Origin of the sequence: Leifsonia araucanica, from assembly GCF_051161895.1 — a bacterium.
Classification (GTDB): Bacteria; Actinomycetota; Actinomycetes; order Actinomycetales; family Microbacteriaceae; genus Leifsonia.
The window spans coordinates 1691232-1804710 of record NZ_JBMBTW010000002.1; the positions used below are offsets into that span (position 1 = coordinate 1691232).

Consider the following 113479-nt stretch of genomic DNA (forward strand, 5'->3'; position numbering starts at 1 on the left):
CACTCGGAGATCGACGGCAAGCGCACCGACATCGTCGGTCGTGTCGACGGACGCATGCACCCGAACGCGGGCGACACCGTCTACATCACCCCGAAGCCGGGCCACGTCCACGCGTTCCACGCGGAGAGCGGCGAGCGCCTCGGCGGTGCCGTCGTCGACTGAGGTCGCAACGCATCCTGACAGTGCCGCAGTCCTTCCCGGACTGCGGCACTGTCGTTTTCCCCATCCGCTCCCCCGCCCTCAGCGCTCCCACCCGCATCCGATAGGTTTTCATCATGGCTGGCTCCCTCAACATCACCGCGGCGACGGTCGATCCCGCACTCCTCGACCTCCCGTGGAACCTTCCGCTCGACGAGTGGTCGAGCGAGCACATCGCGGTCCTGCCCAAGGGGATCTCCCGCCACCTGGTGCGCTTCGCGAACCTGTCCGGCTACGTCATCGCCATCAAGGAGACGACCGCGGAGATGGCCACGCGCGAGTACGAGATGCTGCGCACCCTGCAGCGGGTGGACGTGCCGTGCGTCGATCCCGTCGCGGTCATCAAGAACCGCACGGACGACGAGGGCGACCCGCTGAAGGCCGTGCTGGTCACGCGCCACCTCAAGTTCTCGCTCCCATACCGGGCGCTGTTCTCACAGACCCTGCGGCCCGACACCGCCACCCGGCTGGTGGATGCGCTGGCCGTGCTGCTCGTGCGCCTGCACATCGTCGGCTTCTTCTGGGGCGACGTGTCCCTCTCCAACACCCTGTTCCGTCGCGACGCCGGCGCGTTCGCCGCGTACCTCGTGGATGCGGAGACCGGCCAGCTCTACGACGGCGGCCTCTCGAACGGTCAGCGCGAGAACGACCTGGAGATCGCCAGGGTCAACATCGCGGGCGAGCTGATGGACCTCGAAGCCGGCGGCCGCGTGGACGAGGAACTCGACCCGATCAAGGTCTCCAACGGCATCGTGGCCGCATACCGGTCGCTCTGGAAGGAGCTGACCGGCAGCGAGTCGTTCAAGTCGTCGGAGCGCTGGCGCATCAACCAGCGGGTCGACCGCCTCAACGATCTCGGCTTCGACATCGAGGAGCTCGCGATCAAGACCTCCGACGAGGGCACGACGGTGCGCATCCAGCCGAAGGTGGTGGATGCCGGTCACCACCAGCGCAGGCTGCTGCGCCTCACCGGCCTCGACACCGGAGAGAACCAGGCCAGGCGACTGCTCAACGACCTGGACTCCTACGCCGCGACGCTCGGCAAGCAGGGCCTGGACGAGGAGGCGATGGCGCACGAGTGGCTGATGCGCGTCTTCGAGCCTGTCGTGCGCGCGATCCCCGCCGACCTCAAGGGCAAGCTGGAGCCCGCCGAGGTCTTCCACCAGCTGCTGGAGCACCGCTGGTTCATGTCGCAGGCCGAGGGCCGGGATGTGCCGCTCGCCGAGGCCCTGACCTCGTACATCAACGACATCCTCCGCCACCGCCGCGACGAGGCGACCGTGATCGCCCCGCCCACCGAGACCATCAGCATCCCGATCCTGGCGTCGGAGACGGGAACGGGCGACGAGGACGACGACGCCGACGACTGGCGCAGCAAGGTCTGACCCCACCTACAACCGCGAGATGCCAGTAACTGCGCCGATTTCCGTGGAATCCGGCGCAGTTACTGGCATCTCACCAAGCGGGCGGTGCCGCGGCTACTTCGTGGCGGCCTCCGCGCGCAGCTTGGCGATCTCGTAGAGCGTGACGCTCGTGGCGATCCCCGCGTTGAGCGACTCGGTGGTGGCGGTGATCGGGATGGACACGATCGCGTCGCAGGTCTCGGTGACCAGGCGCGACAGTCCCTTGCCCTCGCTGCCGACCACGATCACGACCGGCCGGTCGGCGAACGACAGCCCGGGAAGCGACACGTCGCCCCCGCCGTCGAGTCCGAGCACGAAGACGCCGGCCTCCTTGAACGCCTTGAGCGTCTGGGTGAGGTTGGCCGCCATCGCGACGGGCGTGCGCGCTGCGGCGCCCGCCGAGGTCTTCCACGCCGAGGCGGTCATGCCGACCGAGCGACGCTGCGGGACGATGACGCCCTGCCCGCCGAACGCGGCCGTCGAGCGGATGATCGCGCCGAGGTTGCGGGGGTCGGTGATGCCGTCGAGGGCGACGAACAGCGGCGTCTCCCCCTTGCGGATGGTGAGGTCGAGCAGGTCGGCCGGGTGCGCGTACTCGTACGGTGGCACCTTGAGCGCGACGCCCTGGTGCACGGCGTCGCGGCCGGCCAGGCGGTCGAGCTCCGGACGCATGACCTCGAGGATCGGGAGACCGCGACCGGTGGCGATCGACAGGATCTCCTTCACCCGCTCGTCCATCTCGACGCGCGCGGCGATGTAGAGCGTGCTGGCCGGGATGTGCGCGCGCAGCGCCTCGACCACGGAGTTGCGGCCGGTGACGATCTCGCTCTCGTCGCCCGACTTGGCGCGGCGTGCAGCACCGGATGCGCCGCGCGGCGCGGTGTCGCCCCTCCCGCGGCCCTGGCCGGAGCCCTGACCACGGCCTTCGCCCGGCTTGCCGCGCCCGCCCGCTGCGGCGTAGCGCTCGCGCGCCGCCTTCGCCTTGCCGGCGGGGTGGTACGGCCGGTCCTCGGCCTTCGGCGTCGGCTTCTTGCCTTCGAGTGCCTGCCTGCCCTGTCCGCCCGAGCCCACCTGGGGACCCTTGCGGCTCTTCCTCACGGCCCCGGCGCGGGGCTTTCCACCCGAGTTCTTCATGATTCGATGCTCCAATGCGACCCCGTCTGGGTGTCTTCGATGGTGATTCCCGCGCTCGTCAGTTCGTCGCGGATGCGGTCTGCTGCCGCAAAGTCTTTCGCCTGCCGTGCCGCCTGCCTGTCGGCGAGCAGCCGCTCGACCAGCTGGCCGAGGGCGGCGTCCGCCGCCGACGATCCTGCGGTGTTCCAGTGCGGGGACAACGGGTTGATGCCCAGCACCTCCGCCATCGCGAGCGCGTGCCCGCGTGCGGCGGCGGCGGCTTCCAAGTCTTCCGCATCCAGCGCCGCGTTTCCTGAACGCACGGTGTCGTGCAGCACCGCGATGGCCTGGGGGACGGCGAGGTCGTCGTCCATCGCCTCGGCGAAGGCGCCTGGAACGCTCTCGACGCCGCTTCCGGCGAAGCGCGTTCCGGCCAGTCGGCGGTCGACGCGCTCGAAGAACCCGGAGATGCGCTCGAGCGCCGCCTCCGCCTCCTCCAACGACCCGTCGTGGAAGTCGATGGTCGACCGGTAGTGCGCAGACCCGAGGTAGTACCGCACCACCAGAGGACGCGCGGCGCCCAGCAGGTCGGCGGCGTAGACCGAGTTGCCGAGCGACTTGCTCATCTTCTGTCCGTTGACGTTGACCAGGCCGTTGTGCACCCAGTAGTTGGCGAACGCATCCCCCGCCGCCGTCGACTGGGCGATCTCGTTCTCGTGGTGCGGGAAGCGCAGGTCGAGACCGCCGCCGTGGATGTCGAACTGCGGCCCGAGGTAGCGCCGCGACATGGCGGAGCACTCGATGTGCCATCCCGGCCGCCCGTCTCCCCACGGAGATGGGAAGGATGCGGACGCCGGCTCGTCGGCCTTGCGCCCCTTCCAGAGCGCGAAGTCGCGCGGGTCTCGCTTGTCACGGGGGTCGGCGTCGGCCGCGGCCTCCATGTTGTCGATGCTCTGCCTGGTCAGCTCGCCGTACGACGGCCAGCTCTTCACGTCGAAGTACACGTCGCCGGAGCCGTCCGCCGCGGCATACGCGTGCCCGCGCTCGATCAGCCGGGCGATGATCTCCTGCATCTGCGGGATGCTCGCCGTGGCCCGCGGCTCGTAGGTGGGCGCCTGCACGCCGAGCGCCGTATACCCCGCGGTGAATTCGAGCTCGAAGCGGTACGCGAGCGCCCACCACTCCTCCGCACTGCCGGACTCCCGGGCCGCCTCGGCGTTGACCAGGATCTTGTCGTCGATGTCTGTGACGTTGCGCACCAGGGTGACCCGGTATCCGCGATAGCTCAGCCAGCGCCGCAGCTGGTCGTAGACCAGCGCGGAGCGCAGGTGGCCGATGTGCGGAGACGACTGCACGGTCGGACCGCACACGTAGATGCCCACCTCGCCGTCGCGGAGCGGGATGAAGTCGCGAAGGGCACCGGCCTTCGTGTCGTAGAGTCTCACAGTCACGGCATACAGCCTACGGGCCGGGCCGCGCGGGTGCCGCGCGAGCGTTCGAACATGTCAGTAACTCGTCAGACCTGTCGGCTGTGGACAACCAGGGCGGTGGCGAACGCGGCGATGCCCTCGCCGCGGCCGGTGAACCCGAGGCCGTCCGTCGTGGTCGCGGACACCGACACCGGGGCGCCGAGGATGCCGCCGAGCAGCGCCTCGGCCTCCGCACGTCGCGGCGCGAACTTCGGCCGGTTGCCGACCAGCTGCACGGACACGTTCCCGATCCGGAATCCCGCCTGCTCGACCAAACGTCGGGTCTCTGTCAGGAAAACGGATCCGTGAGCACCGACGAACCGCGGATCGCTCGTGCCGAACACCCCGCCGATGTCGCCCAGGCCCGCGGCGGCGAGCAGCGCATCCGTGATCGCGTGCGCGACGGCGTCCCCGTCGCTGTGCCCGGCGAGCCCCGCCTCCCCCGGCCAGTGCAGCCCGGCAAGCCAGAGCTCCGCCGACGGGTCGAACGCGTGCGTGTCCGTTCCGAACCCGACGCGCGGCGCAGCGACAGCGGCAGCGCCAGACCCGGCGATCAGTTCCTCCGCCCTGCGCAGGTCCCACGGCGTGGTGATCTTGAACGCGCGCGCGTCGCCCGGGATGACCGAGACCGCCCGACCGGATGCGGCGACCAGCCCGGCGTCGTCCGTCTCCTCCGAGGCTGCCGCTGCGTACGCGGCGGCGAGGTCGGCCAGCGGGAAGCCCTGCGGCGTCTGTACGGCGGACAGCACGGACCGGTCGACGGTCTCGTGGATCTCCCCGTCGTCGCCGACGCGTTTGATCGTGTCGCTGACCGGCAGGCCGGGCACGACGCCGTGACCCCGCGCATCCACAGCCGAGACGACGTCGTCGAACAGCGACGACGGCGTGAGCGCCCGAGCGGCGTCATGCACCAGCACCACCTCGACGGAGCCAGCGAGCACGGCGATGCCGGCCGCGACGGACTGCTGCCTGGTCACCCCGCCAGCCACGACGGAGACGGGCGCGCCGAAAGCCCGGGATGCGAGCTCCGTCGCGTCCCCGACGAGCTCAGCGGGAGCGACGACCACAACCTGCGCCTCTTCGCTCATTCCCGCGACGGCATGCACCGAACGCTCGAGAAGAGTAGAGCCCCCGAGAGCCACGAAGGCTTTCGGGAGCTCTGCGCCCAGACGCGTGCCACTACCGGCGGCGACGATCACCACCGCGAGGCGCGGCGACACTCAGGAGGCCAGGACCTCGTCGAGCAGGCTCGATGCCTTCTCGTCGTCGGTCTTCTCGGCGAGCGCGAGCTCGGAGATCAGGATCTGACGAGCCTTCGCGAGCATCCGCTTCTCACCGGCGGACAGGCCGCGGTCCTGGTCGCGGCGCCACAGGTCGCGGACGACCTCGGAGACCTTGATGACGTCGCCGGAGGCGAGCTTCTCAAGGTTCGCCTTGTAGCGGCGGGACCAGTTGGTGGGCTCCTCGGTGAACGGAGCGCGCAGAACCTCGAAGACGCGGTCGAGACCCTCTTTGCCGATAACGTCCCTGACGCCGACGAGGTCGACGTTCTCAGCGGGAACCTCGATGGTGAGGTCGCCCTGGGTCACGTTGAGCTTGAGGTACAGCTTCTCTTCACCCTTGATGATTCTCTTCTTGACTTCGGTGATAGTCGCAGCACCGTGGTGGGGGTAAACGACGGTTTCGCCAACCTCGAAAAGCATAGATTGATGTCCCTTCAGCAACTACTAGGATACCACATGAGGCACATGCTAAGGTTCGCCTTCGCGCGCCCGAGCGCCCGTGGGCATGCGCTAAACTCAAACAGCATTCCGCTTTCTCACACGGCGCATTCGCAGGCCGAGCGGAACGATCTGGAGGGTCATTCAGTGAAAGCTCGTGTCGCAGCGTCCATCGCCCTTGCTCTGGCGGTCGCGTTCGGAACGGCCGGTTGCGGCTTCATCGCCCCGCAGGCCACCACGAAGCACTACGACGCGAGCGACGGGGTGAGCGGCAACGTCGGCCAGATCGACGTGCGCAACGCCATCATCATCACGGATGCGAAAGACGGCACCGTCGGCAACCTCGTCGTGACGCTCGTCAACAACGACTCGAAGAGCATCGAGGTCTCCATCCAGGGCGGAGACCAGAGCGCATCCACGGCAGAGGTCACGGTCAAGCCCGGCCAGGTCAAGCAGCTCGGCAGCGACCCGCAGTCCAGCTCCAGCAACAACGTCTTCTTCGCCAACTTCGACGGCAAGCCGGGCGCCCTCTACTCGGTCTTCTTCCAGTACGGAGACGAGACCGGCCTGAAGCTGCAGGTCCCCGTCCTCGACGGCGCCCTGCCCGAATATCGCGACCTCGTGCCGCCCACCATCTTGCCGGCCACCAAGTAGCGGGTCGCACGCACAAACGAAACGGCTCCGAACTTCTTCGTGAAGTTCGGAGCCGTTCGCGTTGTCGGCGCGTGAAGTCCTCTACGCGTTGAAGCGGTAGCCGAGCCCGCGCACGGTGACCAGCATCGCCGGCTCCGACGGGCTCTCCTCGATCCGCGACCGGATGCGCTTGATGTGCACATCCAGGGTCTTGGTGTCGCCGAAGTAGTCGCTCCCCCACACCCGGTCGATCAGCTGGCCGCGCGTCAGCACCCTCCCCGCGTTGCGCAGCAGCAGCTCCAGCAGCTCGAATTCCTTCAGCGGCATGGAGATCTCGGTGCCGTTGACCTGCACCGTGTGCCTGTCCACATCCATCCGCACCGAACCGGCTTCGAGGATCGCGTCGTCGATCGCCTCCTCCGCCTCCACCCGGCGCCGCAGCACGGCCCGGATGCGGGCGAGCAGTTCGCGGGACGAGTACGGCTTGGTCACGTAGTCGTCGGCGCCGAGCTCCAGGCCCACCACGATGTCGACCTCGGAGTCCTTGGCGGTCAGCATGATGATCGGCACACTCGACCGGGTGCGGATCTCCCTGCACACCTCCGTGCCGGGGATGCCGGGCAGCATGAGGTCGAGCAGGATGAGGTCTGCGCCGTCCTTGTCGAACTCGGCGAGCGCCGTCGGCCCGTCCTCCGCGACCGTCACGTCGTAGCCTTCGCGCTTCAACAGGTAGGCGAGCGGCTCGCTCAGAGCGGCCTCATCCTCGACGAGCAGGATGGATGTCACGTTGGTTCTCCTATCGGGGGACGAACAGTGGATGCTTCTGGCAGCCGGATGGTGAAGGTCGAGCCGCGACCGGGCTGCGACCAGACGCGCACCTCGCCGCCGTGGTTCTGCACGGCGTGCTTGACGATGGCGAGCCCCAGCCCCGTGCCTCCCGTGTTGCGGGAGCGGGCCTGGTCGACGCGGAAGAATCGTTCGAAGACGCGGTCGAGGTCGTCTTCCGGGATGCCCTCGCCCTGGTCGGTCACCGCGATCTCGACCACGCCGTCGACCACGCGGACGCCGACGCCGATGCGCGAGTCGTCCGGCGAGTACTGGATCGCGTTGGAGATGAGGTTGTGCACGGCCGTGACGAGCAGGGCCTCGTTGCCGAGGATCTCCGCCGCCTTGTCTCCGCGGACCGCGAGCTCGATGCCCCTGGTCTCCGCGGCGACCCTGTTCTGGTCGAGGGCCGCCGTGACGACGGCGTTCGCCCGCAGACGCTCGGCGCTGCCGATGGCATCCGTCGCCTGCAGCCTGCTCAGCTCGATGATGTCCTGCGTGATGCGGGCGAGCCTGTGCGCCTCCTGCGTGAGCCTGTGCGCGAACCGGCGCACCTGGTCCGGGTCGTCCGACGCACCGTCGAGCGCTTCGGCCAGCAGGCTGACCGCCCCGATCGGCGTCTTCAGCTCGTGGCTGATGTTGGCGACGAAGTCGCGCCGCACGATCTCCAGCCGGTACGACTCGGTCCTGTCCTCCGCGAGCAGCAGCACGTAGCGGCTGCCGAGCCTGGCGACCCGAACGCTCAAATGGATGTTCGCATCGCCGAACGGGCCGCGGGCGAGCTCGCACTCCTCCGTCACCGGTTCTCCGGTGCGCCGGACGCTGTCCACCAGGTCGACGAGGTGCGGATGCACGAGGGCGCCGTTCCAGACGAGACCGATCGCGTGGGCGCCGGGCGACGCTTTGATGACGTTGTTCGACGGGTCGAGCACGACACCGGCCGATTCGAGCGCATCCAGTACCTGATCGACGCCGTCGGGAACGCTCGGGCTGACCACCTGCACGGCGTGATCGCCCCGTCTCGCGGCGATGTGCAGGATCCACACGAATCCGGCGCCGACCACGAGGCCGAGTGCCAGAGACAGCAGCACCAACCAGGCGGAGTCCATGAGGCAAGCGTATGGGATGCGTAAACAGCCGAATGCACGCATCCCGCAGCCTGCCGCGTGTTTTCGCGGGTACTTTAGACAGTGTTCAGGCGCACGGCACCAACCGTTAACCTGGCGAAGGGAACATGCTCACGGGGTCAGAAGACCCCGCATCCCGCGTGCGTGCGCACGCCAGGAAGGACCACACCCCATGCGCGAAGTATTCCAGCAGGAGCTGGCCGAAGTTCAGGACCGTCTCGTCGAGATCGCGGAACTCGTCGTCCTCTCCATCCAGAATGCGACGCAGGCGTTCAACAACTCCGATGTCAGCCTCGCCGAGGACGTCATCGCCAACGACAACAAGATCGACGAGCTCACCGTGCTCCTCGACGAGCTGTCCATCCAGATCCTCGCCCGCCAGCAGCCGGTCGCCCGCGACCTGCGCATCGTGGTCAGCGCGCTACGCATCAGCGCGTCGCTGGAGCGGATGGGCGACATGTCCGAGCACATCGCGCAGCTGGCGCGCTACCGCTTCCCGGACAAGGTCGTCCCGAAGAGCCTGCGTTCGACCTTCGCGGAGATGGGCCGTCTCGACGTGCTGATCGCGCAGAAGCTCGCGCAGCTGCTCCGCACGCAGGACCTCGATCTGGCCGACGAGATCCGCAACGAGGACGACCAGATCGACGAGCTGCACGTCAGCGTCTTCGACAAGGTGCTCGGCGAGACCTGGAAGGGTCAGGCCGTCGACACCGTCGACGCGACCCTCGCATCCCGCTACCACGAGCGCTTCGCAGACCACGCGGTGTCCATCGCCAAGAAGGTCCAGTACCTGGCCACCGGCGACTGGGCCCCCGAGCTCGCCTCCTAGCCCCGCGGCTCACCCACCAAAAGATCGAGTCCGGACTTATTCACGCGACGCGCCGAGCGAAGCGTGAATAAGTCCGGACTCGATTGTTTCTACTTCTTGCCCTGGGCGGCCACGGCGGCAGCGCCTGCGGCGGCGGCCTCCGGGTCGAGGTATGCGGCGGGGGCGATCGGACGGAAGTCCTCGTCGAGCTGGTAGACCAGCGGGATGCCGGTCGGGATGTTCAACTCGGCGATGTCGTCGTCCGAGATGCCGTCGAGGTGCTTGACCAGTGCGCGCAGCGAGTTGCCGTGCGCCGTGACCAGGACCGTCTTTCCCGCGGCGAGGTCTTTCGTGATGTCGGACTCCCAGTACGGGAGCATCCTTGCGATGACGTCCTTCAGGCACTCGGTGCGCGGCAGGTCGTCTCCGAGTCCGGCGTAGCGCGGGTCGTGCGCCTGCGACCACTCGCTGTCGTCGTCGAGCGGCGGCGGCGGGACGTCGAAGGAGCGGCGCCACAGCTGGAACTGCTCAGGGCCGTACTTCTCCAGCGTCTCCGCCTTGTCGAGGCCCTGCAGCGCGCCGTAGTGGCGCTCGTTGAGGCGCCACGACCGCTTGACGTCGATCCAGAGCCTGTCTGCGACCTCGAGGGCGAGGTTCGCGGTCTGGATCGCGCGGGTGAGCACGGAGGTGTAGAGCACGTCGGGGTGCAGCCCGGATTCGGAGAGCAGCTCTCCGGCACGCTTGGCTTCTGCGACGCCCTGCTCGCTGAGGCGGACGTCCACCCAGCCGGTGAACAGGTTCTTCTGGTTCCACTCGCTGTTGCCGTGGCGGAGGAGGATCAAAGTGTGAGGCGCGGACATGCCTCCTAATCTATCGCCTCGGGTTTGGCAGACTGGACGCATGGCATCCGGCGCGATCGGCACGGTCACCCGTGGCACGACCAACACGAACAGGTTGCGTCGCGTCGACCGCTGGATCGCGACGCTCCCCGTCCTGCGCAGCACCGCGGACCCGCTCGTCGTCGACCTGGGCTACGGCGCCAGCGGCGTCACGGCGCTCGAACTGCACCAGCGGCTGGCCAAGGTCCGACCGGAGGTGGAGGTGCTCGGTCTCGAGATCGAGCCCGGCCGCGTCGCGACCGCACGGGAGCAGCTGGCCGTCGTCCGCTCCGGGGCGACCGGCTTCGCACCGGATGCGCGGATCGGCTTCGCGCTCGGCGGCTTCGAGGTGCCGCTGCCGGACGGCCGTCTGGCCGCGGTGATCCGCGCCTCCAACGTGCTCCGGCAGTACGACGAGTCGGAGGTGGTGCCGGCCTGGCGGCGCCTGGTCTCCCGGCTGCAGCGCGGCGGAGCGCTGATCGACGGCACCTGCGACGAGATCGGCCGCATCTCGTCCTGGGTCGACGTCACCGCAGTCGGCCCGCAGCATCTCAGCATCTCGCTGCGGCTCGACGGGCTCGACGGGCTCGACGCCCCATCAATCGTCGCCGAGCGACTGCCGAAGATCCTCATCCACCGCAACGTGCCCGGCGAGCCCGTGCACCGGCTGATGCTCGACCTGGATCGGCTGTGGCGCATCCACGCCCCGCTCGCCGCCTACGGGCCCAGGCAGCGCTGGATCGCCGTGGCGCAGGGGATGCGCGACGCAGGCTGGCCGGTACGCGGCGGGCGCACGCGGTGGCGGCTCGGGGAGCTCACCGTCGACTGGGATGCGGTCGCCCCGCAGGGGTTCGCGTGGTGAGTGCCCCGGCTACGCGCGGGGCTGGCGGGTGACGGCCCCGAGTCTCGGCAGCCGAGGGACGTGTGCTTCTGCGCCCGCCTCCGGAGGAACGACGATCTCCTGAGCTGCCGCGACCGCCGTGCCGTCCGCATCCACCACGAGGGTCGCATCGGCGGGCGTCGACCGCTTCACCACGGCGAGCGCGATCGGCCCGAGCTCGTAGTGCAGAGCGGACGACGTGATGGTCCCGACCTCTTTGCCGTCGTTCGTCACGACCGCACCACGCTCGGGATGCACGCCCTCCGACCCGTCGAGGTGCAGCATCACCAGTCGCCGGGGTGGGTGCCCGAGGTTGTGCACCTTCGCCACCGTCTCCTGGCCGCGGTAGCAGCCCTTGGTGAGGTGCACGGCGGTGCGGAGCCAGTCGAGTTCGTGCGGGATGGTCTTCTCGTCCACCTCGGTGGCGAAGCGCGGGCGCCAGGCGGCGATCCGGAGCGCGTCGGCTGCGAGCGTGCCTGCGACCGGGAACTCGCCGGCGGTGACGCGCGCTGCGATGGAGCCGAGCGCATCCCGGGGCACCAATCGTTCGCTCCACGTCCACGACGCTCCGGGATGCTCGCCCCGCGCGTACTGGTGACCACCGGGAGTCACCGCCCGCCACGGGTCATGCCAGATGAGTGGAACGCCGTTGGGGGCCGCAATGGGGAGCGCCGGGTCGCCGATGGTGCCGATGGTCGCGAGGTCGGCCGTGCGGTCGGCCAGCTCGACGCGGAGCATGAAGCGCATCGAGGTCAGCCAGGCCAGAAGTCCCTCCGCCTCCGCACTGTCCACGAGCATCCAGAGCGTTTCTCCGTCGTCGACGATGCGGACGGCGTGCTCCAGTCGTCCGGTGACGTCGAGCAGCAGCGTCTCCGTGGACTCGCCGGGGGCGAGGCCGAGGAGGCTCTGACTGGTGAGCGAGTTCAGCCAGCTGAGCCTGTCCGGCCCGGTGATCGTGAGCACGGCGCGGTCGGAGAGGTCGACGATCGCGCGGCCATCGGCGAGCGCGCGCTGCTCGGAGAGCGGGTTGCCGTAGTGCGCTGCGACGCCGACGTCCGCGATGTCGACAGCGCCCGGCAGCGCCAGGAAGGGAGATGCCGCCATCACTCCGCCTTCGCGAGGCGGGCGGAGGCGTGTGTGCGCAGTTCCTGGCCGAGGGCCGCGATGTCCCAGGCCCAGAGCAGGTGGTTGTCGACGAGGCCGTAGAGGCGGGTGGCGGCCGTGTAGTCCTTGGCGCCCGCGGTGCGGACCACCGCATCCGTCGCGAGGTCGATGCGCGGGCCGTTCACCTGGCCGAGGTAGAGCTCGCTCACTCCGTCCGGATGGACGATCGCCACGTCGATGTCGAAGCCGCCGTGCGAGTTGCGGAGCGTCTCGACGGACTGCGCCGTGGAGAATGGGCGAGCACCCTGGCCGGGCAGCATCGCCGGGCCGGCGTCGCCCTCGATGAGCGTGCGGCTGAGGCGCCAGTACCCGGTCTCCGCGGCGAGCGGGGTGTTGCCTTCGTCGAGCACCCACGAGGTGGACGAGTAGTTGAGGTACGGCTGGCCGTCGTGGCTGAAGCTCACGCGCTGGCCGAACTCGAGCTGGGTGTGGTCGTCACCGACCGCGTAGTCGAGCACGCCCGTGCCCTCCCACACACCGATCAACCAGGAGAGAGGGACCAGTTCGGCGGGCAGATCGGTCGGGATCTCGATCATGGCTGTCGTGAAGCGCTTAGCGCTGGCCCCGGAAGAGGTTGTAGACGACGACCACCGAGACTCCGGCGATGGCGAGCGTTGCCAGACCGAGGAGTCCGACGAAGAAGAGTTCGAGGGCAACCAGCATGCAGCCAGTCTAGTCAGTGCACGGCTGGTATGTCGCGACGCGGCTAGTGCGCAGCGGCTACTGCGCAGCGGCGACGATGCCGAGGATGGCGCCGACGACGCCGAGGATCACGAATGAGCCGGTGACCGTGGCGGCGAGCCTGTTCACGAAGCCGTCCTTCTGCTGGGTCGCGAGCTGGGCGACGAGCCCGAGCAGCACGCATCCGGCGAGCGCGAGGGACAGCCAGGAGGCGTATCGGTCCGGCGGCGAGATGATCGCGATCAGCACCGAGGAGACGAGCGCGAGCGCCCAGACGGCACCGATGCTCCCGTAGCGGGCGCGCTTCGACAGGACGACGTCTCCGTCGAAGGCTGCCGCCGGTCCCATGCTGCTGTCGCTCACTCCACCATTGTGCACCGATCGACGAGGGAAAGGGTTCGCTGGCATTTCCGGTAGCATTGCGGCACAGCACGTTCAGGAGGCTTGAGTGGCGCAGTTGTTGATACTCACCTCTGCGCCAGACGCGGAGGTGCTCCCCTCCCTCGCCCTTCTCAGCCATCGAACCCGTCAGATCCCCGCTGAGCCGGCGTCGCTCGTCAACGCGCCCAGTTGCGACCTCATCTTCGTGGACGCCCGCCGCGACCTCGCGAGCGCCAAGTCGCTGTGCAAGATCCTCACCACCACCGGCATCACGGTTCCGATGCTGCTGGTGCTGACCGAGGGCGGCCTCACGGCGGTCAGCGCCGACTGGGGGGTCAACGACGTCGTCCTCGAATCGGCGGGGCCCGCCGAAGTGGATGCGCGCATCCGGCTGGCCATCGGGCGACAGACCCAGGAGCACGCGCAGACCAAGATCCAGGCATCCGGGGTGACCATCGACGAGGCCAGCTATTCGGCCAAGGCGCACGGCCGCCAGCTCGACCTCACGTTCAAGGAGTTCGAGCTGCTGCGGTTCTTCGCGACGCATCCCTCCCGGGTGTTCACCCGCGAGCAGCTGCTCAGCGAGGTGTGGGGCTACGACTACTTCGGCGGCACCCGCACCGTGGATGTGCACGTGCGGCGCCTGCGCGCCAAGCTCGGCGATCTCGAGTCGCTGATCGGCACGGTGCGCAACGTCGGCTACCGCTTCAACGTCTACGAAGAGGACAACGACCGGCTGCCGTCGTCCGTCCGCTCCTGACCTGCACAGCCTCCATTTATCCACAGTTAACCTGGCGCGGTGCCACGGCCGGGCGCACGGTGCAATGATGTTGTGATGGACGGCGACAACATCCTTCTGGACAACGGCTTGAGCGGAAGCTTCGGCAGCGACTTCGACGACGACTTCGCGCCGTTCGTCTACGAACCAGACCCCGATCTGCCGGACGACAGGTATCTCGACAGGGAGCTGAGCTGGCTCGCGTTCAACCAGCGCGTGCTCGAACTCGCGGAAGACCCCACGCTGCCTGTGCTCGAACGGGCGAACTTCCTCGCCATCTTCGCGACCAACCTCGACGAGTTCTTCATGGTGCGCGTCGCCGGCCTCAAGCGCCGCATCGCGACCGGCCTCGCCGTCCCCACCAACGTCGGCCGCGCCCCGGTGGATGTGCTCGCCGACATCTCCGAGAAGGCGCACGAACTGCAGTCCAGGCACGCCGCCGTCTACCGCGACCAGGTGCTCCCCGCCCTCGAAGAGGCCGGCATCACGGTCGCGAAGTGGGATGAGCTCGACGAAGCGGACAGAGCGCAGATGCGGGAGATCTTCTCGCAGCAGATCTTCCCCGTGCTGATGCCGCTCGCCGTCGACCCCGCCCACCCTTTCCCGTACATCTCCGGGCTGTCGCTCAACCTCTCGATCCGGGTGCGCAACTCGCGAACGGGCAAGGAGCAGTTCGCGCGCCTCAAGGTGCCCCAGATGCTCCCCCGGTTCGTGCGCATCGACCAGCGCGAGACCGTCGACCAGATGCGCTTCATCGCGCTCGAAGACCTGATCGCCAACCACCTGGGCGATCTGTTCCCCGGCATGGAGATCCTCGACCACCACGTCTTCCGCGTCACGCGCAACGAAGACGTCGAGGTCGACGAAGACGAGACGGAGAACCTCATCCAGGCGCTGGAGCGCGAGCTGCTGCGCCGCCGCTTCGGACCGCCGATCCGGCTCGAGGTCACCGAGGACATGGATCCGGTGACCCTCGGCCTGCTGGTGCGCGAACTCGACGTGACCGAGCAGGAGGTCTACCGCCTCCCGTCGCCGCTCGACCTCGGTGGCCTGTTCGTGCTCGCGAAGATCGACCGGCCAGACCTGCACTACCCGAACCACGTGCCCACCACCGCGGCCCAGCTCATGCCGAGCGAGCCGAACGCCAAGCCGGATGTGTTCGCCGCCGTCGGCCGCCAGGACATCCTGCTGCACCACCCGTACGAGTCGTTCGCGACGAGCGTGCAGGCGTTCCTCGAGCAGGCGGCGGCCGACCCGCACGTACTCGCCATCAAGCAGACCCTGTACCGCACGTCGGGAGACAGCCCGATCGTCGAGGCGCTCATCGACGCGGCGGAGTCCGGCAAGCAGGTGCTCGCCCTGGTGGAGATTAAGGCGCGCTTCGACGAGCAGAACAACATCTCCTGGGCACGCAAGCTCGAGAAGGCCGGCGTGCACGTCGTCTACGGTCTCGTCGGGCTCAAGACGCACTGCAAGCTCGCCCTCGTCATCCGCGAGGAGAAGGGCGTTCTCAAGCACTACAGCCACATCGGAACCGGCAACTACAACCCCAAGACCTCGCGCATCTACGAAGACCTCGGCCTGCTCACCGCAGACGACCAGGTAGGCAAAGACCTCACCCGCCTGTTCAACGAGCTGTCCGGCTACGCGATCGAGAAGAAGTTCAAGCGACTCCTCGTCGCCCCGCTGCACCTGCGCAAGGGGCTGCTGAAGCGCATCCAGATCGAGACGGCGAACGCCGCGGCCGGCAAGCCGTCCGGCATCAGGATCAAGCTCAACTCCATCGTCGACGAGGCCATCATCGACGCGCTCTACCGCGCGAGCGAGGCCGGCGTGCCCGTCGACCTGTGGGTGCGCGGCATCTGCGGGCTCCGGCCCGGTCAGAAGGGGCTGTCGTCGAACATCCGGGTGCGGTCGATCCTCGGTCGCTACCTGGAGCACTCGCGCATCTTCTCGTTCGTGAACGACGGAGACCCGCAGGTCTACATCGGAAGCGCCGACATGATGCACCGCAACCTCGACCGCCGCGTCGAAGCGCTCGTGCGCCTCACCGAGCCCGCCCACCTCGCCGAACTGGATGCGCTCTTCGACCGCGCCTTCGACGAGCGCACCTCCGCGTGGGCGCTCGACGAGAACGGCACCTGGACCCGTCACCACCTCGACGACAACGGCCAGCCGCTCGACGACCTGCAGAATAAGCTCATGCAGCAGATCAGCCATCGCCCGCGCTCCACCCGCACGGGTTCGAGGCGGTGAGCGCGGCCATCTACGCCGCGGGCGCCCTCTGCTGGCGCGTCGTGGACGAGAAGATCGTGGTGCTCGTCGTCCACCGCACGAAGTACGGCGATGTCACCATCCCCAAAGGCAAGGTCGACCCGGGCGAGACGCTGCCGCAGACCGCCGTGCGCGAGATCCACGAGGAGACCGGGCTGCAGGTCGCGCTCGGCGTCCCCCTCGGCGTCTCGACGTACCCGATCTCGAGCGGGCGCGAGAAGATCGTGCACTTCTGGGCGGCCGAGGTCGGCGACAAGGCCATCGCCCAGTCGACGTTCGTCCCCAACGCGGAGATCGCCGCGATCGAGTGGGTGACACTGAAGAAAGCGCGCGGCTACCTCACCTACGAGCGCGACGTCGAGATCCTCGACGCGTTCGAGAAGCTGGTGCGGCAGGGCGTGACCTCCACGTTCGCGCTCATCGCGCTCCGCCACGGCAAGGCTGCGCCGCGCGGAGACTGGGACGGCCCGGATGCCTCCCGCCCGCTCACCGACCGCGGGGTCAAGCAGGCCTGCTCCGACGTGCCGACCATCACGGCCTGGCGGCCCAAGCGCATCATCACGAGCGACGCCGTGCGCTGCGTCGGGACGGTCGCTCCGCTGGCGGCGGCGACCGGGGTGAAGCCGCGGCACGAGCCGGGGATCAGCCAGGATGCGTACGAGGAGGGCCGCGGCGAGGTGCGCGGCGTCATCGGCAAGCGCGTGCGCTCCAGGAAGACCGCCGTGCTCTGCAGCCACGGACCCGTGCTGCCCGAGATCATGCGCGAGATCGCCCTCGCCACCGGCACCATGCCGGGTGCCTACCTCAACGACGCCGCAGACCTCGACACCGGCGGGTTCTCGATCGTGCACCTGTCCGCGAGCAATCCGGCGTCCGGGATCATCTCGATCGAGACGTACGCGCCCGTCGCGTGACGGGCGCGTACGTCGACGCCTGACGGCGCCGGCCGGTCAGGCGGCGCGGCGCCGTCAGTGCCCTGCGACGTACTCGTCGAGGGTGTCGGTGCGGAGCGCATCCCGGATGGCCGGCAGCGCACCCTCGTCCAGGTAGACGACAGACTGGTCGCCCTCCATCCCCGTGCCCACCGTCGGCAGGGTGAAGAAGTGGATGTTCGCCGGGCGCACGTCGCGGAGGCTCACGCCGAGCTCGAACATGGCCTGCGTGGTGAACGACTCGTCCACCGCGAGGTGCTTGGTCACCGCCGTCGTGAACGAGAAGATCCGCTCCGGGTTGGAGAGCGTGTTCGCGCTGATCGCCTGGGTGGCGATGGCACGGAGGAACTCCTGCTGGTTGCGCGCCCGCTGGTAGTCCCCGTCGGTGAACGAGTATCGCTCGCGCACGAAACCGAGCGCCTGTGCTCCGTTCAGCCTGTTGGCTCCCGCCACATAGTCGAAGCCGTCCCTGGTGAACGGCACGGCGTTGTTGACGGTGATGCCGCCGAGCGCATTCGTCATGTCGGCGAACCCGTCGAAGCCGATCAGGGCCACGTGGTCGATCCGCACGCCCAGCAGGTTCTCGACGGTCGCGACGGCGAGCGGAGCACCGCCCCACGAATACGCGGCGTTGGCCTTCGCCCTGCCATGACCGGGGATCTCGATCCAGCTGTCCCTCAGCACCGACATCACTTCGACGTTCTTCCGGTCGGCGTCGATGCGCACGACCATCATCACGTCGGAGCGCTGGTTGTCCGGATCCTGGTCGGCCACGGCCGACACCGCCCCCCGCGCGTCCGAGCCGAGCAGCAGGATGGTGCGGCTGCCGTTCTCCGACGGCGCCGGCCGCGTCTCCTCCTTCGGGAACGCCTCGGAGGACGACAGCGTGGTGATGTTGGAGCTGATCGCGCTGGACAGGCTCAGCGCGAAGATGAGGACCGCGACGGCGAGCGCGCCGAGCAGGCCGACGAAGCCGCCGCCCATCCAGAGTGCGATCTTGGCGCCGCGCGAAAGCCTGCGCCTTCGCCTCCGCGGCCGCGGCCGCGGTGAAGCCGAGCGTCTGCCCATGAGGTGTTCCTTCCGAGTTGTGCGGTCGCGGCTCAGCCGCGGACCAGATCGTTGGCGAGATGGGCGCTGTACCGGCCCAGTTCGAGCGCTTTGCGCGCGGGGGTCGACGTGCGAGCGAGGTACACGTCGAGCGGATCGATGCCGCGTGGATCGACGCCGTGTGGATCGACGCCGTGTGGATCGACGCCGGACGGGGCGGCGTGCAGTCGCCGCGAGCGGTCGTCGATGGCGCGACGGTGGCGCTCGTTGTCCCACCAGTAGCCCCAGCGGGGGAAACGGCTGCGCACGGCGCAGTCGAGAACGAACTCGGGATGCGGCCGGAACGCTCCTGCCGACCAGCCGCGGGCGAAGAGGTCGAAGTCCTCCGCCACCCGGATCGCCTCGTCGTATCCGCCGACCGCCCGGAACCAGTCGGCGCGGAACGCGCTCGCGCCGTGCGCGACGCCCATCCGCCCTCTGCCGAACGCCTCATCGACCGCGTCGGCCGTCGACGGCATCACCGGCCAGTGCCGCGCGTCGCCGGCGGGTGTGAGCGCCCAGATGTTGCCGAAGTGCGCTGCCGCATCCGGGGCCTCCGCGATGGACGCCGCATGCGCGAACAGCCTGCCCGGGCGAGAGCGGTCGTCGGCGTCGCACGGCACGATGTAGTCGCCCCGTGCGCGGGCGACGGCCGCGTTACGTGCGGCCGCCCTCCCCCGGTTGGTGCCGAGCGTGACGACCGTGAGTCGCGCATCCCGGATGCTGGACAGCCGTTCGGCCGTGCCGTCGGTGGAACCGTCGTCGACGACGATCAGCTCGAACCAGCCGTCGTACTCCTGGCCGAGATTCGCCGAGACGGAGGCGACGATGGTCGCCTCCGCGTTGTATGCAGCGGTGATCACGCTGAAGCGCGGTGCTGTCATGCCCTGCCCAGGGCCGGCGACCCCAGTTCCGCGTCGATCCAGCTCTGCAGCGCTGCGATGCCCTGCGTGAGCGAGTGCTCGGGCGACCAGCCGAGTACGCGCTGGGTCTCGTCGATCGTGCATCCGGCGAACCGGACGTCGCCGTCGCGGTACGCTCCGCAGATGTGCGGCGCAGGCGCTCCGTGATACGCGGCGATCTCGGTCGCGAGCTGCAGAATCGTGGCACCGCGCCCGGTGCCGACGTCGAGCGTGCGTCCGTCGGCTCCGCCTCCGGCGAGGACGGCAGCCTCGAACGCGGATGCGACATCCTCGATGAAGACGAAGTCGCGGGTGATCAGGCCGTCTTCGTAAACCGGGATGCTGGCGCCCTCGCGCGCCAGCTGGGAGAACAGCGACACGATGCCCGTGTACGAGTTGATGAGCGACTGACCAGGCCCGTAGACGTTCTGCAGGCGGAGCACGGTGAGCGCCGCATCGCGGGAACCGCACCACGCGGCGAGGACGTTCTCCTGCGCCAGCTTCGTCGCGCCGTAGACACTGGTGGGGTGCGGCACGGTGGAGGCCGCCGACGACGGGACGGCGGCTGCTCCGGCGAAGTCCCACTCCCCCGCGTCGAGCTGGGCGTGGGTGCGCTGGCCGGGGTACGACACTGCGCCGGTCTCCTCGCTGCTCCACCGGCCCTCGCCGTAGACGGCCCTGCTGCTGCTCAGCACGATCTGCGACGGGACGATCCCGTGACGGGTGAAGGCGTCGAGCATCCTGGTGGTGCCGACGACGTTCGCCTCCGCGTGCCTGCTCGCCTCGTCGAGCGACTGGGCCGTGCCCGTCTCTGCGGCGAGGTGGATGACGACCTCCGGCAGGACGCCGGCGAGCAGTTCGTCCCAGACGGCGGCGCTCGTGACGTCGCCGACCACGAGCTCCGCGGCGTCCACGAGTTCCGCCGGGCGTTCGCCGCTCGCGTGAACCTGGGGATGGAGTGAGTCCAGCACCACCCAGCGGTCGAATGTCTGGGCGAAACGCCTGGCGATGGCGACGCCGATGAAGCCGGCGCCGCCGGTGACGAGCGCGGTACGAGGCGCGTTCATGGTGAGTTCCTTCGGGATTGGTGCGAATGCCGATGGGCGGTACGCCACATCTCACAACAAACCATAAAGGTTTAAGGTGTGAAATTCCTCACTTGTCTCTGCGGATGCTCATGCGTTCCGTCACCGGCATGCCGAGAGAGAACCCGACGAGGACGGCGAGGGGCACCATCACGAACGGATAGAGGAAGACGTTGTCCGTCGCGGCAGCGGTCAGCACCGCGATCATGGCCAGCAATGCCGCCCAGTGGATGGGGTGATCCGTTCGAGCCGCGCGGACCGCGATCCGGCCGATGAGAGCGATGCAGCCGAACGCGAACAGCGCAAGGCCCACGATCCCGAGATCGTGGAACAGCCGGATGTACTCGTTGTGCGGCAGCAGGATGGGGTAGAACCGCGCCTCGACCAGGCCGGCTGCGCTTCCCGGCCCCTGTCCGAAGACAGGCGTGGTCATCGCGCTGTCCATCAGCGCTTCCCAGAGCGCGGAACGACCGGAGGTATTGATCGCCAGGCCGCCGAACTCGGCGGCCTGGTCACCGCCGAGGAATCGGTCACGCAGCGGAGGGAAGGTGGTGATGAGCGTCCACGCACCGCCGGCGGCGAGCGCCAGACCGCCGAGCGCCAACACGGTGCGACGCCCCCTGGGCAAGCGCACCACGAGCCCGGCGAGGAGCAGCACGGCGATGATGGACGCGGTACGCGACAGGCTTGCCACGATCGCCGCGACGATGACGATCGGAGCGACGCGTGCCAGGAGTCGCCCGGACGGCACCGCGATGGCGGCGGCGAGCGCGACGAGGGCGGAGAGTGCGAACGAGCGCGTGCCGTAGATGACAGCGCCTGTCGCCGCCTGGACGAGCGCGAGCCCGCTGATGACGATGCCGCACCCCGCCAGCACGCTCACGCTCAGACCGGCACGCTCGTGCGTCCACCCGCGCGCGGAGAACGACACCCCGAGCCCGACAATGAGCAGGATGGCCACATTCTGCACGCCGTCGATCGACGGTTGCAGTGCCAGGCGCATCACGCTGTATGCGAAGAAGATCGTCATGGGCATCGGAATGACCCTCGGCATTCCCGCGCCCAGGACGAGCGGCGACAGCGCGAGCAACGAGCCCGCCACGAGAATGGTGACGGCTGCTCCCATGCTGAACGTGCCGAACCGGATCATGCTGAATCTGTCGACGACGAGCATGAATCCTGCTGCGACGCCGACGATGATCGGAAGCGTCCTCGTGAGCCGTCGTGCGCTCCCCTGGCCGCGCCGGAACAGCCGGCGGTCCGCGAGCGCCGGCGACCAGTCCGCCCGCTCGGTGCTCAGAGCGCCCCTCCGGCGAGCTGCGCATCCCACGCCCGTGCGAACGCCTCCGCGGAGTACCGCTCACAGAACGATGCGCGTGCAGCGGCGGACATCCGCGCACGCAGAGCCTGGTCGGCACAGAGCGCGCTCACCCGCTCGGCGAAGGCTCCGACATCGCCCTGCTCCACCAGGAACCCGTTCTCGCCGTCGACGATCAGGTCGGGCATCCCTCCCGCACGGAAGGCGACGACCGGCACACCGCAGGCGAGGGCCTCGATGATCGTGAGCGGTTGCGCCTCCCACAGCTGTGAGGTGAACGCGAGGCAGGTGGCAGACCCGATCGTGCTCCACTTGTGCGCACCGGAGACCGAGCCGAGAAGCTCGACCCTGTCCTGCGCCCCCGCGGCTGTGAGCTCGTCCGTCACGCGCGCCGCCATGCCGGGGTCGCCCGCGTTTCCCGCCATGAGGAATCGGGCGGACGGATGCTCGTTGCGCAGCATCCCGACGACGCGGGCGAACACGTCCGCGCCCTTGCCTTCGATGAAGTTGGACAGATACAGCACGCTGGGCTCGCCGGGCCGGCTGGTGTCCGGATGGGCGCCGAGGTCGGCGAGGCCGGCCGGCAGATCGGCGGGAGTGTTCGGGATGAGCACGATGCGCTCGCGCTGGATGCGCGCAGGCACGTCGGCGGTCAGTGACGCTCCCAAGCACACCACCCGGATGCGCGGCGCGGAGAACAGGCGTCGCACCATCCAGCGCCACGGCCGGCCCCGAGCCGCGAGGTCCCTGAAGCCGACCGAGTGCAGGTAGAGGATCACGCGACCGCGGGACAGCCGCAACAGTTCGGAGAGCATCCAGTCGACGGCGAACGAGCCCGGCCGGGTGGTCGCGAAGAAGATCGTCGCGGTCGGCCGCCAGCACAGCACGGCGCGCAACACCCTCGCTGCGAGCCCGGCGACGGCGAACAGCTTGCGAACGGACGGTGCTCCGATCTCGGAGACCGAACGGCTGAACCGTCGATCGACGAGCTTCACGGGATATCCCGTTTCGGCGAGCGAGACGAGCAGCCGCTCGGTCATCAGGGTCGCGCCGTGCACGGGCGGAGGGGTCTGGCTGATGACGGCGATCCGGTGCGCCGCCCTCGTCTTCTCATTCACAGCCAGGTCACCCGTTCGGCTGGACACGGCGATACCGGCGCGAACCGAGTGCCGCCCAGCAGAAGACGGCGTTCCCGATCAGGTATCGCTTCCACAGCCTGCGCGGCTCAGACGCGAGACGGAAGAGCCACTCGATGCCGAGTCTGCTCATGAAATGCGGTGCAACGGGCTTGGTGCCCGCGATGAAGTCGAATGCGATACCGACCCCGATCGACACCTTGCCGAGGTCGCGGGCGATCCTCCGCATCTCGGCGTTCTGCAACGGCGTTCCGAGACCCACCCACACGATGTCCGGCTTCGTCGCCAGGATGTCGGCGTCCTGGGCGGCGAGCTCCTGCGGCGTGAGCGGACGGAAGTACGACTTGTGGCTTCCGACGATCTGCACGCCGGGGTACCGGCGCTCGAGCTCCGTGATGAGTTTGGCGAGCACCTCGTCGGTGTTTCCGAGCAGGTAGTGGCGCAGGCCGGTCTCGCGGCCGGTGTCCATCATCTCGGGGAAGAGCGACGGTCCGCGCACCTGCGACAGGTTCTTGCCGGGGAGGACCTTCGACACCCAGGTCAGCGGCTTGCCGTCGGGGAAGATCGCCGCCCCGGACGACAGCAACCGGTGATACTCCGGATCCTGATGGGCGAGTGCGACCACGTAGGAATTCACGAGATGGACGTCACCCCCGTGGCCCGCCTGCGCGGTGCTGGCGATCAGCCGGCCGGCCTCCGCCCTGGTGGCGACACAGATGGGCAGGCCGGCGACGGTGGTGCGCGGCAGCGTTTCGAACGACATCGGATTTCCTCGCGGATCAAGAGTTCAGGACAAGCTGCCATAATATGCAAATAAATATGATCACTCAACCACAACACATCAAACCGAGGATTCCATTACCGTGCGCCCACTGAGACGAGCTGTACTCCCGCTCACCGCGCAGATCCTGTTCACCCTCGCCCAGCTGAGCGTCACCATCGCGGGAAGCGCCACGCTGCATCCCGACGAATGGGGTCGGTTCGCGCTGCTTCTGTCGGTGTTCTTCATCGCGATGTCGCTGGTCCGCGGCTTCAGCTCCGTACCCGTGCTGGTCTTCCTGTCCGGCGACGAGCACCAGGCGAGGGACGCCAAGCGCGCGTCGTCCGTCGTCGGTCTGATCGTCGCGATTCCGACATCGACGGCGGTGGCCGTCACCGGAGTGCTGCTGGGAGCGCCGGGCCTCGGAGCACTCCTCGGCGCGTCGATGCTCACATACACGCTGTACGACTGCGCGCGGGCCGTCGAACTGGCGGCCGGCCGATTCGGACGGATCGTCCTGAGCGACGGTGTCGTGCTCATCCTGCTCTCCACCGCATCCGTCTTCAGCTTCCTGCCGGGCGCCGCGCCCTCCATCGTGCTTCCGCTCGCCATGGTCGTCGCGTATGCGAGCGGTGCTTCCGTCCTCGCCGTCGGCCACCGCGCACAATCACCGTGGACGCTCAGGATGTTCGTGGCCGAATACCGCGCCGACATGCCGTTCCTCGCGCTCGACGGCGTCCTCCTGGCATCCGTCCTCGGCTCGTTCGTGATCGTCATCGGGGCGGCTTCGTCGCTCACACAGGCCGGGGCGTTCAGAACCTGCCTCGCCCTCCTGATCGGGCCGTTGCAGGCCGTGCAGAACAGCCTGTCGCCGTTGGCGATCCGCAGTCTGCGGCAGTCCGCCAAGGCTCACGGCGAATCGCCGGACGGCGACACCAGGAGGGGGACACTCCGGCAGCCCGCGCTGTTCGTCACGGCGGGACTCGCATCCGGAGCCGTGTACGGACTCATCGTGAGCGTCGTAGCGATGGCCGTCGTCGCGGAGATCGAACTGCCGATCGTCGAGTCGGCGCTGCCGTACGCGTTCGCAGGAGCCGTCCTCGTCTCCGCGCTCTGGGCGTCGTCGATCTTCTCCTCGTTCATGCGCTACCGCCGCCCGAATTCCGAGCTGACGGCCGTCCGGCTGGTCACCCTGGTCGCCTCGCTCTCGGCATTCACCGCGCTGACCGTCCTTCTCCACGCAGAACTGTCGGCGGCACTCCTGGTCGGTTCGATTCCGCTCGTGCTGATTCCGGCCACCCACGTGCTGGCACGCTGGCGTCCGGTGTCGCGTGTTTTCAGTCCCCCACCGTCGCCGCGAACGATTCTGAGCGCGTCCTCGTAAACCATCCCACGATGAGGAATATCAATGTGATATGGTCCAAGCTCACCTGTGACCCAACCCAGAACCCGACTGATGGAACTCCCCGATTACATACGCCTCCTCCGCAAGAACTGGTCGATCATCGTCGCCGCGATGCTCCTCGGGGTGATCGGCGGCGGCACGATGGCCGCGACGGCCACGCCGAAATACACGGCGTCCACCCGCCTGTTCGTCTCCGTGCGAGCCGGGGAGGGCGCAGCGAGCATCGACCTCAACCAGGGCACCACGTTCGCCAGGCAGGCCGTGACCACGTACGCCGACGTCGTCGGCAGCGCCATCGTCCTCGAGCCGGTCATCACGGAACTCGGCCTCACGCAATCCGTCGCCGACCTCGCCGGACAGGTGACGGCATCGTCTCCGGCGGGAACAGTGCTGATCGACATCGCCGTCACCGACCCGTCGCCCAAACACGCCGCGACGGTCGCGAACGCGGTCGGGGCGAGCTTCGCGTCCGTCGTCACGGAGGAGCTGGAGAAGCCGAGCGGCGGCGCATCGCTCGTGAACATCAGAACGATCCAGCCCGCGTCGGCGCCCAGCCGTCCGAGCTCCCCGAACATCCCCGTCCTGCTCGGCGTCGGGATGCTCGCCGGGCTCGCACTCGGGGTCGGCATCGCGGTCGCCCGCACCCTTCTCGACACCCGGATGCGGACCATCCAGGATCTCGAATCGATCACCCGCAAGCCGTTCCTCGGCGGCATCGCATTCGATCCCGACGCCAAGAAGCTTCCCGTCGTCATGCACGCCGAGCCGCACAGCCTGCGCGCAGAGGGATATCGCCGGCTGCGCACCAGCTTCCAGTTCGTCAATGTCACCGCCGGTCAGCGCACCTTCGTCATCACCAGCGCCGGGCCGGGCGAGGGCAAGAGCAACGTCGCGACCAACCTGTCGATCGCTCTGGCGGATGCCGGAGCGAAGGTCGCGCTCGTCGACGGCGACCTCCGCAGGCCGCGCGTGGCCGATTACCTCGGCATCGAGGGCGGCGCCGGGCTCACGGACCTCCTCATCGGACGCGCAGAGCTCCACGACGTCTTGCAGCCGTGGGGAGGATCCCCGCTGTTCGTCCTTGCGGCAGGACGCATCCCGCCCAACCCGAGCGAGCTGCTCGGGTCGCAGGCGATGCGCGCGACGCTCGACCACCTCAGCGAGGACTTCGACTACGTGATCATCGACGCACCCCCGCTCCTTCCTGTCGCCGACGCCGCTGTGCTCAGCTCGATCGTCGCCGGCGTGCTCCTCATCACCGGCATCGGCCAGGCCACGAAATCGAACGTCGTGTCGTCGCTCAGGATCCTCGACGGCGTCAAGGCGAACCTGCTCGGGGTCGTGGCAACGATGCTCCCCGTCACCGGCCCGGACGCGTCGGCGTACGGCGAGTACCTCTACTACGGCGGCGACGCTGACGCGTCCGACCAGAGCCAGTCGTACACCAGGCCCCGCCGGGCGCGCGCCAGACGCGGACGGAAGCCCGCATGATCTCTGACGCCGGCCGCATCCCGATCCTGGTGGTGTGCACGGGCAACATCTGCCGGTCCCCGCTCGCAGAGCAGCTGTTCGTGCGGCAACTCCGCGGACTTCCGTTCGGCGTCTCCTCCGCCGGAACGGCCGCCAGGGCAGGCACCGCGATGCCCGACGCGGCGCAGGCCGTCGCCCTGGCACTCGGCGCAGAGGCGCCGGAACGGCACCGTGCCCGTCCGCTCATCCCGCAGCTGGCGGCGGAAGCGCGGCTCGTGCTCACCGCGACACGGGCGCACAGGCGTTCGGTGGTGGAACTGGCGCCCAGCGCGGTCCGCCGCACCTTCACGCTGCGCGAATTCGCCAGGCTCGCAGCCACCGATCCGAGCGAGTTGCCGGCCGAATCCGGGAGCCCCCACGACCGGTTCGACGCTCTCGTGGCGGCCCTCTCCGCGCGCCGGATCCGGGTCTCCGCGCCGGAGAACGACGACATCGTCGACCCATACGGCGCAGCCACCGACGTCTACCGCACCTCCGGCGAACAGATCGCGACAGCGATCACGCCCATCGTGACCCTCCTCCGCCAGCGATTCACCCAGGAGCACTGAACCGATGACCGTCCTCGTCACCGGCGGAGCCGGCTACATCGGCTCGCACGTCTGCCGCCTTCTCCACGAGCGCGGTGAACGCGTCGTGGTCGTCGACGACCTCTCCTCCGGCGACGCGTCCAGGACGCGCGCCAGACTCGAAGTCCTCGACCTCGCCTCTCCGGATGCCACGAGCAGGCTGATCGACATCATCCGATTCAATGACGTCACCAGCGCCATTCACCTCGCAGCGCTCAAAGACGTCGGCGAGTCCATGGACGATCCCGAACGCTACTATCGCGTCAACCTCGCCGGGCTGGGCAACCTGCTGGCCGCCCTGCGCGCGACCGATGTCCGCGACCTCGTCTTCTCGTCGTCCGCCGCCGTCTACGGCGACACGCAGCAGCTGGTGGTCGACGAGCGCACGCCGTGCGCACCGGCGAACCCGTACGGCGAGACGAAGCTCGTCGGCGAGTGGATGCTCGCGGCGGCGCGGCGCGCCTGGGGGCTCCGCGCCGTGAGCCTGCGCTACTTCAACGTCGCAGGGGCCGGCTGGCCGGACCTGCGCGACACGGTCGCCAAGAACCTCATCCCGATCGTGATCGACCTGGTGAGGAAGGGTGCGCATCCACGGGTCTTCGGAGCAGACCACGACACGGACGACGGCACCTGCGTGCGCGACTACGTGCACGTGCTCGATCTGGCGGGGGCGCACCTGCACGCCCTGGATGCACTGGGCTCCGGCACGCTCGATGTCGAGACGATCAACATCGGCACCGGCTCCGGCGCCTCCGTCCTGGAGGTCATCGATGCGGTGCGGCGGGTGTCGGAGCAGACCGTCGTTCCGGAGATCGTCGCCGCGCGGGCCGGCGATCCTGCCGCCGTCGTCGCCGACACCACGCTGGCGGGCGACCGACTCGGCTGGACGGCGGAGTTCGGCCTGGACGACATCGTCCGGTCGGCGTGGACGGAATCGGCGAAAGGCGCGTGACCGCCCGCTAGCGCGCGTTCGCCGCGCCGAACAGGGCGGCCGTCGAGACGGTGCCGTCCTGCCAGGCGCCGACGAGTCCTGCTGCGCGGACCAGGTGCGCGCACAACGTTGAGACCCTGGATGCGACGGAGGCCTGCTCGGCGGGGTCCAGCGCTGCGTCCGCAGCGGCGGTGATGGCGTGCGCGTCGGCGGCGCGCCCCACGAGCGGCCGATCGGTGACGCTCCGCCAGAAGTCGACGGACTTCGACGCGTACGCGAGTGGAACCGTCGGCACCCCGAGCGCGACGGCGGCGACGACGCCGTGCAGCCGTTCGGAGAAGAACAGCCCCGTGCCGGCGATGGCGGACATGGTCTCGTGCACATCCCCGCGATACACGACGGTCTTGCATCTGGACGAGAGCAGCGATCGCAGCTGCGCACACACCGCCTCGTCCTCCTCCGCCAACTGGAAGATCAGCACGCGCTCGGCTCCGAGGCGCTCCCTGCTCGCGTCGACAGCGGAGGCGACGGCCGCCAGATCGAAGGCGCTGCGCCCGCCCGCGCCGATCGAGACACCGATGGACGGAGGCCCGCTCGGCGCGACAACCGTCCGCACGAGCGGATAGAGGAGCGCGGGGTCGCCGACGATCGGTGCATCCCGCCAGTGCTCGGCAGACTCGGCGGAGCTGATCGGGCCTCGCACACCGAAATACGCGACCCGCTTGAGCGACGACCACACGTCCCAGTCCTGATCCTGGGTGGACAGAGCACGCTCGTCCGTGGCCGCGGCGATGCCCGCCCCAGCCACGATGAGGCCATGCGCCCCGTATGCGCTGACCGCGCGGCGCGCGTGCCTCCCCCAGTTGGCGAAACCGACGGTGGTGCCGCCCCCGAGCAGCACCAGCCGCTCGGAGCCGGCCGCGCGCATCCGGGTGCCGAAGACCTGCGGCGACCGCCGGAGATAGTCCCGTCCGAGCGGGGCGCAGGCGGCGAATCGGTCTCCGAGGGCCGCCCGCCAGGTGTCGTACAGGAGGTCGTCACCGAAGTTCATGAAGCCCTGCCACCCGAGGTAGATCAGCGCGCGGCGCGACGACGGGTCAGTCATTCTTCTCCCGACGCTCGTGCACCTGATCCGCCCGCCTGCGCTGGTAGTAGTCGTCCGCGTCCGCGATGACTCGCGCCGGGTTCCCCGCCACGATCGAGCGCGGCGGAACGTCGCGGGTGACCACGGACCCGGCTCCCACGATCGACCCGGCGCCGACCGTGACCCCGGGAAGGATGGTCGCTGCCATCCCGATGAACGAGTTGCGCTCCAATCGGATGCGTCGGCGGTAGTGCAACGACTCCCCCTCGCCGATGTGGCCGAGTTCCCGTGCGACATTCGCGAGGCTGTAATCGTGGGTGAGCAAGCGCACATCGTTACTCACGACGACGCCGTCCTCGATGTCGAGGAGGACGTCGGGCCCCGGATCGTAATAGGCGCGGCTGCTGAGCCACTGCGCATTTGCGACCGTGGCACCGGAGGCGCGGAGCACCGCGCCCATGTAGCGCTGGTACGTGGGAAGACCGAATCGTCGCACCAGCGGAGCGAGGGAGAGCTTGACGCGCAACGGGATCATACGCAACCTTTCAGATGTCAACTTGATATTCTAGCAAGATTGTCACCCGTCTGCTCGCGCATGCCGACCGCGGGACTTCGCAGCAGACGCCCCCAAGAGCACACCGCTCGTTAACCTCCCGTTTACCGCTGCGGGGGACTCTGGACAGACACCGGGAATAGCGTCGCTGGCGGGTCGCACCGGCCCCGTCCTGTTGTTACTGATTCCCCGGAAGGGACAACTGTGAATCTCAAGCGTGTTGGCGCTCCTCTGGCCATCTTGGCCGCCGTCGCCATCTCACTGACCGCCTGCGCGTCGAACGAGGGCAGCACCCCGGCGACGACGACGGCGAAGCCGTCGAACCTCTCCGGCACCCTCAACGGCATCGGCTCGTCCGCCCAGGGCGCCGCCCAGACCGTGTGGGCCGCCGGCTTCCAGACCGCCAACCCCAAGGTCACCATCAACTACGACCCGCAGGGTTCCGGCGCGGGCCGCACCAGCTTCATCTCCGGCGCTGCAGACTTCGCCGGCTCGGACGCCGCCCTCAAGGACACCGAGCTCGCCGGCACCTTCGCCGGTTGCGCAGCGGGCTCCAAGGGCATCGACCTCCCCGTCTACATCTCCCCGATCGCCATCGCGTACAACGTCGACGGCCTCAAGGACCTGAAGCTGGACGCCGCGACCATCGCCGGCATCTTCTCCGGTGCGATCACCACCTGGGACGACGCCAAGATCAAGGCGCTGAACTCGGGCGCGACGCTCCCGTCGGCACCGATCACCGTCGTGCACCGCTCCGACGACTCGGGCACCACCCAGAACTTCACCGACTACCTCGCGGCGAACGCTCCCGAGGTGTGGACGAAGCCGGCAGCGCAGACCTTCCCGTTCCAGGTGGGCGACGCGGCCAAGGGTACCTCCGGTGTCGCTGACGCCACGAAGAACGCGAAGAACTCGATCACCTACATCGACGAGTCCGGTTCGGCCGGCCTCAGCATCGCGCAGCTCAAGGTCGGAGACAACTTCGAGAAGCTCAGCGCGGACGGCGCGGCAGCAGTCGTCGCCGCCTCCCCGATCGCCTCGGGCCGCGAGACCAACGACCTGGCCATCCAGATCAACCGCAAGGACACCACCAAGGGCGCATGGCCGCTGGTGCTCGTCTCCTACGTGATCGCCTGCCAGGAGTACAAGGACTCCGCCAAGGCCGACCTCGTGAAGGGTTACGTCGACTACATCGTCAGCAGCGACGCTCAGAAGGCCGCCGCTGAGCAGGCCGGCTCCGCCCCGCTGTCGTCCGACCTCGCCTCCAAGGTGAGCAAGGCCGTCGCCACCATCAAGTAATGACAGTGCCACTCGGCCTGGGCGTCGCGCCCAGGCCGAGTGGCGCATCCTCACCACCCGAAAGTGAGAGCCAGATGACAAGCTGGGCCGTGACGAAAGAATGGCAGGAATGACCGCCGGAACCGTAGGCGCCATCAGGCCGAAGGCGAAGACCCGCCTCGGCGACCGCGTTTTCTCCACCAGCACCATCGTCGCCGGCTCGCTCATCCTCGCGGTGCTCGCGGCTGTCGCTCTCTTCCTGATCGTGCAGAGCATCCCCGCCCTGTTCGCGAAGACCGGCGAGCTGCCCAACAACGCCACCAATTTCTGGTCGTGGGTGTGGCCGCTCGTGTTCGGCACCATCTGGGCCGCGATCATCGCGCTGCTCATCGCCACGCCGCTCTCCATCGGCATCGCGCTCTTCATCTCGCACTACGCGCCCCGCCGTGTCGCGCAGACGCTCGGATACATCATCGACCTGCTCGCCGCCGTCCCCTCGGTGGTCTTCGGCCTCTGGGGCATCGCGACGCTCGCGCCGTTCGTCCAGCCGTTCTACCTCTGGCTCGGCGACAACCTGGGCTGGTTCCCGCTCTTCGCGCCGCCCGTCTCCGGCACCGGCCGCACCATCCTCACCGCGGCGATCGTCCTCGCCGTCATGGTCATCCCGATCATGACCGCGATCTGCCGTGAGATCTTCCTGCAGACCCCTCGCCTGCACGAGGAGGCGGCGCTCGCCCTCGGCGCGACCCGCTGGGAGATGGTCAAGATGGCCGTTCTCCCGTTCGCGCGTTCCGGCATCATCTCGGCGATCATGCTCGGCCTCGGCCGCGCCCTCGGCGAGACACTCGCCATCGCGATGGTGCTGTCCCCGGCACTGATCGTGAAGTTCGCGGTGCTGCAGGCGCAGAGCCCGAACACGATCGCCGCCAACATCGCCCTGCAGTTCCCCGAGGCGACCGGGCTCTCGACCAACGCACTGATCGCATCCGGTCTCGTGCTGTTCGTCGTCACCCTCCTGATCAACATGCTCGCCCGCTACATCGTCAGCCGCCGCAAGGCCTTCTCTGGAGCGAACTGATGACCGCCACCACCTCCGCTCCCCTGACCAGGCCGATGGCCAACTCGCTCACCGCCGGCAAGCTGCCGCGCGGCTCGGCGTGGATGATGCTGGTCGGCTCGTGGGTCGTCTTCATCGCGATCTTCGCGATCCTCGCCGCGAGCGGCGCGACCAAGGGCTTCAACATCGTCGGCGCGATCTTCTTCGGGACCGTGCTGTTCGACGTCGTGATCTACACGACATCGCTGCTGGTCGAAGGCGTCCGCAAGGCGACCGACCGGCTCGTCACGTCGCTCGTCGCCACGGCGTTCATCATCGCGCTGCTCCCCCTCATCTCGCTGATGTGGACCGTGATCAGCTCCGGTCTCGCGCGGTTCGACATCCAGTTCTTCTCCGAGTCGATGCGCAACGTGATCGGCGTGGGCGGCGGTGCGCTGCATGCCATCGTCGGCACGCTGCTCGTCACGCTGATGGCCGCGGTCATCTCGGTGCCGATCGGACTCCTCACCTCCATCTACCTCGTCGAGTACGGCCGCGGGATGCTCGCCCGCGGCATCACGTTCTTCGTCGACGTGATGACGGGCATCCCGTCGATCGTCGCGGGTCTGTTCGCGTACGCGCTGTTCGCCCTCTTCTTCGGGCCGGGCGTGCGCAGCGGCTTCATGGGGTCCATCGCGCTGTCGGTGCTGATGATCCCGGTGGTCGTGCGGTCGAGCGAAGAGATCCTGCGCCTGGTCCCCAACGAGCTGCGCGAGGCGTCGTACGCGCTCGGTGTGCCGAAGTGGCTGACCGTCCTCAAGATCGTGCTCCCGACCTCGCTCGCCGGCCTCTCCACGGGCATCATGCTCGCCATCGCCCGCGTCATCGGCGAGACGGCTCCTCTGCTCATCGTCGCCGGCTTCACCACGAGCATGAACTACGACCTCTTCTCCGACAGGATGATGACGCTCCCTGTCTTCGTGTACACGCAGTACACGCAGGCGGCCGGGCTGCACGCAGACGCCTCCGTCGAGCGGGCGTGGGCTGGCGCCCTCACCCTGATCATCATCGTGATGCTGCTCAACCTGATCGGCCGCATCATCGCCAAAGTCTTCGCCCCCAAGTACGGTCGCTGACCGCGTCCACCCGAACCCAAGGAAACCTGTGTCCAAGCGCATCGAAGTCAACGACCTCAACGTCTTCTACGGCAACTTCAAGGCGGTCGAGGGTGTCTCGCTCACCATCGAGCCCCGCACCGTCACCGCATTCATCGGCCCGTCCGGCTGCGGCAAGTCCACGTTCCTCCGCACCCTCAACCGGATGCACGAGGTGATCCCCGGCGCGTACGTCGAGGGCGAGGTGGCCATCGACGGCAACAACCTCTACGGTCCGGGCGTCGACCCCGTGCTGGTGCGCCGCCAGGTCGGCATGGTGTTCCAGCGGCCGAACCCGTTCCCGACCATGTCGATCCGCGAGAACGTGCTGGCCGGTGTGAAGCTCAACAACCGCCGGATGGCGAAGCCGGAGGCCGACGAGCTGGTCGAGAGCTCGCTGCGCGGTGCGAACCTCTGGAACGAGGTGAAGGACCGTCTCAACCTGCCGGGCTCCGGCCTCTCCGGCGGCCAGCAGCAGCGTCTCTGCATCGCCCGCGCCATCGCGGTCTCCCCGGATGTGCTGCTGATGGACGAGCCGTGCTCCGCGCTCGACCCGATCTCGACCCTCGCCATCGAGGACCTGATCGAAGAGCTGAAGAACGACTACACGATCGTCATCGTGACCCACAACATGCAGCAGGCGTCGCGCGTCTCCGACCGCACCGCGTTCTTCAACATCGCGGGCACCGGCAAGCCGGGCAAGCTGATCGAATACAACGACACCAACATGATCTTCTCGAACCCGAGCGTCCAGGCAACAGAGGACTACGTCTCCGGTCGTTTCGGCTGATCCGGCTGGATCGGCTGCATCGCCCAGGCTGCGACGCATTCGACTCCGACGTTATTCACGGTGCCACCCGGCGTGGCGCGTGAACAGCTTCGGAGTCGATCGCGGTTAAGAGCTGATGGCGACGATGGGGCTGGTGGTCGGCCGGTCGGAGCCGCCGCGCGGTTCGACCGTGACGCCGACCGTGTCCCCCGCCTGCATCGTGCCCGTGAGCACGCGCCAGGTGGAGCCGGTGTCCGCGGGCTTCATGGTTCCGGCCGGGGTGGCCTCACCGCCGCGGATGTACCAGAGTTCGTAGGTCTTGTCGCTGGGAAGGGCGGGAAGGTCGTTCGCGACCAGCGCCGACTTGCCGAGCTTTCCCGACCAGACGAGTGTGGCCGTTCCCCCGCCGGAGACGTCCGCTGTCGCACGCTGCGCATCCGGTGCCGCGTTGATCTGGGCGAGGGCGGACGCCTGCTGCTGCTGGAACGAGTTGTTGCCTGCCAGCGAGCTTCCGAGGAAGGTGCCGCCGAGGAAGAGCACGACGGCGGCCGCCGCGGCTGCCGCGATGGTGATCGGGCGGGTGAACCAGCGGGAGCGGGCCTTGGTCTCTGCGGGGGTTTGCGGGGCGGGGGTTTGCGGGGCGGGGGTTTGCGGGGCGGGGGTTTGCGGGGCGGGGGTTTGCGGGGCGGGGGTTGCTGGGGCCGTGGTGGCTGGGACGGGCGGCACTGCGGTGACCGGAGCAGGCTCGGGTGCCGGCGCCGGAGCAGCTGCCTGCACATCCACCGGGGACAGCTGCGGGGTGCTCGCGAGCTTCGCGAACAGGTCGGCCTTCAGCGACGGAGGAGGGGTCACGGGGTCGGCGGCGAGGCCGAGCTCGGCGGCCACCTCCTCGAATTGGCGGGCCTCCTCCGGCGTCTCGGCGCCCAGGTTGTAGCCGAGGCGCGACGGAGAGCGACGTTCCTCGTCGGTCATCAGGTCACCCCCAGTTCGTTTCGTAGCCGTATCATCGCATCGCGCAGCCGAGTTTTCGCTGTGCCGAGCGGGATGCCGAGCTCGGCCGCGATCTCGCTCTGGCTGAGGCCGCCGTAGTACGCCAACCGCACAGCTTCGCGTTGGGTATCGGACAGCGCAGCCATCGCAACCTCCACCCTCTCGTGCTCCACGCGAACCTCCACGGTCTCGGCCACCTGGTCGTACGCGGTCGGCAGGTCGCGTATGCCCACAGCCACATCCCGGTCCCGCGACGCCTGCGCGGCACGGACCCGGTCGATGGCGCGCCGGTGGGCCATCGTCATGATCCACGTCAACGCTCGACCCTTATTCGGATCGAACCGCGAAGCGGATTGCCAGACCTCGAGGAAAACCTCCTGGGTGACCTCCTCCGACTGGGCAGGGTCGACGAGCACGCGCCTCACCAGGCCGAGCACCCGGGATGCGGTGTGGTCGTAGAGCACGGAGAACGCGCTCTGATCACCGGCCGCGGTGCGGGAGAGGAGGTCGTCGAAGGAGACGGGCACCTCATCGTCCACGGCGTCTCCTGTCTCTCGGCGCACTGACAAGCATCGCAGGTCGGACCGCGATCCGGACCGAACGCTCCGCAGGGCGCGAAAAACCGGGCCGCAGAACGCCTCTCGGCGCGAGGCCGCTCGGAGCGGCTAATTTTGGAGCCCGGGGTTACTGCGGCCCGGCTGAACGAGTTTACCCGAGCCGCGGTGCCGATGCTGCGGCGTGGCGTTCGCGGGCCGAGAACGCCGGATGCGCCGCCGCCGGTTGACTAATCGCGGCCGCCGCGCCTGCGGCGCAGGTGGTAGACGATGCTGGCGACCCCGAGGGCGAACCCGATGACCCCCAGGACGATGCCGCCCCAGGTCAGCAGAGGGTTCGCATCCGGGAGGTCGGTGCGCAGCAGCCTGGCGAAGGAGAGGGCGAAGGCGGCGGCGAAGAAAACCGTGAGCGCGATCGCCGCAGGGAGGACACGGCCGACGACCCACCACGGCTGCTTGGGGGTGGGGTTGCTCGTGGTGCTTTTGTTGCTTTTGTCGCTTTTGTCGCTGTTCTTGCTGTCGTCCATGCGCTGAGAGTACCGCCGTCTACTCGAGCGACTCGTGCCGCCACAGCTTGGCGCAGGAGGTGAGCTCCTCCGCCGTGCGCGAGAACCGCAGCGCACGGGTCGTCAGCTCGCTGGACCGCTCCGGCGCCGTGTTCTCCTGATCGTCGGCGACAGACACGCACCCGGCAGCCGTGACCCGGCAGAACGCGGCGGCCCGATCGAGCGCGACGGCGAAATCCCCCTCGAACAACCCGCGCAGGATGCGGTCGGCCAGCTCGGTGACCTCGGCGGGCCCGGCCGGCGACGACGCACCGGCGACGACAGGGTCGATGGACGGGACCACCTCGGTCCCGCGCTGATACAGCAGGGCGGTGCCCGCCGCATCCTGCCGGATCAGCAACCGCAGAAGATAGATGCGCCACAACGCACCCGGCAGACTCTTGGCGCTCGACCGCGACCACAACTCGGCGACGGCGTCGATACCGTGCTCATCGGTGAACGCGACCAGCCGGTCCACCACCTCCGGATCGGGGTTCGAACGCACCCTGGCGAGCAGGGCGTTGGCGGTCTCGTGCGCGACCCTGCTGATCTGCGCCGGGTCCTCCCCCCCATGAACGCCTCGAACATCCCGCTCGGAAACGTGGTCGGCTTGTGGAAATGGTCGCTCATGCACACCATTCTCCGCCCGGCACGAGCGGTCGGGAAACCACGCTAGATTAGAAGGGTAGGGCCTGTAGCTCAGTTGGCAGAGCATCGGACTTTTAATCCGCGGGTCGTGGGTTCGAGCCCCACCGGGCCCACCGTTTCCCGGGTCTCACGACCGCGCCTGCCCAGCCGAAGCGCACGCGGCGCCGGCAGGCACAAGGATCACGTCGACGCGGATCGTGACGCTGTCGCCATCCGGGACGAACTCGAACTGCAGCGAACCGTTCTTCTGCGCCGACGATTCGAAGACTGCAGACTGGCCGCCCGGGCCGGACATCGTCCCGCTGAACGTGAGACCGGCGACCGGATGCTGGGTGAGCCAGGCGGAGGCCGCGGCGACCTGGGCGCTGTCCGTCGACCACCAGGTGGTTCCCTGCACCAACCAGTCGCAGGCCGCAGAGCTGGCCGGCTGCTTCGGTCCCGATTCCGGCGCCGAATCGAGAGGGCGCACGCCGGGCGGGGGAACGGCGGCCTCGATCCACTGCCGCGCTAGGGCGACGGCGTGGGGATCCGTCGGGGGCGTCCCTTCGGCAACGCCTCCGAGACCCGGGACGATCGCCGGAGGCGTCGCGACCGCGGGGGCCCGCATGCTCGACGGGTCTCCGGACGCTGTGCCAGTGGGCGACGGGCGGCAGGCGCTGAGACCCAGCGCCACCGAGGAGGCGACGACGACCAGTGCCACGATTCGTAACCGCATCTCACCTCCCGGCAGTGCCTCCGGTCTGCGTCGCGGGGACGACCCCGCCAGACGATTCGGATGCTAGCACCAGCGTGGCGGAGCGGGGCGGAACCGGAGTCAGGTCTTCGAGCGGTTGATCGAGGCAGAGCCGATCCCCGCCTGTGCGCTCACGCGGGGCGCGCGTCTCTCCGACGCTTCGCCCTCCGGCCGCGCACCATGACGACCGTGATGCCGACCGTCAGAGCGACGCTGTACAGCCAGCCGAGGATGGCGAGCGACAGTTCGACCCAGCTCGTTTCTCTCGGGGAGGTGGCCGCCATCCAGACGACGAGGGCGGTGATCGCGGTCATGACCGTGGTCGCGAGCAGACGGGCGGTGAGCCGCCAGGTCATCCCCCACAGGCTCACCGGCCGGGAGGGCAGTGCGACGCGCGCCAGCCACGCTCCCGGGCGGGACAGACCTGGCACGCGCTCGGGAGTGCTCACGCGTTCGATCCTAGGGCGTCACCCGATCGCTTCCACGTGGTGCCCCACCTGGCGGACCAGGATGCCTCCGGCGAAGAACCAGTTCTCGCCCTGGGCCGTCGGGGTCGTCCAGAGTTCTTCGCCCGTTCGGCGGTCGTATGCGCCTCCTGTGCCCGGAGCGATGATGGTGGCGCTGTTCGGGTACGTGACCTCTGGGCCGTAGAGCGGCCAGTGGGCCGAGTCCTTGTCGGCGACGGGGGTGGGGGCTCCCGTGTCGCGGTCGATGGAGCAGGTGTCGTTCGCTCCGCTGATGACGATCAGGGAGTTGCGCTCCTGGTCGGCGACGACGTCGCGGCTTCCGTTGCCCCAGAACCACTGGCTGATGCCGCAGTGGGCGATGTCGGCCGTCAGCTGGATGGCGCCGGTTCTGCTGTCGATGCGGGTGAGGGTCGACGGGGTGGTGAGGACCAGGTCACCGGAGGGGGCTCCTGCGTCGATGCCGGCCAGCCAGCCAGGGCGGCTGGCCGTGGTTCTCGCCTCGGAGATCGAGGCGCCCTGCGGGAACGGCATCGACCAGAGGGTGTCGCCCGTCGTCTGCTCGAGACCGGCGATGGTCGTCGGGGTACCGTCGACCAGATCGCGGTATTCGATGATCACGTCGCCCAGCGGGAGGTGGGTGCCGCCGGCAGCCTGATGGCTGAGCGCACCCGTGCCGATGTCGAGCAGGGCCGACTGCCAGCCGTTCACCTGCCCGGTGGCCAGGTACTCGAGCGGCACCAGGCCGGAAGCTGCGAAGTTCGGGACGTGGAGGGACGCCTTCGTGGCCTGCAACGGTGTCGACCACCGTGGATGCGCGAGGTCGCGCGGGTCGACGCGCTCGATCGTGTAGCTCGTCGCCTCGCCGGACGCATCCAGGGTCGGCTTCGTCCAGATCATGTCGCCGCTGTCGTCCCCGACCGGTGTCAGCCGCCAGTTCGGATACGAGCCGAAATCGGTGGGGAGCGTCGCCACGGTCTCACCGGTCGCCAGGTCGATGATGTCGCGGGGACCGCCGCGCCCGCTCTCGTCGGTGAACAGCGCCCTGTTGGAGGTGCCGAGGATGGAGAGGAAGGTCCCAATGCCCTCGTTTCCTTCCCAGTTCCACTCCCTCGTCCAGCGCACGGAACCGTCGACGGTGTCGACCATCGCGAGCGCAGCGTTGCCGTGCTCGAGCTCGCAGCCCGCCTTCGCGTCCGTGGCGTGGTTCGCATCCACGACGAAGAGGGCGAGGCCGTCGGCGATGTCGTAGACGTAGTTGTACTGGCAGCTGCTGGTGTCACCGGGCAGGTCGATGCTCCACGACGGGCGGGCGGGCAGGGTGCGCACATCCGTCGGCTGGATGGGGGTCGACTGCACGTGGATCGCCCTCGGACCCTTCGTGGGCGTCGGGGTCGGCGTGGGCGTCGGGGTCGGCGTCCCCGTCACGCTCGGCACGGGCGGAGGTGGCGGCGGGGCGTCGAAACGGATCACACCGGTCAGAGCCAGCGCGGCCGTGCCTCCTGCGAGGACGACGGCGGCAGACGCGAGGACCGAGGTGACCAGGATCTGGAAGCGGCGGCGGCGACGGGGCTCCGCGTCGACCGTGTCGATCAGCAGCCTCCGGATGGCGTCGCTGCGTTCCTGGGTGAACTCTGTGGCGCTCATCGGGCACCTCCTTCGAACAGGGGTCGATCGTCGGCGAGAGGGGAAGCGAGCTCTGCAAGGCGCTTTCGTGCCCTGGACAGCCGCGACTTCACGGTTCCGTCCGGCACGCCGAGCGCTTGCGCGGCCTGCGAGGTGGTCAGTTCTTCCAGGACGCAGAGCGTGATCACGTCCTGGTCCTGCCTGCTGAGCTTGGCGAAGGCGTCCCGCACCTTCCTGTCGCGCTCGAAGCCGTCGAGCGCGTCATCCACGTGGGCGGCGTGATCGTCCTGCGGACGCGGAGCGGGCAGCTTGCCGAGCGCGGACCGGTAACGGCGCAGGCTGCGGGTGTGGTTCCGGACCGTGTACGTGGTGGTCACCAGCAGCCAGCCGATGATCGACCCGTCGACGACGCGCACCGCATCCCGTTTGCGCCAGGCCTCGAGGAAGACCACCGCCGTCACGTCCTCGGCGTCGTGCCGCTGCCCGAGAAGTCTCAGGGCGTGGCCGAAGACGCGGTCGCGGTGCCGGTCGAACAACGCCGCGAACGCGGCGCTGTCCCCTCCGCGCGCTGCCGACCAGGACGCCGCCTCGTCGAAATCATCCGTGCTCATACCCACTACTGTCCGGTCGCGCGGAAAGGGTTCCATCCCGTTCTCACGGGGTCACGCCACTCCGGTGACGCGGCCCCGCTCGAACAGGTAGCCGACCGCCACCGCACCGGCCACGCAGAGCATGACGGGGGCGAACATGTCCGGTCCCTGGGCGGTGAACTCCATCACCAGGAGCAGGGCGGTCAGCGGGGCGCGCATGGTCACCGCGAGGAAGGCGGCGGCGCCGACCAGGGCGAACACGGCGATGGGGGCACCGCCGGGCCAGACGAGATTCCAGGCGGCGCCGATGGTGAGGCCGAGACCCGCCCCGACCGCCAGAGACGGGGTGAGCGTGCCACCCGCAGCTCCGGCGCCGATGGTGCCCGCCGTCGCGAACACCTTCAGCAGGGTGATCGCCAGGATCAGCAGCACGGGGAGGGAGGCGGTCATCGCCAGCTGGCCGAGCGAGCGGCCGTTGCCGAGGATCGCCGGGAACCACAGCGAGACGACGCCGACCGCCGTGAACACGAGCGGCATCACGATCAGGATGCCCCAGGATTTCGGGCGGATGGCCTGCGCGTACTGCATCAGGCGCACGAAGCCGATCGCCGCGAGGCCGATCACCGGACCGGCGAGCACCGCCCAGACCACAACCGACGGGGAGAGCGGAAACTGCTCGATCGGGTAGAGCGGGTTGGCGGGAACCACGAGGCGGGCGACCAGCGTCGCGATAGCCGACGACGCCAGGGCGGGCAACACGGTCGCGAAACTGATCTCTGCCAGCAGGATCTCCACGGCGAACACCGCGCCGCCGAACGGCACGTTGTAGACGGCGGCCAGGCCGGCACCCGCCCCGCAAGCGACCAGGATGCGGCGCTCCCGAGCGCTCACCCCAGCCCTCTCGCTCAGCCAGTCAGCGGCCAGCGCCCCCAGCTCGCGCGGGGCGACCTCACGGCCGATGGATGCGCCGAGGCCCACGATCACGACCTGCAGCCCGGCGTTCGCGATGGTGACGAACCACGGCATCCTGCGCCCGCCGACCGCGGACTCCACCGAGACGATCGCGTGCTTCGGCCGGAGGCGTCCCCAGCGGCGGAGCGCCCACCAGCCGACGCCGCCGAGCACGCCGGCCACGGCGAGCGCCACCACCCGGTTGACCGGCGGAGCCTGGAGCAGGCCATCGATGAACGTGCCCTCCGAGTACCCGAAGGCGAGGTGCTGGATCGCGTGCAGCGCGAGGTAGACGAGTCCGCCGCCGACCCCGGCTCCGATGCCGACCAGAGCGGTCACGACCACCAGGCGGATGATCCACCTCGGGGTGCTGGGCAGGGCGATGCGCACGCTCCAACGCTACTGGGTCAGCCCGCCTCGTCGATCAGCCCGCGCAGATATCCGGCGTACCCGCCGTCGACCCTGCCGGTGAGCCTGGCCGAGGTGGTGACCGGATGCAGTTCCGTCTCCGCGATGCGCGCATCCCGTGCCCGGAGGCGTTCGACCATGGCGACGTCCTCGTCGAGGGCGACGGGGGCGAAGCCGCCGACCGCGAGGTACACGTCTGCTCGCACACCGAGGTTCGCGCCGTGCACGTGGCCGAGCGTCGCACCGGGATGGTGCTTCGACAGCCAGGCGTGACGGCGGAGCGGGTCGAGGTCGTCGAGCGGTGGAACGACGGCGCCGACGAACGCGTCGGCGCCCGCCAGCGCGCAGTCGAGGTGCTGCGCCAGCCACTCCTCGGGTACCGAGCCGTCGGCGTCCGTGGTCGCGATCCAGACGGCCCCAGGGTCGGCGTCCGCCTCTTCGAGGCCGATGGCCGCACCGAGCGCCCGGCTGCGGCCGACGCTTCCCGCGTTCGTCTCGGCCACGATCACCGAGGGGAACTCCGCCGCGATCCCGGCCGACCCGTCTGTGCAGGAGTCGAGGACGAGCACGATGACGGGGGCGCGCATCCCGTGCCGTTCGAGAGCGCGGCCGGACCGGATGATCGAATCGAGGCAGGCCGCCAGCGTCTCCGCCTCGTCTCTGGCAGGGACGACGACGACCACGCGCTCGATAGTGGCGCGCTGGATGGTGGCGGTCACGAGAACACCTCCAGAAGGAATGCCGCATCCCGGTGCGCGACGGTCGCGCTGAGCCCGGACGCTGCCCGGAACGTCGCGTGCGCCTGCTCACCGCTCTGCGCGAAGTCGTCGGCCGAGCCGAGCCAGTGGCAGAGCAGCACCTCGCCGTCCGGCGCCAGCGAGCCGACGATCCTGGCGGTCAGTGCACGCCACTCGTCGTCGGCGAGGTAGTACGCGAGCTCGGAGACGACCACGAGGTCGAAGGCGCCGTCCGGCCACTGCCCGGGCACGCGCATCCGGGCGACGGTGACGCCCGCGCGTCCGGCCAGGCGGCTGCGGGCCGTCTCGACCGCCGCAGCGGAACCGTCGACGGCGAGCGCCGTGTCCGCGCGGTCGGCCAGCTCGCCGGTCAGGGCGCCGACCGACGCGCCGAGCTCCAGGATGCTGCCGTACCGCTCCCGTGGCAGGCTCGCGACGGTCACCGCCCTCTTCCTCCGCTCGTACCAGCGGGAGCGCACCGACCACGGGTCGTCGCTCTCGCGGTGCAGCGCCTCGAAATGCGCGGCCAGGTCGTCGGAGGCGTGGCGCTCGGGCCGGATGAGGATCTCGCGGCCCTCCGTGGCGCGGGCGAGGAATTCGACCGTGAGCACGCCGTCCTCGTTCTCGGGCGTGTGGTGCTGGGAGGCGAAGGCGTCGAGCGCGGCCGACTTGCGCGCGCGGCTGCGGTCGTCGAGCGGGAGGCCGACGACGCGATCCCACGGCATGTCTGCCGGTTGTCCCCACTGCCAGAGCCAGACCGGGTAGAAGAAGACGATGTCTCCGGTCTGCGCCGCAGCTTCGCGCAGCTCCCTGCCGAGCGTGCGGTGGTCGCCGTGGCGGTCGCCCGGCCAGGGGGCGAGCAGCCAGCGACGGCCCGTGGATGCGGCGGAAGGGGCGCCGGTGGATTCGCCAGTGGATGCGCTGGGCGCGCCGATCGCGCGCTCGACCTCCGCGCGAAGCCGGTCCGCGTGGTGCTTGAGCGCGCCGTCCGGCAGGCCGAGGAACTGCGGGCGCGCATCCACTCCCAGGCGATCGAGGGCGGCGCGGAGCTCGTCGGCCCGGTGGTCGTCCTGGCCGGACTCGTCGTGTCCGGGCGCACCGGTCGCGACGATCACCCGCACCGGGATCCCGCGCTCTGCGACGAGCGCCAGCAGCCCGCCGACGGCGATGGTCTCGTCGTCGGGATGTGCGGAGAACACCACCAGCTCGTCCAGCGCATCCAGGGCCTGCGCATCCATCGTCTCGACCTCGGACCACTCCGGGCGCGCCTCCCACTCGGCGGCGGGCGTCACGGTGCGGAGGGCGTCGAACGCTACCATCGGGGGCCGCCGTCCGGCAGGTGCGTGGCCAGGGAGAGGTCGTCCGCTCCGCGATGGTACTGGGACACGTACAGGTCGAGGTCGGCGTAGCGGCGGGCCAGTGACTCGTCGAAGGCGAGCGCGGCCGGGCCGAGCACGTCCCGCACGGCGGCGAGGGTCTCGACGACGGCATCGGCGACCGTGCCCCGCACGGCGTGGGCGATGGCGGCCGCATCGTCGTTGCTGGGTTCTTGGCCGTCGATGACGGCCGCGGCGCACGCGAGGTGCGCGCGGGCGGCGTCGAGCATGCGGTACACCCGGCCGGCACGGGATGCAGCCAGCTGGTTCGCGCCGGCACGCTTCGCCTTCGCGATCAGCGCGTCCGCGAACGGCAGGCAGCCGCCCCACCAGGCGGCGGCGACGCCGACAGCACCCCAGCGGAATCCTGGGCGGTCGAGATACCAGCCAGGGCCGCCGACGGGACGGGCGGTGGCGCCGTCGAAGCGCAGCGGACCGCTCTGCACCTCGGCGAGGCCGCGGGCGACCCACGCGGTGTCCTCCGCCGTCACGCCCGGCTGACGGAGCGAGACCAGGAACATGCGCCGGTCGCCGCCCTCCGTGGTGGCTGTCACCAGCGCATCCGTCAGCCGGGCGCCCAGCGAGCACCAGGGCTTAACACCGTCGAGCACCCAGGCGTCCGTGCCGCCGTCCCCGGCAGCGGCCGTTCCAGCGCGCGGGGCAGGCGTAGCACGCAGCACGGACCCCGGCGCCTCCGCCGCGAACACCCCGAGCGTCGAGCCGGGACGCGGAGCATCCATACCGGCCTCGTGCAGGATCGCGAGCGCATCCAGATGCGGTTCGAGCACGCGGGCGGCGGTCACGTCCTCGGCGGCCACCCGCTGCAGGAACGCGAACCGCTCGGCCGTCCTGCCCTCGCCAGGGAACGGCGCGAGTTCATCAGCAGCTCCCCTGGCGCCCTCCAGCGCAGCGAGCAACGGCCCCACCCTGCCCGAGCAGGATGCGGCCGCCTCGAGGTAGCTCTGTTGCGCGGGCCTCACCGCGTGGCGGGGGTGCGGTTCTCCGCGCTCACCATCCATGCGTACTGCTCCAGTGCCGCGATGATCGCGTGCAGCAGGTCGGCCGAGGTCGGGTCGGCCTCGTCCACCTCGTCGTGCACCTCGCGCATCGTCGCGACGGTGGCCTCGAGCCGCTCGGTGATCAGGTCGACGGTCTCCGCCGTGTCGACCTCGCCGTTCGGGAACTCGGGCAGGCTGGTCGTCTTGGCGACGATGGCGCTGCGGCCGTCCGGGGTGGCGTGCAGAGCGCGCAGGCGTTCGGCGACCTCGTCGCTGAACTCGCGAGCCGCTTCAATGATCTCGTCGAGCTGCAGGTGCAGGTCGCGGAAGTTCTTGCCGACGACGTTCCAGTGCGCCTGCTTGCCCTGCAGGTGCAGCTCGATCAGGTCGACGTGCACGCGCTGGAGGTCGGCGACGAGCTCGGGCGACGCGACGAACCCCTTCTCCGCGTGCTCCCGCCGAGTGGTGTGCGCACCGGCGGAGGCGCTGCCCGGCGCCCGCGATCCTGCGGTCCTGGTGGTGGTCTTCGCGCTGGTCGTGGTCGTGGTCTTAGCCATGAGCATCCCATCTCTCGTGTCGATTGGCTGGAACACGAACGGTAGGCGCATCGACGACATCCGTGAACCGCCTTGACGGAACGTGGATGCTCTGCTCAGGCGGCGTCCCGATGGGCGTCGCGCAGCAGCTCGGCCACCAGCGCGCGGTACTGCGCGGGGTCGATGCCGAAGGTGCGGCGGATCGCCTCGTCTTTCGCCGAGCGATCCGCCGTCTCCGGATGCTCGGCTTCGAACAGGAGCAGGAGTCTCTCGCGCGGCGTCGGCATGTCCCCAGTGTGCAGGGGACCACCGACATCCGGGATGCTCAGCCCTGAACGAGCGCGCCGACCGTCAGCAGCGAGATCGTGTCGGACGTGCACGCGGTGACGTCGGCGTCCTTGATGAACAGCGACTCCTTCGACCCTGGCGGGTAGACGCGGAAGCCGTCGGCCGGCTTGGGCTGGCAGTCGGAGGTCGAGTAGTTGAGCGCCTGCGCGATCTTCAGCGGCGCCGTTGCCGTGCCGCCCGGAGCCAGGTTGACCGTCGGGTGCGGCGTGGACCTGTCGAAGTCCGCCGCCTTGCCGAGCTGGGTGCCGTTGCCGTCCCCGACGAAGGAGACCCCCGGCCAGCCCTGCAGCGCGCACGCCGTCGTGCCGGTGTTCGTCAGCACCAGCGTCACCTCGACGCTGCCCGCCGCTCCCCCGCCGCCCTGTCCGATCGAGCCGGTCAGCTTCGCCGTGTCGCACTGGCCGTCCACCGGGACCGTGGTGCTGGATGCGCTCGGCCGCGGCGACGAGGACGACGTGGTGGACGACGACGCCGGCGTCGAACTCGGCGACCCGCTCGGCGTGGAGGCCGAGCATGCGGTCAGCGCGAGCGCGACGCCGGCGACGATCAGGGAGGCTGTGACGATCCTGGAAGAAGTCATGCCCCTATCTGATCATCATCCGAAGGTGAACGAGTATGCCGAAACACCTTTCGGGATGGTCACGATCACATTTCCGGATTTCGCCGTCGCCGTTTTCAGCAGCCGGTACGAGTCCGGGGTGCCGCTGACCTCGATGGTCTTGGTGACGCCGTCCGCCGTGTAGCTGACCGTTCCGCTGCCGGAGAGGACCATGCGCACCTCGGCGGCCTTGTAGTTCAGCCGGATGCGCGCATCCTGACCCGTCGGCTCGACGAACTGGGTGTTCAGCGACCACGCGCCGTCGAGGGCGAACGAGTTGGCGCGCTGCTTCGCCGGGAACGAGAACGACGGGGTGCCGGACGAATACTTCTCGTCTCCGCCGAAGTTCACGACCTTGGTGGTGCCGAGGTAGGTCTCCGGCGTCGTGCTTCCCGCGACCGGCGTGGTGTCCTTCAGCTCGGTGGCCGCCGGCAGGGTCTCGCCGGGCTTCGCATCCTGGAGCAGCTGGCGGATGAGCTTCTCGGTGGAGGCGTAGTTGCCCTCGCCGAACTGCACGTTGCGCACGACGCCCTTGGCGTCGATCAGGTAGTGGGCCGGCCAGTAGCGGTTGCGGTAATTGGTCCAGGTGCTCAGGTTGTTGTCGATGGCCACCGGGTACGTGATGCCGAAGCTCTTCGCGCCGGACTCGACGTTGGCGGGCACCTTCTCGAACGCGTACTCGGGCGAGTGGATGCCGATGACGTCGAGTCCCGCATCCCGGTACGCCTTGTCCCACGCCACCACGTGAGGCACGCTGCGCTGGCAGTTGATGCAGGAGTACGCCCAGAAGTCGACGAGCACGACCTTGCCCTTCAGCTGCGAGAGCGCGATCGGCTTGTCGCCCGGGGTGTTGAACCACTGCTGGATGCCCGTGATGTCCGGCGCGATGCCGCAGCTCTGCAGCTGGTCGGAGTTGTTCGTGCACTTGGAGAGGTTCTTGTTCTGATCGTTGACGATGCCGCCGAGGTTGAGCGCCTGCGACACCTGGTCCGAGTTCGAGAACTGGTCCTGCAGGGCGCTGGTGTAGTCGGGGATGAGCCGCTGCAGCGCCTGGGGAAGGTTGAACAGCAGTCCGACGGCGAGCGCCAGCATCAGGACGCCGCCGGTGAGCCGGATGCCCTTCTGGTGCTTCCTGAACGACTTGACCCGCTCGGCGACCCTGCGGCCGGCGAGCGCGAAGATGAGCAGCGGGATGGCGGCGCCGATGGCGAATGTGAGGGTGAGGACGATGGTCTCCGGCCCGATCCGGCCCGTCGATCCTGCCACCGTGATCGCGGCGAGCACCGGGCCGGCGCACGGCACATACACGGCGCCGAGGGCGATGCCGAGGACGAAGCCACCACGCTCGGTGCCCACGTTGCGCTGAGGGATCCAGGAGAACGGCTTCTCCAGGTACTCCTCGAACTTCGGCACGATCAGGCCGACGCCGATCAGCACCAGCACCACGATGCCCGCGTACCGCAGCACATCCTGGGGCAGGTGCAGTAGCGCCAGGATGAGCGACCCTGCCAGGGTGAAGACGCTGAAGCTGACGACGAGGCCGAGGATGACCTGGTACGGCCGCCAGCGGGAGACGGTCTGCACCTTCTCCTTCTCCTTCACCTTCTCCTCGGTGAGCACGGCCTGCGTCGTGCCGGACGAAGATCCGGTCTGCGCGGTCTGGGTCTTCTCCGTCTCCTCCGTCTTCTGGCGCGCACTCTGCGCGCCGCCGGAGAAGAAGATCACCGGCAGGACCGGCAGGATGCACGGCGAGATGCCGGTGATGAGGCCGCCGAGGAAGCCGATGAGAGCGAGGGTGAGGTACATGCCTGGCGTTCGGAACGGAGGGCACCGCGGATTGATCCGGAAGAGATCCGAAGAATCCGCAATCCGATTCCGTGCGTGCCCCGAACCCCCTTCGAAGCCGCTGCTGCGGCTCACCACAGCCCACATAGAAGGAGTAGTTCCCATGCGAGTTCAGAAGCGTCACATGATCGCCGCCCTCGGACTCGCCGCAGTGGCCGCCCTCGGTCTCTCGGCGTGTTCCTCCGGAAGCTCGGGCTCCGGCTCGTCCAGCTCGTCGTCGTCGATGACCTCGGAGTCGCCCAGCGCGACGGCGATGGACCCGGCAGCCGACCTCGTCGGCAGCGGATGCGCGGCATACGCCAAGGCCGTCCCGTCCGGCGCAGGCTCGGTCACCGGCATGGCGCAGGACCCGGTGGCGGTCGCAGCGAGCAACAACCCGCTGCTCACCACCCTGGTCGCCTCGGTCTCCGGCAAGCTCAACCCGGATGTGAACCTGGTCGACACCCTCAACGGCAGCGAGTTCACGGTGTTCGCACCGGTCGACGACGCGTTCAAGAAGATCGACGCCGCCACCATCGACACCCTGAAGACGCCGGCAGGAGCCGACACGCTCAAGAAGATCCTGACCTACCACGTCGTGCCCGGCCAGATCGCCCCTGACAAGATCGACGGCACCCACAAGACCGTCGAGGGCGGCGACGTCACCGTCACCGGCAGCGGCGACGACATCATGGTCAACGGGGCCAAGGTCATCTGCGGTGGAGTGCACACCGCCAACGCCACGGTGTACCTCATCGACACCGTGCTGATGCCGCCGGCCAACTGATCCCCTCCGTCGCCGGCAGCATCGAGAGCGGCCCACCGGTTCATCCGGCGGGCCGCTCTTTCGTCGTCGCGGCGGACTGGGCGGGGGTCGGCTGCCATGATGGGAGGCATGAAAGGCTTCACCACGTGGATCATCCGGTTCTGGCCGGTCGTCGTACCGATCCTCGGGGTGATCCTGCTCGTCCTCTGCTGGAACGCCGAGCTCGGCCCTGTGCTGGTCACGCTGGTCGCCCTCGTGCTCGCCGCGACGGTGCTCGCGGCCGTGCAGCACGCAGAGGTCGTGGCGCACAAGGTCGGGGAGCCGTTCGGTTCGCTGGTGCTCGCCGTCGCCGTCACGGTGATCGAGGTCGGGTTGATCGTGACGCTGATGTCGAGCGGCAAGGACGCATCCACTCTGGCCAGGGACACGGTGTTCTCGGCGGTGATGATCACCATGAACGGCATCGTCGGCCTGTCGCTGCTGCTCAGCTCCACCAGGAACACCAGCAGCAAATTCAACGCCCAGGGCAGCGGGGCCGCGCTCGCCACGGTGGTCACGCTCGCGACGCTGACGATGGTGCTCCCCACCTTCACCGAGACGCCGGGCCCGCAGTTCTCGCCCAGCCAGCTCGTCTTCGCTGCGATCGCGTCCGTGGTCGTGTACGCGATGTTCGTCTTCACCCAGACGGTCGCGCACCGCGACTACTTCCTCCCGGTGACCGCCAAAGGCAAACCGCTCGACGAGGACACCCACGCCGAGCGACCCTCCACCCGGACCGCGATGATCAGCCTCGGGCTGCTGTTCCTCGCGCTGGTCGCGGTGGTGGGTCTCGCCAAGCTGGAATCGCCGTCGATCGAGCGCGGCGTCGAAGCCGTCGGCCTCCCGCAGTCGTTCGTCGGCGTCGTCATCGCCCTGCTCGTGCTGCTCCCCGAGGGCATCGCCGCTGCGAAGGCCGCGACACGCAACCGGATGCAGACCAGCATGAACCTGGCGCTCGGCTCGGCCATCGCCAGCATCGGTCTGACCATCCCGTCGATCGCCGTCGCATCCATCTGGCTCACCGGACCGCTGCACCTCGGGCTCGGCGCCAGCCAGATCGTGCTGCTCGCCCTGACGGTCGGGGTGAGCATCCTGACGATCATGCCCGGGCGTGCTGTGCGGCTGCAGGGCGGCATCCACCTGGTGCTGTTCGCGGCGTTCATCTTCCTGTCCATCGCGCCGTGACCGGTGCCGGGGCTAGCCTGGAGCATGGCCCCGGAGTATCGGAAAGACCCGCGCGTCGACGCGTACCTCGACGGGCTGCCCGCCTGGCAGCGTGACATCTTCGCCCAGCTGCGCGACATCATCCACGAGGCGGACCCCGCCATCGAGGAGACGATCAAGCGCACCGTGCGGCCGTACTTCGTGCTCGACGGCACCGTGTGCGCGTTCCTCGCGGCGAAAGACCACGTGAATCTGTTCGTCTACGACGGCGGCATCGTGCCGGACCCGCACGGTCTGATCACCGCCGGGCACGGCAACACGACGGCGCGCACCATCGGATTCACCGAGGGTCAGCCCATCCGGCGGGAGCCGCTGCTGGCGTTCCTGCGTGCGATCGTCGCGGACAATCGGGCGGGAGGCTGGCGCAGCATCGTGGCACGGGGGCAAGCTGGGTCGTGAGGCGGCGCTCCCCGCGCGGCCACGACGCGAGACGAGGTGGATGCGATGACCGCTGAACGAGAACCGATCGAGTACCCCGACGAGGCCGGATACCCGGACGGCGAAGGCTTCCTTGACGAGGGCACCGCGCATCCGGATGCGGCGGCCGGGACGGACGATGCGCCGTCGCTCGACGGGCTGGCGGCGTTCGCCGACACCGACGAGGAGGACGACGAGCCGGGCGGCGGCCCGGACGTGTGACGCCGCGGCGGAGATCGGGGGCCCATCCGGCCGGAAACTCCGCCCGAGCGGAGTCGCGCTCGGCGTGGCGGCCCGAAAGTCCTCCGTGAGCGAGCCGCCGTGGCGACGACCGCTCCAGCGGAGTTCCTGGCGACACGCCGCGGCAGACTCCGCTCGGACGGAGATTCGGCGGTGAGCCGCGCTCGACTCCGCTCGAACGGAGATTCGGATCGGTTGTGGTCAGGTGCCGGGGGCGACATCCGGACGCGCAGCGGCGTCCGGTTCGGGGGCTGCGTGGCGGCCGCGGCGGCGCTGCGGCGGGAGCGTGCGGCCGTCGTGGAGTTCCAGGACGCGGTCGGCGCGGGCCATCAGCAGGGGGTCGTGCGTGGTGACGACGGCGGCCACGCCGCTGCTGTGCACGAGGTCGACGAGCAGGTCCATCATCGCTGCGCCGGTGACGCTGTCGAGCTGGCCCGTCGGCTCGTCCGCGAACAGGATGCGCGGGCGTGCTGCGAGCGCGCGGGCGATGCCGACGCGCTGCTGCTGACCGCCGGACAGTTCGGTGGGCCGCTGTTTGGCGTGACCGGAGAGGCCGACCAGGTCGAGCAGTTCGGCGACGCGCGCATCCCGGTCGGCCGGGGCTGTGCCGAGCAGTCGCAGCGGAACCTCCACGTTCTCGGCGGCCGAGAGCACGGGCACGAGACCGAACGCCTGGAAGACGAACCCGATGCTCTCCCGCCGCAGCTGCACCAGCTCGGCCTCCGACGCCGTAGTCAGCTCGGTGTCGTCGATCCAGACCTGCCCGGAGGTGGGGGTGTCGAGGCCCCCGAGCACGTTGAGCAGCGTGGTCTTGCCGGAGCCGGAGCGGCCCCTGACCACCAGCAGCTCACCGGGATGCACATCGAGCGACACCTCGGCGAGCGCGGTCACCGTGCCCGCCTCCGTCTCGAAGACGCGGCCGACGCCCTCGGCGCGCAGGATGGGTTGCGGGATGGTGGGCGCGGTGGTGGACGCGTCGGTGCGGCTGGTGGCCTGTTCGTCGGCGAGCGTCATGAGTCTCCTCCGGTGGTTTCGGCCGTCTCCGTGTCGTGCGGCCAGACGCCGACGTGGTCGGTCTCGAGCGCGAGGCGGACGCGGTCGCGCATCCCGAGGGTGGTGAGGTACTCCGGCGGCAGCTGGAGGCGTCCGACGCGGTCGAGCACGGCGAACTCCTCTGCCACGGTGTGCTCGTCGCCGCTCTCGCTGATGCCGGTGCGGCGCAGGACCTCGGTGGAGGTGCGCCCATCCCGGATCTGCACCGTGCGGGCGACGTGCTCGGAGACGGTGGGGTCGTGGGTGACGATGAGCGTCGTCACGCCCAGCTCCCTGTTGACGCCGCGCATCGCTTCGAGCACTTCGGCGGAGGTCGCCTCGTCCAGTTCGCCCGTCGGCTCGTCGGCGAGGAGGACGCGCGGGTCGTTGGCGAGGCCGACCGCGATGGCCACCCGCTGCTGTTCGCCTCCGGACATCTCGGTGGGTCGCCTGTCCGCGCAGTGCGACACTTCGAGCAGGTCGAGGAGTTCCCGCGAGCGCTCCCTGCGGCCGGGCGTCTTCGCCAGCGACATGGTGAGCGCGATGTTCTCGCGGGCGGTCAGGTACGGCAGCAGGTTGCGGGAGGTCTGCTGCCAGACGAAGCCGACCGTGCGTCTGCGGTAGTCGACGCGCTGGGCGGAGGTCAGGCCGAGCAGGTCGCGGCCCGCCACGGACGCGCTGCCCGCCGTCGGCTTGTCGAGCCCGGAGAGGATGCCGAGCAGCGTCGACTTCCCCGACCCGGATGCGCCGACGATGGCGACCAGGTCGCCGCTGCCGACGCGCAGGTTGAGACCCTGCAGCGCCTGCACCTCCACCCCGTCCGCGCTGAAGATGCGCACGAGGTCGGAGCAGACGATGCTGGCATCCTGGCGCTCCGCATCCTGCAGCTCTGCATCCCGCAGCTCCGCATCCCGTAGCTCCGCATCCTGGCGCGTGGTGGTCATGTCGGTCATTCTTCCCCTCCTGCCCGGAGCACGGTGGCCGGTGACCGGCGCCGCGCACCCGCGAGTGCGATGAGTGTTGCCGCGGCGGTGACGACGGCGAAGCCGACCGCCGCTCCGGCGATGAGCACAGGATCGATCACCACGGCCGGCCGCACCGGCCCTCCGGTGAACCCGGTGAGGTCGATCGGAGTCAGCACCACCGCCGGCAGAGCGAGGCCGACCAGGATGCCCGCGATCAGCCCGACCGCGAGCACCGGTCCGAGCTCCCAGCCGAGCAGGCCGGCGGTCTGCCTGCCGGTGAAGCCGATGGTGCGCAGCGTGGCGACCAGCCTGGTCCTGGATGCGGTGTTCATCACCAGGGTCAGCAGCAGCGCGCCGATGCACATCAGGGCGGAGAGCGCGATCGAGACCAGCGCGACCGTCTCGAGCCCGGAGACGAGCGGCGCCTTGCGCAGCACGGACTGCTGCTCGACCGCATCCCCGATGATCGCCCCTGGGCCGGCGACGGAGGCGAGGGCGGCGTGCACGGCCGAGGCGTCCGCACCGGGGCGGAGCGCGACGAGCACCGTCGACGGCCGCTGCGTCAGCGTGATCGCGGACGGCAGGCCGGTCTTGTCGATGATCGTCCACTCCGCATCCCGGATGTAGACGCCCGGCGTGAACGAGAAGGCCGTGACGCCCAGGTGCACCGTCGTGTCCGTGTACAGGATGGCGCTCGTCACCGGGATCTTCGGGCTCCAGCCGCCGATCACCGCCGCCGTGCGCCCGGGGACGCTCGCCCGCAGCGCCGTGGAGACGCGCGCGCTCTCCGGCACGTTGCCCTCGACCGCCGCCAGCTCCTTCGGGTCGACGAGGTAGCCGCTCAGGTCGCCGCCCTGCGTTCCCGCCCGCACGTCGAGGCCGCCCGCCGAGTAGACGATGGCGGAGTGGGCGACGCCGGGCACCGAGCGCAGGCGGTCGAGCTGGTCGTCGGTGAAGGCCACAGGAGTGGACACGCTGAGGTCCGCACCGACCGCCGCGTGCGCCCCTCCCTCGATCCCGGCGCGCTCCGTGCTCAGCACGGCGGCGGAGAAGACGGTGATGCTGACGCCGGTCACCAGCGCGAACACCGGCCACAGGCCGCCGGCGCGCGACCGGACGGCGGTCGTCGAGCCGATCGCCGCGACGGCTCCCCTGCGTCTGCGCAGCAGAGCGGCCAGCCAGCCGAGCGGAAGCGGGTAGAGCCGCAGCACGAGCACGCAGGCGGCCAGAGCGATCAGGATGGGCGTGACGGCGAGGAGCGGGTCGATGCCGAGCCCGGCATCCTGCGACGGAGCAGCCGTGCCGCGCTGGAACAGCGTGACGACGCCCGCCACCGCCAGCCCCACCGCGAGCACTTCGAGCACCCAGCCCCAGCGCCGCCGCGCCGATCGCTCGCCGCGGAGGTCGTCGCGCGGGCCGAGCGCCCCGGCCGCCACCGCCAGGATGAGCGGGGGCGCGACCGCGCAGCACACGGCCAGAGCCACGGAGAGTCCTGCCGGCCCGCCGCGCGGCGTCAGCAGCAGCGCGGCCACGAGCCCGAGCGCAGCGGCGGGGATCGACACGGCGGCCCCCTCCGCCGCCAGCCCCCAGCGCAACCGGGACGGGGATGCGCCCCGGGCGGCCATCAGTGCGAGCGCGTCCCTGCGCCTCCCGAGCACGAGCCGCACGCCGAGCACGAGCACCGCCAGCGCGACGCCGAGGGGTCCTGCGGCGAGGATGGCGAACAGGGTCGCCGCCGGTTGCGCCCTCACGGTGTACTCGGCCAGCGAGCGGTCGAGCTGGGTGCTGAACCGGAGCGCCGTCGGCACGCCGCCGATGGTGGCGGTGGGCGTGGTGGCGAGGAACCGGCCGAGGGCGCCGCTGACCGCATCCAGCCGGTCGACGCTGAAGGCCGACGGCTCGACGGGGAACCAGCCCTCAGTGACGGTGCCAGGCAGGGAGCGCGCGACGGTCGGCCAGGAGTCGGCGGCCACCCAGACGACGCCGCTGTACTTCTTGCCGGCATCGCCCAGGTCGGCGAAGCTGCCGGACGCCCGGACGGTGTCGAGATTCCAGAAGTGGGCTGCGGGGTCGCGCGGGGTGACGGTGCCGACCAGGGTCAGCCGGGATTCGCCGAGGATGCGGGACTGGCCGATGGTCCAGCCGACGAGCTTCGCCGCTGCGGTGGTCATCACCACCTGCGCATTGACGGGAGGGCCTGTCTCGGTGACGATGATGCCCGGCTGCTGGGCCGCCGGGTCCGGTGCCGGTTGCATGGGCGCGGTGGACAGGGTGGCGACCGTCGCCTTGTCCGGCCAAGCGCCGGCATCCAGGGTCGCGACGCCGCGCAGCTGCTGGTAGGCCTCGACGGTCGTGAAGTAGTGGCCGTCGGAGGAGGCTCCGGCCGGCGGGCTGGTCGGCAACTCCTCGGACGCCGCCGAGTACTGGCCCTTCTCGGTCACCTGGCGCAGCGGAGCCGTCATGCCCCTGCGCACGGCGTCGAGTGCTCCCGGCATGGCCTTCCAGGCCGCTCCCGGATCGCCGACGATGATGCCGCCCGGCTGGCCCATGCCCGACTTGACGACGGTCACCAGGTCGCGGTTGACCGGCTGCGCCTGGTCGAGCCCGTACTGCAGGTCACTGGTGAGGAGGGTGTCGGCGAAGCGCGGCCAGGCGGTCAGCGCCGTGGTCGCGACGAGCACGACGACGCCGAGCATGATCAGCCCGCCGCGGAAGGCGGAGGCGGCACGCACGGCGAGGCCCACACTGCCGAGGGAGGAAGTCACCGCGTCTCCTCCCGGTATGTCGTGTCCAGTACCTGCCTGCGCACCGCGCGGCCGTATGCCCACAGCACCACCGCGACCGCGGCGGCGAGCAGCACGAGCGCGCCGAGCAGCGCGGGAAGGTCGACGGCACCGCGCACCGACAGGGTCGGCGGGGCGGTGACGACGGAGAGCCTGGCGAGCGCGTTCCCGGCGAGCAGGAACACCGCTACTCCGCCCGCGAGCCCGAAAACGGCTGCGGCCGCCACGATCCCGGCCAGCTCGATCCGGCGGCTGCGGGCCTGCTGGCGCGAGCTCATCCCGACCGCGCGCAGCACGGCGACCTCGGCGCGGCGCCCGCGGAGCAGCGCGGCGATGGTGGCGCCGATGGCCACGATGGCCAGCAGCGCGCATCCGGCCGTCCCGAGCCAGAGGCTCACGATGGCGCTCGACATGAACCGGGAGACGAAGTCGCCGGAGGCGTCGGCCACGACGGCATCCGGACCCGCCAGGCGCTGGGCGGCGGCGGCAACGGCGTCCGGGGAGTCCGTCGCCAGCCAGACCGTGCCGAGTCGTGGAGGAGCAGGCTGGGCGCGGAGGGCGGCGTCGCTGAGCGCGCGCTGGTCGACCAGCACCGCCACTGGATCGCTCGTGCCGGGAACGGCGGCGACGACGGCGGCGATCGTGCCCCGCGCCGACACCCAGGCCGCGTCGAGGTCGATCGTGTCGCCGACGGCGAGCGAATCCTGCTGGGCGGCGCTGGCCGTGACCGCGACCGGCAGCTTCCCTGTCGTCGGCGGCATGACGCGCACCAGGCCGTCCGCGCCGCGCACACCGTCTGCGCGCTTCCAGGAGGCGATGTCGATGGTGTCCGAGCCGGCAGCGACCGAGCGGATGCGCGGTGTTGCGGTCGCCGCGCCCGTGGAACCGGCTGCGCCCTGGGCCGCGGCCGGTCGCGCGTCCACCGCGGCGAGCGTCCACCGTCCACCGTCCGGCACGGTGGCGCTGAACCGGCCGGATGCGCCGGGCGCGGCGACGAGCGGCGCGAGCGCTCCCCGCGCATCCACCACCCAGAACGTGACGGCGGCGGTGGATGCGGTCTGCGCGGTGAGCGTCTTCGCCCCCGCCGGGAGCTCCGGCCCTGCAAGGCGGGTCGCGTCGGTCAGCTTCCTGCTCACGTCGCCCGTGTCGAGCATGTACCCGCCGACCCTGGTCAGCTGCGGCAGCCGTCCCGCATCGAGCGCGACCAGCGTGACGGTGCCCTGACCGAGCCCCGCGTCGGTGACCAGCCCCGGCGACGCGGCCGTCACGGACGGGACGCCCGCCAGCGCATCCACGTCCGGCAGGTCTTCCGGACCGCGGACGACACCGGCGAGCCCGGAGTCGACGCGCACGTCGGCGCCGGTGACGAGCCTGGATGAGTCGCGCAGGAACCCGGACCAGGTGCCGACGTATCCCGCGGAGAACGTGGCAGCGCCGACCGTCAGCACGATGAGCGCGACCGGGGCGGCGAACAGCGCGAGCCCCCGCCCCACCTGCCGGGCGGGCAGCACGCCGGAGAGGCCCCGGCCGCGCGCGGCGACGCCCTCGACGGCCGCGGCCGACGGGCCGAACAGCACCAGGCCGAGCACCGCGATCGCGCACAGCACGGCGGCGGGAGCGATGACGCCGATCGGGTCCACTCTTCCGTCCGCAGACACCGGGGAGCCGAACGCCACGAACCGCCACAGCGTGAGTCCGGCGGCGGCGAACGCGAGCACGCCGACGCCGATGGATGCTGTCGTCCTCGCCCGTCCTGCCTCCACGGCCCCCGGCGTCCCGCTCGCCGCACGCGCGGACGCCGCGGTAACCACGGCCGAGCAGGCGACGGCCGCCGCCAGCACCAGCAGCGGGGGCGCGACCAGTTCGAGCACCCCGCCGACGCCGCCGACCGCGCCTCCGACCATCCCGAGCAGCACGGCCTGCGCCGCCGCGAAGCCGAGCACGGCGCCCACGAGTCCCACCAGCGCGGCCTCGACAGCGCCCGCACCGACGAGCTCGCCCACGGTCGCGCCTCGCGCCCGCAGCACGCGCGTCTCGGCCAGTCGCGACCGGGCGAGCAGCTGGGCGAGCAGGATGAGCGCGACGACGGAGCACACCGCCAGCACGGAAAGCGGAACGGGGACGACCGCGGCGAGCGCGCCCACCGACTGCCGCATCGCCGTCACGGTGGCGAGTGCGTCGCCCTGCGTGGAGAACGGAGAGGAGGACGCCGTCGAGCTCTCGGTGAGCGCATCCGTGACCGTGCGGAAGCCGGACTGCAGGCGCGGGAGCTGCGCGGCGGTCGTGGCGCGCGCATCCGGTGCCACCACCCACTGCACGGACTCGGAATCGGAGAGGGTGCGGAGCGCGTCGGGGGTGAGGATGGCCCGGCCGTCCGTGCCGCCAGACCCCGGGGTGAGGCCGAGCCACGCCGGCGCGGAGGGAGAGACGGGGCGCCAGACGCCGGAGACGGTGAAGGTGCGCGTGCCGGTGTCGCCCGTGGTGCTGAGCGTCGACCCGGCGCGGGCGCCGATGGTCTTCGCCAGCTCGGCGTCGACGGCGATCTGCTTCGGCCCGGTGGGCCAGGCGCCGGCGGTGAGCCTGGCTCGTGCGAGGAGCTCGTCGTCTGCGGCGAGCGCGAGCATCGATCTGTCGCCGGTGAGCGGCACGGCGGCCACGTACGCCGAACGGTCGACCGTGACCGATGCACCGGAGAAGTGCGTGGCGACGATGGACCGCACGGTCGCATCCTGCTCGTCGGCGTCGGAGCTCAGCGTCCCCTGCACCGCCTGCGCCACCGACACGGCCGGACCGGCGTCGATGCTCTGCCGCACCGCGACCGTCGGCGACCGCACGGCTAGACCGACCATCGTGCTCGCCAGCAGGGTGACCACCAGCACGGTGAGGGCTGTGGCGGCCAGCACCCCGGCCTGCGCGCGCGAACGCTGCACCCAGAACGCACGGATGCGTCCCTCACTCCCCCCGGATGCACGCATTGCACAAAACTATCGCGCGCGAACGCAAAAGATCAGCGTCAGCCGCCGTCAGAAGCCGTCGTGTCGGATGCCCCACACGGCCGACCAGCTCTCGCCCGGTTCCAGCCAGCGCAGCCCGCGGCCGGTGTTCAGGGCGTTCGCCGGGGCCGTCATCGGTTCGACGGCGAGAGCGACGTCGCCCGTCGGCTTGGTCGCCAGCGTGCGCGACGTGTAGAGCTGCAGGTAGCCGAACGACGGGTCCGCCCAGAGCACGACCCTGCGTCCGTCCGGCGCGGAGACCGTGTGGGCGACCTCACCGTCGATCACCGGCAGGTCGGCGAAACCGTCGTCGAGGTCGAGTTCCCCGACCAGGCGCCCATCGCTCAGGTCGAACGGTGTGCCGGCCACCGGCAACTCCCCCACCAGGTTGAGCCGCTCGTCCACGTCGAGGTGCGTGCGCGCGCCGACCGTCAGCGTGAGGTCTGCGGTCGGCACGTCGCCGACCCGAAGATACGGATGCGCGCCGATCGCCACGGGGGCACGTCCGCTCCCGAGGTTCTCGATGGTGTGCGTGACGGTGAGGCCGCCCGGCCCGACCTCGTGCCGCACGGTCGTGGCGAGCTGGAACGGGTAGCCCAGCTCGGGGAAGATCGCGGCCGACTGGGTCACCGACGACACCGTGCGCTCGACCAGGTCGTACGGCCGGTAGCGCAGCAGCCCGTGGATGGCGTTCCCGCGTGCCGGCTCCGTCACGGCGAGCCGCTGCGTCTTGCCGTCGAACTCCCAGGCCGCATCCTTCACCCGGTTCGGCCACGGCACCAGCACGATCCCGCATCCGGACGGCGGCGTCGCCTCCACTGGGAACGGCTCGGTCAGGTCGGCGCCCCCGAGTCGCAGCGTCCGGAGCCCTGCCGCCACCTGCGTGACGGTAGCGGTGAGGTCGCCGGAGACGATGTCGTACTGGGTTCCTGTCGGCGGGTGCATACGGTCAGCGTATTGTCACGCCACCACCACCGCGAGCCCCGCCGCCCGCAGGGCTGCGACCTCCGCCTCCGGAGCGCTCTCGCCGGTGATCAGCTTGCTCACCTCATCCAGCCCGGCGATGCGGCCGAGGTGGGTGCGGCCGAGCTTCGAGCCGTCCGCGACGACGACCGCCCGGCCCGCCGCTCCGACCATCACGCGTTTCAAGTCCGCCTCCGGCAGGTTCACGTTGGTGATGCCGCCCTGGGGATGCACGCCCGTGCAGCCGATGAAGGCCAGGTCGGCGTGCATCCGGTCGAGGAGGGCGGAGGCGAGCGGTTCGACCAGCGAGTGCTGCAACGGGCGCAGCGTCCCTCCGGTGACGACCACCTGGAAGCGCGGGATGGCGCTCTCCAGCGAGAGCGCGATGGTGAGGCCGTTGGTGATGACCGTCACGTCGTCGAGGTCGTCGCGCGCGGCGAGGGCTGCGGCGATGGCCGCCGTTGTCGTCCCGACGTCGAGGAGGACGCTGCTGCCGGAGACCACCATCGCCGCGGCTGCTGCGGCGATGCGGCGCTTCTCGTCCGCCGAGGTCTCGAGGGCCTCCTCGAAGCTGGCCTCGCGCATCCCGGGGGTGCGGAGGACGGCGCCCCCGTGCACGCGGCGGATGCTCTGCTGCTCGTCGAGCTGGTCGAGGTCGCTGCGCACGGTGACGTCGGAGACCTGGAACGCTTCACTGAGGTCGCCGACGCGGACGAAGCCGGTCCGCCCGATGAGTTCGAGCATCCGTTCGCGGCGGAGGGCGGCGGGCAGCGGTTCGGCCATGCTGCTATCGTCCGGTGGTTGCGTTTACTTGTCAATACGAAAGCAACTGACTAGATTTGCTTTCGAAACCGAAAGGGACGCTTCGTGCCAGCCATCACCAAACAGGTCCACCGTCTCGCCGACGGCCGCGAACTCATCTACTACGACGACGCGGACACGACGCTCGCCCCCGAGCGCGGCCCCGACCTACGCGAGCCGACCCCCAGACCGGCCACCGCGACCATGCGTCAGGACCCGCTCACCGGCGAGTGGATCTCGATCGCGGCCGCGCGCCAGAACCGCGTCTTCCTCCCTCCGGCCGAGCTCGACCCGCTCGCTCCCGCCACCCCCACCAACCTCTCCGAGGTGCCGAGCAACTACGACGTCGCCGTCTTCGAGAACAAGTCGCCGTCGTTCGGCCCGCTGCTCGAAGACGACAACGCTCCGGAGGGCCTCGACGACCTCTCCGCGATCGGCCTCGGTCGCACCCGCACCTCCGTCGGTCGCTGCGAGGTCGTCTGCTTCAGCCCGTCCTCCACCGGATCCTTCGGCAGCCTCACCCCGTCGCGCGCCCGCACGGTCATCGAGGCGTGGGCGGACCGCACCGCCGCGCTGTCCGCCCTGCCCGGCGTGCGCCAGGTGTTCCCATTCGAGAACCGTGGGGAGGCGATCGGCGTAACCCTGCACCACCCTCACGGCCAGATCTACTCGTACCCGTACATCACGCCGCGCACCACGGCGCTCATCCGGTCCCTGGACGCGTACGGGCCCACCCTGTTCGCCGACATCCTGGAACGCGAGCGCGCCTCCGAGCGCGTCATCCTGTCCGGGAAGCACTGGACGGCGTTCGTGCCGTTCGCCGCCCGCTGGCCCATCGAGATCCACGTGCTGCCGCACCGCCACGTCGCCGACTTCACCGAGACGTCCGCGGACGAGCGCGACGAGCTCGCCACCCTCTACCTCCGCGTGCTGCGGGGGGTGGATGCGCTCTACGACAGCCCGACGCCGTACATCGCCGCGTGGCACCAGGCGCCGGTCGGGGTGCGGCGCGACGAGATCCGGCTGATGCTGCAGATCACCTCGCCGAGGAGAGCCGCGGATAAGCTGAAGTTCCTCGCGGGATCCGAGTCGGCGATGGGCGCCTGGATCGGCGACATCCCGCCGGAGCAGGCAGCCGAACGACTCCGGGATGCCGTCGCCCGCGCCGACAGGGACGATCCCGCCGGCGAGCTGCCCGCGGGAATCACCGGACTCACCCCCAGAAAGGCCGACCGATGACCGACCTCCGCCAGGACACCCGCGACAGCTTCGCCGAGATCTTCGGCAGGGATGCCGACGGCGTCTGGTCCGCCCCCGGCCGCGTCAACCTGATCGGCGAGCACACCGACTACAACGAGGGCTTCGTGCTTCCGCTGGCGATCAACCGCCGCACCGTCGCCGCCCTCGGGCTCCGCGACGACCGCATCGTGCGGGTGGGCAGCTCGTTCGCCGACGAACTGGTCGAGATCGACCTCGCCGACCTCGGTCCGGAGGTGCTCTCCGGCTGGTCGGCGTACCCGCTCGGCGTCGCCTGGGCTCTCGGCGAGTTCGGCGCGGACCTGGATGCCGTCCCCGGCTTCGACGTGCTCATCGACTCGAACGTCCCCGTCGGCGCCGGACTCTCGTCGTCAGCGGCCATCGAGAGTGCGGTCGCTGTGGCCCTCAACGAGGTCTGGCAGCTCGGCCTGGACAGGCAGACGCTGGCGAAGGTCGGCCAGCGGGCGGAGAACGTCGCCGTCGGTGCGCCGACCGGGATCATGGACCAGTCCGCCTCCCTGCTCGGCGAACGCGACTCCGTCGTCTTCCTCGACTGCCGCACGCTGGACGCGCAGGTCGTGCCGCTCGGTCTCGAGGCGGCCGGGCTGGAGATGCTGATCATCGACACCGGCGTGGAGCACTCGCACGCCACGGGTGGGTACGCCGACCGCCGCGCATCCTGTGAGGCGGGGGCCGCAGCGCTCGGCGTCGAATCGCTGCGCGACGTGAGCGTGGCCGACCTCGACCGCGCCCGCGAACTCCTCGACGACGTGACCTTCCGCCGCGTCCGCCACGTCGTGACGGAGGACCAGCGTGTCCTCGACACCGTGCGCACGCTGCGCGAGCACGGCCCTGCCGCCATCGGCGAACTCCTCGACGCCTCGCACCGGTCCATGCGCGACGACTTCGAGATCTCGGTGCCAGAGCTCGACCTCGCCGTGGAGACAGCGCAGGCCAACGGCGCCATCGGCGCGCGCATGACCGGCGGCGGCTTCGGCGGCTCCGCCATCGCGCTCGTCCCGTCCGACGCGATGAGCCGCGTGCTCGTCGCCCTCGACGGTGCATTCGCCGAGCACGGATTCGGGCAGCCCGATCTGTTCACCGTCAGCGCATCGGAGGGCGCGAAGCGCGAGAATTGACGGTATGACCGCTGCCGACGTCACCTGGCTCGACCCCGACACTGTCCAGCTCCGCCAGCCGAAGGCCTCCCACTGGGAAGCGCCGTTCCTGTTCCTCCTCTTCGGCCGCGACCGGGCGATCCTCTTCGACACCGGAGCGACGAGCGACGAGCGTGTCTTCGCGCTGCGCGGAGCCGTCGACGGCGCGATCGAGACCTGGCTGCGCAAGCATCCCGCCCGGTTCGCCCGGCCGTACGAACTGGTGGTGGCGCACACGCACGCGCACGGCGACCACATCGCGGGCGACGCCCTCCTCGCCGCACGGCCGGGGACGACCGTGGTCGGCACCACCCCCGCCGAGGTGATCGCCTTCTTCGGCTTCCCGTCCTGGCCGGATGCCGTCGTCCCGTTCGACCTCGGCGGCCGCGTCATCGACGTGATCGGCGCACCCGGCCACGAGCCGTCCGCGGTCGTCTACTACGACAGGGCGACGCGCATCCTGTTCACCGGGGACACGGTCTGCCCAGGCAACCTCTACGTGCGCGACCGCGCCCAGTTCGTGCAGACCATCGACAGGCTCATCCGGTTCCGGGATGCGACGAAGCCGCGCATCGAGACGGTGCTCGGCGCCCACGTGGAGATGTCCACCACCCCGGGCGTCGACTACCCGCCCGGCACCGTCGATCAGCCGGACGAGGCACCGCTCGCGCTCCCGCCGAGCATCCTGGACGAGGTGCGGGCAGCCCTCGACGTGAGCGGGAAGCACGGCACGCCGAAGAAACGCGTGGTGCGCGACCGCTTCATCCTGGTCGACGACCAGCGCTGACCCCGCCGACCCGGCTGGCTCCGCTGGTTATGCTGACGGCATGACTCGCATCACCCTCGCCGACGGCTCGGCCCCCGAGGTCCACGACACCGCTTTCGTCGCCCACGGCGCCGTGCTCGCCGGGCGGGTGCACCTCGCCGCGGACTCCAGCGTCTGGTACAACGCGGTGCTGCGGGCCGAGGCGGAGGACATCCGGATCGGCGAGCGCAGCAACCTGCAGGACAACGTCTCCTGCCACGTCGACGCCGGTTTCCCGCTCACCGTCGGCACCGACGTGTCCGTCGGCCACAACGCCGTGCTGCACGGCTGCACCATCGAGGACGGCGTGCTGGTCGGGATGCACGCCACCGTGCTCAACGGAGCCGTCATCGGCGCCGGCTCCCTCCTGGCCGCCGGCACGCTGGTCCTGGAGGGAGCCGTCATCCCGCCCGGCTCCCTCGTCGCCGGCCTTCCCGGGAAGGTCCGGCGCCCCCTCACCGACGACGAGCGCGCCCACCTCCTCGACAACGCCGCCGCCTACCTCTCCCACGTCGCCGCCCACAAATAATCGAGCCGGGACTTCTGTACGCGACACGCCGGGGGCGGCCGTACACAAGTCCCGGCTCGACGGCTTCGGAACGGGCTGGGGCCAGGCTCAGCGGAGGCCGTAGATCGGGGAGGCGGCCTGCTCGCGCTCGTGGTCGGGGCCGAGCGGGATGCCGCTGCGGTCGCGCAGCAGCAGTGTCGCCAGCAGGCCGATCACGGTCATGCCCGCCAGGTAGAGGGTGACGGCGAACGTCGACCCCGTCGCCTGCACCAGCGCCGTCGCGATGGTGGGCGCAAACGCACCGCCCAGGATCGCGCCGATCGCGTACGAGATCGAGACGCCGGAGAACCGCACGGATGCGGGGAACAGCTCGGCGTAGTACGCCGCCTGCGGCCCGTAGGTGAAGCCGAGCCCGATCGTCAGGAGCGCGACACCGAGGAACAGCAGCCACACGTTGCCGGTGTTCACGAGCGGGAACAGCGCGAACACCCCGGCGAGCTGCAGCACCCAGCCCACGATGTACGTCGTGCGCCTGGTGATCCTGTCGCTCAGCCAGCCCGCATACCAGGTCGACAGCAGCCAGGTCACCGCCGAGCCGGTGACCGCCCACAGCACGGGTCCGCGGTCGAGGCCGATCGGCCCATCCGGGTTGGTCGCGTAGTTCTGGATGTACCCGCCGGTGGTCATGTAGCCGACCGCGTTGTTGCCCGCGAAGATCAGCGCGGCGATGACGACCAGCAGCGCGTGCCGCTTGAAGAGCGCGACGATGGGGGTGCGGGTCTGCTCCTTGCGGGCCGCGATCTCCTGGAAGACCGGGCTCTCGTCCACGCGCTTCCTGATGTAGTAGCCGATCACGATGAGCACCACCGAGAGCAGGAACGGCACGCGCCAGCCCCAGACCAGGAAGGCGTCGCCCGGCGCGATCAGTGCCATGAGCGCCATCGTCCCCGACGCCAGCAGCAGGCCGAGCGGAACACCGATCTGCGGCGATGCACCGAACAGCCCGCGGCGCGCGGTCGGCGCGTGCTCGACGGCCATCAGCACAGCACCGCCCCACTCGCCGCCCGCCGAGATGCCCTGCAGGATGCGCAGGAAGATCAGCAGGATCGGCGCGGCGATCCCGATGGCGGCGTAGGTCGGCAGCAGACCCACCAGCGCCGTCGAGACGCCCATCAGAATGAGCGTGATCATCAGCACGAGGCGTCGCCCGTACTTGTCGCCGAGGTGCCCGGCGATGAATGCCCCGAGCGGGCGGAACAGGAAGCTGATGCCCACGGTGAGGAACGACAGCACCGTGGCGATCTGCGGTCCGGCCGGTTCGAAGAACAGCTGACCGAAGACGAGCCCGGCGGCCGAGGCGTAGATGAAGAAGTCGTACCACTCGACCGTCGTGCCGACGACGGTCGCGAAGACCACGCGGCGCCGGTCGGTCTGGGCGGCGAAGCTGCCGGTGGGGGTGAAGTGCTGACCGGATGCGGTCGCGCCGTCGGGGGCGCTGGGATGCGGCCTTGTCATGGAAAGGTTCTCCTTGGTTCGACGTCGTTGTCTGTACGAGCTGACATGCTCGCAGCCAAGATACCATACCGTATACGATTTATGATTCGAAGGAATCATCGCGCGGTGGAGCGTGCAGGCTACTCCGCGACCGGGCCGGGAGTTCCGCCGGTGATGCGCACCAGTTCCTCGAACGTGGTCGGGAACACCGTGTGCGCGTGACCGGCGGCGGCCCACACCTCCGGGTATCCGGCGAGCGCCACATCCACCACCGTGCGCAGCGGCGCCGGGTGCCCGACCGGCGCGACACCGCCGATGGTCTGGCCGGTCGCGGCCTTCACCGTGTCGGCGTCGGCACGCCGGATGCGCCCGCCGAGCCGCTCCCCCAGGAAGGCGGTGTCGACGCGGTGCGCGCCCGAGGTCATCACGAGTAGCGGCTCGTCGTCGATGGTGAAGACCAGCGAGTTCGCGATGGCGCCGACCACGACGCCCAGCTCGGCCGCGGCGGAGACCGCCGTGGGCGTCGCGGACTCGAACCAGCGCACGCGCGGCTCGACACCCGCCGCGAGCAGGGCAGCCTCGACCGCTTCGACGGCCGGATGCGTCCTGTCGCTCATCGCAGGGAGCGCTCCGCGGACTCCACCACGTTCTGCAGCAGCAGAGCGCGCGTCATCGGGCCGACGCCTCCAGGGTTCGGGGACACCCAGGCGGCGACCTCCGCCACCTCAGGCGCCACATCCCCGGCCACGCGGCTCTTGCCGGTCTCCGGGTCGTCGATGCGGCTCACGCCGACATCCAGGACGATCGCGCCCGGCTTCACGTTGTCCGCGGTGACCAGGCCGGCGACACCGGCGGCGGCGACGATCACGTCTGCGCGCTTGAGGTGCGCATCCAGGTCGACCGTTCCGGTGTGGGTGAGCGTGACGGTGGCGTTGATCTCGCGGCGGGTCAGCAGCGAGCCGATCGCGCGGCCGACGGTCACGCCGCGACCGACGACGACCACGTCCTTGCCCGCCAGTTCGATGCCGTGACGCAGCATCAGCTCGATGACGCCGCGGGGCGTGCACGGCAGAGGCGTGGTGATCGGGCGGTTGACGTTGAGGACGAGCCTGCCGAGGTTGGTCGGGTGCAGGCCGTCGGCATCCTTGGCCGGGTCGACCAGTTCGAGGATCGCGTCGGTGTCGATGTGCGGCGGCAGCGGGAGCTGCACGATGAAGCCGGTGCAGTCCGGGTCGCCGTTGAGGTCCTCGATCACGGCCTCGAGCTCGGCCTGCGAGATGTCGGCGGGCAGGTCGCGGCGGATGGACGAGATGCCCACCTCCGCGCAGTCGCGGTGCTTGCCGGCGACGTACCACTGCGATCCGGGGTCGTCGCCGACCAGGATCGTGCCGAGCCCGGGCACGACGCCCTGCTCGCGCAGCACGCTGACGCGCTCCTTCAGCTCCGCCTTGATCGCGGCCGCTGTCTTCTTTCCGTCCAGAATCTGTGCGCTCATCCGCGCTCCTAACGTTGTGACGCCGTCGAGCCGGGACCTGTGCACGCCCGCCGACGGCGTGCCGCGTGCAGAGGTCCCGATTCGACTACTGCGGGAGGTGGGCCGGTGCTAGATGGAGGAGGGGAGCTCGACCGGGAACGCGTCCTGGCCGGACGGGGTCAGGCCGGGGTAGAGCGGGAACGCGGCGGTGAGCGCGTCGACACGGCTGCGGAGGGATGCGGTGTCCGCGCCGGGCTGGAGCGCTGCTGCGATGATCTCGGCCACCTCGGTGAACTGCACGTCGCCGAAGCCGCGGGTCGCGAGCGCCGGGGTGCCGATGCGGAGACCAGAGGTCACCATCGGCGGGCGCGGGTCGAACGGGACGGCGTTGCGGTTGACCGTGATGCCGACCTCGTGCAGCACGTCCTCCGCCTGCTGGCCGTCGAGCTGCGAGTTGCGCAGGTCGGCGAGCACGAGGTGCACGTCGGTGCCTCCGGTGAGCACATCCACACCACCGGCGCGGGAGTCCTCCGCCGTCAGGCGGTCGGCCAGGATCTGCGCGCCGCGGACGGTGCGCTCCTGGCGGTCGCGGAACTCGTCGGTCGCCGCGAGCTTGAACGCGGTCGCCTTCGCGGCGATCACGTGCATCAGCGGGCCGCCCTGCTGGCCGGGGAAGACGTTGGAGTTGAGCTTCTTGGCGAGCTCCATGTCGCGGGAGACGATGAAGCCGGAACGCGGGCCGCCGATGGTCTTGTGCACCGTCGACGACACGACGTCGGCGAACGGGACGGGCGACGGGTGGATGCCCGCGGCGACGAGACCGGCGAAGTGCGCCATGTCCACCCAGAGCTTCGCGCCGACCTCGTCGGCGATCGCGCGGAACGCGGCGAAGTCGAGGTGACGCGGGTATGCGGACCAGCCGGCGATGATGACCTGCGGCTTGTGCTCGAGCGCTTTGTCGCGCACGACGTTCATGTCGACGAGGAAGGTCTCGGGGTCGACGCCGTACGAGACGGCGTTGTAGAGCTTGCCGGAGAAGTTGAGCTTCATGCCGTGGGTCAGGTGGCCGCCGTGGGCGAGCTCCAGACCGAGGATGGTGTCGCCCGGCGTCGCGATGGCGGACAGCACGGCCGCGTTGGCGCTCGCGCCGGAGTGCGGCTGGACGTTGGCGTATTCGGCCTTGAAAAGGCTCTTCGCGCGGTCGATCGCCAGCTGCTCGGCGATGTCGACGTACTCGCAGCCGCCGTAGTACCGGCGGCCGGGGTAGCCCTCGGCGTACTTGTTGGTGAGCACGGATCCGACGGATTCGAGCACCGCGCGCGGCACGAAGTTCTCGGACGCGATCATTTCGAGGTAGTCGCGCTGGCGGCCGAGCTCGAGCGCCAGGACCTCTGCGATCTCCGGGTCGACCTCCGCGAGCGGGGCCGTGAACGTGGATGGGAGTGTGTCAGTCAAAACCGGCTCCTTATAAATGCAACTCAGCAGTGAACGCAGACGGGTGGGATGTTTCCCGTATCGACCCAGGCGCGCGGCCGATCCGCCCGTTTCGCTGGGCATTCGTCGCTCCCCAATGGTGACCATTTGAGCGCCAGTCGCGACGCGAGCAAGCATAGCAAAGGGCGGCTGGGAGGCGAACCCTTGCCGTTTGTTAGGAGGGCTGCAATACTCGCAGGTGGCCGACCGGAGGGGCGGGCAACGACGGCCGTCACCACACCAAGCACCCAACGCATACTCAGTTGAAGGAGAACGCGTGGTCATCCCCCGCCCGGCGATGCTCGAGTCCGTCGATTCCGCGCCGTTCACCCTCGCACCGGATGCGCGGATCAGCGTCGCAGGCCCTGGAGCCTCCTCCGTCGCCGAGTTGCTCCGCTCTGAGCTCGCCTCCGACTGCAGCCGCAGCCTCACCGTCGTGCACGAGCCTCCGGCGTTCGGAGACATCGCCATCGTCATCGCGGACGACGAGGCGCCGGACGGCCACGACGCCGAGGGCTACGCGCTCGAGGTCGCCGCGGAGGGCGTCCGCATCGGAGCGGCGACCACCGCCGGCGCGTTCTGGGGCGTCCAGACCCTGCGGCAGCTTGTCCCCGCCGAGTGCGGGTCCGACCCGCTCACCATCGACGCCGTCCGCATCGTCGACCACCCCCGGTACGCGTACCGCGGTGCGATGCTCGACGTCGCGAGGCACTTCTTCACCCCGGATGCGGTCAAGCGTTTCATCGACGCGATCGTGCTCCTCAAGGTCAACCACCTGCACCTGCACCTGACCGACGACCAGGGGTGGCGCATCCACATCCACAGCTGGCCGAACCTCACAGCGCACGGCGGGTCGACCGGGAGCGACGGCAGCGATGGCGGCTTCTACACGCAGGACGAGTTCCGCGATCTGGTGGCGTACGCGGCGGAGCGGCACGTCACGGTGGTCCCCGAACTGGACATGCCCGGTCACACCAACGCGGCACTCGCCTCGTATCCGGAGCTGAACGCCAACGGCGTCTCCCCCGCCCTGTACACCGGGTCGAAGGTCGGCTTCAGCACCCTCCTCTCCGGCGACGAGACGACGGCGCGCTTCGTCGACGACGTCGTGCGCGAGGTCGCCGCGCTCACGCCGGGGCCGTACCTGCACATCGGCGGGGACGAGTGCCAGAGCACGGACCCCGCCGACTTCCTCGCCTTCATCGCCGACGCAGCAGCGACGGTCGCCCGCCACGGCAAGATCCCGGCCGGCTGGCACGAGATGGGGAAGAGCGGCGACCTGCCGGATGGCACGGTCGGCCAGTACTGGGACTTCCTCACCCCGCGCGGCAGCGCTGCCGACGAGACCCTGTCGTTCGTGCGGCAGGGCGGCTCCGTCATCATGTCCCCCGCCGACGTCGCATACCTCGACATCGTCTACGAGGAGGGCGACCGCCTCGGCCAGGACTGGGCGGACGGCCCGACCACGCTGCGACAGTCGTACGAGTGGGATCCGGCGCGGATCGTCCCGGGCCTCACCGAGGCGCACATCCTGGGCGTGGAGGCTCCGCTCTGGACGGAGACGGTGGAGACCGTGTCCGACATCGAGGAGATGGTGTTCCCCCGCCTCGCCGCGGTGGCGGAGATCGGCTGGTCGCCCGCACCGTCCGACACGGATGCGGTGGAGACGGCCCGCGACTTCGACGACTTCGCCGAGCGCGTCGCCGACCTCGCGGAGCACTGGGAGGCGGCGGGGACGAACTTCCGCCGCGTGCCGGAGGTGCGCTGGCGGGAACGCGTCAGCTCCTGACCTCGATCAGGGGTAGCCGAGGAACCAGAGCAGCAGCAGGGCGACAGGCTGCAGGGCGATCCCGCAGATCAGCACGATCATCCTGACCCGTTTATTGGCGGCGAGCGCCGGCGAACCCGCGAGCGGCGCCAGCGGCATCAGCAGACGGAACAGGCTCTGCTGCGGCAGGAACACCGCGAACAGGTAGAGCCCGTAGCTCGCCGCGAACGCCACGACCTCCGTGCCGAGCGCGCGGACACTCGGCCTGCTGAGCAGCCAGGCGAAACCGCCGATCGCGGCCACCACCAGCAGTGCCCCGATCACGTTCGCGTACTTCCAGGTGAACAGGAACCACGGTGTCAGCGGCACGAAGGCGACCCGCCCGATGAACCCGGTCCACCACGACAGCTCGGTCTCGACGTACGCGTCCGCGTATCCGGTGACGACGGATGCGATCAACGGCCAGGCGAGCCCGGCCACCGCCGTCACTCCCCCCGCCACGATCATCGCGATCCGCTCCCGCCAGCCGAATGCCTCCTGTCCGCGCCGGGCGACGACCAGGCGCACCAGGAACACGATCCCGAGCGCGAGCGGCAGCGCCAGCTCCCCCGGTTTGGTGAACGCGGCCGCCACGCCGAACGGGATGACCAGCCAGTACCGCCTCGCCATCATCGCCCACAGCGCCGCGAACATCAGGAAGAAGAACAGGCTCTCCGCGTACGCGATCTGCAGCACGAACGAGAGCGGTCCGAAACAGAACAGCACGGCCGCCCAGAGCGCGTTCGACGCGCCGACCCTGGATGCGACCAGCCGGTAGAGCACAAGCGTCGCCGCGGCGCCGAACACCGTGGCGACGATGACGGCGGCCGGGTAGAACCCGAGCCCGGTGACGAACATGAGCCCGCGGGCGATGGCGGGGAACAGCGGCAGGAACGCCCACGAGTTCTGCTGCACGTGCCCGCTGTCGTCGGTCGGAAGCGTCGTCGGGTACCCGCCCTCGGCGATCTTCCGGTAATAGGACGCATCCCACGACCCGGAGAACGTCCAGAAGCTGGGCTCGGTGCGCGAGCTGGCGAAATGCCACTCACCGACCGTCGCCGCGACGTACAAGGTCACCATCAGCGTCGTGGTGAACACCCGGGATGCGACGAACACGGCCAGGACGACCACCCACCAGCGATACTCGCGCCCGGCCACGCGAATCCGCGACGGCGATGCGGTACCCCTCTCGGCGAGCACGCCGAGCCGCTCTCTCACGCTCATAGTCCCAGTCTGCCGACCCCGGTCTGTGTGTTCGCCGCGATCGTACTCTCCGCGGGGCGTGTGCGCACGTGGGATGACCGTCACAACTGCTGGGCGGCCTTGCAGCGGAGGGGTGGCGAGCTCGTGCTGGCTTACCACCCCTCCGCTGCCAGGTAGCAGGGCACGATCACGGCCACGCCCCGCGTCTCGCGCTGGAGTTCGTCGAACAAAGCGTTCCCCTGGGCCTCCCACTCGTCCTGCGCGGTCGGCTCTGTCCATCCGATGGCGGGATCCTGCAGGTGTTCCCATCGAGCGCGCCACGCATGAAGTCGCGCGGCAAGCGGTTGGCCTATGCCGAGGTCGTCCGGCGACACTGGTCCGTCCTCCCAGAGCGGCCACGGGTGTCCCCACTCGTTCCACATCCGGATGCGACGGAGCCCGTCATCCACAACTGCCATAGCACCCAGAGATAGCATGGCCGGCTCCGAAGCACCCTTACACCCCAGGTGGGAGGCGCCCGCATCGCGCCACACGCGCGGGCACCCCCACCGGTCTACTTCACGCTGCCCTGCGTGAGTCCGCCCACGAGTCGTTTCTCGATGAGCATGAACAGCACCACCACCGGGATGACCGCCACGATCGACACCGCGAAGACGTACTGCCAGGCGGCGTCGTACTGGCCGACGAATTTGGTGAGGGCCACAGAGAGCGGCTGGTTGGCGTCCGTCGACAGGATGACCAGGCTCGCCGCGAACTCGTTCCAGGATGCGACGAACGTGTAGATGATGGCCGTCACGATGCCTGGCCAGACCAGGGGCAGCTGCACCCGGAAGAGCACGGTCCATTTGCCTGCGCCGTCGAGCTGGGCGGCCTCGTCCACTTCTTTGGGCACTCCCGCGAAGAAGTTGTGCATGATCCAGATCGCGAACGCCAGGTTGAAGGCCGCGTTGACGAGGATCATCGCCAGCCAGGTGTCGTTGATGCCGAGGGCGACCATCTCTTTGAAGAGGCCGGTCGCGAGCACCGTCGGCTGCAGCATCTGGGTGACGATCACGAGGAAGAGGAACACCCCGCGCCCCGGGAACCGGAACCGGGCCGTGTAATAGGCCGCAGGCACGCAGACCAGCAGCACGAGCGCCGTCGCGAAGACCGAGATCACGATGGTCGAGATGAGGTTCTCGGGCAGCGGCGTCTCCGGCGTCGACCACATCGTGAGGTAGTTCTCCGGGTGCCAGGTGGTCGGCAGGTAGGTCGGAGGCACCGTCAGGATGTTGTTGCGGCTCTTGAACGAGCCGACCAGCATGATCAGGTACGGCGCGATGAAGATCAGCGCGATCACGAGACCGGCGACCATCCGGCCGGCGAGTCTGCCGGTGAACCGGTTCTCGGCGGGACGGCGGCGGCGCGGCTGGGGCGCCACCGGGGCGGCGATGCTGGGGGCCTGGACGCTCACGAGACCTCCTTCATGGGTTTGACGATCCACAGGTAGAGCGCCACGACCACGAGCACGATCAGGAAGTTGATCACGCTGAGCGCGCTCGACAGGTCGATCCGCTGCTCGTTCTGCAGCAGCTTGAACATGTACGTCGTCGTGGTGTCCGCCTTGTAGCCGGGGATCGCCCCTGTCATCAGTTTCAGGATGGGCAGGTTGTTGAAGACGTTGATGATGTTGATGAGGCTGGCGAGGGCGATGGCGTTGCGGAGGTTCGGGAGCGTGACGCCGAAGTACGTGCGAGCAGCGCCGGCGCCGTCCATCTTCGCCGCCTCGAGCATGTCGCCCGGGATGCCCGCGAGACCCGCGAGCAGCGTGTACGTGGTGAACGGCAGGGAGACGAACACCGCGATCGCGATAGAAGAGAGGAACGCCGGGACCGGCTCCTTGGTGAAGCCGAACGGCTCGGCGAGCAGGTGCACATCCACCAGGAACTTGTTGATGATGCCGTAGAACGGGTCGAGGCCGTAGACGAAGACGGTCGTGGTCATCACCACGCTGGCCGCCCACGGGATGAGGATGGCCATCCGCACCCACTGCCTGCCGGGGAAGTTCTTGTTCAGGAACTGCGAGAGCGCGAGCGAGATCACGACGGTCAGCACCACCACGGACGCGACCCAGAGCAGCGTGTTGAACAGGATGCCAGGCAGCTCGGGCCGGTTGAGCACCGTGAGGTAGTTCTGGAAACCGACGGAGCCGTGGTCGACTCCGGCGACCGAGATCTTCCTGGTGGAGTTGAAGATCATGTAGCCGGCGGGGAACAGCACCACGCCGAAGATCAGGATGAGGGCGGGCAGCGTCCAGGGGACCGCGTTCGCCAGGTCACGGGCACCCGTGCCCTGCGGTTTCTGCGACGCCCCGCGACGGGGACGGCCGGTGGCCGCCCCCGTCTTGGTCGTTTCGATGGTGTGACTCATGCCGCGCTGACTACTGCCCGTCGGCCTTCGCCTGGATCGACTTCAGCAGGTCTGCCGGGTTGGCACCCTGACCGAGCTGACCGATCTGGCTCTGGATCGCCCCCTGCGCTGCTGCCCAGTTGGGGTTGGTGGATGGGTAGAACTTGGCGTTCGGCAGCAGGTCGAGGAACGGCTTGATGGTCTCGTCGGAGGCCATCGCGTCCGCGCCGGACTTGGTGGTGGGCAGGAAGCCCTCCGCGCCGACCCACTTGGTGTAGACGTCCGCCGAGTAGAAGTAGTCGAGGAACTTCTTGATCGAGGCCGTCTTGTCCGTCTTGCCCTTGAAGGCCATCAGGTGGTCTGCGACGCCGAGCGTGAACGCTGAACCGTCCTTGGTGGGGATGGGAGCGATGCCGTACTTGAGGCTCGGGTTCTTGTCCTTGATCTGGCCGACGATCGGCGGGAGGCCGATCTGCATCCCGATCTGGCCCTGGATGAAGACGTTCATCAGCGGGGTGCGGTTGGTCGAACCGGGGTTCGCCTCCGTCACACCGGAGTTGATGATCTTCTGCATCTCGGTGGCGCCGTCGACGTTCTCCGAGCTGTCGATGGTCAGCTTCTTCGCGTCGCCGTACCCTCCGCCTGCTCCGTAGAACCAGATGGCGGTCTCGGCCTGGGCTTCCTCGCTGCCGAGGGGCATCCCGTATCCGGTGACGCCCGCCGCCTTGAGCTTGCCGGCATCCGTCTCGAACTCCGCCCACGTCTTGGGCGGGTCGGTGATGCCCGCCTTGGCGAACAGGTCCTTGTTGTAGAACAGTGCGCGGGCGGAGGCGATGAACGGCAGGCCGTACTGGGTGCCGTCGATCGACGCGTTCTTGGCGAACGCCGACTGGAAGTCGTCGAGCGTCTTCGACGAGACGATGTCCTTGGCCGGGTAGAGCAGGTCGTCCGCCGCGAATCCGGCGAAGGCGTCGATGTTCAGGATGTCCGGCTGCTTGCCGGCCTGGATGCGCGTCTTGATGACGTTGTTGATGTCCGTCCACGACTCGACGTCGAGGTTGACGGTGATGCCGCTGTTCTTCGCCTCGAAGTCTTTGATGATCTGCTGCCACTCGGCCTTGGTGTTGTCCGAATAGCTCGCGACCATGAGGTCCAGGCTTTGCGCACCGCTGGACGATCCGCCGCCGGAGCCGCCGCCGAATCCACAGGACGCGAGTGTCATGGTCGCCGCTGTCGCCATCGCGACGGCTGCGCCCCACCGCAGGGATTTCTTCATGGACTTCCTCACTCTCGAAGGGAACGAACCGTCAGGTGCAAGGTACGAAGTGCTGCGCGACGGTGCGTCAGTATTGATCCTTTGTGATTTGTTCCTGCACGAAACAATCACATGTATTCACTGGATGCTCGAATCATTGCGCCTACTGGGGCGCTCGTCAAGGAATTCCGCCCAGATCGTTACACGGCGTTAATTCCGTCGCAACAGATCCGGCAAAAGGCGCCGATGAGCGATTGAAGATGATCACTAGACAGACTTATCGCTCATAAGCGATCATTGTCCTGGAAGTGGTTGGCGACAGACAGGAGACGTAGTAGTGACGCAAGCATCCACGCTCGGTGCCGACATGGAGGCCGAACTCCGTTCGCAGCCGGAGACCTGGGCGCGCGCGGCCGATCTCCGTGCAGAGCAGTCGCTCCTGCCGTCGACCGGACAGCGCATCGCCGTCGTCGGCTGCGGCACCTCCTGGTTCATGGCGCAGTCGTACGCCGCCCTCCGGGAGACCGCCGGGCTGGGCGTCACCGACGCGTTCGCCGCCTCCGAGGCGTTCGTCGACCGTGAGTACGACGCGGTCGTCGCGCTCACGAGGTCGGGGACGACGACCGAGGTGCTCGAACTGCTCGAACAGCTCCGCGCATCCGGGAGCACGGCCAGGACCGTCGGCGTCGTCGGCGACCCGAACACCCCGCTCGTCGACCTGGTCGACGACGTCGTCGCTCTGCCGTTCGCCGACGAGAAGTCCGTGGTGCAGACGCGCTTCGCCACCACCTCCCTCGCGCTGATCCGTGCGTCGCTCGGAGAGAACCTCGACACCGCGATCCGGGATGCGCGGACGGCGGTCGACGAGGAGCTCGACGACACCCTGATCTCCGCCGACCAGTACTCCTTCCTCGGCGCCAACTGGACCGTCGGCCTCGCCCACGAGGCCGCGCTGAAGATGCGCGAGGCCTCGCAGTCCTGGACGGAGTCGTACCCGGCCAAGGAGTACCGCCACGGACCGATCGCCATCGCTGCTCCCGGCCGCGTCACCTGGATGTTCGGCTCTGCGCCGTCCGGGCTCGCCGCCGATGTCGCGGTGACGGGCGCGCACTTCGAGAACAGCGACCTCGACGGCATGGCCGACCTGATCCGCGCCCAGCGGGTCGCGCTCGCCCGCGCCCGCCGCTTCGAGCTCGATCCCGACCACCCCCGCAACCTGACCCGCTCCGTCATCCTCGCGCCGTGACAGAGCACGCCACCTCCCCGTCACGGTCGGCTCCGCTCGGCGCCGGCCACGCCGTGCTCGCCTTCGACGTCGGGGGCACGGACATGAAGGCCGCGCTGATCGACGCGGACGGCAGGATCGTCGCGCTCGAACGCCGGGCGACACCGCACGACGGCGACCAGACGGCCGAGGCCGTCGTCTCCGCCGTCGCCGAGCTGTCCTCGCGGTTCAGGGCCGAGCATCCGGAGGTCCGTCCGCTCGCCATCGGGCTGCTCGTGCCCGGCCACGTCGACGACGAGGCCGGCATCGGCGTCTTCTCGGAGAATCTGCGCTGGCACGACTTCCCGTTCCGCGCCCGCGTCGAGGAGACCGTCGGACTGCCGGTCACGTTCAGCCACGACGTGCGAGGCGCGGGCGAGGCCGAGCACAGGATCGGAGCGGCTGCGCCGTACCGCGACGTGGTCGTGATGGCCATCGGCACCGGGATCGCCGGCGCGATCTTCGTGGACGGCCGCCTGCACACGGGCGGCGGCATGGCGGGCGAGATGGGCCACTCCCGCGTCGCTGACGGTCCGGAGTGCGCCTGCGGCGGTCGCGGCTGCCTGGAGGCCATCGCCTCCGCGGCGGCCATCGCCCGCCGGTACACCGCGCTCTCCGGCGTCGCCGTTCCCGGCGCCAAGGAGGTGCTCGAGTTCGCTGCGGCCGGCGACGCCGTGGCGCAGTCGGTCTGGGACTCTGCACTGGATGCGCTCGCCCTCGACCTCTCGCACACCGTCGCGCTGCTCGCGCCGGAGGCCATTGTCATCGGCGGGGGTCTCGCCCAGGCGGGCCCGGCCCTGTTCGAGCCGCTGGCCGCCCGGCTGGATGCGATCCTCACCTTCCAGCGCCGCCCTGTGCTGCTCCCGGCGAGCATCGGCGAGAACGCAGGAGTGATCGGAGCCGCCCTGCGCGCCCGCGATCTGCTCGACGCCGCCTGGCCCGCAGAGCAGCAGCCCGCCGAGCAGCAGGCCGAGGAGCAGACAGCATGATCCTGACCGTCACCCCCAACCCGGCCGTCGACCTCACATACGCGGTCGATGAGCTCGACGTCGGCGAGAGCCATCGCGTCGCCGCCCCTGCGGCGCGCGCGGGAGGCAAGGGCATCAACGTCGCCCGCGTGATCGCGCAGACCGGCGGGAGCGCGTTCGCGCTGACCACCGCCGGTGGGGCCGCCGGGCTGCGCCTGGCCGACGACCTCGGCGCGAGCGGGCTTCCGCACGAGATCGTCCCGGTCGCCGCGCAGACCCGCAGCAGCGTCGCCATCGTCGACAGAGGCAGCGGGCTCACCACCATCTTCAACGAGACCGGCGACCAGCTCTCCGCTGCGGAATGGTCTGCGCTGTGGGATGCGGTCACCCGGCTGTCCGTGCCTGCCACCTGCATCGTCGGCTCCGGCAGTCTCCCTCCCGGAGCGCCGGAAGACTTCTACGCGGAGCTGGTCGCGCTCGCGGCGGCCAGGGGCATCCCGAGCATCGTGGATGCGACGGGTCCCGGCCTCCTGCGCGCCGCGGAAGCGGGCGCCTCCGTCCTCAAGCCGAACCGCAGAGAGCTGGCGGAGAGCACGGGAGAGAGCGACCCAGTCGCCGGTGCGCGCATCCTCCTCGACCGCGGCGCCGGTCTGTTGCTCGTCTCGCTCGGGGCCGACGGGATGCTCGCGATCGGCCCGTCCTCCTCCCCCGTCCGCGCCCGGCTGGCCGAGCCGCTGCACGGCAACGCCACCGGGGCAGGGGACGCCGGAGTCGCGGCGGTCGCCGCCTGCCTGGCGGCGGGCGTCACCGATCCAGAGCGCATCCTGCGCAGGGCGACGGCCTGGTCGGCCGCCGCCGTGCTCGCCCCGCTGGCCGGGGAGCTCGACCCGTCGTACCCCGAGATCGAGACCCGCCTGATCGTCACCGGCTGAACCGCCATCCGTCCCCAACACCGTCCGCCACCGTCCATCCCGCACCATCCGTCCCCGTAAGGAAGCCATGCCGCTCGTCTCCACCGCCGACCTGATGCACTCCGCCGCCTCCCGGCAGACCGGGATCGGCGCCTTCAACGTCATCCATCTGGAGACGGCGGAAGCCCTCGTCGCCGCCGCAGAGGAGACGCAGCTGCCCGTCATCCTGCAGATCTCGCAGAACTGCGTCACCTACCACGGCGGCCTCGAGCCGATCGCCCGCGCGACCATCGCCGTCGCGGCGGCGTCGCAGGCCCACGTCGCCGTCCACCTCGATCACGCCGAGGACGAGGAGCTGACCCGCCAGGCGATCGACCTCGGCTTCGGCTCGGTGATGTTCGACGGCGCGAAGCTCGACTACGACCGCAATGTGGAGGCGACCATCCGGGTGGTCGACTACGCACACGCCAACGACGTCTTCGTGGAGGCCGAGCTCGGCGAGATCGGCGGCAAAGACGGCGCACACGCTCCCGGTGTGCGCACCGACCCGGACGAAGCGCGCCGGTTCGTCTCCGAGACGGGCGTCGACGCCCTCGCCGTCGCGGTCGGAAGCTCGCACGCGATGACGGAGCGGACGGCCTCGCTCGACCTCGACCTGATCGGACGGCTGCACGCCGCCGTGCCCGTTCCCCTCGTGTTGCACGGCTCGTCCGGCGTGTCGGATGAGACGATCGTCTCAGCGATCCGCTCCGGCATCACCAAGGTCAACGTCTCCACCCACCTCAACCGCTTCTTCACGGAGGCGGTGCGCGGCTACCTGTCCGCGCATCCCGAGGTGGTGGACTCGCGCAAATACCTGCGCGAAGGACGCACCGCGGTGGCTGGCGAGGCGGCGCGCCTTCTCGCGCTGTTCGCTGTGGAGCAGGCGTCAACCCGAACGGAGACACAACGGCGATGAACAGAGCTGAGCGGCTGAACACCGTGCTCGACCTGCTCGCGGAGACGGGACAGCTCGAGGTCGACGACCTCGTGACGCGTCTCGACATCTCCGCGGCGACGGCCCGTCGCGACCTCGACGCGCTCGCCTCCCAGCAGCTGCTCACCCGCACCCGCGGCGGAGCTGTCGGCCAGTCCGTGGCATACGACCTCCCCATCCGGTACAAGCGCGAGCAGCACGCTCCGGAGAAGCTGCGGATCGCGCAGGCGGCGAGCGCTCTCGTCCCGCGCGGCGCCGTCGTCGGGCTCTGCGGCGGAACGACGAGCACCGCCGTCGCGACCGTGCTCGGCTCCCGGCCCGACCTGATGGAGCCGTCGCCTCACCCCAACCTGACCGTGGTCACCAACGCCATCAACATCGCCGCGCAGCTGGTGATGCGGCCCCAGATCAAGACCGTCGTCACCGGAGGCGTCGTGCACGCCCGCTCCTACGAACTGGTCGGGCCGTACAGCGATGTCGTGCTGGAGAAGATCACGATGGACATCGCGTTCATCGGCGTCAACGGCATCGACCCCGCCATCGGCGCCACCGTGCACGACGAAGGCGAGGCGAGTGTGAACTCCCTGATGGCCAGGCGCGCCACCCGCGCCGTGGTGGTCGCAGACTCCAGCAAAATCGGGCGCAAGGCGTTCGCGACGCTCGGAGGACCGAAGGTGCTGAACACGCTCATCACCGACGACGGCATCACAGCGGAGCAGCGTGCCGCCTTCGCCGACGCCGGGTTCGAGGTCATCGTCGCGTAGGTCGTCGGTGCTTAGGTTATGGTCGATCAAATGACCGCTCACGTCATCCACTCCGCCCGCCTCGTCAGCGAGGGCCGCATCCTGCACAACGGCTGGGTCCGTTTCGAGGACGAGACAATCGCCGAGGTCGGCACCGGCGACGACTGGCGCATCTCCGTCGCCGGCGACCAGCCGGATGCTGTGACGGACGCCGACGGCGCCTGGGTCACCCCCGGGTTCGTGGACATCCACACCCACGGCGGCGGCGGAGCGTCGTTCGACGACGGCGAGGACGCGATCCGCACCGGGATGGCGCTGCACCAGAAGCACGGGACCACCCGCTTCGTCCTCTCCCTCGTCACAGCGCCGGTCGACGACCTCGCCGTGCGGGTGGCGGGCATCGCGGCGATGATGCAGGACGACCGGCGCATCCTGGGCTCGCACCTCGAAGGCCCATTCCTCGACGTCGGGCACAAGGGCGCCCACGATCCTGCCCTCCTCCGCCAGGCGACCTCATCCGACATCGAGCTCCTCCTCGGTGCGGCGAACGGGACGCTGCGGCAGATCACCCTGGCGCCGGAACAGCCGGGCGGGCTGGATGCTGTTCGCGCCTTCGCCGACGCCGGCGTCGCCGTCGCGGTCGGGCACACCGCGGCGGACTATGCGCAGACGCTCGCGGCGTTCGACGCAGGGGCGAGCATCCTGACGCACGCGTTCAACGGGATGGACGGCATCCACCACCGCGCGCCGGGCCCCGTGGCGGCGGCGACGCACACCGCAGGGGTGACGCTGGAGATCGTGAACGACGGGGTGCACATCCACCCGGAGGTCGTGCGGATGACGTTCGCCTCTGCTCCCGGACGCATGGCGCTGATCACCGACGCGATGGCGGCGGCCGGATCGAGCGACGGTGACTACATCCTGGGCTCGCTGGCCGTGCAGGTGCGCGACGGCGTCGCCCGCCTGGCCGAGGGCGGCTCGATCGCCGGGTCGACCCTCACGCTCGACGACGCGCTGCGCCGGGCGGTCACCGAGGTGGGCATCCCGGTCGAGGATGCGGTGCTCGCGCTCACGGAGACCCCGGCGACCGCCGTCGGTCGCGGTGGCGATCTCGGCAGGCTCGCGGCCGGATACGCGGCGGACGCCGTGCTCCTCGACGACGACTTCCGCGTGCTGCAGGTGTTCACGGCGGGAGCGCCGCTGCCGCGCTGAGCAGGTGCGGGCGTGCTGCCGCGCTGACTGTGGCGGCGGGTCGGGCTCACGCCCGACCCGCCGACGGTCCGCTCGCGCGGATCCCCCTCGTTTGACGGACGTTCGGGTCGTCCATCAAACGCACGGCGGAGTGGGCCGAATAAAAGCACTCCGCGCCGGATCGCCGTCCATCGCCGACGGCTTCAGTGGGAGAGACGCACCGATGTCGCGGTTATGACGCCACTTCCGGCAACTTTTTTCCGCCGATTCTGCGAGCGGTAACAGGACCGAAATATCAGACTTTTTTCAGCTGTTTCCGCCAGAATGGCGGGATGCCCCCCGTCACCGAACAGTCGGACTCCGACCTCGTCGAGCTGACCAGGGGCGGCAACCGGGAAGCATTCGCCGAGCTGTGGAGACGGCACGCCCGCGCGGCCATGACGGTCGCACGCTCCCAGACGTCCACGTTCGACGCCGACGACCTGGTCTCGGAAGCGTATGCCAAGATCTACCGCGCCATCGCGGCGGGCGGCGGCCCCACCACCGCGTTCCGCGCGTACCTCTTCAGCACCGTCCGCAACATCGCCGCGTCGTGGGGGCGGGCCAAGCACGAGACGGCCATCGACGAGATGGAGTCCGTCGAAGACCCCGCCTTCAGCGAGACGGCGACGATGGAGGCACTCGACCGATCTCTCACCGCGAAGGCGTTCCACACGCTGCCGAGCCGCTGGCAGGAGGTGCTCTGGTACTGCGAGGTCGAGAGCATGACGCCGCAGCAGGTCGCGCCGCTGTTCGGGATGACGCCCAACGCGGTCGCCGCCCTCGCATACCGGGCGCGCGAGGGGCTGCGCCAGGCCTGGGTGCAGGCGCACCTCGCCTCCACGGCCGAGGGCTCCGAGTGCCGCTGGACCACCGAACGCCTCGGCGCATACGCTCGCCACGGCCTCGGCAAGCGCGACACGGCAGCAGTGGATGCGCACCTCGCCGAGTGCGCGCGCTGCAGCATCGTCGCCTCCGAGGCGTCCGAGGTCGGGTCGCGCCTCTCCCTGGTGCTGCTGCCGCTCACACTCGGCATCGGCGGCGCCTCCGCGTACGCGGCGTGGATGCAGTCCGGGGCGAACGCGGTCAGCTACGCCATCGGCGAGTCCGGCGCGGTGATGCCGGGCTCGGCGGCACCCGGTGCTGGCGGCGCGGGCCCGGGAAGCGCAGGCGGCTCGAGCTCGGGCGCCGCGACCGCGGCTCCCGCAACCGCCACCGCGGCGGCCGGCACCGGAAGCACGGTCGGCATCGGCCTGACTATCGGCGGCCTGCTCGTCGCCGCGGCCGTCGCCGCCGGGTTCGTCTTCGGCCCCCAGCTGTTCCCGCAGCAGCCCGCGTCGGTCACGGCCAGCCAGGAACAGCCGGACACCGGCGCGGCCACCCCGCCGTCCCTCCCCGCCCCGGCAGCGCCGCCCGCCGCGGATCCTGCTCCCGCAGCGCCAGCGCCGTCCGTCCCGGCCCCCGCCGTGCCCGTCGTCGCGGCGCCGCAACCCGCCGCCCCATCGACCGGCAACCCGCCATCCACAGCCCCGGTCGCCGTCTCCCCCGGCCAAACAGGGACGACCCCGGCAGAGCCCTCCGGCCCCGGCACACCGGGCACCCCCACCCCCACGACGCCGCCAGCCGCCCCCGCCGTCTCCTCCCCCGCCCAGCAGACCGCGACCAACGCCGCCACCCTCGCCGCCTCCGGCACCGCAGCACCGGATGCGCGCATCGTCGTCTCCGCGACGCCGGCCGCCGCAACGCCGCTCTCCACCGCATCCAGCACAACCAGCGCGTCCAGCACCGCAGCGGTCCCCGTCGGCAGCACCACCGCCGACGGCACAGGCGCCTGGAGCCTCACGCTCGACCTGTCCTCGCTCTCCGACGGCGACTGGTCGCTCGGCTTCGTCCAGTCGACGGCGGGCGGCAGCTCCCCCGCGCAGACCACCACCGTCTCGATCGACCGCACGGCCATCGCCCCGCTGCTCAGCGAGCCCGACACCGGCTCCGGCGCGTACGCCGGGCTCCTCGCACCCATCGTCTCCGGCACCGCAGAGCCCGGAGCGACCGTCGACGTCTACGACCACGGGACACTGCAGGCCACCGTCACCGCCTCGGCAAACGGCACCTGGACCACCGACCAGCTCACCGGTGTCCAGCCGGCCTTCGCGATCACCGCGCGGCAGACCGACCGGCTCGGCAACGTGTCAGCGGTGACCGCGCCCCTCACCGGGTCCGTGGCCGTGCCCGCCATCCGGATCACGCCGACGCCCGGCCACTCGTTCCTGCTCACCGTCGACGGCACCCCCGGCGCGACCCTCCGGCTGTCCGCCGACGGCAACCGGATGCAGAACCTCGTGCACCTCGACGCATACGGCCACGCGTCCCAGGGATTCGAGTGGGCGCTGGACGACACCCTCCAGCACCGGTTCGGCGTGGCGTACACCGACGGCAGCCGCTACGGCCTGCTCGTCGACCTTCCGGTCACGCTGTTCTGACGCTCTCCGGCTCGGCAGACGCATCCACCGGCTGCCGCCTCCTGGTCATCCGCCCGATCACGAGCACCAGCACGAGCGCGACGACCAGCAGGCCGATGTAGACGACCGGCAGCACCATCAGGCCGCCCACGTCGAAGATCACCGCACCGATCAGAGCGCCGCCGCCGATGCCGATGTTGAACGACGTCGTGTACAGCGCGCTCGCGGTGTCGCGGAACGCCGCGGACGAGGTGTGGAGCAGCCGCGTCTGCAGCAGGGGAGGCAGCGCGCCGAACGCGAGCCCCCACACGATGAACGCGATCAGAGCGATCACCGGCTGCCCGGCGAATGCCGCGAGCGCTGCGACGGCGACCCCGGTGACCACCAGCGCGAGGATCAGCCCGAGCTGCGGGCGCGGCCCGAACAGCGAGCCCGCGAGCACCAGCCCGACCGCGCCGGCGATCCCGTAGAAGAACAGTAGGCCGCCGACGTCGCCGGGTGCGACGCCCATCGGTCCCGTGAGGAACGGGACGACGAACGTGTAGAACGTGTAGTGCCCGATCATCGTGACGGAGGCCACCAGGCACACCATCACGACCGCGACGATGGTCGCGTCCTTCGGGCGGGCCGGGCGCTCGGAGCGCGGCACGCCGCGCATCCGGTCGGCGTCGGCGTCCGTCTCGCGCTCCACCTTCGGCAGCAGCTTCCACACCAGGAGCGCCCCGACCAGCATCAGGCCGGCGAGGAAGGCGAACGACAGCCGCCAGCCGAACAGGTGACCGGCGAACGTGCCGAGCGGCACGCCGAAGACGAACGCGAGCGTGCCTCCTCCGAGCGTGATCGACACGGCCCTGCCGATCTGCTCCTTCGGCACGAGGTGACCGGCGTACGCGCCGACGATCGACCAGAACAGACCGTGGGCGACACCGCCCAGGATGCGCGAGGCGACCACGAACCCGTAGTCCGGCGCGATGGCCGTCAGCACGTTCGACAGGCCGAGGGCGATCAGGATGCCGACGATCATGGCGTGCCGCGGCCAGCGCTTGGTCAACGCGGTGAGCGGCGTACTCGTGATCACCACGGTGAACGCGAAGACCGTGACGAGCAGCCCGATCTGCGCTTCGCTCACGCCGAGCGACGAGCTCATGTCGGGCAGCAGCCCGGTGGGGATCATCTCGCTGGTGACGGACAGGAAGACGGCTGCGGCGAGCGCGAGCAGTCCCGCCCAGGGGAATCTCGGTGAGGTTTTCATTGGCGACGTTGAAGTGGCAGACATGACGAACTGTCCAACGAACGGCGTTCCCCGCCCCATCCGGTCGCCGGTGCGGCAAGACTTCGGATGGCGGGTCGACTACGCGCCCATGTGCGCGCCCAGGGCCGGTGTTCGACCACCGACCAGGAACGAGTCTACCCGATCGACGCCAGGATGCTCCGGCTGTCCTCGATCTCGATCAGCGGAGCGTACAGCGCCATGGCGTCGAGAGCTCGCCGATGGTCGGCGTCGGTCAGCCCGGCGCATCCATCGGCTGCCACACGGATGTGCACACCCGCGTCCGCCGCCGGCAGCGCGGTGGAGAGCACACAGCAGTCGGTGGACACGCCGGTCAGCACGATCTCGGTGCTCCCGCCGAGCGCTGCCGCCAGCCCCGGCCCCCACTTGCCGAACGTGGTCTCGGTGACGACCGTGCCCGCCCGTCCGGCGAACGTCGGCACCAGCTCGTAGAGCCTGTCGTCCTCCGGCACGAGCGCGAACGGCCACTGCTCGTAGTACGGCACCCACGCACCGACCGGATGCGCGGGGGCCACGAACCGCGTGAACACCACCCGTTCCCCGAAGGCGGGGAGCATCGACTCGATCACCGCGGCCGCCTCGGCGAACCGCGGGGTGAACCAGTCGCTGTCCCCGTCGCCGAACACGCGCTGCATGTCGACGACGACGAGCGTCGGCTCCGTCACCGCTCCTCCTGGCGGCGGATCGCGCCGCGCGAGAACAGGAGGGTGCCGAGGAAGCCGATCACGAGGGCGACGAGCACGCCGAGGTTGGCGTAGGCCCAGTCACCCTTCGTGCCGCCGAGCCCGAACGGCCCGAGCAGATAGCCCTGCCAGGTGAGCCAGTTCGCCGAGGCGTTCGTGACGAGACCCCAGCCGATCCCCGTCCCGATCACGATGAGGGCGATGGGCAGCCAGCGCACGCTGCCGTACCGGCCGCGCCTGTCGTAGAGGTCGGCTTCTGCGTAGTCGCGCTTGCGCAGACTGATGTCGGCCATGAAGATGCCGCACCAGGCGGCGATCGGAACGCCGAGGGTGATCAGGAAGCCCTGGAACGGCCCGAGGAAGTCGTTGGCGAAGAACACCACGTAGATCGCGCCGGCGGTCATGATCACCCCGTCGATCCCCGCCGCGACGTAGCGCGGCGCCCGGAGCCCCACGCTCAGCAGCGCCAGTCCGGACGAGTAGATGTCGAGCACGGCGCCACCGACGAGGCCGAGCACGGCGACGATCACGAACGGCACGAGGAACCAGGTCGGCAGCAGGGAGGCGAGCGCACCGATCGGGTCCGCGGCGATGGCCGTGCTGAGCTTCTCCGACGAGCCGGCGAGCAGGATCCCGAACACCAGCAGGATGACGGGAGCCAGCGACGAGCCGAACGTCGTCCAGCCGATGACGCCGGAACTGCGCGCCGAGCGCGGCAGGTAACGGGAGTAGTCCGCGGCGGCGTTCACCCAGCCCAGCCCGAACCCGGTCAGCATGAAGACGAAACCGCCGATCACGTGCGGGACGTCGCCGGCGGGCAGCGCGGAGACGGCGCCGAGGTCGATGTGGCCGAGCACCAGGATGATGTAGAGCACGGTGAGCACGCCGGTGACGATGGTGATGATCATCTGCATGCGCATGATGAGGTGGAAGCCGATCACACCGCCGGCGATGATGAGCGCGGCCACGACGATGAGCGCCACCACCTTCGTGGCGACACCGCCCTCCCAGCCGAGCTGCGTGAACACCGTCGCCGTCGCCAGCACGGCGAGCGCGGTGAGCACGGTCTCCCAGCCGACCGTGAGCAGCCAGGACAGCACGGACGGCACCCTGTTGCCTTCGACGCCGAACATCGCGCGGCTGAGCACCATCGTCGGGGCAGAGCCGCGCTTGCCGGCGAGCGCGATGAGCCCGCAGAACAGGAACGAGATCACGATGCCGACGATCCCGACGATCGTCGCCTGCCAGAACGAGATGCCGAAGCCGAGCAGGAATGAGCCGTAGCTGAGGCCGAACACCGAGACGTTCGCACCGAACCACGGCCAGAACAGGTCGCGGGGGCGGCCCCGGCGTTCGCTCGCCTGGATGGTGTTGAGCCCGTTCAGCTCGACCCCGAGGCCGGTCGCCGGTGTCGTCGGGACGTCCGGGGTGTGCTCGCCCGTAGTGGTCATGCACCGATCCAACTTCACGTCGGTGCACCGCGTCAATGGCTGCGCACCTCCGCGCGTTCGGCAGCGGCCTGCGCAATCGCTAACCTAACAAGGTGACTCTCTCAGCCCCCGCATCCCCGCAGCCCAACCACTGGGTGCTCACGTTCAGCTGCGCAGACAAGCCGGGCATCGTGCACGCCGTCAGCGGCGCGATCGTCGCCGCGAGAGGCAACATCACCGAGAGCCAGCAGTTCGCGAGCACGGACACCGGCCGCTTCTTCATGCGCCTCCAGGTCGAGTCCGCCGCCGACCGCGCCGAGTTCGAGCGCGCGCTCGCCCCCGTCGTCGAGCAGTTCGGGATGCAGCACCGCGTCGACAACGTCGGCCGTCCGCTGCGCACGCTCGTCCTCGCATCCACTGCGGCGCACTGTCTCAACGACCTGCTGTTCCGCCAGCGCGCTGGCCAGCTGCCGATCGAGATCCCGCTCGTACTGTCCAACCACGGAGCCCTCCGCGATCTGGCCGGCTTCTACGGCGTCCCGTTCGAGTCCCGTCCCGTGACGGATGCGGAGAGCAAGGCCGCGTTCGAGGCGCGCGTGCTCGAGGCCGTCGAGGAACACGACATCGAGCTGGTGGTCCTGGCCCGCTACATGCAGATCCTCTCCCCCGAGCTGTGCGAGCGCCTGGCCGGCCGGGCCATCAACATCCACCACTCCTTCCTCCCCGGTTTCAAGGGCGCGAACCCGTACCGTCAGGCGCACGCCCGCGGGGTGAAACTGATCGGCGCCACGGCGCACTTCGTCACGAGCGACCTCGACGAGGGCCCGATCATCGAGCAGAACGTGGTCAGGGTCGACCACTCGCGCACCGTGCAGGAACTGGTCGCTATCGGCCAGGACGAGGAGAGCCGCACGCTCACGCAGGCGGTCAAGTGGTTCGCCGAGGACCGCGTGCTCCTCGACGGGGCCCGCACGATCATCTTCCGCTAGGCGGGCGCGGGATGCTGCGGCAATAGAATGTATTCCGTGACTTCCACGCAGCACCCGCAGAGCGAGACCAGGGTCGGGCCGAACGACGTCCTCCGGTTCGTTCTGGAACTCTTCGCGATCTTCACCCTCGGCTTCTGGGGCTTCGTTGCCTGGCCGCTGCCGTGGAACATCGTGGTCGGGATCCTCGCCCCGGCCATCGCCATCGTGCTCTGGGCGCTGTTCCGCTCGCCGAAGGCCGTCCTGCGCGTCGACCCGTTCGTCAAGGCGCTGGTCGAGATCGTCGTGTTCGCGTCTGCCGCCCTGGCCTGGTGGGATCTCGGCCAGCCCATCGTCGCCGGCGTGTTCGCGGTCGTCGCGACCGTGAGCGGCATCGTCAACGGACGCAAAGAGTTCTCGTGACCGGCCTCGTCGTCCACAACGCCCGCAAGGTGGATGCGGACGGGCTGGTCGACGGCTTCTGGCTCGTCGTCGACGGCGACACCATCACCGCCACCGGCTCCGGCACCGGCTGGCACAGCGCGGCCCAGGGCGGCGGCCGGGAGGTGGTCGACGCCGGAGGGCACTGGCTCACGCCGGGCTTCATCGACCTGCACTGCCACGGCGGTGGCGGCCACCCGTTCGACGACGGTCCGGAGCAGATGCTCGCCGGTCTCGCCACGCACAGGGCGCACGGCACGACCCGTTCGCTCGTCTCCCACGTCGCCAACCCGCTCGCCTCGCTGCGCGAGAGCCTGTCCATCGTCGCCGACCTCGCGGCCGGCGACCCTCTCGTGCTCGGCTCCCACCTGGAGGGCCCGTTCCTGGCGCCGGAGCGCCGGGGTGCGCACGACGCCGCCTTCCTGCGTGAGCCCGGCCCCGAGATGGTCGAGGAACTGATCGGCGCAGCCCGCGGCACGATGCGCGTCGCGACCATCGCCCCCGAGCTTCCGAACGCGCTGGAGTCGATCGGGGTGCTCATCGAAGCCGGCGTCGTGGTCGGCGTCGGCCATACGGCGGCCGACTACGCCCAGGCCACGCGCGCGTTCGAGGTCGGCGCCCGGCTTCTCACGCACGCGTTCAACGCGATGAACGGCATCCACCACCGCGCTCCCGGTCCTGTCGTCGCCGCGTTCGAGAACCCCGAGGTGACGCTGGAGCTGATCCTCGACGGTCTGCACGTGCATCCATCGGTCGCCAAGCTGGCCTTCGACGAGGCCCGCGGTCGCGTCGCCCTGGTCACCGACGCGATGGCCGCCGCGGGCGCCAGCGACGGCGACTACCGCCTCGGCAGCCTCAATGTCTCCGTGCGCGACGGCCTCGCCGTGCTCTCCGGCACCGAGACGATCGCCGGCTCGACGCTCACCCAGGACGTCGCCCTCCGGAACGCCATCACCCTCGCCGGCCTCGACCCGGTGAAGGCGGTCGAGGCGGTGACGCTCACCCCGGCGCGGGTGCTGGGCGACGCCCACCGGTTCGGGCGGCTGCGCGCCGGCTACGCGGCAGACGCCGTGATCCTCGACCACGAGTGGACCGTGCGCCGCGTCTTCGCAGCAGGCCGCACCATCGCGGGCGGGCCGGCAGACGCCTGAACGCCGAGTAGCCCGGCCCTCCGAAGAGGGCCGGGCTACTCGCCGTAGGGATCGGACTACTTGACGAAGTACTCCATCGCGACGGAGCCGAGCTTCGCGCCGTCGAGCAGCTGCACCGCGGTGCCGACATACCGGCCGTTGGCGAGGTCGAAGTCGGCCGTAGCAGTCCAGCTGCCGTTGCCGGCGACGACGGCAGTCGCGACGATCCTGCCCGAGCTTCCGGCGATCTGGACGGTGGCGCCGGGCTGGCCGGTCCCCGTGTACACGGGCCTGGGGCCGGTCACATCGCCGCCGACAGACGGGCTGGTCACGGTGAGACCGAGCGCGATCGTGTACTCGAGCGTGGCGACGGTGCGCTCACCGTTGTCGATCTGCGTGGCGTACGAGACGTAGCGTCCAGCGCCCAGCGGGACATCCGAGGCGGCGGACCAGTTGCCCGCAGCGTCGATGGTGGTGGCCGCGAGGACCCTGCCGCTGTTGCCGCGGACCTCGACGGTCGCGCCCGGGGTGCCGACACCGGTGAAGACCGGGTTCGGCGTGCCGAGGAAGTCGCCGACGGCTGGCGACGTCACGCTGAACGGCTGAGCGACGACGGCGTTCACCGAGTACGAGATGGTGGCGTGCGTGGTCGCGCCGCCCGGGATCTCGTGCGACACGGTACCGATGTATCCGCCGTTGCCGAGCTCGAAGTCGGCGGTGACCGACCAGTTGCCGGATGCGTCGACCTTGGTCGAGGCGATCACGCGGCCGCTGCTTCCCTTCACCAGGATGTTCGCACCGGGCTCTCCCGTTCCGGCGTACACCGGCTTGCTGGTCGACACCTTCTCGTCGATCCCGGGGGACGTGACAACGACATCCGCAGCGACGGGAGCAGCAGCGACGGCCACCGTGAAGAGCGTGGATGCCTTGGTCGTCTCCGTGGCGCCGGAGACCGTCTGCGTGGCGGTGGCCGCGATGGGACCGTTCGCGAGCCCCAGCTGCGATTCGACGCTCCACGTGCCGTCCTCGCCGACGGTCGTTGCAGCGAGCTGCACGCCGTTGCCGTCGGTGACGACGATGGATGCGCCTGCCTCACCGGAACCGGTGAAGACGGGCTTCGCCGTCTCGACCGTCGAACCGGCGGCCGGACCGGTCAGGGTGACCGGCGCGATCGGAAGGGGAGCGTTCACCGTGATGTAGTGGTTGACCGACGAGGACGGCGTGGTCGCCGTGAGGCTGGTGTAGAAGTCGACCCGCAGGGCGACTGCGCCGTTGGGGACGTCGGACTGCGCCGGCGTGGACCACGCGCCGTTCTTGTCGATCACGCTTCCGCCGATAGCCTCTTCACCGCGGAAGATGACCACGTAGCCTCCGGGGAGGCCGGTTCCGGAGAACACCGGACGGTTCGTCGTGACCGTCTCACCGAAGCCGGGAGCTGTGATGGCCAGCGGGTACTTGGCCGGGTCTCCGATCGCGAAGTTGGTCGTCGCGCCCTTGTTGTAGACGGTGACATCGACCATGTACGCGCCGTATGCCAGCGGCTTGGCCGGCTTCGGGCACGACCAGTTGCCGGATGCATCCGACTTGAAGGTGCAATACGTGTACTTCGTACCGTTCTGCGGGGTCAGGTAGAGGGTGCCGGTGTAGTTCACCTTCGACGTCCCGGAGAACACCGGGTACTGGTCCCAGATGGTCGACGATGCGGCTGGCGACGTGACGACCGGGATGATGTCGTGGTCCGCCACCGCAGAAGCGGGGGCCGCGAACGCGAGTCCCGCCGCAGTGACGAGAAGTGCCGACGCTGCGGCGACACCGGTGCGGGCGGCGCGCAACGCGAGCCCCTTCTGAGCACCAGCGAGCTGTGTGTTTTTACGCATGGGAATGCGGATTTCCTTTCAGCGCTCACACGCGTCCTAGGGAGGCGGCGTGAGCAGTCGGGTGGGGGATCGTTCCCCGGGGTGGGCCAAGCGATTCCGGACCGGGTCCGGTCATCACTGTCGGAGAGCTCAGGGAAGAGCCCGGGTCGACATATCGATTCTTACACGCTTCTATCTGGCGTGCAACATTTCAACTCTTGATTATCAATGTTTTTACAGAAAAGGCCCGGCCCCGTCCGCGCCGAGTTCGGCGATGGACGGGACCGGGCCTCCGGTACCGGGAAAGAGTGCGGCTAGAGCTTCTGCCAGGCCGGCTTGTTCGCGTACGCGTACCGGTAGTAGTCGATGTTCTTCAGGCGGGATGCCGCAGCTTCGTCGACCAGGACGGTCACGTGCGGGTGCAGCTGGATCGCCGATCCCGGATTGCTGGCGGAGACGGGACCCTCGACGGCACCGGCGACGGCGTCCGCCTTGCCTTCGCCGAAGGCGAGCAGCAGCAGGTGACGCGCGCGCAGGATGGTCGACAGACCCTGCGTGATGCAGTGCATCGGCACGTCCGCCTCGGAGTCGAAGAAGCGGGCGTTGTCCTTGCGCGTCTGCTCGGTGAGCGTCTTCACGCGGGTGATGGACGCGAACGACGAGCCGGGCTCGTTGAATCCGATGTGGCCGTCCGTGCCGATGCCGAGGATCTGCACATCCACCCCTCCGGACTCGGCGATCGCCTTCTCGTAGTCGGCGCCGGCGTGCTCGATCGTGTCGATGTTCCCGTTGGGGACGTGGATGAGCGACGGCGTGAGACCGAGCGGCTCCACGACCTCCCTGCTGATCACTGCGCGGTAGCTCTCCGGGTGGCCGTCCGGGAGCCCGACGTACTCGTCGAGGGCGTACCCGCGGACGTGCGACACGTCGACTCCTGCCGTCTGCACCTTCGCCGCGAGCGCGCGGTAGAGCGCGAGGGGCGTCGATCCTGTCGCCAGGCCGAGCACGGCATCCGGCTTGGAGGAGATCAGGTCGAGGATGCTCTGCGCAGCGAGCTCCCCCGCTGCTGCCTGATCGGGGACGACGACGATTTCAGCCACTGAGTTTCTCTCCTACGAGGGCAGCACCGAGTGCCGCGACGGGTGAATCTTCCGGGACGAGGCGCACGCGGTCCTGCAGCGAGAGCGACGCCAGGAACGGCGAGCTCGTCGACCAGGATTCGAGCACTTCGTGGACGTCGCACAGCAGTCGGTCCCCGAGATGACTGAGGCCGCCGCCGATCACGACGGAGTCGACGTCGACGGTCAGCACGAGAACACGGACAGCTGATGCGATGCCCTCTGCAAGCCTAGCCTTGATCGCCCGCGCGTTCCGGTCGCCGTCCGCCGCGGCGGCGAACAGTGCACGAACGGGCAGTGGGTCGTCGGTCTTCCACTGCCGGGCGACGCCGGATCCGCTCGCGACCGTCTCCAGGCAGCCACGCTGGCCGCAGGCGCAGAGCACGCCGTTCGGGTCGACGGGGATGTGCCCGATCTCGCCGGCGATGCCTCCCCTCCCCCGCCACAGCCGTCCGTCGAGCACGATTCCCGCCGCCATCCCCGTGCCGAGGTTGAGGTAGGCCATCGTGCCGTCGAGGCCGAGCAGATGGTACGCGCCGAGGGCCGCGGCCTTCACATCGTTCTCGATGCGGACGCCGACGCCGAGCCTGCCGGCGAGCTCCCCGCCGAGCTCGAGTCCCTCCAGCCCCAGGTTCACCGCGTGCGCGACGTGACCGGATGCGTTGTCGACCAGCCCGGGGATGCCGATGCCGATCGAATCGAACCCGGTCGCAGGCAGGCCGGTCAGCTCCCCGATCCTGGACACAGCGGCCACAGCGGTCTCGACGACCGCCGTCGACCCGAAGCCGGTGGCCAGCCTGACCCGCTGCGCGAGCGATCCTGAGGCGTCGACGGCGACCGCATCGGTCTTGGTGCCACCGATGTCGATGCCGAGTCTCACGAGCCGGAGCCGAGCAGGTCGAGGAGCGCCCGGCCGACGAGCCTGGATGCGCCGAACGTCGCGATGTCCGCGTACGCCCTGTCGTCGCTCGGCCAGCCCATGTCGACCACGAGCACGCTGTCCCGCTCGGCGCGCAGCCGGTCGATGGCCTCCCTGGCGAACGCGTGCCGGTGATTGTCCTTGCCGATCACCAGCACGGGCGACTGTGCTGCGAGCACCAGCTCGGGATGGTCGCCCTCGGTGAACACGACGGTCGGGTTCGCCGCGAACGCTGCGGCGAACGCGGAGTCCGGGTCGGCCGCCACCTCGGCGAACGGACCCCACGGTGACACGCCGACGGCGATGTTCGCCACCGTGTCGATGCGGACGACGGAGCACGGGCCCCGGTGGGCGCGCATCCACTCGGCTGCGTGCTCGGAGATGTCGAAGGTGCTGATCGCGACGACGACGTCCGTCGGGTCGAGCCGCCCTGCCGGGGCGTCGGCCGGGATGGGCACGGCCGCCTGCTCGGCGCGGAGCTCTGCTGTCAGCGCGAGCACCCGCGCGGCGGCCTCGTCCACCCTGGCCTCCGGCAGCCGGCCGGATTCGACGGCCGCGACGATCGCGTCCTCGATCTCGGCGAGCTGGTCGTCCGTGTTCTCCGTGCCGATGCAGAGCAGGTCGCAGCCGGCAGCGAGCGCCAGGACGGCGGCCTCCGGGATGCCGCGATCCCCGCTCGCGCCCTTCATGTCGAGCGCGTCGCTGACGACGACCCCCTGGAACCCGAGTTCCCGGCGAAGCAGGCCCTCGATGATCGTCGGGCTGAACGTCGCCGGCCGCTCCGCATCCAGCTGCGGGAGCAGGATGTGCGAGGTCATGATCGTGCGCGCCCCCGCCTCGATGACGGCGCGGAACGGCAGCAGCTCCCGCTCGCGCAGCTGATCGACGTCGAGGTCGACCTCGGGGAGCACCAGGTGCGAGTCCTGGGCCGTGTCCCCGTGGCCGGGGAAGTGCTTGGCGCAGACCGCGACGCCCGCCGACTGCAGCCCGCGCGTCCACGCTGCGCTCTGCTCGGCCACCAGCTCGGGCGACGAGCCGAAGCTGCGCACGCCGATCACCGGGTTGTCCGGGTTGGAGTTGATGTCCACATCCGGGGCGAAGTCGAGGTTGCAACCTGCCCTGCGCAGCTCCCAGCCCACCCGGCGAGCGACCTGCTCGGTGTACCCGGGGTTGCCGAGCCTGCCGAGAACCGCGTTGCCCGGATATGGCGAGCCCGTCTCGTAGTAGAGGCGGGTGACGTCGCCGCCCTCCTCGTCGATCGCGACCACCGCATCCGGGTTGGCGGCGTAGATCGCGTCGGTGAGCGCGCGGAGCTGCTCGACGGATGCGACGTTCTGGCCGAACACGCACACCCCGCCGAGACCGGCGCGCAGCCGAGCTGCGAGCCAGTCCGGCAGTGTGGTGCCCACGAAACCGGGAACAAGGGTCGCAGCGATCCGCCGGCGCAGGCCGGCGCTCGCTTCTCCCGGTTCTGTGGTGTCCTGCTTCTCGGCGATGCCCGGCCGGCTCACCCCTTCACCGCCCCGCTGACCAGACCGCTGGTCATGCGGCCCTGCACGAAGAGGAAGAAGATGATCACGGGAACCGCGACGAGGGTCGACGCCGCCATCACCTGTCCCCAGTCCGTCGCGCGGGACGCCGACTGCTGGATGAAGCCGCGCAGCCACAGCGGGAGCGTCTGGCTGGAGTTCTCCTGCAGGATCACGAGCGCGACCGTGAACTCGTTCCATGCCTGGAGGAACGCGTACACCCCGGATGCGACGAGCCCGGGCGCGAGCAGCGGGAAGGTGATGCGCATGAAGGCCTGGGTGCGGCTGAGGCCGTCGACCATCGCCGCCTCTTCGAGGTCGGCGGGGATGCCGGCGACGAAGCCGCGGAGCATCCAGATGGTGAACGGCACGACGGCGGCGATGTAGATGATGCTCACGCCGACGACCGTGTTCAGGAGGTTGAGGCTGCCCATCAGCTTGTACTGGGCGATGAACAGGCCTTCGGCCGGCAGCATCTGGATGAGCAGGACGGCCAGCACGAACGACTTGCGTCCGCGGAACTTGAACCGGCTGATCGCGAGGGCTGCGAGGAACGCGAACACGATGCAGAACACGACGGTCACGACGGCGATGATGAGGCTCATCCCGAGTGCGGGGAAGAACGTGCCTCCGTTGATGACCTCGGCGAAGTTGTCGAACGAGCCGCCGAACGGCAGCCAGGTCGGCTTGGTGTTCTGCAGGACGACGTTGGGCAGGAGGGACGAGTTGACCATCCAGTAGACGGGGAAGACCCAGATCAGCGAGACGACGACGCCGACGATCCCGAGGACCACCCGCGACGGCTTGATCTTCTGGCGGAGCTTGCGCGGCGGCTGGGCCGGGGCGTCTGCGCCGGCGATGGATGTTGTCGGCGGAAGCGTGCTGGTCACGATTCGTCCTCCTTGAGCAGGTTGCGCACGTAGAACCAGCTGATCGCGATGGTCAGGATGAGCACGAAGACGCTGACGGCGCTGGCCATCGCGAAGTCGCTCGATCCGACGCCGAGCTGGTAGATGTACGTGCCGAGCAGGTTGGTCTCACTGGCGATCGATCCCTTGTCCTGCAGCAGGCGGATCTGGGTGAAGACGCGCAAGTCCCAGATGATCTGCAGCAGCAGCACGATGCCGAGGACGGGGCGGATCATCGGAAGGATGATGAAGCGGAGGCGCTGGAAGCCTTTCGCGCCGTCCATCTGCGCCGCCTCGAGCACCTCGCCGGAGACCTGGGTGAGGCCGGCGAAGACGGAGAACGCCACGAACGGGACGCTCATCCAGACCACGATGATCATGGCGACGAAGAAGAAGGAGAGCGGGTTCTGCAGCCAGTTGTGGTTCTGGAAGTCGAGGCCCCACGAGGTGAGCGTGTAGTTCACGATGCCGCGGCGCCAGTCGAACAGCCAGTTCCAGACCGTCATCGCTGCGACGACCGGCATGGCCCACGCCAGCAGCATCGAGATCTGGATGATGATGCGCACGGCCTTGTTGACGGCGTTCATCAGCAGCGCCATTCCGACGCCGATCACCACGGTCACGGCGGCCGTGACCAGGCAGAACGCGATCGAGCGCGCGACGACGACCCACATGTACGGGTCGGAGAACAGCGTGATGTAGTTCTCGAACCACACGAACGGCGCGGGCTGGCCGAACTGCTGGGCGAGTCCGAAGCTCTGCATCGACGTGATGAGCTGCCACACGATCGGGTAGCCGAGCGCGAGGATGAGGATCGCGACCGAGGGGATGAGCAGCGCGTACGGGGTGAACTGGAACCTGCGCTTGCGGGGCGCAGGAGCGTCGGGGCGCCGTGCCTGGGCCGTGGCCCGCGCAGCATCCTGGGTGGTCGTCACGTCTGTCCTCCTTCCTGGGAGAGGGTCTGGTGCTGGGGAAAAGTATGGGGCAGGCCCAGGGGCGCGGAAGGTGTTTCCCGCGCCCCCGGCCTGCTTGGTGTTTCTGGTGGTGCTGTACTACTTACCGGTCTTGACGTTCATCAGAGCGTCGAGCTTGGTGTTGTACTCCTGCGCGAGGCTCTTGAGATCGGTCGAGTCCTTGATCTTGCTGAAGAACTCTTCCATCACGTTGCCCGCCTCGACGGACGCCCATCCGGGAGCCGCCGGGGTCAGCTTCGAGTTCGACGCGGACTCGATGAGAGCCTTCGCGAACTGGTCGTCGCCGAGCGAGGAGGTGTAGTTGCTGTTCGCCGGTCCCAGGCCGTTCTTGCCGAGCATCTCCTGGTAGTCCTTGGAGAAGATGATCTTCATGAGCGTCTTGGAGAGGCCGGGGTTCTTGGTCTTGGCCGAGATCCCGATGTTGGAGCCACCGGCGAACACCGGAGCCGGCTTGCCGTCGTTGCCCGGCAGCACGAACGTTCCGAACGTGTTGTCGTTCCAGGTGCGGACGACCTTGCCATCCTTGGTGGATGCGTCGCCGATCGACCAGTGCGCCCATCCGGGAGCCATGATCGTCGCGGCGGCCAGCGAGGTGTCAGCCGTCTTGTTCCCGTCGGCGTCCACGGTCTGGTCGCTGTCGTTCAGGTAGATGTACTGGTTCGAGTCCTTGGCGTCGTTCGGAGCCTTGGAGGCGTTCTTGTACAGGTCCTGCAGCTGCTGGAGACCCTTGAGCGAGCCCTCGGAGTCCAGCGTGGCGACCCACTTGCCGTCCTTCTTCTTCGCGATGTCCCCGCCGTTGGCGAAGATCCACGAGATGCCGTTGCGCCAGTCCTGGCCTCCGAGGTAGAACCCGGAGAAGTCCGCGATCCCCTTCGGGTTCTTGGCCGTGATGGTGGCGACGTCGGTGTTGAACTGGTCGAGCGTGGTGGGCACGGAGACCCCGGCGGCCGACCAGACGTCCTTGCGGTAGAACGCGTACCGCGAACCGAAGTAGTACGGGAGGGTGTACTTCTTGCCGTCGACCTCACCGGCTGCGACGAAGGACTGCAGCAGGTCGTCGCCGCCGAGGTCCTTGTACATGTCGGAGATGTCGAGGAACGCACCCACGTTGGTGAAGGTCGGCGACTGGGTGTTGCCGATCTCGGTCACATCCGGGGTGTTGTTCGCGTCGGGAAGCGACGTCGTCAGCTTGGTGACGATGTCTCCCCAGTCCTGCTGCTGGATGTTGAGGGTCGCGCCGGTCTCCTTCTTGAATTCGTCCTTGAGGTAGGTACGAAGAGCATCCGGAGTATCGGCGCCGACGAGCCACAGGGTGACCGTCTTGCCCTTGCCGTCTGTGCTCGGGGCGGTTCCTCCGCCGGAGGCGCATCCCGCGAGCACGAGAGCGGAAGCTGTAGCCACAGCGGCGAGGCCGACGAGCTTTCTCTTCATTGCACTGTCCTTTCGTAGTGAATGGGGCTTTCTTGGGTGGTCAGTGTGTGCGATTGCCACACCGTGGTGCTGGGGTCGTGGTGGTTCGTGTTCGGGCGGTGCTGTGTTACGAGACCCCGAGTTGTCCGGAGAGGACGAGTACGGCCGCGCCGCGCAGGACGATGTCCTGCCCGAGCGTGGTCATCCGGAGCGTGAGCGTGGCGTGGTTCTCGGCCATGGTCCTGTTCCGGAGCGTGTGGATGGTCGCCTCGGCGAGAGGGCCATCGAGCAGGGTGGTCGGGCCGCTGAGGACGATCTCCGACAGGTTGAGGGCGCCGACGACGGGCGCGAGGGCGATGCCGAGCCGCTGCCCGGCTTCGCGCAGGATGGGCGTGGCATCCGACCCGGACGCCTCCGCCTCGCGGATGCGCTCCTGCAGGCGGGGCACGCTGAGCCAGTGCTCGAGCACCTGGTCGCGGTTGTACGTGGTCTCGAGCCCGAGGTCGGTGCCGACCATGACCTGGCCGATCTCGCCGGCGGCGAAGCGGCTGCCGTAGACGAGGGCGCCCGCGACGATGAGACCGGCTCCGATGCCGTGCCCGACGGTGATGAGCATGAGGTCGCCCGCCGCGTCCCCGTAGCCGTGCTCGGCGAGGACGGCGACGTTGGCGTCGTTGGCGACCACCACGGGAAGTCCGGTGCGCTCGTGCAGTCGCTGCTGCACCCGCTCGTCGACCCAGCCGAGGTTCGGCGCGGTCAGCACGGTGCCGCTCAGGTCGACGACACCCGGCGATCCGACGCCGACGCCCAGGATGGGGGCGGTCGCGGCGCCGATGAGCGCGTCGACCAGCTCGGCCACCTTCGCGAACGCGGCCTCACCGGTGGCGCCGTCGAGCGGAACATCCGCCCGGTGCAGGATGCCGCCGTCGATGTCGAGCACGGCACCCCGGAACATGGCGTGGTCGCTGAGGTCGACGCCGACGATCTGGTAGGCGGTCCTGTTGATGTCGAGCAGCACGGCGGGCTTGCCCGGACGGGCGGACTCGCGCTGGCCGAGCTCGACGACGAGTCCCTCCGCCAGCAGCTCGGCGACCAGGTCGGAGACAGTGACGCGGGTCAGCCCGGTCTCCCGTGCGATGTCGGCGCGGCTGCGCTCCCCCGCCCGGTACAGCGTCTGCAGCACGAGCGAACGGTTGTGGCTGCGGGCGTGCTCCGGAAGCACTTTCGCGCTGGGACGGAGAGCCCTGCCCGGCGCGAACCCGCGAAGCGCCGGGGTCTGCTGCGCCTGCGCATCCACGGCCAGGGCCGCGGTGCCTCGCTGCACATCCGTCGCGTTCATGTTTGTTAGTAAAGCTTACGAACAAAAGACGCGCAAGTCTTCAGACCGATTTGGTGCGGTGTTTACCGAGTCGTAACAAACGCGCTAGCGGCGGCCTCGCAGTCGTGCGAGATTGAGCGCGAGCCCGGCGACGAAGCCGACCACAGCAGTGACGACCGCGACGAACGTCAACGTGGCACCTGTCTCCATCAGGGCGAAAGACGATGGTGTCGCGATGTTGCGATACCGCTACGCGCCCACCGCGCCGCCGCCCGCCGATCACTCGTCGTAGCAGATGCCCAGGGTGTCGAGCCGACCGTCGACGACGGCGGGGCCTCCGACGATGGTGATGCTGTTCACCCCGGCGGCGAAGCCTCGCGCGAGGGCGTGAGGCACGCAGCCGGACGTGAACGCATACACGGGAGCGTGTTGCGCGGCGGCGAGCACGGCTCCGCTCATCGCATCGGGGAAATCCAGCCCGGATGCGATGAACGCCGACGTGGCGTGCGGGAACGCCGACGTGGCCAGAGCGACGGACGTCGCGAAGCGGTCGGCGCCGGCGACCCGCGTGGCCGGGGCGAGCTTTCCGAGGGCGGCGAGGACCGTATCCGGAACAGCACTCCGTCCGCCGACCACCACGATCCGCGCCGGATGAAGGCGGGTGATCGCCGCAGCAGTGGATGCGGAGACACCGGGCGACGCCGGATCGACGAGCAGCAGCGGGTCGCCGCCCGAGCCTGCCGCCGCCCCGGCCCCGAGCGCGTCGGGGAAGGCCGCGCCCGAGGCGATGTACACGGTGTTCGCAGTGTGGAACACCGCTCCCACCAGTGTGTTCGCCGTCTCGTACCTGGTGGCTCCCGACCGGCGTTGCACCTTCGCTGCCGGCAGAAGCGCGCGCACCGACCGCTCGACGGCGGAGCCGATCGACGATGTCCCTCCCGCGATGACGACGCGGGTGGGCGCCAGGGCTTTCAGCTCGGCAGCGGTGGCCGTCGGCAGACCACCCGGCGTCGTGAGGAGCAGTGCTGCGTGCTCGGCGGCCGCGGCCGGTCCCGCCGCGAGCGCATCGGGGAAGTTCGTCCCTGCCGCCAGGTAGACGACGGAGGTGTGGGAGGGGAAGGCTCGCTTCGCCACCGCGACCGCCGTCTCGTACCGGTCGTCCCCCGCCAGCCTGGTCACGGTGGCAGGAGAGAGCGAGTCGATCGTCGTCACCCCGGACGGGAGAGCGGCGATCTGCTCCCACGGGCCGTCGGCGCTGACACCCCACCAACGCACGTACCCGCGCGGGTCCGTGACGATGGCGCGCTCCGATGCGATCGAGCCATCCATACGGTACTGGCGCCCTCCACCTTTCCCCCAGAGGGTGCCGTCCTGCTCAAGGTCGATTCCGTCCCCGTCGGCGAATCGGGTGATGTGCCCGTCCTCGCTGACCGCGTAAACACCCAATTGCGCCGGGCTCGAATCGGGTTGGGCCACCAGGATCGTGTGCGTGCCAGGCAGCCAGAGCGAGGGGTACACACTATCGACCGGCTCCGCGAGAATCGGATGCCACGACGGCATACCGAGGCGGTGCAGCATCGTGTGACGCGCGTCAACCGGGGTCGCGTAGAAGCCCTGCCCGCCCGTTTGCACGAGGTGCGCGGCGTTCGTGGCGATCGTTGTCGCGGAGCCGTCCGCGTTGACGCGTTCGATCGTGTCGCCCGATGCCGTTGTGACGTTGAAGTATTCGACCCCGTCGGCCTGGAACGGGCGCGCGAACTCTGGCGCATCGACCGTGACCGTGTGCCCGTCAGGGAACATCCCGATCATGCCGTGGTACAGGAAGAACGCCCAGGCGCTCCCCGCAGGACCGTTCGCGGATGGGGTGTACTGATCGATCATCGGCGCATCGCCCGTGTGCTCGAATCGCGTCTGCGTCCCGTCTGGTGCTATCCGCACCGCCGCCCAGCCGACGGGGTGGAATTGGATCACCCACGCCGCACCATCGTCGGCCGCGACGATTCCTGAGTCGGCGCCCCCCTGAATCGGGAACGTCGCGAACGAACCGTCCGGTGTCACGCGTGCGACCACCGCCGGAACGCTCGACTCCAGCCACAGCGAATGGTCGACCCCTGTCGCCGTCGCAACCCGTCTCCATTCGATGCCGGCGGGGAGAGCGTGGGTCACCAGCGCCCCGTGCACGACGGTCTTCAACGCGGACCCGTCCACCCACCACGGCTGGCCACCTGGACCGCTGAGCAGAGGGGTGTCCGGGGGCATCGTCGTCCCAGGAACCGGGACGGGCATCGCCACGGCCGTCGTCGTTGCCTGATCGGCAGCCTGCGCGGCGGGAGCCGTCGACAGCGCCGCGAGCGGCACGCCGCCGACGATCACCGCCGCGACGATCCCGACCCGCATCCACCTGTGTCGCCGAGCTGCCATGATGCCCCCATCGCCCGCACCGTGCGGCCCCGTTCAATCTAGCGGCACGGAAGGGCGGCCGTGCACCAAGCGACTACGCGCACTCCTTCTGCACCGCGGTGAACTTCGCGGCCAGCTCCTGCGCCTTCGACGTGATCTGGTTCACGTCGATGCTCGCGGGGTCCTTCATCACGCCCTTCAAGTAGGTCGCGTATGCGTGCACGGCCGTGGAGGCGTCGCTCGTCAGCGCCTTGACCTTCTCGTTGGTGACCTTGGCGTCGAGGTCGGCGACCTTCTGGTCGACCTGGTCGAGGACGGCGAGGGACTTGGCCGGGTCGTCCGTCGAGACCTGGCTCTGCAGGGAGGCGACGTCGGTCAGGCCGCCCTTCACGATGGCGCAGGCGGCGTCGTGGGTCTGGTTCGAGGCCTGAGCGGCCTTCGTCTGGGTCGGCGACGGGCTGGCGCTCGGGGCTGGACCGGACGTGCATCCTGCCAGCGCGACGGCTGCGATGATGGCGGCCGACACGGCCAGAGACGATCGGATGGCTTTTCCCACGGTTTCCCCCTCGGATTCCGTTCCCCCGCGATGGCGGAACGCGACACCACGATACAGAAAGGCCCGGCGGATGCGTGCATCCACCGGGCCTTCCCACCCTGCGTCGAGCTCTAGCTCAGGCGAGCCTTGAGGTTCTCGCCGAGGGTCGCGAGGAACTCCTCGGTGGTCTGGTACGGCTGGTCCGGGCCGACGAGGAGCGCGAGGTCCTTCGTCATCTTGCCGGACTCGACCGTCTTGATGACCACGTCTTCGAGGGTGTGCGTGAAGTCGATGAGCTCCTGGTTGCCGTCGAGCTTGCCGCGGTGCGCGAGGCCGCGCGTCCAGGCGTAGATCGAGGCGATCGGGTTGGTCGACGTGGGCTTGCCCTGCTGGTGCTGGCGGTAGTGGCGGGTGACCGTACCGTGCGCAGCCTCCGCCTCGACGACCTTGCCGTCCGGGGTGGTGAGCACGGAGGTCATCAGGCCGAGCGAGCCGAAGCCCTGCGCGACGGTGTCGGACTGCACGTCGCCGTCGTAGTTCTTGCAGGCCCAGACGTATCCGCCCTCCCACTTGAGGCTGGATGCGACCATGTCGTCGATCAGACGGTGCTCGTAGGTGAGCCCGGCCGCCTCGAACTTCTCCTTGTACTCAGTGTCGAAGACCTCCTGGAAAAGGTCCTTGAAGCGACCGTCGTACGCCTTGAGGATGGTGTTCTTGGTCGACAGGTAGACCGGGTACTGGCGGTCGAGACCGTAGTTGAACGACGCGCGGGCGAAGTCGCGGATCGACGCATCCTGGTTGTACATGCCCATCGCGACACCGGCGCCCGGCGCCTGATAGATCTCGAAGGACTGAGCCTCTCCGCCGTCGGCCGGCTGGAAGCTCATCGTGAGCGTGCCGGGGCCGTCGAAGGTGAAGTCGGTGGCGCGGTACTGGTCGCCGAAGGCGTGACGGCCGATGACGATCGGCTTGTTCCAGCCGGGCACCAGGCGCGGGATGTTCGAGATGATGATCGGCTCACGGAACACGACACCACCGAGGATGTTGCGGATCGTGCCGTTCGGGCTGCGCCACATCTTCTTCAGGCCGAACTCCTCGACACGCGCCTCGTCGGGCGTGATCGTGGCGCACTTGACGCCGACACCGTGCTTCAGGATGGCGTTCGCCGCATCCACGGTGATCTGGTCGTCGGTCTCGTCGCGCTTCTCGATGCCGAGGTCGTAGTACTCGAGGTTCACGTCGAGGTACGGGTGGATGAGGGAGTCTTTGATCGCCTGCCAGATGATGCGAGTCATCTCGTCGCCGTCGAGTTCGACGACGGTGCCTTCAACCTTGATCTTGTCCAATGGATCTCCTGTGGTCTGTGCCGTTTTTCAGCCGTCGACAGCTTACCCGAGGCACGCAACTATCTTGACATCGAGACAAATTCCCTCAGCGGATCGGCAGGCTGCGCGACTATGCCAGCATCCCTCGCGCACGTTACCCTTTCGATATGGCTGAGTTGAGACTTGAAGAGTTGAGCGCGTCGAACGTTGTGGCGGCGAACGCTCTCACACTGAAGCCGGGCCAGGAGCAGTTCGTCGCTCCTGTGTCGTACTCGGCCGCGGCCGCCGTCACCAATCCGCAGACCTCCTGGCAGCGCGTCGTCACCGACGGCGACGAGGTCGTCGGGTTCATCATGGGCAACTTCGACCCGGAGGCCGAGCACGAAGAGTTCCGCTCGATCCTCTGGCGCATCAACGTGGATGCGGACGACCAGGGTCGCGGCATCGGCACGTTCGCGGTCCACTCGCTCGCCGACGAGGCGCGCAACCGCGGGCTCTCGCGGCTCTACGTCATCTGGGAGCCCGGCGAGCTCGGTCCTGAGCAGTTCTTCCTCCGCAGCGGCTTCCAGCCCATCGGCGAGACCCAGTACGGCGAGACGATCGGTGCCCTCGAGCTCTGAGCGGAGCGGCGCGACCGGCGACGGCCGCACGGACGGCGACGGCCGCACCGACGACGACGGCCGCACCGGCGACGACGCCCAGCCGTTCGTCGAGCGCGTCCTCTCCGTTGTCGAGTCGATCCCGTCCGGCAGGGTGATGACATACGGCGACGTCGCCGCCACTCTGGGATCGCGCGCCGCGCGCATGGTCGGCCAGATCATGGCCTACTACGGCAGCGACTACCCGTGGTGGCGCGTGGTGCGCGCGAGCGGTCACCCTCCCGCCAACCACGAGCACATCGCGCTGCAGTATTACCGCGCGGAGGGCACACCCCTCCTCGGCGGGGGCACGGCCGCGTACCGCGTGGACCTGCGCACCGCCCGATACACTCCATAGCAGGGTCATCCCAGCGACCGATGCACTGCTCAGCTTGATCGTGTTGACTGGTGAGGTCTGTCTACCGCACCTTCAGGAGTCTCCGTGCACCGTATCCGTCTCGTCGGTCTCGCCGCGTCTGCCGCCGTCCTCGCCGTGACCCTCTCCGGATGCTCCGTCGTCGCCGCGTTCGTCCCTCACGTCGACGCGGCGATCTACGACTCCGCCAAGGAGTTCAAGGCGGCATCCACCGCCGCGTTCGGGTCGCCGACGTTCGTCCCTGACGACGCCACGATCATCCGGGTCGACTACGACACCAAGGGCGCGGGCGCCATCCTCACCTACGCGTCGAAGACGCACTTCGTCGCCGGCACCTGCGAGAAGCCGGCGCCCATCCCGAAGCCGACGGTGAAGGACAGCTGGTGGCCGGTCGACGGCATCCCCGCCCAGGGCGTGAGCTGCCCGGGCGGCTGGACGGCGTTCCTCATCGGCGACCAGGTCTACGCGGCGACGCCGAAGAACTAGCGGCGACGCATCCCGCTGCCGCCCGCTACTCCGCGCTCTGCGCTGCGTGCGGTGCGGGGATGGTGAGCTCGATGATCGTCCCGAGCCCCGCGACGGACTGAACCTCCGCGTGCCCGTCGACGGCCTCGACGCGGTCGCGGATCCCGCCGAGCCCTCCGCCCGGTTCGACCCGGGCTCCGCCCTGGCCGTCGTCCTTCACGACCACCGTCACGGTCCCGTCCGTCCGGCTCACGCTCACCGAGCAGTTGCGCGCCTGCGAGTGCTTCGCCGCGTTCGCGAGCGCTTCCGACACCGAGAAGTAGATCGTCTCCTCGATCACGTCCGGCAGCCGGTGCGGCACGTCGACGTGCACCTCGACCGGGAGGTGACTGCGGTTGGCCAGCTCTTCGATCGCCGAGGCCAGGTCTCCGTCGGTGAGCACCGTCGGGTGGATGCCCCTCGCCAGTTCCCTCAGCTCGCGCAGGGCGTCCGCCAACTGGGTGGATGCGCGCGCCAGGTCGTCTGCGAGCTCCGCGCTCCCGGCCGTCTCGGCTTTCGCCGTCGCGATCCGCAGGCTGATGGCGAGCGAGACGAGCTGCTGCTGCGACCCGTCGTGCAGGTCGCGCTCCAGTCGGCGCCTGGCGAGGTAGCCCTCCTCGACGATGCGGAGACGCGACTCGCGCACCTCCTGCAGCGTGCGCTCGAGCTTCTGGCGCAACCGGTCGTTGTCGACAGAGAGCAGGAGGGCGGAGGACACCGCATCCAGCAGCCTGTCGTCCTGACTGAGGGCAACATCGTGCTCGATCAAGGCGATCGGGCCCTGGTCGGAGTCGATCGTGAGCGTGGAGCGGCCGGGCCGCTGCGGTCCCCCGCCGTCGGCGATGCGTTCGCCGTCGCTGGTCTCGAAGCCCTCCAGGTGGTCGTCCCACCAGTAGACGCGCAGCGAACTGTCGTGCAGCGTGCGGGCGAGGCTCGACTCCCACAGCGCCCTGTCGACCCTGTCGCGGGCGACGATCACCAGGTCGGCCACCCTCGATCGCAGTCCGCGCGCGTAGAGCACGCCGCCGACGTATGACGGCGGGATGAGCGCGATCGCCAGCGGAGGAACGAACTGCAGCCAGCCGCTGTCCCAGCCGAGGGTGAAGCTCACCGAGTCCTGCACGGTGCCGTAGCACCAGAGCAGCAGCGCGAGCGGCATCACGAACGCCACTCTGCGCGCGGGCAGCGTCGACTGGAACCAGCGCATCGCGAGCCTCACCGCGACGGTCAGCAACAGGGCGAGCCCGGCCAGCCGCCAGCCGACGCCGAACCAGAAGTCCGCTCCGTCGCTCGGGACGATCGCGTACGCGTTCGGGACGCACCCGCACTCGGCGGGTGTCGGCGACGAGAACAGCAGGATGCCCGCGAAGCGCACGAGGAAGGCGACGGACACGGCGATGACGATCCAGCGGTCGAAGCGCGAGACGATCCTGCCGGTCGGATACGACAGCACCAGGATCCCGACCAGCACCGCCCACAGGTCGGTCACGCCCTCCAGCAGCGGCCACAGCCAGCCGATGTCCCTGACGATCGGATACCAGGCGCCCGCCGCCCAGAACAGGGATGCGCCGACCATCAGCCACCCGGCGATGGGACTGCGCACCACCTTCCACGCGACGATCGCGCATCCGGCGTAGGCCAGCGCGACGAGCACGAACACGATCGCCCAGCCGATGCCCTGCGGGCGCGGCCCGTAGTCGCCGGTCATGGCGCTCACGATCTGCGCGACGACGTTCGCCGCGACCGCGAGCACGACGGCGAGCGAGCGGAGCCAGAGTCGCGCGGCCCTCATCCCGGCCCCTGTCCCCGCCTCAGACGTCCCGGCCGAGGAAGCGCAGCACGGCGAGCACGCGCCGGTGACCCTCCGCGGAGTCCTCGACGTCGAGCTTCGACATGATGTGGCCGATGTGGGACTCGACCGTGCGCAGGCTGAGGTGCAGGTCGGCCGCGATCCCGGCGTTCGACTTGCCTTCCGCCATCAGCCGGATCACGTCGCGCTCCCTGGTGGAGAGCGTGTCGAGCGACACCGTCGCCGACCGTGCGGAGACGAGCAGTTGCACGACCTCCGGGTCGACCACCGAGCCGCCCGCCGCGACGCTGCGCACGGCGTTGACCAGGGTGTTCGCGTCGGCGACGCGGTCCTTCAGCAGATATCCCGTGCCGCTTCCCGCGCTCATCGCGCGGATCGCGTATGAGGCCGTCGTGTACATCGACAGCAGCAGCACCCCCACCTCGGACCCGGATGCGCGCAGCTCTTCGAGAGCGCGCAGCCCCTCGTCCGTGTGGGTCGGCGGCATCTTGATGTCGAGCACGACGGCGTCGATGTCCCGGTCGCTGTCGACCACGGCCAGAAGCTCCTCCGCCGAGTCGACGGAGGCGACGACGTCCAGCCCGCCCGCGCGCAGAATCTGTCCGATCCCTTCGCGGAGAAGTACCGCGTCATCGGCGACAGCGACACGCAGCGAGCGCGGCTCACTGCTGATTCCCGCGACCACGCGCTTACCTTAGCAGGCTGCGAATCGCCTCGCCGCTCAGTTCTGCTTTGCTGATGAAGCCCTCTGCCCCGCTGTCGGCGACGCGGTGCCCGTAGTCGCGCACGGAGCGACTGGAGGTGAGCACGACGGCCGCCCCCGTGGCGTGCATGGCGGAGACGAGTTCGAACCCGCTGGTGTCCGGCAGGGCGATGTCCAGGAGCACCACGTCGGGGGTGAGTCTGCGGCTCAGCTCGACTCCGCGAGCTCCCGTGTCTGCGTCCCCGACGACCGAGAACTTCTCCAGTTTCAGCAGTTCTGCCGCCTGTGCACGGAAGCGCGCGTGGTCGTCGACGATCACAACGCGGAGGCACATGCCGACAATCATCGCCGAACGCGCTTTCGAAAGCATCCGTGCCTCCACGCAAACGAATGGGGTGGCCCCCCGGATGTGGGTCACACCCCCCAGGGCCAGCATGTGAGTAAGCCGACCAGAACCCGAGGGATGCCGCCCGGCCCGACGAACGGCATCCCACTGGCCGACACCCAGAGCGAGGAGAAAGGCCATGTTCACCGCAACCCGACCCGCACGGCCGAACGGCGCGCAACCCGAAGGCGCGCCGCCGGCTGCGGGGGTGGACCTGGACAGGAGCGCCGTGCCGGAGCCCGACTTCGACATCGACGAACTCGTGGCACGGCACAGCCTTCCGCTTGTCGTGATCGACGTGGCCCGCGCAGCACGGCAGTACCGTGCGCTGCGGGAGGCGTTCCCGAGCGTCGAGGTGCACTACGACGTGAGCGCTCTCGCGAATCCCGCCCTCATCGCCGCTGTCGCGGAGTCCGGCGGATCGTTCGTCGCCGCACACGACGGAGCCCTCGCCGCGCTGACCGCGTCGCAGTCCGACCTGCGCCGCGTGCTGCACGCGACAGCGGCGACGCACCCGCACGAGGTGCTCGCCGCGTACAACGCCGGCGTCCGCCGGTTCGTCGTCGACGGACCGGCGGACGTCGAGAAGTTCGCCTCTGCGCCGCACGACCTCGCCCTGGTGGTGCGGTTGCAGCCGCACACTCCCCCGCAGGCGGCGCACGTCGCACCGCGCGGGGTGACAGCTCGGGATGCGCATCGCGTCGTCCGCGACGCCGCCGCCCTGGGCGTACGGATCGCCGGGTTCTCGCTCAGCACCCGGCCGGGCGCGAGTTGCTCGGACTACGTCGCCGCCATCGCGCGGACCGCCGGGGTGATGGCGGACGTGCAGGCCGCGACCGGCGCGCGTTTCGACGTCCTCGACCTCGGCGACGGGTTTCCCGGCCGGGCCGCCAGGCGGCCGGGCGAGCGTGCCGAGCTGGCCAGGGCGATCCGCGCGATCGTCGCGCCGGGCACTTCCCGGGTCACCGTGACGGCGTCGGCCGGGCACGCAGTGACGGCCGGCTGCATCACGATCATCGGCGGGACGGTCGAACGCGACGTCGACCCGTTCACCGCGAGCGAGTGCATCGACGCCGGGGCGGAGGTCGCGGTGCTCGTCGACGGCGACCAGCCGCATCCACTGCTGCGTCTCCCCTTCTTCCGGGCGGTCGCCACGAGCGGACACCGCATCCTCCGTAGCGTCCAGCGCGGGAGAACCACCGGGTCCACGGCGGGCTGAACTTCAACCCCTCTGTTCGCCGGACACGGCGGCGGGGGAAGCGGCACCTGCCGCCTCCCCCGCCGGAACCTCGTCGCGTGCGATGCGTCGCGTGCGACTACTTGACGTTGACCTCGTTGGCCTTGCCCTGGTCGTCGACCTTCGGCTCGTTGCCGGTCTCGACGATGTTGCCGCTGGCGGTGAACACGACGGACTCGATCGACGTGGCCGTGACCTTGTTGATGGCGCCGTTGATCGTGAGCGTCTGAACGGCGCCGACGGTCACGAGGGTGTTGGACGCGTCGACGATCACGGTCGCGCAGTCGCCGGGGATGGTCACATCCAGGTTGTTCTCCGTGATCGTCGCTGTGCCGTCCGTGCACTCCGCATCCGACTTGGGGATCTCGGGCAGTGCCTCGGAGGCGGACGGCGTGGAGGTCGCCGACGGCTTCGGGGTGGCGGTGGATGCCGGCGAGCCTGCGTCTGCGCACCCGGCGAGGCCGGCAGCGGCGAGCGCGATCGAGGCGATCGCGAAGGAGCGGCGCAGGGCAGGGATGCTCGTCACGGGGACGTTCTTGACGGTGGGGGTCTTCATGGTGTTCCTATCTGGTGTCTCGGATGGTTCCGGTATCTCGGGTGGGGGTGCTGCGGGATGCGGCACCGTCAGTACGCACCGGTCGGGCGGATGACCGCCGACGCGGTGCGGACGAGGATGACGACGTCGCGGAGCAGGGTCCAGTTCTCGACGTAGTCGAGGTCGAGCCCGACCCCCTGCTCCCAGGAGAGGTCGGACCGTCCGCTCACCTGCCACAGGCCGGTGATGCCCGGCCGCACGAGCAGCCGACGATCTTCGTGACGCTCGTACTCGCTGGTCTCGTCCGGGAGGGCGGGGCGCGGGCCGACCAGGCTCATGTCTCCGACGAGGACGTTCCAGAGCTGCGGAAGCTCGTCGAGCGAGAAGCGGCGCAGGAATCGGCCGACGGGCGTGACGCGTGGATCGTCCCTGAGCTTGAAGAGCGGCCCTGCTCCCTCGTTCTGCGCGGCCAGCTCCGCCTTCATGGCTTCTGCCCGCACATCCATCGTGCGGAACTTGACGATGGAGAATCTCGCCCCGTTCTGGCCCACCCTGGTCTGCCGGAAGAAGACAGGGCCGCCGTCCTCGGCCTTGATCATGCTCGCGATCACCGCGAAGACGGGAAGAAGCACGACGAGACCCACACCGGCCGCGACGGCGTCGAACACCCGTTTGATCGTGCGGCGGGTGCCGAAGTACTCCGGCAGCTCGACGTGCATGAGAGGGAGCGTGCCGACGGGGCGGTGGCGCACCCGCAGCTGGTCGACGCCGATCAGGGGCGAAGACACGACGAGTTCGATGCCGACACGCTCGAGGTCCCACCCGAGAGAGCGCAACGCGGTCCTGCCTCCCGGCAGCTCGCCGGCGATGACCACCGCGTCGACTCTCAGGTTCGCTGCCGCCTCGGCCGCCCCGGCGATATCCGACACCCTGGCCGGCAACTCGTCGCCGTTGGCGCTCATCGCCGGCGACGTGTCCGTGGCCACGGCCGCGACGGCGAATCCCGCGCCCGGGGAGGAGCGCAGAGCGGCAGCGGTGAACGCGACATCGTCCACGCTGCCGACGAGCAGCACGCGCGCGAGGTACTCCCCCGCCCGGCGACGGCGGGCCAGCCAGCCGCGCCAGATCCTGCGATTGGCGCACAGCGCGAGCGCCCCGAGCGGAAGCGCGATCACCAGATACCCGCGCGCGATGTCGATCTGCAGCATGAACGCGACGATGGCGATCCCCCCGAACGCCGACACGCTCGACACCAGGACCCTGCGGTACTCGTCCTCGCCGACGCCCATGATGCGCGGATCGTACGAGTGGAAGGCGACGAGGGAACCGGACCAGACGACCACGAGCACGGCGGAGACCGCGACGTAGTCGAACGCGACCCCGCCGACGCTGAGCACGCTCGCGTCCGCCGTGAAACGGAAGAGCTGCGCGATGTGGACGGCGACGGCGACGATCAGCGTGTCCGTGAGCCACGGGCCTCTGCTCGGGGCCGTTGCCCTGGGTCGGGAAGGAGCATCTGCCTGGGTGGACGGGGACGTCCGCCGCTGTTCAAGCGCGGTCATGTGAGGGTACTTCCAGTCGGGATCGAAGCGTTCGGAGAAATCAATGGATAGGGTGCCCATCGATCATACGATTACTCACGTGTGAAATTCTACGGTTCACACCTCACATTCTGCTGCGAATTGCGCGAGCAATGTTTCACGTCTACTGTCGTCGGATGTGAAATATTTACACAGAACGCCTCTCGCCCTGATCGCTGCGGCGGCTGTCGCCGTCCCGACCCTCGGCTTCGCCCCCGCGGGCAGCCTCTCCCCCGCGATCTACACCGTCGCCGGAACCGTGTTCGCCGATGTCGACGGCGACGGCGCGCTCGACCTCGGTGAGCCTCTGCTCGCGAACGTCCCGGTCTCGCTGTACGCGAGTGCCGACGACGCGCTCGCCACCCGCAACCCGGTGGCCACCACCACGACGGGCGTGCTCGGCACTTACCGGGCCGGTTCGCTGGCGGCTGGCACCTACTACGTGTCCACCGGCGCGACCGGCGCATCGGTCCTCCCCGTCAGGGTGGGCGGGCTGTCCCTGATCCAGACGGCCGACATCGCCGCGACGCCGAAGGGCGCGCTCACCGCGACCGTCTTCGCGGACACCAACGGCAACGGTGTCAAGGATGCGTCGGAGACGAACCTGGACAACCAGACGATCATCCTCATCGACGTCGCGAAGACCGTCGAGCTGGTCGACAGCGGCGACCTCGGCGGCCTCGACGTCGGCACCGCCGTCGCCAGCGCGATCAGCGGAAACCTCGACATCGGGGATGCGATCCACTTCCGCACCACCGCCAATGGCGCCCCGATCGGCTACCAGGACCTCGACGCGGGCGCGTACGTCATGATGCGCTCGCCGTTCAACCTCACGCTCGGCGACGCCATCAAGAACACGGCACGCATCACGGCGCTGATCGACGTCATCGACTCCGGCGACCCTGCCGCGATCATCGACGACCCGTCGCTGCTCTCGTCATCCGACATCAGCACGACCCCCGACAACGAGTACATCAAGAAGCTGGCGTCTGCGCTGTCGAAGCTGGCCGGCACGATCGACTCCGCCGATGTCGCCGCGTACGTCGGCCAGGACCTCGCCGCAGGCGTCACCGCCGTCGGCGGCACCGTCCGCACGGCCGCCCGGCTGATCGACGCCGTTCCCGCCATGCACTTCGCCGTCGTCGACCGACGCGGCCACGGCTGGTCGCTGACCGGTCTCACCCTCGCCAGGACCGACGACTTCCTGTTCGGCATCCGCAAGCCGGTGAGCATCACCGGCACCGTCTTCAACGACAGCAACGCCAACGGCAAGAAGGACGCGCTCGACCTCGCGGAGGCGGTGACCCTCACCGTGTACACGGAGGACGGCATCGCGGTCGCGACGGTCAAGACCCCGTCCCTCCTCGGCACGTACACGATCGATCGGCTCCCATACGACACCGATCTGTACGTGGTCCTCTCCGGCACCACCAAGCGACCGACCAACGGATACGCGGGGCACACTCCGGAGGCCATCTCCGGGATGACCGTGGTCGGCTCGGCCAGGGTCAGCTGGGACAGCACCACCAGCTCCGTGCCGCTGACCTTCGGCGTCACCGCCAAGAAGTAGTCGCGCACGAACGCGACAGGGCGCCCGGGTCGATTCGACCCGGGCGCCCTGTCGTGGTTCACGCGGCGATCACACCAGCGAGTCCCTCCACGCGGCGTGCAGCTGCGCGAAACGGCCCGTGCCGGCGATCAGGTCGGCCGGCGTGCCGTCCTCGACGATCTTGCCGTGCTCCATCACCAGCACCCGGTCGGCGATGGCGACCGTCGACAGACGGTGGGCGATGATCACGGCCGTGCGGTCCGCAAGCAGCGTCTGCAGCGCATCCTGCACCAGGCGCTCGCTCGGGATGTCGAGCGAGCTCGTCGCCTCGTCCAGGATGAGCACCGCCGGGTTCGCGAGGAACGCCCTCGCGAACGAGATCAGCTGACGCTGACCGGCGGATACCCGGCCGCCGCGCTTGTTCACGTCGGTGTCGTAGCCGTTCGGCAGACCCCGGATGAACTCGTCGGCTCCCACGGCGCGCGCCGCCTCCACGATCTCCTCCCTGGTGGCGTCCGGTTTGCCGAGCGCGATGTTGTCGGAGACGGACC

Annotated in this window: 109 protein-coding genes, 1 tRNA gene and 1 riboswitch (2 of these 111 only partly in view); of the genes, 41 read left to right on the top strand and 69 right to left on the bottom strand. The window is 69.5% G+C overall.

Annotated elements, in window-relative coordinates; genetic code table 11:
* Positions 1 to 162, top strand: partial view of an ABC transporter ATP-binding protein gene (locus tag ACN6M5_RS08120; protein ID WP_085371096.1) — the end only. Its footprint begins 933 nt before the window's first position; 162 of the gene's 1095 nt are visible here — the last part of the coding sequence; the start codon falls outside the window, past its left edge; it ends in the stop codon at positions 160 to 162.
* A 113-nt stretch (positions 163 to 275) separates the two neighbouring features.
* Positions 276 to 1583 carry a DUF4032 domain-containing protein gene (locus ACN6M5_RS08125; RefSeq protein WP_168689949.1) on the top strand — a complete coding sequence of 436 codons (1308 nt, stop codon included), beginning with the start codon at positions 276 to 278 and terminating at the stop codon, positions 1581 to 1583.
* Positions 1584 to 1676: 93 nt separating this feature from the next.
* Here ACN6M5_RS08125 and rlmB read toward each other — a convergent pair whose 3' ends face one another.
* From rlmB to ACN6M5_RS08145, 4 genes are all read right to left on the bottom strand, one after another.
* The gene (rlmB, locus tag ACN6M5_RS08130; protein ID WP_434949228.1) at positions 1677 to 2735 is read right to left on the bottom strand and encodes a 23S rRNA (guanosine(2251)-2'-O)-methyltransferase RlmB; all 1059 of its coding nucleotides are present in this window, start codon (positions 2733 to 2735) and stop codon (positions 1677 to 1679) included.
* Positions 2732 to 4165 (bottom strand): cysteine--tRNA ligase, encoded by a 1434-nt coding sequence (gene cysS, locus ACN6M5_RS08135; RefSeq protein ID WP_434949229.1) that lies wholly within the window; start codon positions 4163 to 4165, stop codon positions 2732 to 2734. The genes rlmB and cysS overlap by 4 nt, the downstream gene beginning before the upstream one ends.
* A gap of 65 nt (positions 4166 to 4230) precedes the next feature.
* Positions 4231 to 5403: a 2-C-methyl-D-erythritol 4-phosphate cytidylyltransferase gene (gene ispD, locus ACN6M5_RS08140; protein WP_434949230.1), complete on the bottom strand. Its 1173-nt coding sequence runs from the start codon at positions 5401 to 5403 to the stop codon at positions 4231 to 4233.
* Positions 5404 to 5886 (bottom strand): CarD family transcriptional regulator, encoded by a 483-nt coding sequence (locus ACN6M5_RS08145; protein ID WP_021763858.1) that lies wholly within the window; start codon positions 5884 to 5886, stop codon positions 5404 to 5406.
* Positions 5887 to 6051: 165 nt separating this feature from the next.
* Between ACN6M5_RS08145 and ACN6M5_RS08150 the strand changes: the two genes are divergently transcribed.
* Positions 6052 to 6558: a hypothetical protein gene (locus ACN6M5_RS08150; RefSeq protein WP_085371101.1), complete on the top strand. Its 507-nt coding sequence runs from the start codon at positions 6052 to 6054 to the stop codon at positions 6556 to 6558.
* Positions 6559 to 6639: 81 nt separating this feature from the next.
* Here the strand turns inward: ACN6M5_RS08150 and ACN6M5_RS08155 are convergent, their stop codons facing one another.
* Both ACN6M5_RS08155 and ACN6M5_RS08160 read right to left on the bottom strand, forming a co-directional pair.
* On the bottom strand, positions 6640 to 7323 hold the full coding sequence (locus tag ACN6M5_RS08155) for a response regulator (protein WP_085371102.1): 684 nt from the start codon (positions 7321 to 7323) through the stop codon (positions 6640 to 6642).
* The gene (locus tag ACN6M5_RS08160; protein WP_168689954.1) at positions 7320 to 8471 is read right to left on the bottom strand and encodes a sensor histidine kinase; all 1152 of its coding nucleotides are present in this window, start codon (positions 8469 to 8471) and stop codon (positions 7320 to 7322) included. The genes ACN6M5_RS08155 and ACN6M5_RS08160 overlap by 4 nt, the downstream gene beginning before the upstream one ends.
* 190 nt (positions 8472 to 8661) lie before the next feature.
* On the opposite strand from ACN6M5_RS08160, the gene phoU reads away from it, so the two are divergent.
* The gene (gene phoU, locus ACN6M5_RS08165) at positions 8662 to 9318 is read left to right on the top strand and encodes a phosphate signaling complex protein PhoU (protein WP_085371104.1); all 657 of its coding nucleotides are present in this window, start codon (positions 8662 to 8664) and stop codon (positions 9316 to 9318) included.
* 89 nt (positions 9319 to 9407) lie between these two features.
* On the opposite strand, the gene ACN6M5_RS08170 is transcribed toward phoU, so the two are convergent.
* Positions 9408 to 10157: a phosphoglyceromutase gene (locus tag ACN6M5_RS08170; protein WP_434949231.1), complete on the bottom strand. Its 750-nt coding sequence runs from the start codon at positions 10155 to 10157 to the stop codon at positions 9408 to 9410.
* A 40-nt stretch (positions 10158 to 10197) separates the two neighbouring features.
* On the opposite strand from ACN6M5_RS08170, the gene ACN6M5_RS08175 reads away from it, so the two are divergent.
* Entirely contained in the window at positions 10198 to 11037 is an 840-nt protein-coding gene (locus tag ACN6M5_RS08175; protein WP_434949232.1) for a class I SAM-dependent methyltransferase, read from the top strand.
* A gap of 9 nt (positions 11038 to 11046) precedes the next feature.
* Here ACN6M5_RS08175 and ygfZ read toward each other — a convergent pair whose 3' ends face one another.
* The 3 genes from ygfZ to ACN6M5_RS08190 all read right to left on the bottom strand — a co-directional run bounded on the left by ygfZ (position 11047) and on the right by ACN6M5_RS08190 (position 13263).
* Positions 11047 to 12159 (bottom strand): CAF17-like 4Fe-4S cluster assembly/insertion protein YgfZ, encoded by a 1113-nt coding sequence (gene ygfZ, locus ACN6M5_RS08180; RefSeq protein ID WP_434949233.1) that lies wholly within the window; start codon positions 12157 to 12159, stop codon positions 11047 to 11049.
* The gene (locus ACN6M5_RS08185; protein WP_085371108.1) at positions 12159 to 12755 is read right to left on the bottom strand and encodes a nitrobindin family protein; all 597 of its coding nucleotides are present in this window, start codon (positions 12753 to 12755) and stop codon (positions 12159 to 12161) included. The genes ygfZ and ACN6M5_RS08185 overlap by 1 nt, the downstream gene beginning before the upstream one ends.
* Before the next feature lie 184 nt (positions 12756 to 12939).
* Positions 12940 to 13263 carry a hypothetical protein gene (locus ACN6M5_RS08190; protein WP_247597122.1) on the bottom strand — a complete coding sequence of 108 codons (324 nt, stop codon included), beginning with the start codon at positions 13261 to 13263 and terminating at the stop codon, positions 12940 to 12942.
* Positions 13264 to 13348: 85 nt separating this feature from the next.
* On the opposite strand from ACN6M5_RS08190, the gene ACN6M5_RS08195 reads away from it, so the two are divergent.
* The 3 genes from ACN6M5_RS08195 to ACN6M5_RS08205 all read left to right on the top strand — a co-directional run bounded on the left by ACN6M5_RS08195 (position 13349) and on the right by ACN6M5_RS08205 (position 17247).
* Positions 13349 to 14041 carry a response regulator transcription factor gene (locus tag ACN6M5_RS08195; protein WP_085371110.1) on the top strand — a complete coding sequence of 231 codons (693 nt, stop codon included), beginning with the start codon at positions 13349 to 13351 and terminating at the stop codon, positions 14039 to 14041.
* A gap of 75 nt (positions 14042 to 14116) precedes the next feature.
* Positions 14117 to 16315 carry an RNA degradosome polyphosphate kinase gene (locus tag ACN6M5_RS08200; protein WP_085371111.1) on the top strand — a complete coding sequence of 733 codons (2199 nt, stop codon included), beginning with the start codon at positions 14117 to 14119 and terminating at the stop codon, positions 16313 to 16315.
* Positions 16312 to 17247 (top strand): NUDIX hydrolase, encoded by a 936-nt coding sequence (locus ACN6M5_RS08205; protein ID WP_085371112.1) that lies wholly within the window; start codon positions 16312 to 16314, stop codon positions 17245 to 17247. Before ACN6M5_RS08200 ends, ACN6M5_RS08205 begins: the two co-directional genes overlap by 4 nt.
* 54 nt (positions 17248 to 17301) lie before the next feature.
* Here ACN6M5_RS08205 and ACN6M5_RS08210 read toward each other — a convergent pair whose 3' ends face one another.
* The 6 genes from ACN6M5_RS08210 to ACN6M5_RS08235 form a co-directional block, all read right to left on the bottom strand.
* A complete protein-coding gene (locus tag ACN6M5_RS08210) occupies positions 17302 to 18333 on the bottom strand; it encodes an LCP family protein (protein WP_434949234.1) in 1032 nt (343 codons plus the stop codon).
* 32 nt (positions 18334 to 18365) lie between these two features.
* Positions 18366 to 19235, bottom strand: a complete 870-nt coding sequence (locus tag ACN6M5_RS08215; RefSeq protein ID WP_434949235.1) for a glycosyltransferase — start codon at positions 19233 to 19235, stop codon at positions 18366 to 18368.
* Positions 19232 to 20320 (bottom strand): NAD-dependent epimerase/dehydratase family protein, encoded by a 1089-nt coding sequence (locus ACN6M5_RS08220; protein ID WP_434949236.1) that lies wholly within the window; start codon positions 20318 to 20320, stop codon positions 19232 to 19234. The genes ACN6M5_RS08215 and ACN6M5_RS08220 overlap by 4 nt, the downstream gene beginning before the upstream one ends.
* An 88-nt stretch (positions 20321 to 20408) precedes the next feature.
* Positions 20409 to 21668 carry an O-antigen ligase family protein gene (locus ACN6M5_RS08225; protein WP_434949237.1) on the bottom strand — a complete coding sequence of 420 codons (1260 nt, stop codon included), beginning with the start codon at positions 21666 to 21668 and terminating at the stop codon, positions 20409 to 20411.
* Positions 21635 to 22774, bottom strand: coding sequence for a glycosyltransferase family 4 protein (locus ACN6M5_RS08230; RefSeq protein ID WP_434949238.1), 1140 nt, complete (start codon positions 22772 to 22774; stop codon positions 21635 to 21637). The genes ACN6M5_RS08225 and ACN6M5_RS08230 overlap by 34 nt, the downstream gene beginning before the upstream one ends.
* A gap of 7 nt (positions 22775 to 22781) precedes the next feature.
* Complete coding sequence (locus tag ACN6M5_RS08235) at positions 22782 to 23555, bottom strand: WecB/TagA/CpsF family glycosyltransferase (RefSeq protein ID WP_434949239.1); 774 nt, start codon at positions 23553 to 23555, stop codon at positions 22782 to 22784.
* A 100-nt stretch (positions 23556 to 23655) separates the two neighbouring features.
* On the opposite strand from ACN6M5_RS08235, the gene ACN6M5_RS08240 reads away from it, so the two are divergent.
* From ACN6M5_RS08240 to galE, 4 genes are all read left to right on the top strand, one after another.
* A complete protein-coding gene (locus ACN6M5_RS08240) occupies positions 23656 to 24936 on the top strand; it encodes an MATE family efflux transporter (RefSeq protein ID WP_434949240.1) in 1281 nt (426 codons plus the stop codon).
* Positions 24937 to 25008: 72 nt separating this feature from the next.
* On the top strand, positions 25009 to 26448 hold the full coding sequence (locus ACN6M5_RS08245) for a tyrosine-protein kinase domain-containing protein (RefSeq protein WP_434949241.1): 1440 nt from the start codon (positions 25009 to 25011) through the stop codon (positions 26446 to 26448).
* Positions 26445 to 27035: an arsenate reductase/protein-tyrosine-phosphatase family protein gene (locus tag ACN6M5_RS08250; protein WP_434949242.1), complete on the top strand. Its 591-nt coding sequence runs from the start codon at positions 26445 to 26447 to the stop codon at positions 27033 to 27035. The genes ACN6M5_RS08245 and ACN6M5_RS08250 overlap by 4 nt, the downstream gene beginning before the upstream one ends.
* A gap of 4 nt (positions 27036 to 27039) precedes the next feature.
* Entirely contained in the window at positions 27040 to 28005 is a 966-nt protein-coding gene (galE, locus tag ACN6M5_RS08255) for a UDP-glucose 4-epimerase GalE (protein WP_434949243.1), read from the top strand.
* A 7-nt stretch (positions 28006 to 28012) separates the two neighbouring features.
* On the opposite strand, the gene ACN6M5_RS08260 is transcribed toward galE, so the two are convergent.
* Both ACN6M5_RS08260 and ACN6M5_RS08265 read right to left on the bottom strand, forming a co-directional pair.
* A complete protein-coding gene (locus ACN6M5_RS08260) occupies positions 28013 to 29089 on the bottom strand; it encodes a polysaccharide pyruvyl transferase family protein (protein ID WP_434949244.1) in 1077 nt (358 codons plus the stop codon).
* Entirely contained in the window at positions 29082 to 29603 is a 522-nt protein-coding gene (locus ACN6M5_RS08265; RefSeq protein ID WP_434949245.1) for an acyltransferase, read from the bottom strand. Before ACN6M5_RS08265 ends, ACN6M5_RS08260 begins: the two co-directional genes overlap by 8 nt.
* A 222-nt stretch (positions 29604 to 29825) precedes the next feature.
* Here ACN6M5_RS08265 and pstS point away from each other — a divergent pair, with 222 nt between their 5' ends.
* From pstS to pstB, 4 genes are all read left to right on the top strand, one after another.
* Entirely contained in the window at positions 29826 to 30920 is a 1095-nt protein-coding gene (pstS, locus tag ACN6M5_RS08270; protein WP_434949246.1) for a phosphate ABC transporter substrate-binding protein PstS, read from the top strand.
* Between the two features lie 109 nt (positions 30921 to 31029).
* A complete protein-coding gene (pstC, locus tag ACN6M5_RS08275; protein WP_085371115.1) occupies positions 31030 to 31977 on the top strand; it encodes a phosphate ABC transporter permease subunit PstC in 948 nt (315 codons plus the stop codon).
* Positions 31977 to 33071 carry a phosphate ABC transporter permease PstA gene (gene pstA / locus ACN6M5_RS08280; RefSeq protein WP_085371116.1) on the top strand — a complete coding sequence of 365 codons (1095 nt, stop codon included), beginning with the start codon at positions 31977 to 31979 and terminating at the stop codon, positions 33069 to 33071. Before pstC ends, pstA begins: the two co-directional genes overlap by 1 nt.
* 28 nt (positions 33072 to 33099) lie before the next feature.
* Positions 33100 to 33879: a phosphate ABC transporter ATP-binding protein PstB gene (gene pstB / locus ACN6M5_RS08285; RefSeq protein ID WP_085371117.1), complete on the top strand. Its 780-nt coding sequence runs from the start codon at positions 33100 to 33102 to the stop codon at positions 33877 to 33879.
* A gap of 105 nt (positions 33880 to 33984) precedes the next feature.
* On the opposite strand, the gene ACN6M5_RS08290 is transcribed toward pstB, so the two are convergent.
* The 4 genes from ACN6M5_RS08290 to ACN6M5_RS08305 form a co-directional block, all read right to left on the bottom strand.
* The gene (locus tag ACN6M5_RS08290) at positions 33985 to 34830 is read right to left on the bottom strand and encodes an anti-sigma factor (RefSeq protein WP_434949247.1); all 846 of its coding nucleotides are present in this window, start codon (positions 34828 to 34830) and stop codon (positions 33985 to 33987) included.
* Complete coding sequence (gene sigK / locus ACN6M5_RS08295) at positions 34830 to 35387, bottom strand: ECF RNA polymerase sigma factor SigK (protein WP_434949248.1); 558 nt, start codon at positions 35385 to 35387, stop codon at positions 34830 to 34832. Before sigK ends, ACN6M5_RS08290 begins: the two co-directional genes overlap by 1 nt.
* A gap of 245 nt (positions 35388 to 35632) precedes the next feature.
* Entirely contained in the window at positions 35633 to 35929 is a 297-nt protein-coding gene (locus ACN6M5_RS08300) for a hypothetical protein (protein ID WP_434949249.1), read from the bottom strand.
* A gap of 19 nt (positions 35930 to 35948) precedes the next feature.
* The gene (locus ACN6M5_RS08305) at positions 35949 to 36452 is read right to left on the bottom strand and encodes a DNA-directed RNA polymerase subunit beta (protein ID WP_434949250.1); all 504 of its coding nucleotides are present in this window, start codon (positions 36450 to 36452) and stop codon (positions 35949 to 35951) included.
* A gap of 183 nt (positions 36453 to 36635) precedes the next feature.
* Between ACN6M5_RS08305 and ACN6M5_RS08310 the strand changes: the two genes are divergently transcribed.
* Positions 36636 to 36708: transfer RNA gene (locus ACN6M5_RS08310), tRNA-Lys, on the top strand.
* 14 nt (positions 36709 to 36722) lie between these two features.
* On the opposite strand, the gene ACN6M5_RS08315 is transcribed toward ACN6M5_RS08310, so the two are convergent.
* The 12 genes from ACN6M5_RS08315 to ACN6M5_RS08370 all read right to left on the bottom strand — a co-directional run bounded on the left by ACN6M5_RS08315 (position 36723) and on the right by ACN6M5_RS08370 (position 47766).
* Positions 36723 to 37310, bottom strand: a complete 588-nt coding sequence (locus ACN6M5_RS08315; RefSeq protein WP_434949251.1) for a hypothetical protein — start codon at positions 37308 to 37310, stop codon at positions 36723 to 36725.
* Positions 37311 to 37459: 149 nt separating this feature from the next.
* Complete coding sequence (locus tag ACN6M5_RS08320) at positions 37460 to 37777, bottom strand: hypothetical protein (protein ID WP_434949252.1); 318 nt, start codon at positions 37775 to 37777, stop codon at positions 37460 to 37462.
* Between the two features lie 18 nt (positions 37778 to 37795).
* Entirely contained in the window at positions 37796 to 39439 is a 1644-nt protein-coding gene (locus tag ACN6M5_RS08325) for a hypothetical protein (RefSeq protein WP_434949253.1), read from the bottom strand.
* A complete protein-coding gene (locus ACN6M5_RS08330; RefSeq protein WP_434949254.1) occupies positions 39436 to 40029 on the bottom strand; it encodes an RNA polymerase sigma factor in 594 nt (197 codons plus the stop codon). The genes ACN6M5_RS08325 and ACN6M5_RS08330 overlap by 4 nt, the downstream gene beginning before the upstream one ends.
* Before the next feature lie 51 nt (positions 40030 to 40080).
* Positions 40081 to 41349: a chloride channel protein gene (locus tag ACN6M5_RS08335; protein WP_434949255.1), complete on the bottom strand. Its 1269-nt coding sequence runs from the start codon at positions 41347 to 41349 to the stop codon at positions 40081 to 40083.
* 17 nt (positions 41350 to 41366) lie between these two features.
* Entirely contained in the window at positions 41367 to 42086 is a 720-nt protein-coding gene (locus ACN6M5_RS08340; RefSeq protein WP_434949256.1) for a glycosyltransferase family 2 protein, read from the bottom strand.
* Positions 42083 to 43423, bottom strand: coding sequence for a PIG-L family deacetylase (locus tag ACN6M5_RS08345; RefSeq protein WP_434949257.1), 1341 nt, complete (start codon positions 43421 to 43423; stop codon positions 42083 to 42085). Before ACN6M5_RS08345 ends, ACN6M5_RS08340 begins: the two co-directional genes overlap by 4 nt.
* Positions 43417 to 44499 carry an acyl-CoA dehydrogenase family protein gene (locus ACN6M5_RS08350; RefSeq protein WP_434949258.1) on the bottom strand — a complete coding sequence of 361 codons (1083 nt, stop codon included), beginning with the start codon at positions 44497 to 44499 and terminating at the stop codon, positions 43417 to 43419. The genes ACN6M5_RS08345 and ACN6M5_RS08350 overlap by 7 nt, the downstream gene beginning before the upstream one ends.
* The gene (locus ACN6M5_RS08355) at positions 44457 to 45035 is read right to left on the bottom strand and encodes a Dps family protein (protein WP_085371052.1); all 579 of its coding nucleotides are present in this window, start codon (positions 45033 to 45035) and stop codon (positions 44457 to 44459) included. The genes ACN6M5_RS08350 and ACN6M5_RS08355 overlap by 43 nt, the downstream gene beginning before the upstream one ends.
* A gap of 95 nt (positions 45036 to 45130) precedes the next feature.
* On the bottom strand, positions 45131 to 45301 hold the full coding sequence (locus tag ACN6M5_RS08360; RefSeq protein ID WP_143466040.1) for a DUF3263 domain-containing protein: 171 nt from the start codon (positions 45299 to 45301) through the stop codon (positions 45131 to 45133).
* Between the two features lie 38 nt (positions 45302 to 45339).
* Positions 45340 to 45942, bottom strand: a complete 603-nt coding sequence (locus tag ACN6M5_RS08365) for a DUF4232 domain-containing protein (RefSeq protein ID WP_168689966.1) — start codon at positions 45940 to 45942, stop codon at positions 45340 to 45342.
* A gap of 15 nt (positions 45943 to 45957) precedes the next feature.
* Complete coding sequence (locus tag ACN6M5_RS08370) at positions 45958 to 47766, bottom strand: cytochrome c biogenesis protein DipZ (protein WP_434949259.1); 1809 nt, start codon at positions 47764 to 47766, stop codon at positions 45958 to 45960.
* Between the two features lie 142 nt (positions 47767 to 47908).
* On the opposite strand from ACN6M5_RS08370, the gene ACN6M5_RS08375 reads away from it, so the two are divergent.
* The 4 genes from ACN6M5_RS08375 (at position 47909) to ACN6M5_RS08390 (ending at position 50452) form a co-directional block, all read left to right on the top strand.
* The gene (locus ACN6M5_RS08375) at positions 47909 to 48571 is read left to right on the top strand and encodes a fasciclin domain-containing protein (protein ID WP_085371023.1); all 663 of its coding nucleotides are present in this window, start codon (positions 47909 to 47911) and stop codon (positions 48569 to 48571) included.
* Between the two features lie 108 nt (positions 48572 to 48679).
* Complete coding sequence (locus ACN6M5_RS08380) at positions 48680 to 49774, top strand: calcium:cation antiporter (RefSeq protein WP_085371024.1); 1095 nt, start codon at positions 48680 to 48682, stop codon at positions 49772 to 49774.
* A gap of 24 nt (positions 49775 to 49798) precedes the next feature.
* Entirely contained in the window at positions 49799 to 50212 is a 414-nt protein-coding gene (locus tag ACN6M5_RS08385; RefSeq protein ID WP_434949260.1) for a DUF1801 domain-containing protein, read from the top strand.
* Positions 50213 to 50257: 45 nt separating this feature from the next.
* Positions 50258 to 50452 (top strand): hypothetical protein, encoded by a 195-nt coding sequence (locus tag ACN6M5_RS08390; RefSeq protein ID WP_085371026.1) that lies wholly within the window; start codon positions 50258 to 50260, stop codon positions 50450 to 50452.
* A gap of 219 nt (positions 50453 to 50671) precedes the next feature.
* Here the strand turns inward: ACN6M5_RS08390 and ACN6M5_RS08395 are convergent, their stop codons facing one another.
* The 6 genes from ACN6M5_RS08395 to ACN6M5_RS08420 are packed head-to-tail and all read right to left on the bottom strand — an operon-like array spanning position 50672 to position 59989.
* A complete protein-coding gene (locus tag ACN6M5_RS08395; RefSeq protein WP_434949261.1) occupies positions 50672 to 51484 on the bottom strand; it encodes an ABC transporter ATP-binding protein in 813 nt (270 codons plus the stop codon).
* Positions 51481 to 52446: an ABC transporter ATP-binding protein gene (locus ACN6M5_RS08400; RefSeq protein ID WP_434949262.1), complete on the bottom strand. Its 966-nt coding sequence runs from the start codon at positions 52444 to 52446 to the stop codon at positions 51481 to 51483. The genes ACN6M5_RS08395 and ACN6M5_RS08400 overlap by 4 nt, the downstream gene beginning before the upstream one ends.
* 5 nt (positions 52447 to 52451) lie before the next feature.
* Entirely contained in the window at positions 52452 to 55232 is a 2781-nt protein-coding gene (locus ACN6M5_RS08405; RefSeq protein WP_434949263.1) for an FtsX-like permease family protein, read from the bottom strand.
* Positions 55229 to 58225: an FtsX-like permease family protein gene (locus ACN6M5_RS08410; protein ID WP_434949264.1), complete on the bottom strand. Its 2997-nt coding sequence runs from the start codon at positions 58223 to 58225 to the stop codon at positions 55229 to 55231. Before ACN6M5_RS08410 ends, ACN6M5_RS08405 begins: the two co-directional genes overlap by 4 nt.
* Positions 58226 to 58273: 48 nt before the next feature.
* Positions 58274 to 59188, bottom strand: coding sequence for an aldose 1-epimerase family protein (locus ACN6M5_RS08415; protein WP_434949265.1), 915 nt, complete (start codon positions 59186 to 59188; stop codon positions 58274 to 58276).
* A 15-nt stretch (positions 59189 to 59203) separates the two neighbouring features.
* Positions 59204 to 59989: a DeoR/GlpR family DNA-binding transcription regulator gene (locus ACN6M5_RS08420; RefSeq protein WP_434949266.1), complete on the bottom strand. Its 786-nt coding sequence runs from the start codon at positions 59987 to 59989 to the stop codon at positions 59204 to 59206.
* An 84-nt stretch (positions 59990 to 60073) separates the two neighbouring features.
* Between ACN6M5_RS08420 and galT the strand changes: the two genes are divergently transcribed.
* The 4 genes from galT to ACN6M5_RS08440 are packed head-to-tail and all read left to right on the top strand — an operon-like array spanning position 60074 to position 63755.
* A complete protein-coding gene (gene galT / locus ACN6M5_RS08425) occupies positions 60074 to 61246 on the top strand; it encodes a galactose-1-phosphate uridylyltransferase (RefSeq protein ID WP_434949267.1) in 1173 nt (390 codons plus the stop codon).
* Positions 61243 to 62403: a galactokinase gene (gene galK / locus ACN6M5_RS08430; RefSeq protein ID WP_434949268.1), complete on the top strand. Its 1161-nt coding sequence runs from the start codon at positions 61243 to 61245 to the stop codon at positions 62401 to 62403. The genes galT and galK overlap by 4 nt, the downstream gene beginning before the upstream one ends.
* 4 nt (positions 62404 to 62407) lie before the next feature.
* Positions 62408 to 63208: an MBL fold metallo-hydrolase gene (locus tag ACN6M5_RS08435; RefSeq protein WP_434949269.1), complete on the top strand. Its 801-nt coding sequence runs from the start codon at positions 62408 to 62410 to the stop codon at positions 63206 to 63208.
* Positions 63209 to 63248: 40 nt separating this feature from the next.
* Positions 63249 to 63755 (top strand): gamma carbonic anhydrase family protein, encoded by a 507-nt coding sequence (locus ACN6M5_RS08440; RefSeq protein WP_434949270.1) that lies wholly within the window; start codon positions 63249 to 63251, stop codon positions 63753 to 63755.
* Between the two features lie 87 nt (positions 63756 to 63842).
* Here ACN6M5_RS08440 and ACN6M5_RS08445 read toward each other — a convergent pair whose 3' ends face one another.
* The 4 genes from ACN6M5_RS08445 to glyA all read right to left on the bottom strand — a co-directional run bounded on the left by ACN6M5_RS08445 (position 63843) and on the right by glyA (position 68157).
* Positions 63843 to 65249, bottom strand: coding sequence for an MFS transporter (locus ACN6M5_RS08445; protein WP_434949271.1), 1407 nt, complete (start codon positions 65247 to 65249; stop codon positions 63843 to 63845).
* A 119-nt stretch (positions 65250 to 65368) separates the two neighbouring features.
* The gene (locus tag ACN6M5_RS08450) at positions 65369 to 65845 is read right to left on the bottom strand and encodes a YbaK/EbsC family protein (RefSeq protein WP_434949272.1); all 477 of its coding nucleotides are present in this window, start codon (positions 65843 to 65845) and stop codon (positions 65369 to 65371) included.
* Positions 65842 to 66723, bottom strand: a complete 882-nt coding sequence (locus tag ACN6M5_RS08455) for a bifunctional methylenetetrahydrofolate dehydrogenase/methenyltetrahydrofolate cyclohydrolase (RefSeq protein WP_434949273.1) — start codon at positions 66721 to 66723, stop codon at positions 65842 to 65844. Before ACN6M5_RS08455 ends, ACN6M5_RS08450 begins: the two co-directional genes overlap by 4 nt.
* Before the next feature lie 108 nt (positions 66724 to 66831).
* Complete coding sequence (gene glyA, locus ACN6M5_RS08460; RefSeq protein WP_085371039.1) at positions 66832 to 68157, bottom strand: serine hydroxymethyltransferase; 1326 nt, start codon at positions 68155 to 68157, stop codon at positions 66832 to 66834.
* 56 nt (positions 68158 to 68213) lie between these two features.
* A riboswitch (ZMP/ZTP riboswitch) is annotated at positions 68214 to 68308 on the bottom strand.
* A gap of 144 nt (positions 68309 to 68452) precedes the next feature.
* On the opposite strand from glyA, the gene ACN6M5_RS08465 reads away from it, so the two are divergent.
* Complete coding sequence (locus tag ACN6M5_RS08465) at positions 68453 to 69964, top strand: beta-N-acetylhexosaminidase (protein ID WP_434949274.1); 1512 nt, start codon at positions 68453 to 68455, stop codon at positions 69962 to 69964.
* 6 nt (positions 69965 to 69970) lie between these two features.
* Here ACN6M5_RS08465 and ACN6M5_RS08470 read toward each other — a convergent pair whose 3' ends face one another.
* The 5 genes from ACN6M5_RS08470 to ACN6M5_RS08485 all read right to left on the bottom strand — a co-directional run bounded on the left by ACN6M5_RS08470 (position 69971) and on the right by ACN6M5_RS08485 (position 74849).
* Positions 69971 to 71206: a mannosyltransferase family protein gene (locus ACN6M5_RS08470; protein WP_434949275.1), complete on the bottom strand. Its 1236-nt coding sequence runs from the start codon at positions 71204 to 71206 to the stop codon at positions 69971 to 69973.
* A 131-nt stretch (positions 71207 to 71337) separates the two neighbouring features.
* A complete protein-coding gene (locus tag ACN6M5_RS19365) occupies positions 71338 to 71661 on the bottom strand; it encodes an immunity protein CdiI family protein (RefSeq protein ID WP_518525483.1) in 324 nt (107 codons plus the stop codon).
* A 77-nt stretch (positions 71662 to 71738) separates the two neighbouring features.
* Positions 71739 to 72638: a carbohydrate ABC transporter permease gene (locus ACN6M5_RS08475; protein ID WP_434949276.1), complete on the bottom strand. Its 900-nt coding sequence runs from the start codon at positions 72636 to 72638 to the stop codon at positions 71739 to 71741.
* A complete protein-coding gene (locus ACN6M5_RS08480; protein WP_434949277.1) occupies positions 72635 to 73594 on the bottom strand; it encodes a carbohydrate ABC transporter permease in 960 nt (319 codons plus the stop codon). The genes ACN6M5_RS08475 and ACN6M5_RS08480 overlap by 4 nt, the downstream gene beginning before the upstream one ends.
* Before the next feature lie 10 nt (positions 73595 to 73604).
* On the bottom strand, positions 73605 to 74849 hold the full coding sequence (locus tag ACN6M5_RS08485) for an extracellular solute-binding protein (RefSeq protein ID WP_168689983.1): 1245 nt from the start codon (positions 74847 to 74849) through the stop codon (positions 73605 to 73607).
* A 346-nt stretch (positions 74850 to 75195) separates the two neighbouring features.
* On the opposite strand from ACN6M5_RS08485, the gene ACN6M5_RS08490 reads away from it, so the two are divergent.
* The 7 genes from ACN6M5_RS08490 (at position 75196) to ACN6M5_RS08520 (ending at position 83400) form a co-directional block, all read left to right on the top strand.
* Positions 75196 to 76074, top strand: a complete 879-nt coding sequence (locus ACN6M5_RS08490) for an SIS domain-containing protein (RefSeq protein WP_434952355.1) — start codon at positions 75196 to 75198, stop codon at positions 76072 to 76074.
* Complete coding sequence (locus ACN6M5_RS08495; RefSeq protein WP_434949278.1) at positions 76071 to 77081, top strand: ROK family protein; 1011 nt, start codon at positions 76071 to 76073, stop codon at positions 77079 to 77081. Before ACN6M5_RS08490 ends, ACN6M5_RS08495 begins: the two co-directional genes overlap by 4 nt.
* Positions 77078 to 77992: a 1-phosphofructokinase family hexose kinase gene (locus ACN6M5_RS08500; RefSeq protein ID WP_434949279.1), complete on the top strand. Its 915-nt coding sequence runs from the start codon at positions 77078 to 77080 to the stop codon at positions 77990 to 77992. Before ACN6M5_RS08495 ends, ACN6M5_RS08500 begins: the two co-directional genes overlap by 4 nt.
* 67 nt (positions 77993 to 78059) lie before the next feature.
* Entirely contained in the window at positions 78060 to 78929 is an 870-nt protein-coding gene (locus ACN6M5_RS08505; RefSeq protein ID WP_168689985.1) for a class II fructose-bisphosphate aldolase, read from the top strand.
* Entirely contained in the window at positions 78926 to 79711 is a 786-nt protein-coding gene (locus ACN6M5_RS08510; protein WP_085371048.1) for a DeoR/GlpR family DNA-binding transcription regulator, read from the top strand. The genes ACN6M5_RS08505 and ACN6M5_RS08510 overlap by 4 nt, the downstream gene beginning before the upstream one ends.
* A 30-nt stretch (positions 79712 to 79741) precedes the next feature.
* On the top strand, positions 79742 to 80902 hold the full coding sequence (gene nagA / locus ACN6M5_RS08515; RefSeq protein ID WP_434949280.1) for an N-acetylglucosamine-6-phosphate deacetylase: 1161 nt from the start codon (positions 79742 to 79744) through the stop codon (positions 80900 to 80902).
* A gap of 311 nt (positions 80903 to 81213) precedes the next feature.
* A complete protein-coding gene (locus ACN6M5_RS08520; protein WP_434949281.1) occupies positions 81214 to 83400 on the top strand; it encodes a sigma-70 family RNA polymerase sigma factor in 2187 nt (728 codons plus the stop codon).
* Here the strand turns inward: ACN6M5_RS08520 and ACN6M5_RS08525 are convergent.
* The 3 genes from ACN6M5_RS08525 to ACN6M5_RS08535 form a co-directional block, all read right to left on the bottom strand.
* Positions 83387 to 84631: an MFS transporter gene (locus ACN6M5_RS08525; RefSeq protein ID WP_434949282.1), complete on the bottom strand. Its 1245-nt coding sequence runs from the start codon at positions 84629 to 84631 to the stop codon at positions 83387 to 83389. The genes ACN6M5_RS08520 and ACN6M5_RS08525 overlap by 14 nt on opposite strands.
* Before the next feature lie 155 nt (positions 84632 to 84786).
* Positions 84787 to 85335 (bottom strand): cysteine hydrolase family protein, encoded by a 549-nt coding sequence (locus ACN6M5_RS08530; protein ID WP_434949283.1) that lies wholly within the window; start codon positions 85333 to 85335, stop codon positions 84787 to 84789.
* Positions 85332 to 86804, bottom strand: coding sequence for a purine-cytosine permease family protein (locus ACN6M5_RS08535; protein ID WP_434949284.1), 1473 nt, complete (start codon positions 86802 to 86804; stop codon positions 85332 to 85334). Before ACN6M5_RS08535 ends, ACN6M5_RS08530 begins: the two co-directional genes overlap by 4 nt.
* A gap of 92 nt (positions 86805 to 86896) precedes the next feature.
* On the opposite strand from ACN6M5_RS08535, the gene purU reads away from it, so the two are divergent.
* Genes purU through nagA (ACN6M5_RS08550) form a run of 3 tightly spaced genes read left to right on the top strand, consistent with a single transcriptional unit; the run spans position 86897 to position 89340 of the window.
* Complete coding sequence (gene purU, locus ACN6M5_RS08540) at positions 86897 to 87772, top strand: formyltetrahydrofolate deformylase (protein ID WP_434949285.1); 876 nt, start codon at positions 86897 to 86899, stop codon at positions 87770 to 87772.
* Positions 87773 to 87808: 36 nt separating this feature from the next.
* A complete protein-coding gene (locus ACN6M5_RS08545; protein WP_434949286.1) occupies positions 87809 to 88171 on the top strand; it encodes a YrdB family protein in 363 nt (120 codons plus the stop codon).
* Positions 88168 to 89340, top strand: a complete 1173-nt coding sequence (gene nagA / locus ACN6M5_RS08550; RefSeq protein WP_434949287.1) for an N-acetylglucosamine-6-phosphate deacetylase — start codon at positions 88168 to 88170, stop codon at positions 89338 to 89340. The genes ACN6M5_RS08545 and nagA (ACN6M5_RS08550) overlap by 4 nt, the downstream gene beginning before the upstream one ends.
* A 56-nt stretch (positions 89341 to 89396) precedes the next feature.
* Here nagA (ACN6M5_RS08550) and ACN6M5_RS08555 read toward each other — a convergent pair whose 3' ends face one another.
* The 11 genes from ACN6M5_RS08555 to ACN6M5_RS08605 form a co-directional block, all read right to left on the bottom strand.
* Positions 89397 to 91196, bottom strand: coding sequence for an Ig-like domain-containing protein (locus ACN6M5_RS08555; protein ID WP_434949288.1), 1800 nt, complete (start codon positions 91194 to 91196; stop codon positions 89397 to 89399).
* Between the two features lie 293 nt (positions 91197 to 91489).
* Positions 91490 to 92275: a glucosamine-6-phosphate deaminase gene (gene nagB, locus ACN6M5_RS08560; RefSeq protein WP_434949289.1), complete on the bottom strand. Its 786-nt coding sequence runs from the start codon at positions 92273 to 92275 to the stop codon at positions 91490 to 91492.
* Positions 92268 to 93173 carry an ROK family protein gene (locus ACN6M5_RS08565; protein ID WP_434949290.1) on the bottom strand — a complete coding sequence of 302 codons (906 nt, stop codon included), beginning with the start codon at positions 93171 to 93173 and terminating at the stop codon, positions 92268 to 92270. The genes nagB and ACN6M5_RS08565 overlap by 8 nt, the downstream gene beginning before the upstream one ends.
* The gene (locus tag ACN6M5_RS08570) at positions 93170 to 94621 is read right to left on the bottom strand and encodes a glycoside hydrolase family 3 protein (protein WP_434949291.1); all 1452 of its coding nucleotides are present in this window, start codon (positions 94619 to 94621) and stop codon (positions 93170 to 93172) included. The genes ACN6M5_RS08565 and ACN6M5_RS08570 overlap by 4 nt, the downstream gene beginning before the upstream one ends.
* 98 nt (positions 94622 to 94719) lie before the next feature.
* Positions 94720 to 95550, bottom strand: a complete 831-nt coding sequence (locus ACN6M5_RS08575) for a carbohydrate ABC transporter permease (protein WP_256922046.1) — start codon at positions 95548 to 95550, stop codon at positions 94720 to 94722.
* Positions 95551 to 95627: 77 nt separating this feature from the next.
* On the bottom strand, positions 95628 to 96584 hold the full coding sequence (locus ACN6M5_RS08580; RefSeq protein WP_434949292.1) for a carbohydrate ABC transporter permease: 957 nt from the start codon (positions 96582 to 96584) through the stop codon (positions 95628 to 95630).
* A 117-nt stretch (positions 96585 to 96701) separates the two neighbouring features.
* Positions 96702 to 98054, bottom strand: coding sequence for an extracellular solute-binding protein (locus ACN6M5_RS08585; protein WP_434949293.1), 1353 nt, complete (start codon positions 98052 to 98054; stop codon positions 96702 to 96704).
* A 106-nt stretch (positions 98055 to 98160) separates the two neighbouring features.
* Positions 98161 to 99372, bottom strand: a complete 1212-nt coding sequence (locus ACN6M5_RS08590; RefSeq protein WP_434949294.1) for an ROK family transcriptional regulator — start codon at positions 99370 to 99372, stop codon at positions 98161 to 98163.
* Positions 99373 to 99630: 258 nt separating this feature from the next.
* Entirely contained in the window at positions 99631 to 101772 is a 2142-nt protein-coding gene (locus ACN6M5_RS08595; protein WP_434949295.1) for a cell wall-binding repeat-containing protein, read from the bottom strand.
* A 73-nt stretch (positions 101773 to 101845) separates the two neighbouring features.
* Positions 101846 to 102307: a hypothetical protein gene (locus ACN6M5_RS08600; RefSeq protein WP_085370188.1), complete on the bottom strand. Its 462-nt coding sequence runs from the start codon at positions 102305 to 102307 to the stop codon at positions 101846 to 101848.
* A gap of 110 nt (positions 102308 to 102417) precedes the next feature.
* A complete protein-coding gene (locus ACN6M5_RS08605) occupies positions 102418 to 103632 on the bottom strand; it encodes an NADP-dependent isocitrate dehydrogenase (RefSeq protein ID WP_085370189.1) in 1215 nt (404 codons plus the stop codon).
* 146 nt (positions 103633 to 103778) lie between these two features.
* Between ACN6M5_RS08605 and ACN6M5_RS08610 the strand changes: the two genes are divergently transcribed.
* The 3 genes from ACN6M5_RS08610 (at position 103779) to ACN6M5_RS08620 (ending at position 105111) form a co-directional block, all read left to right on the top strand.
* Positions 103779 to 104231: a GNAT family N-acetyltransferase gene (locus ACN6M5_RS08610; protein ID WP_085370190.1), complete on the top strand. Its 453-nt coding sequence runs from the start codon at positions 103779 to 103781 to the stop codon at positions 104229 to 104231.
* Entirely contained in the window at positions 104215 to 104607 is a 393-nt protein-coding gene (locus ACN6M5_RS08615) for an MGMT family protein (RefSeq protein WP_434949296.1), read from the top strand. Before ACN6M5_RS08610 ends, ACN6M5_RS08615 begins: the two co-directional genes overlap by 17 nt.
* Positions 104608 to 104691: 84 nt before the next feature.
* Positions 104692 to 105111: a hypothetical protein gene (locus tag ACN6M5_RS08620; RefSeq protein WP_434949297.1), complete on the top strand. Its 420-nt coding sequence runs from the start codon at positions 104692 to 104694 to the stop codon at positions 105109 to 105111.
* Positions 105112 to 105136: 25 nt separating this feature from the next.
* On the opposite strand, the gene ACN6M5_RS08625 is transcribed toward ACN6M5_RS08620, so the two are convergent.
* From ACN6M5_RS08625 to ACN6M5_RS08635, 3 genes are read right to left on the bottom strand one after another with little or no spacing between them, the layout of a single operon-like run.
* Complete coding sequence (locus tag ACN6M5_RS08625) at positions 105137 to 106921, bottom strand: sensor histidine kinase (protein ID WP_434949298.1); 1785 nt, start codon at positions 106919 to 106921, stop codon at positions 105137 to 105139.
* Positions 106922 to 106940: 19 nt separating this feature from the next.
* Positions 106941 to 107624, bottom strand: coding sequence for a response regulator transcription factor (locus ACN6M5_RS08630; protein WP_434949299.1), 684 nt, complete (start codon positions 107622 to 107624; stop codon positions 106941 to 106943).
* 4 nt (positions 107625 to 107628) lie between these two features.
* Complete coding sequence (locus tag ACN6M5_RS08635; protein ID WP_168690922.1) at positions 107629 to 107976, bottom strand: response regulator transcription factor; 348 nt, start codon at positions 107974 to 107976, stop codon at positions 107629 to 107631.
* Positions 107977 to 108166: 190 nt separating this feature from the next.
* Here ACN6M5_RS08635 and ACN6M5_RS08640 point away from each other — a divergent pair, with 190 nt between their 5' ends.
* Positions 108167 to 109246, top strand: coding sequence for a type III PLP-dependent enzyme domain-containing protein (locus tag ACN6M5_RS08640; protein ID WP_434949300.1), 1080 nt, complete (start codon positions 108167 to 108169; stop codon positions 109244 to 109246).
* A 97-nt stretch (positions 109247 to 109343) separates the two neighbouring features.
* Here ACN6M5_RS08640 and ACN6M5_RS08645 read toward each other — a convergent pair whose 3' ends face one another.
* Together ACN6M5_RS08645 and ACN6M5_RS08650 are read right to left on the bottom strand one after the other, a co-directional pair.
* Positions 109344 to 109820, bottom strand: coding sequence for a DUF3060 domain-containing protein (locus ACN6M5_RS08645; RefSeq protein ID WP_434949301.1), 477 nt, complete (start codon positions 109818 to 109820; stop codon positions 109344 to 109346).
* A 68-nt stretch (positions 109821 to 109888) separates the two neighbouring features.
* A complete protein-coding gene (locus ACN6M5_RS08650) occupies positions 109889 to 111361 on the bottom strand; it encodes a sugar transferase (protein ID WP_434949302.1) in 1473 nt (490 codons plus the stop codon).
* A gap of 157 nt (positions 111362 to 111518) precedes the next feature.
* On the opposite strand from ACN6M5_RS08650, the gene ACN6M5_RS08655 reads away from it, so the two are divergent.
* Complete coding sequence (locus tag ACN6M5_RS08655) at positions 111519 to 112949, top strand: SdrD B-like domain-containing protein (RefSeq protein ID WP_434949303.1); 1431 nt, start codon at positions 111519 to 111521, stop codon at positions 112947 to 112949.
* Between the two features lie 69 nt (positions 112950 to 113018).
* Here the strand turns inward: ACN6M5_RS08655 and ACN6M5_RS08660 are convergent, their stop codons facing one another.
* Positions 113019 to 113479 carry the 3' portion of an ABC transporter ATP-binding protein gene (locus ACN6M5_RS08660; protein ID WP_085370198.1) on the bottom strand. The gene runs 1354 nt beyond the window's last position, so 461 of the gene's 1815 nt are visible here — the last part of the coding sequence; the start codon falls outside the window, past its right edge — the gene reads right to left on this strand; its stop codon occupies positions 113019 to 113021.

Coding starts and splice junctions, on each gene's coding strand:
- ACN6M5_RS19365 (WP_518525483.1), bottom strand. CDS start 71,661: ATGCTATCTCTGGGTGCTATGGCAGTTGTGGATGACGGGCTCCGTCGC.
- ACN6M5_RS08380 (WP_085371024.1), top strand. CDS start 48,680: ATGAAAGGCTTCACCACGTGGATCATCCGGTTCTGGCCGGTCGTCGTA.
- ACN6M5_RS08185 (WP_085371108.1), bottom strand. CDS start 12,755: ATGATCGAGATCCCGACCGATCTGCCCGCCGAACTGGTCCCTCTCTCC.
- ACN6M5_RS08625 (WP_434949298.1), bottom strand. CDS start 106,921: ATGAGGGCCGCGCGACTCTGGCTCCGCTCGCTCGCCGTCGTGCTCGCG.
- ACN6M5_RS08300 (WP_434949249.1), bottom strand. CDS start 35,929: ATGGACGACAGCAAGAACAGCGACAAAAGCGACAAAAGCAACAAAAGC.
- ygfZ (WP_434949233.1), bottom strand. CDS start 12,159: ATGGCGGCATCTCCCTTCCTGGCGCTGCCGGGCGCTGTCGACATCGCG.
- ACN6M5_RS08505 (WP_168689985.1), top strand. CDS start 78,060: ATGCCGCTCGTCTCCACCGCCGACCTGATGCACTCCGCCGCCTCCCGG.
- ACN6M5_RS08375 (WP_085371023.1), top strand. CDS start 47,909: ATGCGAGTTCAGAAGCGTCACATGATCGCCGCCCTCGGACTCGCCGCA.
- ACN6M5_RS08355 (WP_085371052.1), bottom strand. CDS start 45,035: ATGGCTAAGACCACGACCACGACCAGCGCGAAGACCACCACCAGGACC.
- ACN6M5_RS08215 (WP_434949235.1), bottom strand. CDS start 19,235: ATGACAGCACCGCGCTTCAGCGTGATCACCGCTGCATACAACGCGGAG.
- ACN6M5_RS08350 (WP_434949258.1), bottom strand. CDS start 44,499: ATGGATGGTGAGCGCGGAGAACCGCACCCCCGCCACGCGGTGAGGCCC.
- ACN6M5_RS08585 (WP_434949293.1), bottom strand. CDS start 98,054: ATGAAGAGAAAGCTCGTCGGCCTCGCCGCTGTGGCTACAGCTTCCGCT.
- ACN6M5_RS08395 (WP_434949261.1), bottom strand. CDS start 51,484: ATGACGCTCGCCGACGAACAGGCCACCAGCCGCACCGACGCGTCCACC.
- ACN6M5_RS08435 (WP_434949269.1), top strand. CDS start 62,408: ATGACCGCTGCCGACGTCACCTGGCTCGACCCCGACACTGTCCAGCTC.
- galE (WP_434949243.1), top strand. CDS start 27,040: ATGACCGTCCTCGTCACCGGCGGAGCCGGCTACATCGGCTCGCACGTC.
- ACN6M5_RS08470 (WP_434949275.1), bottom strand. CDS start 71,206: ATGAGCGTGAGAGAGCGGCTCGGCGTGCTCGCCGAGAGGGGTACCGCA.
- ACN6M5_RS08210 (WP_434949234.1), bottom strand. CDS start 18,333: ATGGGCAGACGCTCGGCTTCACCGCGGCCGCGGCCGCGGAGGCGAAGG.
- ACN6M5_RS08440 (WP_434949270.1), top strand. CDS start 63,249: ATGACTCGCATCACCCTCGCCGACGGCTCGGCCCCCGAGGTCCACGAC.
- ACN6M5_RS08480 (WP_434949277.1), bottom strand. CDS start 73,594: ATGAGTCACACCATCGAAACGACCAAGACGGGGGCGGCCACCGGCCGT.
- ACN6M5_RS08555 (WP_434949288.1), bottom strand. CDS start 91,196: ATGCGTAAAAACACACAGCTCGCTGGTGCTCAGAAGGGGCTCGCGTTG.
- ACN6M5_RS08145 (WP_021763858.1), bottom strand. CDS start 5,886: ATGCTTTTCGAGGTTGGCGAAACCGTCGTTTACCCCCACCACGGTGCT.
- ACN6M5_RS08415 (WP_434949265.1), bottom strand. CDS start 59,188: ATGCACCCGCCGACAGGAACCCAGTACGACATCGTCTCCGGCGACCTC.
- galK (WP_434949268.1), top strand. CDS start 61,243: ATGACCGACCTCCGCCAGGACACCCGCGACAGCTTCGCCGAGATCTTC.
- ACN6M5_RS08595 (WP_434949295.1), bottom strand. CDS start 101,772: ATGGCAGCTCGGCGACACAGGTGGATGCGGGTCGGGATCGTCGCGGCG.
- ACN6M5_RS08260 (WP_434949244.1), bottom strand. CDS start 29,089: ATGACTGACCCGTCGTCGCGCCGCGCGCTGATCTACCTCGGGTGGCAG.
- ACN6M5_RS08455 (WP_434949273.1), bottom strand. CDS start 66,723: ATGAGCGCACAGATTCTGGACGGAAAGAAGACAGCGGCCGCGATCAAG.
- ACN6M5_RS08265 (WP_434949245.1), bottom strand. CDS start 29,603: ATGATCCCGTTGCGCGTCAAGCTCTCCCTCGCTCCGCTGGTGCGACGA.
- nagA (WP_434949280.1), top strand. CDS start 79,742: ATGACCGCTCACGTCATCCACTCCGCCCGCCTCGTCAGCGAGGGCCGC.
- ACN6M5_RS08290 (WP_434949247.1), bottom strand. CDS start 34,830: ATGACCGACGAGGAACGTCGCTCTCCGTCGCGCCTCGGCTACAACCTG.
- pstC (WP_085371115.1), top strand. CDS start 31,030: ATGACCGCCGGAACCGTAGGCGCCATCAGGCCGAAGGCGAAGACCCGC.
- ACN6M5_RS08500 (WP_434949279.1), top strand. CDS start 77,078: ATGATCCTGACCGTCACCCCCAACCCGGCCGTCGACCTCACATACGCG.
- ACN6M5_RS08370 (WP_434949259.1), bottom strand. CDS start 47,766: ATGTACCTCACCCTCGCTCTCATCGGCTTCCTCGGCGGCCTCATCACC.
- ACN6M5_RS08390 (WP_085371026.1), top strand. CDS start 50,258: ATGACCGCTGAACGAGAACCGATCGAGTACCCCGACGAGGCCGGATAC.
- rlmB (WP_434949228.1), bottom strand. CDS start 2,735: ATGAAGAACTCGGGTGGAAAGCCCCGCGCCGGGGCCGTGAGGAAGAGC.
- ACN6M5_RS08400 (WP_434949262.1), bottom strand. CDS start 52,446: ATGACCACCACGCGCCAGGATGCGGAGCTACGGGATGCGGAGCTGCGG.
- ACN6M5_RS08610 (WP_085370190.1), top strand. CDS start 103,779: ATGGCTGAGTTGAGACTTGAAGAGTTGAGCGCGTCGAACGTTGTGGCG.
- ACN6M5_RS08385 (WP_434949260.1), top strand. CDS start 49,799: ATGGCCCCGGAGTATCGGAAAGACCCGCGCGTCGACGCGTACCTCGAC.
- ACN6M5_RS08365 (WP_168689966.1), bottom strand. CDS start 45,942: ATGACTTCTTCCAGGATCGTCACAGCCTCCCTGATCGTCGCCGGCGTC.
- ACN6M5_RS08200 (WP_085371111.1), top strand. CDS start 14,117: ATGGACGGCGACAACATCCTTCTGGACAACGGCTTGAGCGGAAGCTTC.
- ACN6M5_RS08175 (WP_434949232.1), top strand. CDS start 10,198: ATGGCATCCGGCGCGATCGGCACGGTCACCCGTGGCACGACCAACACG.
- ACN6M5_RS08645 (WP_434949301.1), bottom strand. CDS start 109,820: ATGAAGACCCCCACCGTCAAGAACGTCCCCGTGACGAGCATCCCTGCC.
- ACN6M5_RS08490 (WP_434952355.1), top strand. CDS start 75,196: ATGGAGGCCGAACTCCGTTCGCAGCCGGAGACCTGGGCGCGCGCGGCC.
- ACN6M5_RS08445 (WP_434949271.1), bottom strand. CDS start 65,249: ATGACAAGGCCGCATCCCAGCGCCCCCGACGGCGCGACCGCATCCGGT.
- ACN6M5_RS08640 (WP_434949300.1), top strand. CDS start 108,167: ATGTTCACCGCAACCCGACCCGCACGGCCGAACGGCGCGCAACCCGAA.
- ACN6M5_RS08235 (WP_434949239.1), bottom strand. CDS start 23,555: ATGTCGTTCGAAACGCTGCCGCGCACCACCGTCGCCGGCCTGCCCATC.
- pstA (WP_085371116.1), top strand. CDS start 31,977: ATGACCGCCACCACCTCCGCTCCCCTGACCAGGCCGATGGCCAACTCG.
- ACN6M5_RS08450 (WP_434949272.1), bottom strand. CDS start 65,845: ATGAGCGACAGGACGCATCCGGCCGTCGAAGCGGTCGAGGCTGCCCTG.
- ACN6M5_RS08345 (WP_434949257.1), bottom strand. CDS start 43,423: ATGGTAGCGTTCGACGCCCTCCGCACCGTGACGCCCGCCGCCGAGTGG.
- ACN6M5_RS08590 (WP_434949294.1), bottom strand. CDS start 99,372: ATGAACGCGACGGATGTGCAGCGAGGCACCGCGGCCCTGGCCGTGGAT.
- ACN6M5_RS08250 (WP_434949242.1), top strand. CDS start 26,445: ATGATCTCTGACGCCGGCCGCATCCCGATCCTGGTGGTGTGCACGGGC.
- phoU (WP_085371104.1), top strand. CDS start 8,662: ATGCGCGAAGTATTCCAGCAGGAGCTGGCCGAAGTTCAGGACCGTCTC.
- ACN6M5_RS08170 (WP_434949231.1), bottom strand. CDS start 10,157: ATGTCCGCGCCTCACACTTTGATCCTCCTCCGCCACGGCAACAGCGAG.
- ACN6M5_RS08125 (WP_168689949.1), top strand. CDS start 276: ATGGCTGGCTCCCTCAACATCACCGCGGCGACGGTCGATCCCGCACTC.
- ACN6M5_RS08525 (WP_434949282.1), bottom strand. CDS start 84,631: ATGAAAACCTCACCGAGATTCCCCTGGGCGGGACTGCTCGCGCTCGCC.
- ACN6M5_RS08485 (WP_168689983.1), bottom strand. CDS start 74,849: ATGAAGAAATCCCTGCGGTGGGGCGCAGCCGTCGCGATGGCGACAGCG.
- ACN6M5_RS08635 (WP_168690922.1), bottom strand. CDS start 107,976: ATGTGCCTCCGCGTTGTGATCGTCGACGACCACGCGCGCTTCCGTGCA.
- ACN6M5_RS08325 (WP_434949253.1), bottom strand. CDS start 39,439: ATGAGCGCCACAGAGTTCACCCAGGAACGCAGCGACGCCATCCGGAGG.
- ACN6M5_RS08420 (WP_434949266.1), bottom strand. CDS start 59,989: ATGGCCGAACCGCTGCCCGCCGCCCTCCGCCGCGAACGGATGCTCGAA.
- ACN6M5_RS08520 (WP_434949281.1), top strand. CDS start 81,214: ATGCCCCCCGTCACCGAACAGTCGGACTCCGACCTCGTCGAGCTGACC.
- ACN6M5_RS08510 (WP_085371048.1), top strand. CDS start 78,926: ATGAACAGAGCTGAGCGGCTGAACACCGTGCTCGACCTGCTCGCGGAG.
- ACN6M5_RS08410 (WP_434949264.1), bottom strand. CDS start 58,225: ATGCGTGCATCCGGGGGGAGTGAGGGACGCATCCGTGCGTTCTGGGTG.
- ACN6M5_RS08220 (WP_434949236.1), bottom strand. CDS start 20,320: ATGAACGCGCCTCGTACCGCGCTCGTCACCGGCGGCGCCGGCTTCATC.
- ACN6M5_RS08535 (WP_434949284.1), bottom strand. CDS start 86,804: ATGACCACTACGGGCGAGCACACCCCGGACGTCCCGACGACACCGGCG.
- ACN6M5_RS08315 (WP_434949251.1), bottom strand. CDS start 37,310: ATGCGGTTACGAATCGTGGCACTGGTCGTCGTCGCCTCCTCGGTGGCG.
- ACN6M5_RS08650 (WP_434949302.1), bottom strand. CDS start 111,361: ATGACCGCGCTTGAACAGCGGCGGACGTCCCCGTCCACCCAGGCAGAT.
- ACN6M5_RS08330 (WP_434949254.1), bottom strand. CDS start 40,029: ATGAGCACGGATGATTTCGACGAGGCGGCGTCCTGGTCGGCAGCGCGC.
- ACN6M5_RS08360 (WP_143466040.1), bottom strand. CDS start 45,301: ATGCCGACGCCGCGCGAGAGACTCCTGCTCCTGTTCGAAGCCGAGCAT.
- ACN6M5_RS08245 (WP_434949241.1), top strand. CDS start 25,009: ATGGAACTCCCCGATTACATACGCCTCCTCCGCAAGAACTGGTCGATC.
- ACN6M5_RS08160 (WP_168689954.1), bottom strand. CDS start 8,471: ATGGACTCCGCCTGGTTGGTGCTGCTGTCTCTGGCACTCGGCCTCGTG.